This is a genomic window from Cytobacillus sp. C11.1 (assembly GCF_058145115.1).
Window position 1 is genome coordinate 516,678 of the sequence record NZ_CM176935.1, and the last position, 115,343, is coordinate 632,020.

Here is a 115,343-nt window from a genome sequence, read left to right on the forward strand (position 1 = left end):
GTTCCACACCAATTACTTCAGCCTTCCTCAGCTTCAGCTTTCTTGTTAAAGCCCCTGTGCCAGAGCCTATATCTGCAATTTTCTTCCCTCCAAACGAGATGCCTCGCAGGTTTAAGCTTTCAAAAAAGCTCACCGGGATATCGTTTCGGGACCTCACATAGCTTTTTGCTGCCTGCCCGAAATTTGTCTTTGACATATTCCTCACCGCCAACTATTCAAATAATTTCGATTTCCACTATAAACAAAACCATTATATGGTAAACTGTATGCAATGACAACGAAAGAGGGTGCTTCGGTAAAATATTTTTTAAGCAAGGACGAATTTAAACGAGGTCTGAATATATTGATTAAAAAGGATTGATACGATGACGTTACTTATTTTTCTGGCAGCGTACCTGATTGGATCGATTCCTACCGCATTATTAGTTGGTAAGTACGCGTTTCAGATCGACATCCGAGATCACGGGAGCAATAATCCGGGTGCGACCAATACACTAAGGGTGCTTGGAAAAAGGGCAGCTATTGTTGTCTTGCTTGTTGATATCGGGAAAGGTGCACTCGCTGCGGCATTGCCTTTCCTATTGCAAGCTGATGCAGATCCGCTTATTGTTGGCCTGATTGCTGTAGCCGGGCATTGCTATCCTATTTTCGCAGGGTTCCGGGGAGGAAAAGCCATTGCCACCACGGCAGGCGTTTTGCTTGTGGCAAACATTTGGATGTTTTTGATTGCTTATATTTCGTTTATTGCAGTCATCTATATAACGAAATATGTATTTTACGGCTCCCTATCGGTTGGCGCTTCTTTACTGGTTTATTCCCTCTTTATACCAGGGCATAAACATGAACTTATCTTTTCTATTTTCCTTTTACTTTTAATTTTTCTGCACCGCTCCAATATTAAGAACTTTATTGATAAAAAAGAACCCAAGATAAACGATAAACGGTTAAAAGATGACCGCCTTCCTCCAAAGGATAATAAAAAACGCGCATAAAAAAGGTCCGGAGACTGATGCCCCATTCAGCGTCCGGGCTTTTTTTTGATTTATCACATGAAAGTCTCCGATGTAGCAAATCCTTTGAATAATGATTAATTAAAGGAGACTGTATATGTTCTTGATACTAAAAATATTAAGTATTTACTTAATAACAATCATGATCATGAGACTGATGGGTAAATCGACCATTATCCAGATGACCCCCTATGATTTAGTTGCCATTATCATTGTCGGGACTGTTGCCTCCGAGCCACTCATTAGTACAGAATACCTGCCTACTCTAGTGGCTTTAGCGATTCTAGTTGGCCTGCATATTTTATTTTCATATCTTACTTTAAATCAAATCGGCAACCGTTTTTTCCTTGGTGAACCTACTATGCTGATCAAAAATGGTGAAATCCTGGAGGATAACCTGGAGAAATCCCACCTTTCTATGTCACAGCTTCTCTCTATCCTCAGAAGCAAGGGATTTCCGAAAATTGCAGATGTGGACTACGCCATCCTTGAGCCAATTGGTGAAGTAAGCATTATCCCAAAAGTAGCCAATACACCCGTAACAGTAGAACACTTAAACATTTCCATACAGGATGAAGGCCTCCCAATTGCTGTTATTGTTGATGGGAGAATCCAGCAGCGCAACCTCCAATTGCTTGGCCAAACAAAGGAATGGCTGCTAGAGCAACTCCTTGAAAACAATCTTAATGAAAAGGATATTATGTATGCGTATGTAAATGAGAAATCGAAAAAACTAAATATAAACAGACGGAGATAATTTTTTCGTATTTTGGTTTGTCATCTAAAATAATGGGTATAAGAAATGAGTTAAGGCAAATATTGAAATTCATTTTTACTTTAAATATACATATCAATATCAGGGGGTAATGGTATGACCAACGAAGGCTTAATTTTACAAACTAAGATAGATGGCTTTGACTTTAATTGGGACCTGGACTCAGGTACCTTTAATTTCGTGGGCGATGATGCAGTGCTTTTCTGGATTAAATCAGCCATGAAAAGTTTTTTTGATACCATTGAAGAGATTTCCGGAAAAGAAACTTCCAGTCTTGTCCTGGAAACAACAGGCTTCAGGCAAGGAATGGTAGTGGGAGAATTTTTCAAAAACATGAATCTGCCTGTAGAGGATGTCGCTAATATTATCCCTAGAATCTATGCTTCAGCCGGGTGGGGAAAATTTACGATAACCGAGGTAGATCCCGAATCAAAAACGGCCAAAGTCAGGCTCGTTGATAGCTGGGAATATAAAATAAACAAAGAGCAAGGGAAAAACGAATCCGGGTCATTTCTGCCGGGACATTTCGCCGGTATCTTTTCTGCCGTATTTGGAACAAGCCTCTGGTACAAAAAAGTGACCGACCAATTGGGCGAGCATGATTATACGGACTTGGAATATTTCCCTTCATCCGTTACCGTGGAAGAAAATATCCATGCCCTCGCAAGACGTGAGGAATCAATGAGAATCAGCGAGCTGGAAAAATTGGTGGAAGACCGGACTAGAAACCTAAAAGAGCTTGTGAAAGAAATCTCTTCCCCAGTGATCCCTGTATTGGATGGTATAGTCGTCGTTCCGCTACTAGGCAGATATGATGAATTTCGTTCAGAGGAACTCGTTGATAAAACCTTACACAGCCTCCCAAAGTACCAGGCTGACTGCCTGATCCTTGATTTAACAGGATTGAACCAGTCCATTAGTGCCTACACTGTTGAGTTCCTAAGCAAGCTTGCTGCTGCAGCCAACCTGATCGGCACCGAAACCATCCTGGTCGGCATATCACCTGAACTTGGCACAAAGATTACAGAAACAAACTTTAATCTCTCCAAATTTAACTGCTTCACCAACCTGCAGCATGGCATTTATTATGCACTATCTAAAAAAGGCCAGAAAATATTCTGATCATATGATAAAAGCTGACTCCGTCACTAGGAAGCCAGCTTTTTTGTTTATTCAAGAAAATAGTTATCCAAATTTTTTTTTTAACTATGAATGAACCGGCCAGATAATCGTTTATGTACGCATACTCCCGATTTATCTGCGGAAAAACTTATTTATGTGCATATAAGTCCACACTTAATATGCGATTAAGATTTTTCTCTGCATATAAACCTGGTTTCTCTGCGTATAGCAAAATAAAGCATATATCCGAAGTTTAAACCTTCTTCGGGGCTCCTCTATATTTAGCTTCACGCAGTTCAAGCGCATAAGCTTCCAGATTCGGCATCTCCATTTCTCTGGCAATCGAGATTTCTTTTTCAATATCATAAGGGATACGCGTGATTTCTATAGAGAAAGCTGCCGGCTCTTTTGAGAGGTACTTCCCATGCAGAATCGCATAGGTTGCCTGCGGAATATCAAGTGAATTTCCGACGCTTCCTGTATTGAAGAGTGTTTTTTGCGGATGGATGGGTTCTATCAGGGCAGCATGGATATCGCCATATCCCACTACATCCGGTGTCCGTCCTTTTTCGCCGGCATCAATATTCTCCGTATTCTCAAACATAGCCAGCTTTTCTTCATGAGAATCGCGCATTGGCACAACCCGGTGATAGATGCTCTTGGCTGAGGCATGATATAGCCTGACATATTTTCCGCTCATATAAAAATCATGATGGAATGGCAGTGTGCTTAAATAGGCTAACGCTTCTTCTCCAAGCTGCTTTTGATGCCATTGCCCCTCCTCGAAATCCAGAGGCTTCTGCATAAAATCTTCCCAGTTGCCAAGGAGGACCACCTCGCAGGTTTCCTTTATCCGTTCAACTGCTTTACGGGAATTCGGACCCTTTCCAATTAAATCCCCCAGGCAAAATATCGTATCAATTCCGCGCTCACGGATATTTTCCAAAACGGCCTCCAGTGCCGTCATATTTCCATGAATATCTGAAATCACTGCAACTTTCTCCATTTATTGACTCCTCCTTACCGTACCTATCTATTTCTCCATAAATCACATGCTTCCTTTATACTTTCCTAAAATTAACCAACACTATTAACAAAATTTGATTTTTCCCAGTACCGCCATTACATTAGATATATGGTAAAATAACAGCAGGCAAAAACCAACATTACATATAGAAGGAGTATGGATTATGTCAAAAGTATTTATATTCGGACACAAAAACCCAGACACAGACTCTATCTGTTCAGCTCTTGCATATGCGGAATTAAAAACCAAATTAGGTGTTGATGCTGAACCGATCCGCCTAGGCCAAGTTAATGAGGAAACCCAATATGCTTTAGATTACTTTAAAACTGATGCACCACGATTTGTTGAGGCCGTGTCAAAAGAAGCAAGCGAAGTCATCCTTGTTGACCATAACGAGTTCCAGCAAAGTGCTGATGATATCAGAGATGTAAAAATCCTTGAGGTTATCGACCATCACCGAATCGCGAACTTTGAAACAAGCGATCCGCTTTATTACCGTGCGGAACCGGTTGGCTGCACGGCAACCATCCTCAACAAAATGTACAAGGAAAACTGGGTGGAAATCAGCAAAGAAACTGCTGGCTTAATGCTTTCTGCCATTATTTCTGATTCTCTATTATTCAAGTCTCCAACCTGCACGGACCAAGATGTTGCAGCAGCACGCGAGCTTGCTGAAGTCGCAGGCGTAAATCCTGAAGAGTACGGATTGGAAATGCTAAAAGCAGGTGCAGATCTTAGCAAAAAAACAGTTGAAGAATTAGTTTCCCTTGATGCGAAGGAATTCCAAATGGGGTCCTATAAAACAGAGGTGGCACAAGTAAATGCCGTTGACCTGAATGACGTTTTAGACCGCCAGGCTGAACTTGAAGCTGTTATTTCCGAAACCATTAAGAAGAAAGAACTGGACTTATTCGTTTTTGTTTTAACTGACATCCTTAACAACGATTCGGTTGCTATCGCTCTTGGAAAAGAAACAAAAGCAGTCGAACAGGCCTACAATGTAACGCTTGAAAACAACAAAGCCGTTCTTAAAGGCGTTGTATCACGTAAAAAGCAAATTGTACCACCACTTACAAATGTATTGGCTGGTAAATAAGATAAAAGCAGTGCCTCAATAGGCACTGCTTTTTATTTGCCGTCTATTAAAGCTTCCGTCCCTTTCACAAGCTTCAGCATCAGTTCCTTCACAGTTATTTCTTCTGCCATTCGCACGCCCTGTCCGGCCCATAGTGACATAAACTCGGGGCGCTCCAATTTAGCCGCCTGTTTTCGGAGAGATGCTGTCATATCGTTCTGCAGCGGGTAAGGCAACACATGCTGCCCCTCCATCTCTTCCGTGAATCTGTTGCTAATTCCCCTTGCCATCTTCCCGGAAAAAGCTTTTGTTAAAACTGTTTGCTCTTCAGTCGCATTTAAAATGGCGTTCTTATAAAACGGATTAGCTCCGCTTTCCCTGCATGTTAGAAACACGGTTCCAAGCTGAAAACCTGCTGCTCCCAGCATCTTGGCTGCAGCAATCCCGCGTGCATCCATGATTCCGCCTGCAGCAACCACTGGCTTGCTGACTGCATCCGCCACCTGTGGTATAAGAGCCATGGAACCGATCAAACCGCTTTCTTCCTTATGAAATGTTCCCCGGTGTCCGCCAGCCTCACTTCCCTGGGCAACAATCAAATCTGCCCCGGCCTCCTCCCACTCCACTGCTTCATTAATATTCGTGGCTGTTCCAATAATAACTATACCCTGTTTATTTAGTTCACGTATAACGTTTGAATCAGGTATGCCAAATGTAAAGCTGCATATAGGAACACGTTCCTCAAATACTACCTCCAGCTGTTTTTCATAGAGAGCGCCGTAATCCTTCTTAGGCAGGAGGGGTTTCTCCTTTATCCCCAGCTCACTGGTATACTGGGTGAGCATTTCTCCCATTCTGCTAATCTCTTCTTTTTGTGCGGAGACCCCCAGATTCGGAACAAAAAGATTTACGCCAAATGGTTTGTCCGTCAGACTCCGAATCTTTCTGATATCTTCTCTTATCTCATCAGAATTCATATAGCCTGCTCCCATATTGCCCAGGCCGCCGCTATTGGAAACCTCACTGATTAATCGCGGTGTTGTCATTCCACCTGCCATTGGCGCCTGAAAAACAGGATATTGTATGTCCAGCTTTTCCGTTAAACGATTCCGGTTCCAGCCCATTGCTAACCGACACCCTTCCCTGATTATTTTTCCGAAACTAGAGCATCTATAATGCTATTTGCAACCGTATGCCAGATTTCTGAGTCTTCCTGATAAGAAGCTGTCAGCCTCTTATACATATTCATCTGCTTTTCCTTAAAATCATCATCCTCCTGCGCAGGGAGCTTACTGCGTTCCTCATCCACGATTTCCTGGACACGTTTGGCCCGCGGACCCCAAACCGCCTGTTCTTCTCCTTCTTTATCTATAAAAATAAAAATCGGTATCGCTCTTGAGACTCCATTCGTGAGGTACTGGTCCATTAGCTCAAGGTTTTGATCCCGTAAAATAAAACGGACCTCTGCGCCGATTTCCTCCGAAATTTTTAAGAGAATCGGATTGTTCAGCATGGCATCCCCGCACCAATCCTCTGTAATAGCTATTGCCTTCATACCAGATCCCTTTAACTTTTCCAGCCTATCTTTTTCTTCATCAGCCAAAGAAAAACGGTTATATACTCCCTTCATTACTTCCTTATTTACTTTCATTCCCTTTATGTATTCTTTCGGGCTTAGCCCTTTTGCAAACCAGTCCATTAACTCCATGCTTACCACTCCTTTTTAATTGCCTCTAAATCATATTTCTTTAACACTAGCTCTCATTCCTGCACACATATTAGATGCATTTGCTGTAAAACTTTGTAAAACAACATCTTTTCCTGGGAAATAGGGGAGCCTTTTGTCGAACCGCTTATAAACAAAAAGCTGATGGGTCCCCATCAGCTTCCTTGCATAAAATTCGATTTGGAGGAACTACAGCTCTCCCCTTATCTCTTCTTTATTTCCTCTTGCAAAAGCTTGTTAACAAGCGGCGGGTTTGCCTGGCCTTTTGTTGCTTTCATAATCTGGCCGACAAGGAAACCGATCGCTTTTTGTTTGCCGTTTTTGAAATCCTCGATTGATTGCGGGTTCGCATCAAGCGTTTCGCCAATAATTTTCAAAAGAGCACCTTCGTCAGAAATCTGGACAAGGCCTTTTTCTTTGACGATTGTTTCAGGCTCGCCGCCATTTTCAATCAGCTCTTTGAACACAGTCTTAGCAATCTTTGAGGAGATGGTGCCGTTTTCGATCAATTTAATCATGCCGGCAAGTCCTTCAGCTGTAAGAGCGATATCGCTAAGCTCTTTTTGCTCTGCGTTCAAGTAGGCGGAAAGTTCACCCATCACCCAGTTGGATGCCTGTTTTGCATCTGCTCCAGCATTGACTGCAGCTTCAAAGAAATCGGATGTTTCTTTTGTGACTGTCAGGACAGCGGCATCGTAAGCAGGCAATCCAAGCTCTTCGATATAACGGTTCTTTCTTTGGTCCGGAAGCTCTGGGATTTCTGCACGGATACGTTCCTTCCATTCTTCATCAATATGGATATCAAGCAAATCCGGCTCAGGGAAATAACGATAATCATCCGAACCTTCTTTTACCCTCATCAAAATCGTCGTATTTGTCGCTTCATCATAGCGGAGGGTTTCCTGCTGGATTGTCCCGCCTGAACTTAAAATTTGCTCCTGGCGTTTCTCCTCATACTCCAGCCCTTTGCGGACAAAATTAAAGGAGTTCAGGTTCTTAAGCTCAGTCTTTGTACCGAATTCCTCCTGTCCGATAGGACGAAGGGAAATATTCGCATCACAGCGAAGTGAGCCTTCTTCCATTTTACAATCGGAAACTCCTGTATATTGGATAATCGATTTCAGTTTTTCCAGATAAGCGTATGCTTCATTTGGTGTGCGGATATCCGGTTCAGATACGATTTCGACCAATGGCGTACCCTGGCGGTTATAGTCTACCAAAGAATAGCCTTTTTCATGAGAAAGCTTTCCTGCATCCTCTTCAAGATGTATACGTGTAATGCCAATCTTTTTCTTATAGCCGTCCACTTCGATTTCAATCCAGCCATGCTCGCCGATTGGCTTATCAAATTGCGAAATCTGATAGGCTTTCGGATTATCAGGGTAAAAATAGTTCTTCCGGTCAAATTTTGTAACTGGCGCAATTTCACAGTTTAACGCCATTGACGCCTTCATGCCGAATTCTACAGCCTTTTTATTAATAACCGGCAGCACTCCCGGATAGCCAAGATCAACCACAGTTGTATTTGAGTTCGGTTCAGCCCCAAAATGGTTTGGGCTTGCCGAGAAAATTTTCGAATCTGTTTTTAGCTCTACATGCACTTCAAGTCCGATAACCGTTTCATATTTCATGAGTTTTCCCCCCTTACAGTCCCGGTTGTTGTTTATGATAATCAGTTGCCTGTTCAAATGCATGCGCTACACGATAAACTGTGCTCTCATCAAAATGTTTACCGATAATTTGCAGGCCAAGCGGCAATCCATTAGAGAATCCGCATGGAACGCTAATTCCCGGTACACCGGCAAGGTTAACCGGAATCGTTAAGATATCATTCGCATACATGGTCAATGGGTCAGACATATTTTCGCCGATTTTAAAGGCAGGTGTCGGTGCTGTCGGCCCAATAATAACATCATACTTTTCGAAGACATTTTCAAAGTCCTGTTTAATAAGCGTCCGGGCTTTTTGAGCTTTTTTATAATAAGCATCATAATAGCCGGAGCTTAAGGCGAATGTTCCAAGCATTATACGTCGCTTTACTTCATCGCCAAAGCCTTCCGCTCTTGTCTTTTTATACAAGTCAATTAAATTCTCAGGATCTGGAGTCCGGTAGCCATAGCGCACGCCATCAAAGCGGGCCAGGTTAGCAGACGCCTCCGAAGAAGACAGCAGATAATAGGTTGCCAGCGCATATTTCGAATGCGGAAGCGAAACCTCTTCCCAAGTAGCCCCCATTTTTTCAAGCACCTTCAAAGCATCCATTACAGATTGGCGGACGTCTTCGTCAACGCCTTCTGCCAAATATTCTTTCGGTACAGCGATTTTCAGGCCTTTAACATCCCCGCTCAACGCTTCCGCATAGCTTGGAACATCGACATTCGCTGATGTTGAATCCATAGGATCTACCCCGGAGATCGCTTGAAGCAAATAAGCGTTATCTTCAACTGTGCGTGTAATGGGTCCAATCTGATCCAGTGAAGATGCAAATGCAATCAGGCCAAAGCGTGATACCCTGCCATATGTCGGCTTCAAACCAACAACGCCACAGTAGGAAGCAGGCTGTCTAATGGAACCGCCTGTGTCAGATCCAAGCGAAAAAAGAACCTCTCCAGCTGCAACAGAAGCTGCCGAACCGCCTGAAGAACCGCCAGGAACTCTTTCCAGGTTCCAAGGATTTCGCGTCGCTTTAAAACCGGAGTTTTCATTGGATGAACCCATTGCAAATTCATCCATATTTAATTTTCCGATTGTAATGGTTTCTGCATTATGTAATTTGGATGCCACAGTTGCATCATAGATCGGATCAAAATTCTCAAGGATTTTACTTGCACTGGTTGTGCGCAGCCCTTTTGTAACAATATTATCTTTCACACCGATCGGCATGCCGAACAGAAGACCTTTTGCTTCGTCTGTACCGATCTTTTCATCCATTTTTTTAGCCTTCTCACGGGCCCTTTCTTCATCCAGCGTTAAGAAAGCCTGTACCTTGTCCTCTACTTCGCTGATCCGCTTGTACGACTCACTGACAAGGTCGGATACTGTAATTTCTTTTTTATGTAAAAGCTGATGAAGCTCCGATACCTTATGGTCAAATAAACTCACCATTGTCCCCTCCCTACTCAATAATGGACGGCACTTTGATATAGCCATCCTGATGTTCCGGTGCATTCTTCAGAACTTCCTCTTGCGGAAGCCCCTTTTCTGCCTTGTCTTCTCTCATCACATTTTTCATATCAAGCACATGGGATGTCGGTTCTACATTATCTGTATCCAGCTCATTAAGCAGCTCTGCAAACGAAATCATCCTGTCCAGCTGCTCAGTAAACATAGCAGCCTCTTCCTCAGTAATCGCAAGCCGTGCCAGGTGCGCGACATGCTTGACCTGATCGGTTGAAATTCTCGACATAAATGCCACCTCCAAAAATTAATTTCTGCCAAAGCACAATTATTATGATCATACCAAACTTTCGCGCGTTAAAGCAACACGCGCGCCAGCTGTTTCAACAATCTTCTGCTTATTTTACCATGAGTTGAACAAATTGTGTGTTTGCTTGTGATCATGCAGGATAAATGAACAGTAAAGCCTAATAAATATGGTGGTTTTGATTATTTTTACAGGAGGTCATATTATGAAACTTTTCCGCTTTGATGCAGAGTCAAGCAGGGAGATCACCCAGTTCAACAGCCATAACGCCAGCATTAGTCCGATTCTAAGAAACACGACAGCTACGATTGGCTGTATCCACCTTAATGACAATAGCGTTCTTGGCATGCATCCAGCCACATGCCCGCAGCTTTTCCTCATTATTGATGGAGAGGGCTGGGTCAAAACAGCCGGCGGCGAACAAGTTGCCGTCGAGAAAGGAACTGCTGTTTATTGGCACGAAGGAGAGGAACACGAGTCAGGTTCATATCTAGGCATGACAGCGATTGTCATCGAGGGCTCTGATCTGGATCCGCGTTCATATTTAAAGCCTTTGAAATAAAAGAATGTATTGGGACTTCTCTCCTGAAGGAAGCTTCCGAGCAATCCAGGGATCGTTTATATGCCCGCTGTATCACCAACTGACCGATATTGTTAAAATTTAACCGCCGATAAAATTAGGAAAGTGGCCGGTATATTAAATTCGGACTGATAAAATCCACAAGTGACCCAAATAGGTATTTCCTGCCAGCTGCTCTTATCTTGAAAACCTGCAAGATGCCAATAGGCCGGTAAATCATTCAGTTTGACTGTCTTTTTTAAATTGGCCGGTAAATGTAGTTCTTGGCCGGTATTTCAATAAATTTGCCGGTAAAACGCTTGTCTTTGACAGATAAAATTAAAAAAATATGGATGAGGGAAGCTATATTCAAACCTTTCCAACAAAAAATGAGCGGCGCCTATCTTCACGCTGCTCTTTTATCTATTTGCCCCGCTTAAAAATCTTTGCAAAAATACCGCCTTTTTTTCCTGATGCCTTTTTAGTCTCTGCCTTTACTGTTTTCCTATCGACAAATATGTCCGGTTTATCAATCGCATAATCATGTGCAAGCACCAGACCAATTTCTGAGTTATGTTCTTTGTTGGTGACAATTGTATATTCGACCTTATATTTTGAAGCCGCCTTTATATATTTTGATAAGTAGGAATAACTCATATTCCCATTCAGGTAAAGATGTGCCTGGCTGTTATTTTTCAATGCTTCTTCCACTTGCGGATAAATTCCGTCCTCTCGTACCTGCGGCTGTTTCAGCGCAATAACAATCCGCTCCCGAAGCGTCCCCAAAAACTTCCTCCGCTCATCAGGCTTTGTCTGTTTTTGCCCGTAAATCCCCTGCTGGAGATAATCATCTATATTTTCAGCCACTGTACCACCTCCCTCCTCATTCTGACTGACCTGATTCCATTGTATATAGAGGCATTCCCCTTTTCAAATTTCCAATCGTGCCTATATAATATGTATGTTTCTGCATCATAAGCTGTGCTAGTTTAATCTTATCCTTCTTAACCTAAAAAAAACCTCTCTTCAATGAAGAGAGGGAAAAATGGAGAATATACAGGTAAAAAAAATCAAGTTACTAACGGTTAAAATTAAGCAATAGGACTAAGCTTCCTGCTTTTCAGCTGTGAATTGCTCTTCCTCTGTGGACCCTTTTAAAGCGGTTGTGGAAGACGTTCCTCCTGTAATAACCATGGAAACCTGGTCGAAATATCCGGTTCCAACTTCACGCTGGTGCCTTGTTGCTGTATATCCATGCTGCTCGCTCGCGAACTCGGCCTGCTGCAGCTCAGAGTACGCAGCCATTCCGCGGTCTTTATAGCCGCGAGCCAATTCGAACATGCTGTGGTTCAAGGCATGGAAGCCTGCTAACGTAACGAATTGGAATTTGTAGCCCATTTTACCGAGCTCCACTTGGAATTTCGCAATTGTTTCGTCATCCAGCTTCTTTTTCCAGTTAAAGGATGGAGAGCAGTTATAGGCTAACAGCTTGCCAGGGAATTTTTCATGGATGGCTTCAGCAAAGCGCCTTGCTTCTTCAAGGTCTGGCTCGGATGTTTCACACCACACCAAATCTGCATAAGGAGCGTAAGCCAGCCCCCGAGCGATCGCTTGGTCGAGTCCCGCCTTAGTTCGGAAGAATCCCTCAGGAGTACGTTCTCCTGTAATGAATGGTGCGTCATAAGGGTCAACATCGCTGGTGATCAAGTCGGCTGCATTAGCATCCGTACGGGCTACAATCACTGTCGGAACGCCCATAACATCTGCAGCCAATCTCGCAGAAATTAAATTTTTAACGGCTGTCTGTGTTGGAAGCAGTACTTTGCCGCCAAGGTGTCCGCATTTTTTCTCAGAGGACAGCTGATCTTCAAAATGAACGCCGCCGGCACCAGATTCAATCATACCTTTCATAAGCTCGAATACATTCAGCTGACCCCCGAAGCCAGCTTCCGCATCTGCCACGATCGGTGCAAACCAATCAATAGAGTCATCGCCTTCCATATGATGGATCTGGTCCGCACGCTGCAGCGCCTGATTAATTCTCTTTACTACACTAGGAACACTGTTTGCCGGATATAAACTTTGGTCTGGATACATATTTCCAGAAAGATTGGCATCGGCAGCTACCTGCCAGCCGCTTAAGTATATAGCTTTCAGCCCGGCCTTCACCTGCTGGACAGCCTGGTTGCCTGTTAACGCCCCCAATGCATTCACAAAGTCTTCTTCCTTCACCAGCTTCCAAAGCTTCTCTGCACCACGGCGGGCTAATGTATGTTCAATATCGATCGATCCTCTTAGTTTGATTACATCCTCCGCAGTATACGGCCTTTCAATTCCATTCCAACGTTCATTCATTTCCCAGCTTTCCTCTAATTGACGCACTCTTTCATCTGCCATTTGATTAAATCCTCCTTTAATTTAGAAAAAATCAATCCTTCAGCAAACCCCCAGGTGAATTCTGTTATAGTATAACAAGTTACTTTGTTGTCTGTTATACTACTAATCTATGTTGTTATAAAACAATTATTTATCTATGTTTTGTATTATATAACAGTGATTTTAGAATGTGAACCCTTTTTTATAAATTTTTTGAAAAATTAAATATTAGTTTTGCACACCCCTTTTTTGATAACTGACCGTATCTGTTATAATAAAGGGAAAATAAGAGATACCTTTCATAGGCGCAAATACATCAATAAGGAGATTTTATGGCTGATAAAACCCGGGCTTTATATGAATATTTAGTTGAACACGCACCTGAAATGACAAAAGATTGGAGAAGCTGGCAGGTTGTTAAAATCGGATCGGACTATTCAGCTGATGCTCCTCCTGAAACCTTAAAAAAGATTGACGAGCAAAATACGCAATATATAAGGACTGTAGCCAAATCCCTCCTTCAAACAGAAGAGGAAATGAAAGAAACTATTTCAAATTGGACAAAACAGACTTCCTCCGACCGTGTAAAATCCCGCACATCATTGGTAGAAGTCCAGAGAAATTTAGGTGTGTTCCGAAAGGTTTATTGGAAACATATAAAGCTATTCGTTGAAAATGCCGATTTGAATATTGAGGTAAAAGATATTTTTCATTGGCAGGAACTGATTGACTATACATTGGATTATGTGATGGAAGCCTTTACGGAGAACTTTATGGATATTTTACTGAACCGATTAAGTGCACAATCTTCTTTAATCAAAGAGCTCAGCACACCGGTTATTTCTCTATCCTCCGAAGTCGGGCTTTTGCCGCTAATTGGTGATATTGATACAGAGCGCGCAAAATATATACTGGAGTCTACCCTGCAGCAAAGTGTGAAATTGGAAATTTCCCATTTAATCATTGACCTTTCAGGAGTCGTAATGGTTGACACAATGGTCGCACACCAGATTTTCCAGGTTATGAGCTCATTGCAACTCATCGGCGTCCAGTCAACTTTGCTCGGAATCCGCCCAGAAGTTGCCCAAACAGCTGTCCAGCTTGGGATCGATTTTAAGAACATAAATACCGAAAATTCATTAAAAAAAGTAATAAAAAAGCTAAATATTTAACCCTTAAGAGGCCTATAAAAAGTATAGGTCTCTTTTTGTTTTCCATGAAAAGCCTCAGCTTTTTGTCAACTTAATTTTATAAATTTCAATGAATAGATATGATGATATGTGTAATATAAGAGCAAATTAATGCGATTTTACGTATTTTTATACATTTATACATTAATAGCTTCATAGCTTTTTTGTCCCAAAAACTTTATTATGTTATGATAATTAACGTCTTTTCATTGCGATTCTTACCCCGATTCAAATTTTTCACAAACACCAAACTGTATGTTACTGTATAAAGGGGACTTTTTTCACGTATGTATTTTAGGGGGATCATTTTTTTTAGGATGGAGGTGAACATATGGATTTCACTACAGCAACATGGCTATGGCTTCTGATTCCAATGCCACTTTTGATTGTATTATCAGGCATCACTTACTTTACTGAAAGAGGAGAGGATAAATAAATTATGGATATAAATGTACCCACGTTAATTGCGATTATTGTTTATCTGGTCGGCATGCTGCTTATTGGTTTTCTTGCAGCCAGAATGACCAAAGATTTATCAGATTATGTTTTAGGCGGAAGACGCCTTGGAGCCGGAGTTGCCGCTTTAAGTGCCGGGGCATCCGATATGAGCGGCTGGTTAATGCTTGGATTGCCTGGTGCTGTTTATTTAGGCGGTATGGGCGAAATTTGGCTTCCGATCGGTTTAGCAGTCGGCGCTTATCTGAACTGGCAATTTGTTGCTAAGCCATTGCGTGTCTACACAGAAGTAGCCAACGATTCTATTACTGTTCCCGGTTATTTCGAAAACCGATTCCATGACACCTCTAAAATGCTTCGTGTAGTTTCTGCAGTTGTTATACTAATCTTTTTCACTTTCTATACTTCCTCCAGCCTTGTTGGCGGAGCCATTCTATTAAAAAATTCATTTGGAATGGATTACACGGTTGCACTTTGGGTCGGAGCAGCAGTAATTCTGTCTTATACTTTCTTTGGCGGATTTTTGGCTGCCAGCTGGACAGATTTCATCCAAGGTATTTTAATGTTCCTCGCTTTGATTATTATTCCGATCGTTGCGATCCAGGAACTTGGCGGATGGAATGAGGCTTTAGAGCAAATCGGGACAATTGATCCAACTCATCTGGATGCTGCATCCGGTGCTACTTTTGTTGGCGTTGCTTCACTATTGGCATGGGGACTTGGCTATTTTGGACAGCCGCATATCCTTGTCCGTTTTATGGGATTAAGGTCAACAAGTGATGTTCCAAAAGCGCGATTTATCGGAATGACATGGATGGTTCTTTCCCTATTTGGAGCTCTATTTGTTGGATTCGCAGGTATTGCTTACTTTGCAGATACCCCACTGAAGAATTCTGAAACAGTATTTATCATGTTTTCTCAAGTTTTATTTAATCCATGGGTAGCTGGATTTTTATTAGCAGCCATTCTCTCAGCAATCATGAGCACAGTTGACTCTCAATTGCTCGTTTCTTCAAGTGCATTGGCACAGGATTTCTATAAATCTATCTTCAGAAGAAATGCTTCCAAGAAGGAAGAAATGATTGTTGGCAGAATTGCTGTACTGGGCATTGCAGTTATTGCAATCTTTTTAGGGTATAACCCTGAAAGCAAGGTATTGGAACTTGTTAGTTATGCTTGGGCCGGATTCGGTGCTGCCTTCGGGCCAGTCATCATCCTGAGCCTTTTCTGGAAGCGCATGACACGAAACGGCGCCCTAGCCGGTATTGTTGTCGGTGCTGTTACCGTTATTGTCTGGAAACAAATTACCGGCGGCATTTTCGACCTCTATGAATTGGCGCCTGGCTTCTTGTTTGCTGGTTTAGCAATTATCATCGTCAGCCTGCTAGACAAGGAACCTTCAAAAGAAGTACAAGAGCAATACAATCAGTTTAAAGCCATTTTAAAGAAATAAGCATAAAAGAAATCCCTCTTCACTTTGTGAAGGGGGATTTCTTTTATATTACAAAATAAGAACTATAAAGTTTTTGAACGTCGATAACTGTCTAGCTCCAGCGCCTACCCCTTCGAGGTCACAAGCTTGTCTAGTTGCGGCTCCTAGGGACTCGGGGTCATAAGCCGTTGCCACAGGACGTGGCGCTCTTAGTCTGCGTTCCTTGATTGAGCAGTCGCCTCCACATTTCGGGCAACCCTCCCAAAAAGGCAAAGGATGCCTTTCCGTGAGGCTCGTCTTGTGCTTGAGGCCCCCAGGATGGGGGTCATGCAGACGTTGCCACAGCTTTTAGCCTGCGTTCCTTCGTGGGCAAGGCGCTTCCGCTTTTCTTAGTACATTTCAGAAGTAGTTTTTGCCTGCATATGAAGCAGAATGTAGTCAGGTCCGCCTGCTTTTGAGTCCGTTCCTGACATGTTGAATCCGCCGAATGGCTGGTATCCAACGATGGCTCCTGTACATCCGCGGTTGAAATATAGGTTTCCAACATGGAAGTCTTCGCGTGCTTTTTGGATGTGCTCACGGTTCTTCGTGATGACAGCACCTGTTAAGCCATACTCAGTGTTGTTCGCGATTTCAAGCGCATGGTCGAAATCTTTTGCTTTTGTGAAGCCTACTACCGGTCCAAAAATTTCTTCCTGCATTAAGCGTGCATCTGGCGCAAGGTCAGCGAATACAGTCGGTTTGATGAAGAAGCCTTTTGAATTGTCTCCTTCTCCGCCTGTCATCAGCTTGCCTTCCTCTTTGCCGATTTCAATATAGCTCATGATCTTATCAAATGCACCCTGGTCAATTACAGGACCCATGAAATGGCTTTGATCTTCTGGATTGCCCTGAGTTAACTCGTTTGTTAACTCGACAACGCGGTTCAATACTTGATCGTAAACATCTTCCACGATTACCGCACGTGAACAGGCAGAGCACTTTTGTCCTGAGAAGCCGAATGCAGATGCCACGATCGAAGTAGCAGCCAATTCTAGATCTGCTTCTTTATCAACAACGATTGTGTCTTTACCGCCCATTTCCGCGATGACGCGCTTCAGCCAGATTTGGCCTTCGTTTAATTTAGATGCGCGCTCGTTGATGCGAAGACCAACATCACGTGAACCTGTGAATGAAATGAAGCGAGTATCCTTATGGTCAACCAAATAGTCGCCCACTTCTGCACCGCTTCCCGGTACGAAGTTTAGGACGCCCTTCGGAAGGCCTGCTTCTTCCATCACTTCAACGAATTTCGCTGCCACAACAGGAGTTGTAGAAGCTGGTTTTAAAAGAACAGTATTTCCTGCCACGATTGCCGCAACGGTTGTACCGGCCATGATCGCAAGCGGGAAGTTCCAAGGAGAGATGATGATGCCTACTCCCAATGGAATATAGTCATAACGGTTATATTCATTCGGACGGCTGTTTACAGGAACACCGTCTTTAATTCTTAATACTTGGCGTGCATAGTACTCAAGGAAGTCAATAGCTTCCGCAGTATCAGCATCTGCCTCATTCCAAGGCTTTCCTGCTTCCTTTGTTAAAAGGGCAGAAAACTCATGCTTGCGGCGGCGGATAATCGCAGCAGCTTTAAACAGCACATCAGCGCGTGTTTCCGGCTTTACTTTTCTCCAAGTCTTGAACGCTTCAACAGCAGCCTGCATTGCTTTCTCGGCATGCTCGCGGTTTGCCTTTGAAACACGGCCAATAACTTCTTCTTTATTAGAAGGATTGATTGATACGATTTTATCTTCAGTAGAAACACGCTCTCCGCCAATTAATAGATCATAATCCTGGCCCAAATAGCTTTCTACTGTCTGCAAACCCTTTAAATACGCTTCACGATTATCATCTTCTTTAAAATTCGTGAATGGTTCATGCTTATAAGGTTGTACCATTTTTACCGCCTCCTGTGTACAAATATACAAACGCCAGATACTAGCAGCTTTATCCTGATTTTTGCTGATGCAGGAACACGATCTGCTATTCTCTTAAAACGTTTACATCCATTCATTATATTAACATGAAATTATCATTATCTTCAAACATTCTCCGCAGATGTTATATATTAACATCCTTTAAGCTGAATTCCAATTTTAATTAGGCAGGATAAGGGATTGGGGCTGCTTTGGCGAGGAGGTGATTATTGCTGTTATATATGGTTGCCAGGTGCTGTTTTGGTATTTTGCGTCTCAGGATTTGGTTTTACAAAAGGTTGGCATCTACTCCTATTTTCAGTAGGGACGTCTTTTGATTTTCCCCCGGTTTTTATAGAAAAACCAGGCAGCGCATCTTTGCACTCCTGGTTTTTCTAAAGCCTTATTGATATATATGGACAAATGGCTCACTTTGGTCTGCTTTGCGAACGACTAGCGCCTCAGGGCCATTAACGGACGAGATGTTCACCTGAACTGAAATGTATTCAGGGAAGTGTTTGACCACTAGACCGGTTACATATTGCGTGAAACCAATCCCTTCTGCCTTTCCGTAGAACTGGATTGGAATATCAATATTTACTTCCTGCAACTGGTCCTGAGCATAAAAAGCTTTTCCGATGACACCATTGAAATTAGGAAAGTAAGTTTCTACATCCTGTTTAAAATTCAGAAATGCAGTCAAATCATCGCGGTGGTTTTTCTCTGCCTCGTTTGAAGGGAAAAGAACGTATTTTTCATTGATATCTTCCCATCCGCCAAGCTTGCTGCTGCCTTTTGGCGCATTAGCATATGCAAAAAAGCTGCCTGGCACAACTGAAGTTCTTTCTTCCTGTTCAAACAAAGCAATGGTAACTGGCACATCTTTTAATTCTTTAATCTGCCGGATTCGCTGCAGCACTTCTTCCGCCATCTTTTTGCCTTCTCTTTCAAGAACTTCATGTTTGATCTTCGTTTCATATGTTGCACCATATTGCTCTTTCTGGTAATAATGGACAGAATTCATGGCAAGGCCGATTACGACACCGCCAAGCCCGACCTTTCCGTCGTCATTTTTCACGAGATAGTTATGTTCAAGGATATGAGCCAGGTAAATTGGGCTTTTTTCATTATTCTTATCAATATTTCCGCCATCTGCAATCATTGGATTCAATCCAATATTCTCTTCTTCCTTTAACTTCCGCTCTTTCAGCTGTGTTTCCGTGAATTTGCGGTTGAGCCAGGCTCGGGCTGTATCCCTTTTTAGGTACTGCCCTTCCTGGAATAAGTACTTATCCGGGTCAAATGTATTTTGGGCAACCCGCATAAGCCCTGTTTCAAATTCATTAATATCATATTTGGTACTAATGTTATTGACCACTAGACCTCTTGATTCACTTGGTTCAAATGGCAGCAGCGTACGATAATATTTGTCTGAAATTTTATAATTCGGAATGATCGCCTTATCTTTTTCGTTCTTATCTTCCTGAACGACTTCCTCCTGCTTATTAAAATTAGGCGCACAGCCAGCTAGCAGAAGTGAAAGGGATAAAGCAAGCATCATGAGATTTTTCACGGCGCTTCCACCCTCTTACTTATTTAATTCTTCAACCAGTCTCTCCTCGTTCCAAACCTCTACTCCCAGCTCCTGGGCTTTGGTTAGCTTGGAACCCGCATCTTCTCCAGCGATCACAACATCTGTTTTCTTGCTAACGCTTCCGGATACCTTTCCGCCAAGCGCTTCAATTTTTTCTTTTGCTTCATTCCGGCCCATGATTTCGAGCTTTCCAGTTAGCACAACTGTCTTTCCTGTAAAAAAGCTATCCGAGTTTTCCGCTGAAACTGGCTTTGGCCCTTTATATTCCATGTTAACCCCGGCAGCTTTTAACTCACCCAGCAGCTCGTGGGCTTCGTCCTGTTCAAAAAAGGTCACAACGGAATCAGCCATTTTTTCACCAATTTCATTGATTGCGGTTAAATCTTCACGGGAAACTTTTTCAAGGGTATCCATATTGCCAAACTCCAGGGCAAGCGTTTTGGCTGCTTTTGCTCCGACGTGACGGATACCTAAGCCAAATAACAGTTTTTCAAGTGAGTTTTGCTTCGAATTTTCGATTGCCGTCAGTAGATTAGTCACTGACTTTTCACCCATGCGTTCGAGCTGTATCAGCTGTTCATATGTCAATTTATAAATATCTGCCACATCTTTGATCAGGTTTTCTGCAAAAAGCTGGCTAATGACCTTTTCGCCAAGTCCGTCAATATTCATTGCATTCCGGGATACAAAGTGAATAAGACCCTCACGGATTTGCGCTGGACATTTTGGATTAATGCAGCGCAATGCCACTTCCCCATCAAGACGGACAAGCTCGCTCTCGCACTCAGGGCAGTGTGTCGGCATATTAAAATCCTGCTCCTCGCCCGTTCTCCTGTCAGCAAGTACATTCACGACTTCAGGGATAATATCTCCGGCCTTTTTGACGACAACCTGATCCCCAATCTTAATATCCTTTTCGCGAATTAAATCTTCATTATGAAGGGAAGCTCGCTGTACTGTCGTTCCGGCTACGCGGACAGGATCGAGAATAGCAGTTGGAGTTACTACCCCTGTTCTGCCCACACTCAGTTCAATATTCCTTAAAGTCGTCACAACCTCTTCAGCAGGGAATTTATAGGCAATGGCCCAGCGAGGGCTTTTCGCAGTCGTGCCGAGCTGCTCCTGCTGCTCCAGAGAATCTACCTTTATAACAATTCCGTCAATATCATAAGCTAAATTAGGGCGTTTTTCTGTCCACCCTTGGACATACTCGATTACTTCATCAATATTTGCACACTTTTTACGTTCTTTATTGGTTTTAAACCCTAGGCTATCCAGATAATCCAGGCCCTCGCTATGAGACACAATACCAGAATCGCCAGTATCCGCAATCCCGTATACAAAGATATCCAGGTTGCGTTTGGCAGCAAGGCGCGGATCTAGCTGCCTTAAAGAACCTGCGGCAGCATTTCTCGGATTCGCAAAAGGCTCTTCGCCATTTTCTTCTTTTGCTTTATTTAAAGCTTCAAAAGAACGCCTAGGCATGAAGGCTTCACCGCGCACTTCCATGGTGACCCCTTCCTTCAGGCGAAGGGGAATCGAACGGATCGTCTTCAGATTGGCGGTGATATTCTCACCGATTGAACCATCTCCTCTTGTCGCTCCAAGAACAAATAGACCCTCATCATAGCGAAGGGAGACGGCAAGTCCATCTATTTTTAATTCGCATACGTAGGTAACATCATCTCCAGCACCCTGCCGGACGCGGCGGTCGAAATCCCGCAAATCCTGATCATTAAAGGCATTTCCCAAGCTTAGCATTTGGGATTGATGCTCCACTTTTTCGAACATATCGAGGATTTCTCCGCCTACCCTTTGTGTAGGAGAATCTTCCGTTTTTAGCTCAGGGAATTGTTCCTCAAGCTCAGTTAGCTCTCTCATGAGCCGGTCATATTCTGCATCTGGAACTGATGGCTGATCAAGAACGTGATACTCATAATTGTATTGATTCAGCAGGTTGTGCAGATCTTTCACCTTTTTTTCTGCCGTTATAAGGTCCATACATCCAACCCTTTCCAAAAAGATCAGACCTGGCAGACACAGCAACCGGGTCGGGATCTGTTAATTTGAGAATGGCTTTGTTAAATTTGCCTTTTGGTTTCAACTCCAGGCGCTAGCGAACTGCGGGCGGCCCGGAAGCCGCCTAGGAGCCTCCGGAGTCTCCCAATGCTCTCTTCTCCTGCTGGGATCTCGTACCTACCTCACCATTCAACAGAGCGCAATATCAGCATGAGCATTAACAAGCCTCTATAATAAAAGCAGTTTGTTTACGCTTTTGTAATTGGCGCAAATTTGGCAAGCAAGCGTTTAATGCCCACAGGTTTCGGGAACGCAATATCCAGCTCTGTACCTTCTCCGGCACCTTTTACGCTGACCACCGTACCTGTTCCCCACTTGCCGTGCTGGGCCTTATCGCCAACCTTCCAGTCAATATCATCTCCGCCTGTATTTGATGTAGACGGACGTACTACCGCTTTTCTTTGCGGCTGGGCCTGTCTGGAAGCACCAGGCGATCCGAATGGTGAAGAACCGAATGGTGAAGGTTTCTTTGCCCTCTCCGGCTCCAGGCCATCAAGCAATTCAGCTGGAATCTCTTTGATAAACCTGGATGGAGGATTCATATTGGTACGTCCAAATAGGGTACGCATTTGAGCATTTGTAATGAAAAGCTCTTCCTCTGCTCTCGTTATTCCCACATAAGCTAGCCGGCGCTCTTCCTCCATTTCCGCTTCTTCCATAAGCGAACGGCTGTGAGGGAATACGCCTTCCTCAAGCCCCATTAAGAATACAACAGGGAACTCCAGCCCTTTTGCGGAGTGAAGAGTCATAAGAACAACAGATTCTGCCTTTTCTCCGTCATCATCCAATTTATCAATATCTGCCACAAGAGCCAAATCCGTCAAGAAGGCAATTAGCGATTTATCTTCGCTTGCATCTTCAAAATTTTTCGTAACAGACAGGAATTCATCTATGTTTTCCAGGCGGCTTTGGGCTTCGATGGATTTCTCAGCAATGAGCATATCGCGGTACCCCGATTTTTCCAAAAGCTCTTCTACTAATTCTGTGACAGATAAGTATTCCTGCATTTGTGTATAGTTTTTAACCAGATCCCTGAACTGGGTAGCCCCTTTTGTAATTTTAGGACTTAATCCGATCAATTCAATCGATTCAAGCGCCTCAAACATGCTCATTTCGTGGAGCTGCGCAAAGTTGGCGATTTTATCAACAGAACCTGAGCCAATTCCGCGCTTAGGAACATTGATTACACGCTGCAGGCTGATATCATCATCCGGATTTGCAATCAGGCGCAAATAAGCGAGGATATCCTTAATTTCTTTACGGTCGTAGAACTTTATGCCGCCGACAATGGAGTACTCAATATTCGACTTTAGCAGCACTTCCTCCATTACACGGGATTGTGCATTCGTGCGGTACAAAATCGCGATATCTGAATAGCTGCGCTTGCCGCTGTTAACATACTCTTTAATTTTACCTGCAACAAACTGCGCTTCTCCCTGCTCGCTGTCCGCCCTATAGTAATAGATCTTGTTTCCTTCTGCATTTTCCGTCCAAAGGTTTTTCGGCTTGCGATTCATGTTCTTGCTTATAACTTCGTTCGCAGCAAGAAGAATTCTTTTCGTTGAACGGTAATTTTGTTCAAGCAGAATCGTCTGGGCGTTTGGGTAATCCTTTTCAAAGGAAAGGATGTTGGCAATATCCGCGCCGCGCCATTTGTAAATCGATTGGTCTGAGTCACCGACAACACAAAGGTTTCTAAAGCGGCTTGCTAAAAGCTTTACAAGCATATATTGCGCTCTGTTCGTATCCTGGTACTCATCCACGTGAATGTATTGGAATTTGCGCTGATAATATTCAAGCACTTCCGGAACACGCTGGAACAGCTGGATGGTAATCATGATTAAATCATCAAAATCAAGCGCCTGGTTGCGTCGCAATCTCTTTTGGTACTCTGTATAGACATCACTGGCAACCTGCTGGATATAGTCCCCTGCCGTTTTCGCATACTCTTCCGGAGTGATCAATTCATTTTTTGCCGAACTGATTGATCCCAGAATTGCACGCGGATCAAACTTCTTCGGATCCAGGTTTTTATCCTTAAGGATGGATTTAATGACCGATTGCTGGTCAGTAGAGTCCAAGATGGTAAAATTGCGGTTATAGCCTATCCGGTCAATATCTCTTCTTAAGATCCGCACACACATGGAGTGGAAAGTTGAAATCCAAATTTCATCAGCCGCTCCGCCCATCATGTTATGAATACGATCACGCATCTCACGTGCCGCTTTGTTTGTAAATGTGATTGCCAAAATGTTATAAGGATTGACACCCTTTTCCACCATAAGATAGGCAATCCTGTGTGTTAGCACTCTTGTCTTGCCACTCCCTGCTCCGGCCATAATCAAGAGAGGTCCATCCGTTGTTTTTACCGCATTTTGCTGCTGCGGATTTAAACCATTTAATAATTTATCCGTTAAAAATTGCATTCCTTCTCTTCACCACCATAGAAACATATGTTCTTATTTACTATTCTATCCTGTTTAATGATCTCAATCAACTTTGACTTTTATAACTGTCTGGCTCCTGGCGTCATCGTCTCAATTCATCCTCGATCTAACGCATTTGCAGCTTCTACTGTTTTTAACGCTGCCTGCAAATCCTTGTAAATAATATTTCCGACCACAATCACATCTGCATGCTCAGCCATTTCTTTTGCCTGCTCGGGATTCTCAATGCCGCCACCGTAAAATAGTACTGTTTCTTCAAGCGTCTCTTTCACTTCGGAGACAACAGCAGCATCACCATACTTGCCGCTGTATTCCAAATAAAAGATAGGCAGGCGGAACATCTTCTCGGCCATCATCGCAAATGCCCTAACCTCATCCAAAGACAAATCCGTACGGGAATTGGTAACTATAGCGGCTTTGCAATTCTCATTTAAAATGCAATAACCCTGGACGAGAATTTCTTCCCAGTTCATGATATCTCCGTATTCTTTAACAGCTTCGTGATGAAGGCCTGTAATCCACTTTACATCCTGGCTATTTAATACGGTCGGAATAAAATATAAATCAAAACCAGGCGTTATCGAATCAATCGTGGAAACCTCCAGTACGCAAGGCACTGTATATCTGCGGATTCGGGCCATTAAATCAAGCACTTTTTCAAGCGTAACGCCATCGGTTCCGCCTACAATAATCCCGTCCGTTCCTGATTCACAGATCATTTCCAGATCTTCATCTGTTATATATTTATCCGGATCGAGCTTAAACACATGGCTCCATTCGCGAACATCGTACATGCAAAATTGCCTCCATTCTATCATTCCATTTCACCATTATATCATTTAGGAAAGAGAATAAAAAATAAAAGCGGAAGCGCCATTTGAAGGGATGAACGTCAACTAAAAGCCGCCGCGTCCTGTGGCGAATGTTCACGGCAGTACGTCCTGTAGCAAGTCCGGCGAACGCTGGAAGTCCAGCCTCTTTTTGGCTTCTTTCAGCTGGACTGAAGACCTCCAGGGGCTAGGCGATAACGCTATTTAAAAAAGAAAAGCGGGAAGTGGCTATAAGGTGAAAAAATTACGCTGTTTTCGCAAAGTTTGTTGCTTTCGAACCAATTTTAATCACTGAGTTGATTGGAGCGGAAGGCGCGAGATCCTCGAAAATGCTGCCGCATTTTCTTCGTGCGGTGTCCGTTCGAAGAAGCTTATTCAACTTCCTACGGGAGTAGCGTTCCAAGGGAGACCCCGCAGACTCGGGAGCGTCGAGGAGGCTCCCGGTAGCCCCGTGGTTCGCTGAGTGCCTCGTGCTGAAATCAACGGGCAGAGTTCTAAGCAAAAACAACAATCTATACGAAAAGAGCCAAAAATTAATTGCAGCCCTCTCGCGAAGACAAAGAAAAAACCGTGGGACACCCCATCGGTTTAAGAAAAAATAATTATTTATGCTTTTTCAGCCTCTTCTTCTTTAATTCGCTCCAATGCCATTTCATAGGCATCGTTTCCATAGTTCAGGCAGCGTTTCACACGTGAAATGGTTGCCGTACTGGCACCTGTATCTGTTTCAATTTTATGATAAGTTTTGCCTTCGCGAAGCATGCGTGCAACTTCCAGGCGCTGCGCCAATGACTGAATTTCGTTCACTGTGCATAAGTCGTCGAAGAAGCGGTAGCACTCCTCCAGATCTTTCAAAGACAAAACCGACTTAAATAATTGGTCCAGTTCTTTTCCTCTTAGCTTATCAATCTGCATATATTGCATACCCCTTTATTAGATAATAGTTTTTGAAGCTATTGCTTTCATTCAAAGGAAACCGTTTGCTCAAGGCCCGGGCTTGAAGGAACAATATTAATCCATGTCTTGCCCGGTACCAGACCGGCTTGTTTGCCATTTAGGACAGGAAGAATCCTGCCATCCTCATTTTCCCACTCGACTTCTGTCATTTTTCCTTTTTGAAGGAGATAGGCTCTGCCCCCAGAAGTTAAGTTAATATCACGGCGGCCCGCACTGTCAACTACTTTATGTTCGGCTTCTGCGATGAAAATGTTGTCCAGTAATACTGGTTCTCCAGAATGATAATCGGCTGTAAGTTCTCCATTGGAATACCTTTTATACTTTTCCAGCCCCTCATCGTACTCATAAATCACATTAAATAATTCATTGTTTAAATAAGAAACCATCACGGATTCGGCAGATGTTCCCTCAATTGCTTTTGCCTCTTTTTTTGACAGAAAGGAAAGGGAAGCAGGTGCCTCTTCCATTGAATACTGGTTCTGTTCCGCTCCTTTTAGCACACTCTCGAACGAAATGTAAGAATTATGCGGAGCCTTTCTGAAACTCGCCCGTTTAAACAATGTGCCATCATAATAAAGGCCGTTTAGACTATCAATATAGCCCTGATCCATCATTTCTTTCGCTTCAGGACTGTTGCCATGAGCAATATAAAGGCTGTCATAGCCTTTCGCCAGATCAATATAGTAGTCTCTGGCGCTTCTTACCGGCCCTATTTCTTCAGGCTGTTCACTCTGAAAAATGGCAAGGAAACGGGTCACATCTCCTTCTGCCAGCATTTCATAGACGATATCAGCTTTATCCAGGCCTGATTGCGGACGGGCTTTCGGGTGATTGTTGACCATCACCGCTACAGCTCTTCCATCTACTTCGGATTCCGATCCGGCTCCAGTGAGCGGAAAGTGGAATGGAAGCTCTTTTTGTTCACTTACCCCTTTTGTTGCTTCTTCAGCTTTTTCTGTCCCCTGCTTTGCAGGCTCTTTTGCTTCATCTTTACTGCTGCATCCTGAAACTAAGAGCATTGCGGCTGCTGAAACAGCTATCCATCTTTTTAGCATCTTTGCACCCCTGTATATCCCTTTTTGCCTCGATGCAGTTTTCTATGTTAGCTCGTCTGAGTAGTTTCTTTATCTATTTAGTATTGCATCTCTTTTACATTTTAACGCATTATCGTTGGAAAGAGTACCGTTTTATTCATGACATCATACATTCCCTGCTGGGTAATTCGGATATATGGCAGATGCGTAGAGGAGAAAAAGAGCAAAGTATACATCGGATCTTCATGCCTGTAGCCTTTATCCCGTAGGTAATGGACTAGCTGTTTCTCTTCCTCCATTAATTCCTCTACCTTTTTATCGGACATAATTCCTTTTAAACGAAGCTCCATCTCCTGGACAATTTCTCCGCCTTCAGAAATAACAATCCCTCCGCCAATTTCTTTAAGCCGGTTAAAAGCGTTCAGCATCTCACTCTTGTTTTTGCCGATTAATATGATATCTCCCGTATTCGAAAAAGAACTTGCCATACCATCGAGGCTGCTCGCGAAGCCTTTTAGTACTGTATTAATGCGCCAGTGCCCTTCTCGGTCCACAAGCATGAAAAAGCACTCGTCATGCTTTTTTTCAAGCTCATCAGATGATACATCAATTGCGATGGAATAAGGCTTTGTTATAACGGCATTCTCCATTTTTATTCCGAACGGCATGGAGAACTGCATATCATCAGAAGTAAGATCCCAATCGATATTCATCGGTTCAAAGCCGAATTCATCCCACGGAACCGGTTCATAAGCATCCAGATTAACACCATCTTTTTTCACCCATTCACCCTTTGCCATAACAGAAACTGGTGTTGGATCATCTTCACTTGCAAGGAAATTGATATTAGCGACCCTTCCTGTTGCGATATTCCCATGCATATAATCGATTCCATAATGGCGGGCAACATTAATAGTGGCCATATTATATGCGTCAATCACAGGAACGCCTTTTTCAATCGCAATGCGGATCATATGGTCAATAATTCCCTGTTCATAAAAAGAGGAGAAGGATCCGTCTGTCGTGAAAATAATCTGATCATAATGATCGATTCCCAATTCATGCATTTCATCCAGTAAGACCGGCAAGTCCGGACGAATGGACGAATACCTTAGAGACACGGTATATCCCTGTAGAAGACGGTTATAAACGTCCTTGCCTGTCATGGATTCATGATCGCAATCCGCTCCAAGCAGCATGAGCTTTGCAAGTGTTTTTTCGGATGCTCCCGGAAAATGGCCTTCGATTTTCTTTCTCATCCGCTTTGTCTCCTGAATCCAATGGAGCATCATATCATCGCCGTCCAGAAGCTTAGGCCACCCTGTCAGCTCGCCTCCCTGAAGGACAGCGTCATGCTCAAGCCACGATTTGATGTTTCCGTGCGAAAAGGTTGTCTCTTCATGCTGTATTTCTGTTTGCGCATCAAACCTGCACCACCAATACATCGTCGCCGGGATATTCCTCATCTCCTTCAGGAAAGAAAACGCTTTCTTTTTATCCTGTTGCAAAGCAAGAACCATGTTGTCATTGATCAGGGTCGTTGTGCCAAACTGAGATGCATAGCTCGCAAAGGAATGGGGATTATATAATTGAAATGGGTGGGCATGCGGCTCAATATACCCTGGAACCAGCGTCATCCCAGTACAATCAACGACCTCACATTGTTCCATTTTTTCCGGCAGTTTTTCGCCCACATAGACAATGCGGTCGTCATAAATCCAAATATTAGCCGTTATCCATTTACGGAATGCCTGATTTAGATAACGTGCGTTTTTAAGTAGTATCGTCGGTGACAGTTTTCCGTCCAGTACGGAAACATGTTCACGCAAGTGCTTGTTTTTCCAACGGTAACGCTGTTCCAGCACCATACTCCCTCCCTTTTTAATTATCTCTTTATATGAAAATGAACGATTTTTTTATAATGAAAGTTACAAAGAAAAATGGCTTCAAAACAATAAAGAAAGCCCTTTCATTTCTCTTGTTTTTCTATAGTAACATATTTCACTGTTTAACGCATTAAAGAATCAGTAAAAGATTGTAAAAATTTTGTGAAAGAGGTGGCCATTAATGAATGTTAAACAAAATATCGGCATCTTAAATGCCTTAATACGGATTACAGTCGGCTTTACCGTTTTAGCGTGGAGTACATCCAAGCTAGTCAAAAGGCCGTGGCGGGATTCTTATTTAATGATGGCTATGCTGGGAGGAATGAAAGTCGCAGAAGGGATCGTCCGCTTCTGTCCATTAACAGCTCTGTTTGAAAGAGGGCAGGATATGGTTCAGGATATGAGGAATCAAGGCAATGATCGTGAAAACAATGAGTCGGTTGAGGAAATGCTGCCGTATAATCCTTCATAAAATAAAAGCCCCCTTATTGGGGGCTAATAAAATATAGGATTTCCCAAATGATATCTTATATATCTTAAAAGGAGCTGACAATATGTTTTGGGAATACGTGATGGATATGTCGTTTGTAATAATAGCATTGATAGGAAGCATCGTGGCTCTTCTATATGTGTATATCCGCAGGACTAAGAAAGGACGTGCAAGATAGCTTTATTGGCAATATCTTTCCGGTAAAAAACACCGTCACATTGGAGCTTTTCAAGTTCATAATACACTTTTTCCTGCGCATCCTTTAGGGTTGCCGCTTTAGCACCTGCAAGCAGCACACGGCCGCCGTTTGTGATAAACTCTCCTGAGCTGTTTTGGGCAGTGCCTGCATGGAATACGGCTGTATCATTGCTGATTTCCTGAAGCCCATTTAAGACAGCGCCTTTTTCATATGCTTCGGGATAGCCCTTAGATGCAGCAACGACTCCGACCATTGCTTGGTCATCCCATTGGATTGCGGGTACTTCACCCTTAAGGACAGCCAGCATAACCTCCGCCAAATCAGATTTCATTCGCGGCAAAATCACCTGTGTTTCAGGATCTCCGAAACGTGCATTAAATTCGATAACCTTTGGTCCTGCCTCTGTTTTAATCAAACCAGCATACAGAATTCCGCTAAAGCTTCGGCCTTCCTGCACCATCGCTTTTGCAGCTGGCTGCAATACTTTTTCTACAGCATTTCCAACCGTTTCTTTTCCGATATGAGGCACAGGTGAATAGGCGCCCATTCCGCCTGTATTCGGACCCTTGTCTCCATCAAAAGCACGCTTATGGTCCTGGGCAATTTCAAGAGGAATCACATTTTCCCCGTTTACCAAAGCCATTAAAGAAAATTCTTCACCCTCGAGGAACTCTTCAATTACAACTTTTGCAGAAGCTTCACCGAACTTTTCATTTAAAAGCAGCTCCTCTATGCCCGCTAGCGCTTCATCCATTGTCATCGCTACGATAACGCCTTTGCCGGCAGCAAGGCCATCCGCTTTCAGAACAATCGGTGCACCCTTTTCTTCTATATATGCTTTTGCTTTTTCATAACTACTAAAGACAGCATATTCAGCTGTCGGGATATTATATTTCTGCATGAGTTCCTTCGCAAACGACTTACTGCCCTCAATTTCTGCGGCTGCTTTTTTCGGTCCAAACACTGTTAATCCAGCTTCCTCCAAACGATCAGCCAATCCTTCTAAAAGCGGTACCTCCGGGCCGATTACCGTCAATCCAATTTGATTATCCAGGGCAAACTGTACTATTTTTTGCTGATCGTTTTCCTGGATGTTTATTAACTCTGCAACATCTTCCATCCCGGGATTTCCTGGAGCCACAAATACCTGATCTACCGAAGGACTTTGGTTCATCTTCCAGCAAATAGCGTGCTCGCGGCCGCCTCTTCCTATGACTAAAACCTTCATTACGCCCACCTCCGTTAAAATGTCAGCTATAGTACACAGGAGCCCGGTTAAGGGCTCCTGTAATTCGGTAAAAATTAATGTTTAAAATGGCGCACGCCTGTAAAGACCATTGCAATTCCATACTCATCCGCTTTTTTGATAGAATCCTCATCACGGATGGAACCGCCTGGCTGAATAATTGCTGTGATGCCTGCCTTGGCTGCAACCTCGACCGTATCGTTCATTGGAAAGAATGCATCTGATGCCATTATAGCTCCGTATGCTTTTTCCCCAGCCTGTTCCAGTGCAATTTTGGCAGAACCGACACGGTTCATTTGCCCGGCACCAACTCCAAGCGTCATATGCGCATCGTTTACAACAATTGCATTGGATTTCACATGCTTAACGACTTTCCAGCCTAGCTTGAGCGCTTTCCATTCTTCTTCAGTTGGTTCCCTTTTTGTTGCTACAGATACTTCTGCATCTTCAAGCGTATATTGATCATACTCCTGGGCAAGCAGGCCGCCTTCAATCGTGGATAATCTCATCTCAGCATTCTTTTTTCCCTCAAAAGGAATCGTTAACAAGCGCAGATTCTTTTTCCCTTTTAAAATCTCAAGCGCATCATCTGAGAAAGAAGGTGCAATAATGATTTCAAGGAAGATTTCATATAGCTTTTTAGCTGTCTCCGCGTCCACTTCCCTGTTCAGGGCAATGATTCCGCCGAAAATGGAAACGGGGTCCGCTGCAAATGCCTTTGAAAAAGCATCAAATACATTCTCTCCAGTTCCAACTCCGCAAGGGTTCATATGCTTAACGGCAACTGCTGCAGGCTCTGAGAATTCTTTTACAATTTGAAGAGCCGCATCGGCATCATTAATATTGTTGTATGATAGCTCTTTTCCATGAAGCTGCTCGGCATTGGCAATCGAAAATTCGGAACCAAGCGGCTTTCGGTAAAAAGCAGCTTTTTGATGAGGATTTTCTCCGTACCTTAACGTTTGCTTCAATTCATATGTAACGGTTAATTTTTCTGGTGTTTCTTCGTTTGCCAAATCTGTCATATACTCAGCAATCATTGCATCATAGGCAGCAGTATGGCGGAATACCTTCGCAGCAAGTTTGCGGCGGGTTTCCTTTTGCACCTCTCCGCTTTCATTTAATTGAGATAGTACTGTTTCATAATCGGCAGGATCCACTACAACCGTCACATATTCGTGGTTCTTTGCTGATGCGCGCAGCATCGCCGGGCCGCCAATATCGATATTCTCTATTGCATCCTCTACCGTAACATCAGGCTTGGCGATCGTTTGCTGGAAGGGATACAAATTCACACATACAACCTGGATTGGCTGAATCTGATGCTCTTCAAGCTGCTGTTTGTGGCCGGGTTCACCGTGCTTCGCCAGCAATCCCCCATGAATCATTGGATTTAACGTTTTAACACGCCCTTCCAGAATTTCTGGAAAGCCCGTAACATCACTAACTCCAACAACGGGAATGCCGCTCTCTTCCAACGCTTTTTTGGTTCCGCCTGTGGAAACAATCTCAAAGCCAAGCTCGCTTAACTGCCGAGCAAATTCAGTTACACCATTTTTATCAGAAACACTAATAAGTGCCCGTTTTTTCATTTTCTGCTCCTCCTGACTGACTACAAGACATTTATATAAATTCTGTTAACCTTGCCTGTTGATTTCCGCTCCAATCAATATGTGCTAAATCCAACATTAGCTTGAACATAGCCTTTTTCAAAAGAAAGCCTGCAAATCTAAGCAACCAAATCCCTTTACCCCTTTACCATTTTAGCATAAAAAAGATTCTGTAAAACCTGCGGATAAAGCTTATGTTCGACTTCATGAATCTTGTTCTGAAGGCTCTCTCTTGTTTCATCCTCATAAACCTCAACAGACTGCTGGGCAATGATTGGGCCTGTATCCATGCCTTCATCTACAAAATGCACCGTTACACCGCTCACTTTAACATTGGCTGCCAGAGCCTGTCCGATTGCATCTTTACCTGGAAAATCCGGCAAAAGCGATGGGTGGATATTAATAATCCTGCCTTCAAACTCTTTTAGCAAAGTAGGACCGATAAGCCTCATATAGCCTGCGAGAATAATGTACTCCACACCGCTTTCCTTCAGCTTCTGCAAAATGGCTCCTTCATACTCCGCTTTGCCATTGTAATCTTTTGCTGAAAAAACAAACTGCGGAATACCTTCGTTTTGCGCACGTTCTATGCTATAGGCACCCGGGCGGTCACAGACAAAAAGGACAATATCAGCCTGCAGTTCGCCTTGTTTGGATGCATCCATGATGGCCTGAAAGTTCGTTCCGCTTCCGGAAGCAAACACTGCGATTTTCTTCATGACTTCCTCCTTTAGCGATTCAGCTTACAGAATTTCGATTCCGTCCTGACCCGTTACCGTTCCCATTAAATAGGCTTTTTCACCAAGTTCATTAAGATACGCGATAAGTTCTTCTGCGATTTCCTTATCAGCTGCAATGACCATGCCTGTTCCCATATTAAAAATATTGTACATTTCTTTGCGCTTGAGTCCGCCGATTTTCTCCATCATCGTGAACACAGCCGGCACTTGCCAATTTTGTTCTTCAAGCTGAGCACCCAAGCCTTCCGGAAGCATGCGCGGAATGTTTTCAATAAATCCTCCACCCGTAATATGGGCCATGCCTTTCAGCTTGAACTTTTTCATAGCTGATAGAAGTGGCTTTACGTAAATTTTTGTCGGGCGAAGCAGCTCTTCCCCCAAAGTACAGCCTAACTCTTCAACGTTATCAGTTAATGACATATTTGCTTTTTCGAAGAATAGCTTACGCACCAGCGAATAGCCATTGCTATGAATGCCGCTTGATGCAAGGCCGATCAGCACATCCCCCGCTTTAATATCCGCACCATTGACCAAGTTGGATTTTTCACAGGCTCCGACTGCAAAGCCGGCAAGGTCGTATTCTTCCTCGCTGTACATGCCAGGCATTTCAGCTGTTTCCCCGCCCACAAGCGCACATCCTGCCTGCTCGCAGCCATCCGCTATTCCTTTTACAATCGCTTCAATCCGTTCCGGTGCAGCCTTCCCGCAGGCGATATAATCCAAGAAATAGAGAGGCTCTGCTCCCTGTACGACAATGTCATTTACACACATCGCGACCGCATCGATTCCAATCGTATCATGCTGATCCATCATAAAGGCCAGCATCAATTTCGTGCCGACTCCATCTGTGCCTGACACTAAAACTGGTTCCTTCAAGTTGAGAACCGAAAGATCAAACATGCCGCCGAATCCGCCCAACCCGCCGAGCACTCCTGGGCGAATTGTTTTTTGTACATGCTTTTTCATGCGGGAAACTGCTTCATAGCCTGCTTCTATATCCACTCCGGCTTGCTTATATGCATTTGCCATCTATTTTTCACCCCATATTGGAAAAATAAAGGCCGATTTTTCAACTTATCGGCCAAAATAGTACTTTTAACGGCCAAAAATCAAGATTTATCGGCCAATTCTTCGTATTTATCGGCCAAACATAGCAATTATCGGCCAAAGTTCAATTACACCTTCTCATAAGGATGCACAGTGCTAGGATAAATCTCAGTCGGATATTGTCCTGTAAAGCATGCCAGGCATTGTCCATCTTTCCTGCCGATCGCATTAACCATGCCTTCAGTACTTAAAAAGGTTAGCGTATCTGCGCCAATGATTTCTCTAATTTCTTCTACTGAGTGATTGCCTGCAATCAATTCTTCCTTAGAAGATGTATCAATTCCATAGAAGCATGGATTTTTAATAGGAGGTGAACTGATCAGCACATGCACTTCTGTTGCGCCGGCTTCTTTCAGCATGCTCACGATCCGTCTGCTTGTTGTTCCGCGGACAATCGAATCATCAACCATGATGACTCTCTTGCCTTCAACCACACCGCGGACCGGCGACAATTTCATTTTTACGCCCTGCTCCCTTAATGACTGGGAAGGCTGGATAAACGTACGGCCAACATAGCGGTTCTTGATCAATCCCATTTCATATGGAATGCCTGAAGCTTCAGCATAGCCGATCGCGACCGAGATGCTCGAATCGGGCACGCCTGTAACAACATCACCTTCAATCGGGACCTCAATAGCCAACTGCTTCCCAAGATTTTTCCGGGCTGTATGGACGTTGATTCCATTAATGTTACTGTCCGGGCGGGAAAAATAAACATATTCCATCGTGCACATGGCAATATTGGAAGCCATTGCGAACATCTCCGAACGGAATCCGTTATCGTCAATAATCAGGAGCTCTCCAGGCAAAATATCGCGGATAAATTCTGCGCCGACCACGTCAAAGGCACAGGTTTCGGATGCGACCGCATAAGCATCGCCGATTTTTCCGAGTGATAGCGGCCTCATACCGTTCGGATCAAGCGCAACCATCATTTCAGTTTCAGTCATGATTAGAAATGCATAAGCTCCTTTAATCATGGATAGAGCATTTTTAACACGTTCCTTTAAAGAAGAGAAACCTGCACGCTTAATCAGGTGAGCCAATACCTCTGTATCCGAGCTCGTTTGAAAAATGCTTCCCTGCCCTTCCAGCTGATGCTTTAAGGCAGTCGCATTAACCAGATTTCCGTTATGGCAAAGCGCAAGGCTTCCGCTCTGAGAGTTAAACAGCAAAGGCTGAACATTTTCATATCCGCCCCCGCCGGCTGTAGCATAGCGGACATGGCCGATCGCGGCTTTTCCTTCCAGCTCCTTCATTGCTTCTGATGTGAAAATCTCTGTAACAAGGCCTTCACCTTTCATGCCTTTTAGCTTCTTGCCATCTGTAACGACCATTCCCGTACCTTCCTGGCCGCGGTGCTGCAGGCTATGAAGTCCGTAATACGTAATTTGGGAGGCATCCTGGTGCCCCCATATGCCAAAAATCCCGCACTCTTCATTTAATCCTCTTATTTCAGCAAGCATGGGATGGCTCCTTTCCAGGCCTGCTCCAGAACATCAACCTGTTCGGCTAGCAATAGGCCCTCCTCATTGGAGATATATAGTACAGGCGCTTCTGTCACTTCACCAATAAGCTTTGCATCTACTAAATTCTCAAAAGCTTCCTGATTTTCCTTTTTAACAGAAAGCAAGAAGCGGGACTGCGATTCACTGAATAAAGCAGAAGTTGCATTGCCCGTTACTTTCACATCCGCTCCAAGCCCTTTGGAACCAAACAAACTTTCAGCAGCTGCCACTGCCAATCCGCCTTCTGCCACATCATGCGCTGATGCCACAAGCCCTGAACGGATGGCTTTCAAAATTTGTGCCTGAGCCTTTTCTTCTTTTTCCAAATCTAGTTCAGGTGATTTTCCAAAGATCTTGCCGTATGTCATCTTCTGTAGTTCGCTGCCTCCGAATTCATCCTTTGTTTCGCCTACCAGATAAATAAGGTCGCCCGCAGCTTTAAAAGCTTGCGTCGTTACATGGTCAATATCTTCTACCAGTCCGACCATTCCAATGACTGGTGTAGGATAAATCGCCGTTCCATTTGTTTCGTTATATAGAGAGACGTTTCCGCCAATAACAGGTGTATTTAAGGTGCGGCAAGCATCACTGATTCCGTCTGCCGCTTTTTCAATCTGCCAGAAGATTTCAGGCTTTTCCGGGTTGCCGAAATTCAAGTTATCTGTGATTGCTAAAGGTACCCCGCCGGAGCAGATGATATTTCTGGCTGCTTCCGCAACAGCAATTTTGCCGCCTGTCTCAGGATCGAGATACATATAGCGGGAGTTACAGTCTGTTGTCATTGCAAGTCCCTTGCGCGTTCCGCGGATACGGATAACTGCCGCATCTGAACCAGGAGCCACAACCGTATTCGTGCGCACCATATAGTCATATTGGTCATAAACCCATTCCTTACTGGCAATGGTCGGCTGCTGGAGCAGCTTTACAAGCGTTTCTTTGTAATCATCAACCACTGGAATTTCATTTTCCATCGCCTGGAATTCACGATAGTATTCAGGTTCGCTTGATGGCTTATGGTAAACCGGTGCATCCTCTGCAAGTGCATCAACTGGAAGCTCTGCCACCACTTCTCCCTGATGGGTTAGGCGGAGCATCTTATCATCAGTTACCTTGCCGACCGCAACTGCCTCAAGGCCATACTTGGAAAATAAATCAACAATCTCCTGCTCGCGGCCCTTTTTCACAACAATCAGCATTCTTTCCTGAGACTCGGAAAGCATCATTTCATATGCAGTCATGCCTGTTTCCCTTTGCGGTACAAGGTCCAGATTCATTTCAATACCAGATCCTGCTTTGCTCGCCATTTCAGCTGAAGAGCTAGTAAGGCCCGCAGCACCCATATCCTGAATGCCGACAAGGGCATCGGACTGAACCAGTTCAAGGCATGCTTCTAAAAGAAGCTTTTCCATGAACGGGTCCCCAACCTGGACAGCTGGCCTCTTTGCTTCTGATTGATCGGTCAGTTCTTCTGATGCGAAAGTAGCTCCATGGATTCCGTCACGGCCTGTTTTCGCACCCACATACATAACCGTATTGCCTACGCCATGCGCCTGGCCTTTTTTAATATCCTTATGGTCGATTAAACCGACACACATGGCGTTTACAAGCGGGTTGCCTTCATAGGAAGAATCAAACTGCACTTCTCCTCCTACTGTCGGAATGCCAATGCAGTTTCCATAGCCAGCAATGCCTGCGACTACTTCTTTAAAAAGGTACCGAACACGAGGAGAATCCAATTCTCCAAAGCGTAAAGAGTTGAGGAGGGCGACCGGTCTTGCGCCCATTGAAAATACATCGCGGATAATCCCGCCGACACCTGTTGCAGCCCCTTGGTAAGGTTCGATTGCAGACGGGTGGTTGTGGCTTTCAATTTTAAAAACAACTGCTTGCCCATCGCCGATATCAACAATTCCAGCTCCTTCCCCTGGTCCTTGAAGCACTTTCTCTCCTGTTGTTGGGAACTTGCTTAATACTGGCTTGGAATTTTTATAGCTGCAGTGCTCAGACCACATAACAGAAAACAAGCCGATTTCTGTATAATTTGGCAAACGCCCGATAATCTTTTCAATCATCGTAAATTCTTCGTCAGACAAACCCATTTCTTTATATACCTTCTGTGCCTTTAACTGTTCCGGACTTGGCTCAAGCATTAACGACATGTGCTTCCCTCCATTGTTTTACGATTGATTGAAAAAGTTTCAAGCCATCTGCTCCCCCTAAAAGCTCATCAACAGCTCTTTCAGGGTGCGGCATCATGCCGAGAACATTTCCTTTTTCATTAATAATGCCCGCGATATTTTCCAGGCTGCCATTAGGATTCGTTCCGTTATAAGTAAATACGATCTGATTATTTTCCTGCAATTTAACTAGAGTGGCTTCATCACAATAATAGTTCCCTTCGCCATGAGCGATTGGGACTTTGATTACTTCACCTTTTTTATAAGCAGATGAAAACATAGTCTCGTTGTTTTCAACTTTCAGCTCTACAGTACGGCAAATGAATTTTAGGCTATCATTTCTTCTCATCGCCCCTGGCAAAAGACCTGCTTCTAATAAAATTTGAAATCCATTGCATACGCCCAAAATCGGTTTGCCTGCCTCAGCCGCTTTCACTACTTCTTTCATGACATTACTGAAGCGTGCCACTGCACCTGAACGGAGATAATCACCGTATGAAAACCCGCCGGGAAGAAGGATTCCGTCATACTTATCCAAGCTTTCCGCGTCATGCCAGACATATTCGGCTTCCGCTCCAAGCTCATCCTTCACTGCATGGTACATGTCTATGTCACAATTGGACCCTGGAAAAACGATGACTGCAAACTTCACTGGGTAACAGCCTCCTCAATTTCAAAGCGGTAATCTTCAATCACAACATTAGCCAAAAGGCGCTCGCACATTTCCTTCACTGCCTCTTCAACAGGGCGGTCGCTCTTTTCAATGGTCAACTCCATGTATTTACCGATGCGGACATCAGATACTTCAGTGTAATTCATGGAATGAAGCGAATTTTTTACAACTGTTCCTTGAGGATCAGCACACTTTCTCTTAATGTGACGAAAACTTTTACTTTGTACATACTGTTTGGCCTCCCAGTCTCGCTAAAATATTTTCATAGGCATCAGTCAAATTCCCAAGATCTCTGCGGAAAACATCTTTATCAAGTTTTTCATTTGTCTCTATATCCCAAAGCCTGCAAGTATCAGGTGAAATCTCATCAGCCAGCAAGATATTGCCTGATTCATCCTTCCCAAACTCAAGCTTGAAGTCTACCAAGTTAATGCCCAGCTCTTTGAAAAAGTCTCTTAAAATTGCATTTACATTCAAGGCCTTCTCTTTTAGAAGAGCCACTTCCTTCTCATCAGCCAGCTTCAGTACCTCAATATGGTCTTCTGTTAAAATTGGATCGCCGAGCGCATCGTCTTTATAATAAAACTCTACAATCGGTCTAGGTAAAGCCGTGCCTTCTTCAACTCCCAATCTCTTAGAAAAGCTCCCTGCCGCAAGGTTCCGGACCACTGTTTCGAGCGGAATGATCTCCACCTTTTTCACAAGCTGCTCGGTTTCTGAAAGCTTTTTGATGAAGTGGGAGTCGATTCCCAGCTCATGCAGCTTTGAAAATAGCAAACTCGTAATCTCGTTATTCAAACGGCCTTTGCCGTCAATGCTTGCTTTTTTCTCCCCGTTAAAAGCCGTTGCAGAATCTTTATACTCGATCCATACAATGTTTTCATTGTCTGTTCTGTAAACCATTTTGGCTTTGCCTTCGTATAACAATGCTCCTTTTTCCATGGCGGAGAGCCTCCTTTATAAGAAAATTGGGAATTTTCCCGTTAAAATAGAGGTAAAGACTGCTCTTTACCTCTTATTTTTTTACAAACCTAATCGGTCAAATATCGTGTCTACATGCTTGATATGGTAGTTATAATCAAAGCAGTCATCAATTTCAGCTTCAGAAAGCTTTGATGCAATCGTTTCGTCCTGCTCGATTAGGCTTCGGAATTGAACCTGCTTTTCCCAGGCTTCCATTGCACGCGGCTGGACTGTGTCATATGCTTCTTCACGCGTCATTCCTTTATCGATCAACGCCAGGAGAACACGCTGGGAGTAGATTAGCCCAAGTGTACGGTCCATATTGCGTTTCATGTTTTCAGGGAAAACAGTTAAATTTTTAACAATGTTGCCAAAACGGTTCAGCATATAATTCAACGCAATTGTTGCATCCGGAATAATGATTCTTTCAGCCGAAGAGTGGGAAATATCGCGCTCATGCCAAAGGGAAACATTTTCATAGGCAGTCATCATATAGCCGCGGATCACTCGAGCCATTCCTGTCATATTTTCAGAACCGATCGGATTGCGCTTATGCGGCATAGCTGAGGATCCTTTTTGGCCTTTTGCGAAAAATTCCTCTACTTCGCGCGTTTCACTTTTTTGAAGGCCTCGGATTTCCGTTGCGAATTTTTCAATCGATGTTGCAACCAGAGCAATCGCACCCATATAGTGTGCATGACGGTCACGCTGAAGTGTTTGGGTAGAAATTGGCGCAGGCTGCAGGCCAAGTTTTTCACATACATATTTCTCAACAAAAGGATCAATATTTGCATATGTCCCAACTGCACCCGAAATTTTGCCGAATTCAACACCAGCAGCAGCTTCTTTAAAGCGTTCAAGATTTCGTTTCATTTCTTCATACCAAAGGGCAAGCTTTAGGCCGAAGGTAGTTGGCTCTGCATGTACCCCATGCGTACGGCCCATCATAACAGTATGCTTATGTTCCTGGGCTTTATTTTTCAGGATTTCTACAAAACGCTCAAGATCTTTTAGAAGAATATCATTCGCCTGCTTGATTAAGTAAGAAAGCGCCGTATCAACCACATCCGTTGATGTAAGTCCGTAATGAACCCATTTGCGCTCCTCGCCAAGCGTCTCAGAAACCGCACGCGTAAAAGCAACAACATCATGCCTTGTTTCTTCTTCGATCTCTTTTATGCGGTTGATATCAAAAGAAGCCTTTTCACGGATTTTTTGGACATCCTCTTTCGGAATATCGCCTAATTCTGCCCAAGCTTCACAAGCAAGAATTTCAACCTCAAGCCAAGCCTGAAAGCGGTTCTCCTCTGTCCAAATAGCTCCCATTTCCGGTCTTGTATAACGTTCAATCATGTTTTATCCTCCGATCTTTTCCTTCACATCGGCCCAGATGCCGCTCTTTTCTGCTTCTTCCAGCGCTTCTTCGGCTGAATTCCGCAAAAGCGTGACATGGCCCATCTTACGTTTATATTTGGCATCCTTTTTTCCGTACAAATGAATCTTCCAGTCATTCAGTTCAGGTATTTTCTTTATCAAAAGCTCCTGATGCTCTCCTAGTATGTTTACCATAACAGCCGGTTTTAATAGCTTTGTGCTGCCAAGCGGCCAATTGCAAACCGCCCTGATATGCTGCTCAAACTGAGATGACTCACAGGCTTCAATGGAATAATGCCCTGAATTATGCGGACGCGGCGCAAGCTCATTTATGTAAATATGCCCGTCCTTTGTCAAAAACATTTCAACAGCAAGCGTACCGATAAGCCCTAATGCTTCTGCCAACTGGCTTGCTGCTTTTATCGCCTTTTCCTCTTCAGTGTCTGTTATGATGGCCGGCACAATTGTCTGATGAAGAATATTTTCTTTGTGAATGTTTTCTCCTACTGGAAAAATAGCTGTTTCTCCTGACACATTTCGGCAGATGATCACCGAGATTTCTTTCTCAAAAGGAATCCATTTTTCAAGAACGCACATGCCTTTTTCAAGAAGCTTTTCAGCATCCTTTATATCCTGCTCACTCTTTATGACTAACTGCCCTTTGCCGTCATATCCGCCCCTGGAAGTCTTTAATACAGCTGGATAGCCAAGCTTTTCTATATTATCATAAATGTCTTTTTCTGTAGAAATGACCGCGTATGGTGCAACCTCGCAGCCCGCTTTTTGAATGGCCGCCTTCTCCTTTGTCCGGTCCTGGGTAATTTCCAGAACCTCGCTGCCTTGAGGCACATTCGCATGTGCACATAGCCAGTCCAGTGCTTCAGCGTTGATATTTTCAAATTCATAGGTAACAACATCGCTGACTTCTGCCAGTTCTTTTATAGCGTCCAAACTGTCAAACGCCCCAGTGATTTCGATATCCGCAACCTGCCCGCAAGGCGAGTTTTCAGTCGGATCTAGTACCGCGATTCTAAAACCTTTGGCTTTTGCAGCAAGAGCCATCATTCTCCCAAGCTGGCCGCCGCCAATAATACCGATCGTTTGTCCAGGCAAAATCGTTTTATTAGACAAGTTCATCACTGCTTTCTAAAACTTCCTGTTTTATTTTTTCTCTTCTATGTTCAAGGCGTTCTGCAATTTGCTTGTCAAAAGCTCCAAGGATTTGTGCAGCCAATAATCCTGCATTGGTTGCACCGGCCTTTCCGATCGCAACGGTAGCCACAGGAACTCCGCCAGGCATTTGGACAATCGATAACAATGAATCCAGCCCATTTAGAGCTTTTGATTGGACTGGCACTCCAATAACCGGAAGGGTCGTTTTTGCAGCTACCATTCCCGGCAGGTGAGCTGCTCCCCCTGCGCCAGCAATAATCACCCTTATTCCTCTATCTCTTGCCTGTTCGGCAAATTCAAACATAAGATCTGGAGTCCGATGCGCTGAGACGACCTTTTTTTCAAAAGCGATTTCAAGCTCTTCTAGAATTCCGCATGCGTGCTTCATTGTTTCCCAATCTGATTTGCTCCCCATAATGACTGCTGCTTGTGCGTTCATTCTTCCTCCTCCAAATCAGTAAATATAAAAAACCCGCACGATCCTTCTCATATGAGAGAAAGTAATCTGTCCGGGCCAAAATTAACCATAATAAAAGGAATATACCTAATTGCAGCAGGAACCATTCCTTTATCACGCCGGGCATATCAGCTTTCCCTCATAGTCCGGCAATTTACGGTTGCCGGGTAGAAACTCATGGGCCCTATTCCCATTATTATACGAGGGGTTATTCACGTTTTATTAACTACCACCATATTAACAACTTGCCTGATACTATGTCAACCTAAAAATCGAACAATACTAAAAGTCAGACAATTAATGTTCGTGTTTTACTCTTCAACCAGTTTCGCTTCAAAAACGATTTGGCGGCCAGCCGGTTCATAGTCGACTTTTCCTCCATTCTTAACTTCTTTAAAAATAGGCTTTTCCGTCCTTCTAACAGGCATATATCCTGCCTTTTGAATTCGTGCCAGACACTGATCAATGGTTTCATTTTCCTGAACTTCAAATACCATTTTGCTCTTCTTTTTGCTCATTGAGACAATTTTCCTCTCTTAACAGATTTCACCCAGAAGCCGCCATGAATGGTTTTCGGCTCATAAGCGATTATAAAAGCCTTCGGATCCAGCTCTTTAATCGTTTGATACAGCTTCAACTCATATTTTCTCGGCGTCAGTATCTGAAGAGCCATCCGATCTCCTTCCAACCCGTTAGCAGCCCAGTTTGTCACACCGTAACCCTTATCCCTTAATGCTTTTGGTAAATCCCGGTCATATTCCTTAGTGATCACATTCACTGTAATATAGCCAAGTGCCAGCTTTTCTTCAATTTTCATGCCCACAATTACACCAATTCCATAGCCCACCGCATATGCAATCAAATTCTGTATCTCATTAAGATTATCCAGAACGAGACCCAGCCCAATTACATAGATCACAACTTCGATCGTACTTATAAAAGCTGCAAGGTATCGCTGTCCCTTCAGCGTAAGAATCATCCTGATTGTAAAAAAAGATACATATACAATATTAATGAGCAATATAATGGCGACCATAATAAAACTGTTTTCCAGCAATGCCATATCCTCCTTTAAGGGTCTATTAAGAGTGCTCATACTCCACCCTATCCCCATTAAATCCCTATTGTACAAAAGAATTCAGGGTTTGATAACCTTTTTTCGGAAATCTGATGCTTTTTGTTTAGGTTATCCTTTTTATAGTTGAATGAAACGACTTTGATTTCCTTCTTCAGCAATTAACAAATATTATAAAGTTTAGCTCCTGTACTTCAAAGGAATAGTTTTAATATCTAGTTAAAAATTACAGCAAAGGAGTGACAAAATGAGTAAATATCAAAACTTAAACAAGCAATATATAGATGGAGAATGGCGGGATGGAACCGGTAAGTCCGTTTATCAGGACACTAATCCTTACAATGAAGAAACCTTGGCAGAGTTTAAAATGGCTGGTGTAGAAGATATAAGCGAAGCTTATAAATCAGCAAAACAGGCTCAAAAAGCTTGGAGCGAAACCAATCCTTTTGAGCGCTCAACCATAATGGAAAATGCAGTTCGCATTATGAATGAGCGGCGTGATGAACTTGTCGAACTTCTTGTATTAGAGTCCGGATCTCCCATTTAAAAGCAAACATAGAGGTAGATTTCTGCATTGCTATTACACGCGAGGCTGCTTCCTTCCCTCTTAGGATGGATGGAACAATTGTACCTTCACTTGTACCAGGCAAAGAAAACAGAGTTTACCGCAAACCTTTAGGTGTGGTAGGAGTCATAGGGCCATTCAACTTCCCTATGTACCTTGCTATGCGTTCTGTGGCCCCTGCCTTGTCGGTCGGGAATGGAGTCGTCCTTAAACCTGATGAAAAAACTGCTATGAGCGGGGGAACAATCCTGGGCAAAATCTTTGAGGAGGCCGGAGTCCCTAAAGGTGTGTTGAATGTTGTTGTAGCAGACATTGAAGAAATCGGGGATTCATTTGTGGAACATCCAATTCCACGGATGATCTCTTTCACCGGCTCGACAGGAGTCGGACGCCATATCGGCGAACTATGCGGCAGAAATATTAAAAAATCCGTATTAGAACTTGGCGGCAACAATGCCCTTATCGTCCTGGAAGACGCAGATATTCAAAGAGCTGTGAATGCAGCTGCATTCGGAAAGTATATGCATAACGGACAAATTTGTATGTCACTAAACCGGATTATTGTTCATCGCAATGTTTATGATGAATTCGTCAAACGCTTTGTAGATAAAGCAGAAAGCATTAAAGCAGGAGATCCGCGCGACAAGGATACCCTGCTCGGCCCATTAATTAATCGGGCAGCCATTGACAGATTGCTTGGCCAAATTGAAGAAGCGAGGCATCAGGGTGCTGAGGTAGTACTGGAGGGCAAAGTCGAGGGCAACGTGATGAGCCCAGTAATCTTAAAAGGCACAAATGACGTCTCTACTGCTAAGAACGAAATGTTCGGACCAGTTGTAACGATCATCCCGGTAGAGACCGAGGAAGAAGCTATCCGCGTTGCAAATGACACACCTTACGGATTAAGCGGCTCCGTCCATACCCGCTCCCTTGAAAAAGGTGTAGAAATCGCCAAGCAAATGGAAACCGGCATGGTCCATGTAAACGACCAAAGCGTTAACGATGAACCCCTTGTAGCGTTCGGGGGCGAAAAAGACTCAGGTCTTGGTCGCTTCGGAGGCGAATGGTCACTGGAAGAATTCACAACACTCCAATGGATCTCTACACAAAACAAGCCTCGGGAATATCCGTTTTAAAAATAATGGAATGAGGAACGCACCTGCTATCTGGTGCGTTTTTTTTTAGAAACAAATTAAGACATTTAACTAGATTGGTTAAGATTTTAGTTAAATTTTAAGAATCAGCATTTAAGAAAGGAGCCTCCAAAGGGCGCCATTAAGCTAACTGACCGATATATGAAAAAAGTGACCGATAAAATGAAAATCTGACCAATATATCGAAAAAGTATCCGATAAGTCTAGGGAAGTGGCCGATATTTGCTATAAAACAAAGATGAGTGGCCCAAAAAATGTCTCCTTAAGAAAAATAAGTGATATTTATAAGCTGAAAATAAATAAAAACACAAAAAAAGCACCATTCAGGTGCTCTTTTCATTTGCCCGGCAGCGTCCTACTCTCACAGGGGGACAGCCCCCAACTACCATCGGCGCTGAGAAGCTTAACTTCCGTGTTCGGTATGGGAACGGGTGTGACCTTCTCGCTATCGCCACCAGACTATTTGGTTTGAAGAAAATTCATTCCTTCAAAACTAGATAATGCATGAAGAAGTTGCCGAGTATTCACCAATAACTGGTTAAGTCCTCGATCGATTAGTATCAGTCAGCTCCACATGTCGCCACGCTTCCACCTCTGACCTATCAACCTGATCATCTTTCAGGGATCTTACTAGCTTGACGCTATGGGAAATCTCATCTCGAGGGGGGCTTCATGCTTAGATGCTTTCAGCACTTATCCCTTCCGCACATAGCTACCCAGCGATGCCTTTGGCAAGACAACTGGTACACCAGCGGTGCGTCCATCCCGGTCCTCTCGTACTAAGGACAGCTCCTCTCAAATTTCCTGCGCCCACGACGGATAGGGACCGAACTGTCTCACGACGTTCTGAACCCAGCTCGCGTACCGCTTTAATGGGCGAACAGCCCAACCCTTGGGACCGACTACAGCCCCAGGATGCGATGAGCCGACATCGAGGTGCCAAACCTCCCCGTCGATGTGGACTCTTGGGGGAGATAAGCCTGTTATCCCCGGGGTAGCTTTTATCCGTTGAGCGATGGCCCTTCCATGCGGAACCACCGGATCACTAAGCCCGACTTTCGTCCCTGCTCGACTTGTAGGTCTCGCAGTCAAGCTCCCTTGTGCCTTTACACTCTGCGAATGATTTCCAACCATTCTGAGGGAACCTTTGGGCGCCTCCGTTACTTTTTAGGAGGCGACCGCCCCAGTCAAACTGCCCACCTGACACTGTCTCCCGCCCCGATAAGGGGCGCGGGTTAGAATTTCAATACAGCCAGGGTAGTATCCCACCGACGCCTCCACCGAAGCTGGCGCTCCGGTTTCTACGGCTCCTACCTATCCTGTACAAGCTGTACCAAAATTCAATATCAGGCTACAGTAAAGCTCCACGGGGTCTTTCCGTCCTGTCGCGGGTAACCTGCATCTTCACAGGTACTATAATTTCACCGAGTCTCTCGTTGAGACAGTGCCCAGATCGTTACGCCTTTCGTGCGGGTCGGAACTTACCCGACAAGGAATTTCGCTACCTTAGGACCGTTATAGTTACGGCCGCCGTTTACTGGGGCTTCGATTCAAAGCTTCGCTTGCGCTAACCTCTCCTCTTAACCTTCCAGCACCGGGCAGGCGTCAGCCCCTATACTTCGCCTTGCGGCTTCGCAGAGACCTGTGTTTTTGCTAAACAGTCGCCTGGGCCTATTCACTGCGGCTCATCAGGGCTATTCACCCTAATGAGCACCCCTTCTCCCGAAGTTACGGGGTCATTTTGCCGAGTTCCTTAACGAGAGTTCTCTCGCTCACCTTAGGATTCTCTCCTCGCCTACCTGTGTCGGTTTGCGGTACGGGCACCTTTTCCCTCGCTAGAGGCTTTTCTTGGCAGTGTGGAATCAGGAACTTCGGTACTAAATTTCCCTCGCCGTCACAGCTCAGCCTGTGTGGTAACGGGATTTTCCTCGTTACCGGCCTAACTGCTTGGACGCGCATATCCAACAGCGCGCTTACCCTATCCTCCTGCGTCCCCCCATTGCTCAAACGGTAAAGAGGTGGTACAGGAATATCAACCTGTTGTCCATCGCCTACGCTTTTCAGCCTCGGCTTAGGTCCCGACTAACCCTGAGCGGACGAGCCTTCCTCAGGAAACCTTAGGCATTCGGTGGATGGGATTCTCACCCATCTTTCGCTACTCATACCGGCATTCTCACTTCTAAGCGCTCCACCAGTCCTTGCGGTCTAGCTTCAACGCCCTTAGAACGCTCTCCTACCACGGACACCTAATGGTGTCCATCCACAGCTTCGGTGATACGTTTAGCCCCGGTACATTTTCGGCGCGGAGTCACTCGACCAGTGAGCTATTACGCACTCTTTAAATGGTGGCTGCTTCTAAGCCAACATCCTGGTTGTCTAAGCAACTCCACATCCTTTTCCACTTAACGTATACTTTGGGACCTTAGCTGGTGGTCTGGGCTGTTTCCCTCTTGACTACGGATCTATCACTCGCAGTCTGACTCCCATGGATAAGTCTTTGGCATTCGGAGTTTGTCTGAATTCGGTAACCCGATGAGGGCCCCTAGTCCAAACAGTGCTCTACCTCCAAGACTCTTACTACATGAGGCTAGCCCTAAAGCTATTTCGGAGAGAACCAGCTATCTCCAAGTTCGATTGGAATTTCTCCGCTACCCACACCTCATCCCCGCACTTTTCAACGTGCGTGGGTTCGGGCCTCCATCCAGTGTTACCTGGACTTCACCCTGGACATGGGTAGATCACCTGGTTTCGGGTCTACGACCACATACTCATTCGCCCTATTCAGACTCGCTTTCGCTGCGGCTCCGTCTTGTCAACTTAACCTTGCATGTAATCGTAACTCGCCGGTTCATTCTACAAAAGGCACGCTATCACCCATTAACGGGCTCTAACTACTTGTAGGCACACGGTTTCAGGTTCTCTTTCACTCCCCTTCCGGGGTGCTTTTCACCTTTCCCTCACGGTACTGGTTCACTATCGGTCACTAGGGAGTATTTAGCCTTGGGAGATGGTCCTCCCTGCTTCCGACGGGATTTCTCGTGTCCCGCCGTACTCAGGATCCACTCTGGAGGGAACGAAGTTTCAACTACAGGGCTTTTACCTTCTCTGGCCGGCCTTTCCAGACCTGTTCATTTACCTCGTTCCTTTGTAACTCCGTATAGAGTGTCCTACAACCCCAAGAGGCAAGCCTCTTGGTTTGGGCTAATCCCGTTTCGCTCGCCGCTACTCAGGGAATCGCGTTTGCTTTCTCTTCCTCCGGGTACTTAGATGTTTCAGTTCCCCGGGTCTGCCTTCAATACCCTATGTATTCAGGTAAAGATCCTATCCCATTACGGATAGGGGGTTTCCCCATTCGGAAATCTCCGGATCAAAGCTTACTTACAGCTCCCCGAAGCATATCGGAGTTAGTCCCGTCCTTCATCGGCTCCTAGTGCCAAGGCATTCACCGTGCGCCCTTTCTAACTTAACTTACTTCGGCCGCTGATCGACTGCGAATCTCTGCGTCAGCTTCGTCACTGTGCTCCTCACGTACTCTCGTACGCTCCGGTGCTCGTTCGGTCGCTTCCTTGATCTTCTTGCCGCTCATCGTCCTCATGGTTTGTACTCTTACTTGGTTTTAAAAAAACTTACATAAGAGAAAAAAACTAAGATGGCGATTACTCGGTTATTGCTTCTTCATTAACATTATCTAGTTTTCAAAGAACGAATATTCCAGAGAGATTGGTCTCTCAAAACTAAACGAACAAAACACGTCACGTCTCAAGTAAATATCCTTAGAAAGGAGGTGATCCAGCCGCACCTTCCGATACGGCTACCTTGTTACGACTTCACCCCAATCATCTGTCCCACCTTAGGCGGCTGGCTCCAAAAGGTTACCCCACCGACTTCGGGTGTTACAAACTCTCGTGGTGTGACGGGCGGTGTGTACAAGGCCCGGGAACGTATTCACCGCGGCATGCTGATCCGCGATTACTAGCGATTCCGGCTTCATGCAGGCGAGTTGCAGCCTGCAATCCGAACTGAGAATGGTTTTATGGGATTCGCTTAACCTCGCGGTCTCGCAGCCCTTTGTACCATCCATTGTAGCACGTGTGTAGCCCAGGTCATAAGGGGCATGATGATTTGACGTCATCCCCACCTTCCTCCGGTTTGTCACCGGCAGTCACCTTAGAGTGCCCAACTGAATGCTGGCAACTGAGATCAAGGGTTGCGCTCGTTGCGGGACTTAACCCAACATCTCACGACACGAGCTGACGACAACCATGCACCACCTGTCATCCTGTCCCCCGAAGGGGAACGCCCTATCTCTAGGGTTGTCAGGAGATGTCAAGACCTGGTAAGGTTCTTCGCGTTGCTTCGAATTAAACCACATGCTCCACCGCTTGTGCGGGCCCCCGTCAATTCCTTTGAGTTTCAGCCTTGCGGCCGTACTCCCCAGGCGGAGTGCTTAATGCGTTTGCTGCAGCACTAAAGGGCGGAAACCCTCTAACACTTAGCACTCATCGTTTACGGCGTGGACTACCAGGGTATCTAATCCTGTTTGCTCCCCACGCTTTCGCGCCTCAGCGTCAGTTACAGACCAAAGAGTCGCCTTCGCCACTGGTGTTCCTCCACATCTCTACGCATTTCACCGCTACACGTGGAATTCCACTCTTCTCTTCTGCACTCAAGTTCCCCAGTTTCCAATGACCCTCCCCGGTTGAGCCGGGGGCTTTCACATCAGACTTAAGGAACCGCCTGCGCGCGCTTTACGCCCAATAATTCCGGACAACGCTTGCCACCTACGTATTACCGCGGCTGCTGGCACGTAGTTAGCCGTGGCTTTCTGGTTAGGTACCGTCAAGGTACCGGCAGTTACTCCGGTACTTGTTCTTCCCTAACAACAGAGTTTTACGATCCGAAAACCTTCATCACTCACGCGGCGTTGCTCCGTCAGACTTTCGTCCATTGCGGAAGATTCCCTACTGCTGCCTCCCGTAGGAGTCTGGGCCGTGTCTCAGTCCCAGTGTGGCCGATCACCCTCTCAGGTCGGCTACGCATCGTTGCCTTGGTGAGCCGTTACCTCACCAACTAGCTAATGCGCCGCGGGCCCATCTGTAAGTGATAGCCGAAACCATCTTTCAGCTTTCCCTCATGTGAGGGAAAGAGTTATCCGGTATTAGCTCCGGTTTCCCGAAGTTATCCCAGTCTTACAGGCAGGTTGCCCACGTGTTACTCACCCGTCCGCCGCTGACTTCAGGGAGCAAGCTCCCATCCGTCCGCTCGACTTGCATGTATTAGGCACGCCGCCAGCGTTCGTCCTGAGCCAGGATCAAACTCTCCATATAAGAGTTGATTAAGCTCATAAGTTGTCTTTTCAAAAAAGACTAAAGAATTAACGTTGACGTTTTTGTTCGTTCAGTTTTCAAAGATCAATTCCTCTGTCGCTATCAAGCAACTATATTAGAATAACATTTCCACCTAAATTCGTCAACACTTTTTTTGTGTTTTATTGAATTAAATTTCTAATATAATCTTCTGATATAATAACACCGCTGGTGTATACTTATGGTAAAACATACCAGTGTTAGAGGATTAAAAAAGACAAAGAGCAAACTCTCTGTCTTCGCCCGGCAGCGTCCTACTCTCACAGGGGGACAGCCCCCAACTACCATCGGCGCTGAGAAGCTTAACTTCCGTGTTCGGTATGGGAACGGGTGTGACCTTCTCGCTATCGCCACCAGACTATTTGGTTTGAAGAAAGTTCATTCCTTCAAAACTAGATAATGCATGAAGAAGTTGCCGAGTATTCACCAATAACTGGTTAAGTCCTCGATCGATTAGTATCAGTCAGCTCCACATGTCGCCACGCTTCCACCTCTGACCTATCAACCTGATCATCTTTCAGGGATCTTACTAGCTTGACGCTATGGGAAATCTCATCTCGAGGGGGGCTTCATGCTTAGATGCTTTCAGCACTTATCCCTTCCGCACATAGCTACCCAGCGATGCCTTTGGCAAGACAACTGGTACACCAGCGGTGCGTCCATCCCGGTCCTCTCGTACTAAGGACAGCTCCTCTCAAATTTCCTGCGCCCACGACGGATAGGGACCGAACTGTCTCACGACGTTCTGAACCCAGCTCGCGTACCGCTTTAATGGGCGAACAGCCCAACCCTTGGGACCGACTACAGCCCCAGGATGCGATGAGCCGACATCGAGGTGCCAAACCTCCCCGTCGATGTGGACTCTTGGGGGAGATAAGCCTGTTATCCCCGGGGTAGCTTTTATCCGTTGAGCGATGGCCCTTCCATGCGGAACCACCGGATCACTAAGCCCGACTTTCGTCCCTGCTCGACTTGTAGGTCTCGCAGTCAAGCTCCCTTGTGCCTTTACACTCTGCGAATGATTTCCAACCATTCTGAGGGAACCTTTGGGCGCCTCCGTTACTTTTTAGGAGGCGACCGCCCCAGTCAAACTGCCCACCTGACACTGTCTCCCGCCCCGATAAGGGGCGCGGGTTAGAATTTCAATACAGCCAGGGTAGTATCCCGCCGACGCCTCCACCGAAGCTGGCGCTCCGGTTTCTACGGCTCCTACCTATCCTGTACAAGCTGTACCAAAATTCAATATCAGGCTACAGTAAAGCTCCACGGGGTCTTTCCGTCCTGTCGCGGGTAACCTGCATCTTCACAGGTACTATAATTTCACCGAGTCTCTCGTTGAGACAGTGCCCAGATCGTTACGCCTTTCGTGCGGGTCGGAACTTACCCGACAAGGAATTTCGCTACCTTAGGACCGTTATAGTTACGGCCGCCGTTTACTGGGGCTTCGATTCAAAGCTTCGCTTGCGCTAACCTCTCCTCTTAACCTTCCAGCACCGGGCAGGCGTCAGCCCCTATACTTCGCCTTGCGGCTTCGCAGAGACCTGTGTTTTTGCTAAACAGTCGCCTGGGCCTATTCACTGCGGCTCATCAGGGCTATTCACCCTAATGAGCACCCCTTCTCCCGAAGTTACGGGGTCATTTTGCCGAGTTCCTTAACGAGAGTTCTCTCGCTCACCTTAGGATTCTCTCCTCGCCTACCTGTGTCGGTTTGCGGTACGGGCACCTTTTCCCTCGCTAGAGGCTTTTCTTGGCAGTGTGGAATCAGGAACTTCGGTACTAAATTTCCCTCGCCGTCACAGCTCAGCCTGTGTGGTAACGGGATTTTCCTCGTTACCGGCCTAACTGCTTGGACGCGCATATCCAACAGCGCGCTTACCCTATCCTCCTGCGTCCCCCCATTGCTCAAACGGTAAAGAGGTGGTACAGGAATATCAACCTGTTGTCCATCGCCTACGCTTTTCAGCCTCGGCTTAGGTCCCGACTAACCCTGAGCGGACGAGCCTTCCTCAGGAAACCTTAGGCATTCGGTGGATGGGATTCTCACCCATCTTTCGCTACTCATACCGGCATTCTCACTTCTAAGCGCTCCACCAGTCCTTGCGGTCTAGCTTCAACGCCCTTAGAACGCTCTCCTACCACGGACACCTAATGGTGTCCATCCACAGCTTCGGTGATACGTTTAGCCCCGGTACATTTTCGGCGCGGAGTCACTCGACCAGTGAGCTATTACGCACTCTTTAAATGGTGGCTGCTTCTAAGCCAACATCCTGGTTGTCTAAGCAACTCCACATCCTTTTCCACTTAACGTATACTTTGGGACCTTAGCTGGTGGTCTGGGCTGTTTCCCTCTTGACTACGGATCTGATCACTCGCAGTCTGACTCCCATGGATAAGTCTTTGGCATTCGGAGTTTGTCTGAATTCGGTAACCCGATGAGGGCCCCTAGTCCAAACAGTGCTCTACCTCCAAGACTCTTACTACATGAGGCTAGCCCTAAAGCTATTTCGGAGAGAACCAGCTATCTCCAAGTTCGATTGGAATTTCTCCGCTACCCACACCTCATCCCCGCACTTTTCAACGTGCGTGGGTTCGGGCCTCCATCCAGTGTTACCTGGACTTCACCCTGGACATGGGTAGATCACCTGGTTTCGGGTCTACGACCACATACTCATTCGCCCTATTCAGACTCGCTTTCGCTGCGGCTCCGTCTTGTCAACTTAACCTTGCATGTAATCGTAACTCGCCGGTTCATTCTACAAAAGGCACGCTATCACCCATTAACGGGCTCTAACTACTTGTAGGCACACGGTTTCAGGTTCTCTTTCACTCCCCTTCCGGGGTGCTTTTCACCTTTCCCTCACGGTACTGGTTCACTATCGGTCACTAGGGAGTATTTAGCCTTGGGAGATGGTCCTCCCTGCTTCCGACGGGATTTCTCGTGTCCCGCCGTACTCAGGATCCACTCTGGAGGGAACGAAGTTTCAACTACAGGGCTTTTACCTTCTCTGGCCGGCCTTTCCAGACCTGTTCATTTACCTCGTTCCTTTGTAACTCCGTATAGAGTGTCCTACAACCCCAAGAGGCAAGCCTCTTGGTTTGGGCTAATCCCGTTTCGCTCGCCGCTACTCAGGGAATCGCGTTTGCTTTCTCTTCCTCCGGGTACTTAGATGTTTCAGTTCCCCGGGTCTGCCTTCAATACCCTATGTATTCAGGTAAAGATCCTATCCCATTACGGATAGGGGGTTTCCCCATTCGGAAATCTCCGGATCAAAGCTTACTTACAGCTCCCCGAAGCATATCGGAGTTAGTCCCGTCCTTCATCGGCTCCTAGTGCCAAGGCATTCACCGTGCGCCCTTTCTAACTTAACCTACTTCGGCCGCTGATCGACTGCGAATCTCTGCGTCAGCTTCGTCACTGTGCTCCTCACGTACTCTCGTACGCTCCGGTGCTCGTTCGGTCGCTTCCTTGATCTTCTTGCCGCTCATCGTCCTCATGGTTTGTACTCTTACTTGGTTTTAAAAAAACTTACATAAGAGAAAAAAACTAAGATGGCGATTACTCGGTTATTGCTTCTTCATTAACATTATCTAGTTTTCAAAGAACGAATATTCCAGAGAGATTGGTCTCTCAAAACTAAACGAACAAAACACGTCACGTCTCAAGTAAATATCCTTAGAAAGGAGGTGATCCAGCCGCACCTTCCGATACGGCTACCTTGTTACGACTTCACCCCAATCATCTGTCCCACCTTAGGCGGCTGGCTCCAAAAGGTTACCCCACCGACTTCGGGTGTTACAAACTCTCGTGGTGTGACGGGCGGTGTGTACAAGGCCCGGGAACGTATTCACCGCGGCATGCTGATCCGCGATTACTAGCGATTCCGGCTTCATGCAGGCGAGTTGCAGCCTGCAATCCGAACTGAGAATGGTTTTATGGGATTCGCTTAACCTCGCGGTCTCGCAGCCCTTTGTACCATCCATTGTAGCACGTGTGTAGCCCAGGTCATAAGGGGCATGATGATTTGACGTCATCCCCACCTTCCTCCGGTTTGTCACCGGCAGTCACCTTAGAGTGCCCAACTGAATGCTGGCAACTAAGATCAAGGGTTGCGCTCGTTGCGGGACTTAACCCAACATCTCACGACACGAGCTGACGACAACCATGCACCACCTGTCATCCTGTCCCCCGAAGGGGAACGCCCTATCTCTAGGGTTGTCAGGAGATGTCAAGACCTGGTAAGGTTCTTCGCGTTGCTTCGAATTAAACCACATGCTCCACCGCTTGTGCGGGCCCCCGTCAATTCCTTTGAGTTTCAGCCTTGCGGCCGTACTCCCCAGGCGGAGTGCTTAATGCGTTTGCTGCAGCACTAAAGGGCGGAAACCCTCTAACACTTAGCACTCATCGTTTACGGCGTGGACTACCAGGGTATCTAATCCTGTTTGCTCCCCACGCTTTCGCGCCTCAGCGTCAGTTACAGACCAAAGAGTCGCCTTCGCCACTGGTGTTCCTCCACATCTCTACGCATTTCACCGCTACACGTGGAATTCCACTCTTCTCTTCTGCACTCAAGTTCCCCAGTTTCCAATGACCCTCCCCGGTTGAGCCGGGGGCTTTCACATCAGACTTAAGGAACCGCCTGCGCGCGCTTTACGCCCAATAATTCCGGACAACGCTTGCCACCTACGTATTACCGCGGCTGCTGGCACGTAGTTAGCCGTGGCTTTCTGGTTAGGTACCGTCAAGGTACCGGCAGTTACTCCGGTACTTGTTCTTCCCTAACAACAGAGTTTTACGATCCGAAAACCTTCATCACTCACGCGGCGTTGCTCCGTCAGACTTTCGTCCATTGCGGAAGATTCCCTACTGCTGCCTCCCGTAGGAGTCTGGGCCGTGTCTCAGTCCCAGTGTGGCCGATCACCCTCTCAGGTCGGCTACGCATCGTTGCCTTGGTGAGCCGTTACCTCACCAACTAGCTAATGCGCCGCGGGCCCATCTGTAAGTGATAGCCGAAACCATCTTTCAGCTTTCCCTCATGTGAGGGAAAGAGTTATCCGGTATTAGCTCCGGTTTCCCGAAGTTATCCCAGTCTTACAGGCAGGTTGCCCACGTGTTACTCACCCGTCCGCCGCTGACTTCAGGGAGCAAGCTCCCATCCGTCCGCTCGACTTGCATGTATTAGGCACGCCGCCAGCGTTCGTCCTGAGCCAGGATCAAACTCTCCATATAAGAGTTGATTAAGCTCACTTACACACGGATGTGTTGACGTCGATGTTGCCACAGGACGTGGCGTTCTTAATCGACGATCTGCTGTTGTCTTTTCAAAAAAGACTAAAGAATTAACGTTGACGTTTTTGTTCGTTCAGTTTTCAAAGATCAATCTATCGCTCAAAAGCGACTTTATTAATATATCATTTCTCAATCGCGGCGTCAACAACTTTTTTAAAGTTATTTAAATCATTGCTAACCTGTCAGCGACTGTTTATATATACTAACACCCATATGCCCAGATGGTCAACATAATATCTATAAAAATTAATTGGTTATTTTAACCATACATATTGCATTTTCACCTTTGTATAGAAAAAACCAGTCACAAAAATGGACTGGTTTCTTCTATATTATATATTACTGCTTGGAGATGGTAATAATGTCTTTATCCTTCAGGTCTACAGCGCCTGGTTTATTAATCGTTACTGCTTCACCCTGCTCAAGGTTCGTAAATACGATTGGCGTGATTTTAGAAGTGGCGTTTTTCTCAATGTAATCAAGATCTACTTTTAATAATGGCTGCCCTGCTTCTACCCGATCGTTTTCAGCTACCAGCGTTTCAAAGCCTTGGCCTTTTAGATTAACGGTATCAATACCCACATGGATAAGGATCTCGCGGCCAGAATCAGAAAGAATACCGATTGCATGCTTAGTCGGGAACATATTAACGATTTTTCCATCTACAGGTGATACTACTGTTCCTTCAGTAGGCACAATTGCAAATCCATCCCCCATCATTTTTCCTGAGAATACCGCGTCAGGAACTTCTGTAATAGGTTTGATTTCACCCTTGATCGGAGCAACGAAAAGGTCTTCCTTGTGCTCAGTTTGGAGTGCTTCAGGATTTATTTCTTCAATTTGCTGTTCAACTCCGCCTTCCGGAGCCTTTTCAACAACTCGCGGTCTTTTGCCGCTCATAATATCTTTCATTTGTCCTTTAATAGTCTCAGACCTTGGTCCAAAGATAGCCTGTATGTTATTTCCGACTTCCAATACACCAGAAGCGCCCAATTTCTTCAGACGATCTTTATCTACATTGTTGATATCATTTACTGATACACGAAGGCGAGTGATACAAGCGTCTAAGTGAGAAATGTTTCCTTGCCCGCCCATTGCTTCAAGAACTTCATAAGGAAGGTCTCCGCCTTTGCCGGAAGCAACCTCTTCTTCATCTTCTACCTCTTCACGGCCTGGAGTCTTCAGGTTGAATTTGCGAATGGCAAATCGGAAACCGAAATAATAAATAACCGCAAATACTAATCCAACCGGAATAACGATCCAAGCATTTGTTTGAGGGTTGATTAAGCCGAATAAAATATAGTCGATTAAACCACCCGAGAATGTCATACCAATTTTAACATCCAATAAATGCATGGTCATGAAAGAAAGACCTGCAAACACTGCGTGTACGGCAAATAGTACAGGCGCTACGAATAAGAATGAGAATTCAAGCGGTTCAGTAATACCCGTTAAGAATGAAGTTAATGCAGCAGAAGCCATAAGTCCGCCAACTACAACTTTCTTTTCAGGGCGTGCTTCGTGATAAATCGCTAATGCAGCTGCTGGCAGACCGAACATCATGAACGGGAACTTACCAGTCATGAAGGTACCGGCTGTCAATTCTTGAACATTATCGCTGATCTGCGCCATGAAGATACGCTGGTCACCGCGGACAGTTTCACCCGCATTCGTTACATACTGGCCAAATTCATACCAGAATGGAGAATAGAAAATATGGTGCAATCCAAAAGGAATCAAAGAACGCTCAATTAAACCAAAGATAAACGCTGATAGTGTTAAGTTTGCATGAACCATGTTTTGCGAGAAAGCATTTAATCCAGCCTGAATCGGCGGCCAGATTATAAGCATAAGCAATCCTAAGACCACTGCCGTTGCAGCTGTGATAATCGGAACGAAACGCTTACCGGCAAAGAACCCTAAATAAGATGGCAGTTCAATCTCATAAAACTTGTTATAAAGAGCAGCCGCAATTATACCGACGATGATACCGCCGAATACACCCGTTTGCAGAGTTGGAATCCCTAGGATATTCGCATAGTTAAGTCCATTTACATCCTCTGCAGTAATCCCTGCTGCTGTACCCATTGTGACATTCATAATTAAATATCCGATGATGGCAGCCAGAGCCGCTACCCCTTCACCGCCAGCCAATCCAACAGCTACACCGACTGCGAATAGCACAGGCAAGTTTGCAAAGACGATATCTCCTGCTTTTTGCATGACCTGAGCAACGATCGAAACGCCGCTGTTATCCAGGAAAGGTGCCAGTTCAAGCAGCGCCGGGTTTTGCAGTGCTGCACCTAGAGCAAGCAAGATTCCCGCTGCTGGCAATAGCGCCACCGGAAGCATCAAAGCTTTCCCGACTTTTTGCAGGACGCCAAATACTTTTTTAAACATAAGTTAACCCCCTAATATTTTTACTCATTAAGCGTTTTCATTTCATTGCCGCAAGCATTAAAAACAAATAAAAAAAGGCATGAGGAAAAAAGGATAGAACTTAGGCGTTTACAAGGGTATCTTACCCTATTTGCCTAAATTCAATTACCTTTCTTCACTCATGCCTGATCGAATCAGTAACACGTAAAGACACAATAATGACTAATTTATTTTCTTTTGAAGTCTCTGCAGATGCATGGTCAAGTAGACAGCTTCCGCATTATAAACTGGTTTTTTTAATGTTTGCTGCATTACCTTAATGAGCTTCCATGAGAGATTGTAGCATACCGGGTATTCCTCTTTCAAGAGGGAAGTTATTTTTTCTGGTTCTTCTACCTGCTCACCTTTGTTAACACGTTCAATGGTAAAACGAATATGCCGGACAAGCCTCATATAATCTATGCTGTCTTTATTAATTTTTATATCTAACTGATCCTCAATCATATTGACTAGATGGGTTACAAGCTGGGAATGCTGATTGACCTCAGATAGATTGCGGTTCATAACAGCGCTATGGACATGAAGAGCAATAAAGCCAACCTCTCCTTCAGGCAAATAGATGCCAGTTCGCTGTCCAATGAGGCCTACAACCTCCTGAGCAACCTCGTATTCAAAGGGATATAAGGCTTTTGTTTCAATAAGAAAAGGGTTTTTCATTTCCATACCCTTTTTCAAGCGGGTTATGGCGAACATCAGGTGGTCTGTTAATGCAACATGGATATGTTCATTAAGTACTGAGCTTGAACGTTGTTTAATCAATTCAATAGAGGAGATGATTACCTCGAGCAATTCATTGTCAACAAAGGGCATCAGTTTAATGTAATTTTCCTGCTCTTTTTCATTTTTGAGTACGAAGAGCTTTTCTACCAGAGCAGAATCAATTTGCTGCCCAGGTTTCTGGTTAAAGCCAATCCCCTTCCCAATGAGGACGACTTCGCCGAACGATTCATGGCTGCCGATTAAGACATTATTATTAAGTACCTTTTTTACCTTATACTCTCCCATTTTTTCTCCCCGCCCATTAAACAAATGTACTCTCATGGTATTAAAGCCCGTCCGGGAAGTCAACGGATTGAATTATTTATTTGGCTAATTAAAAAAAGACCCGCACTTTAAGAGCGGATCTCTAAATCAAATTATTATTTTAAGAAAATAAAATACAGAATAAAGATGACGAACAAAACATACATAACCGGATGGATTTCTTTGGTCCTTCCTTTTACAATCATCGTAATCGGATAGAAAATGAATCCGACCGCAATGCCGGTAGCAATGCTGTATGACAATGGCATCACAATAATCGTTAGAAAAGCAGGGACTGCAACCTCAAATTTATTCCAATCGATATTCCCTAATGAAGCGACCATCAGCACACCCACGATAATTAATGCCGGAGCTGTAACAGCTGAAGTGATGACTTCCAAAAGTGGAAAGAAGAATAGTGATAACAGGAAAAGTCCTGCTGTTACAACCGAAGCAAACCCTGTTCTTGCACCTGCCGCTACCCCTGATGATGACTCAATAAAAGATGTCGTTGTAGATGTTCCAAAGATAGCTCCGACTACAGTTGCAGCAGAATCCGCGAATAAAGCCTTTCCTGCCCGCGGCAATTTGTTGTCTTTCATTAAGCCAGCCTGGTTTGCTACTCCTACTAAGGTTCCCGCTGTATCAAAGAAATCAACAAATAAAAATGTTAATACTACCACCAGCATGCTCGTTGAAAAGAAGGAAGGATCTCCATAAGCTTCGAAAGCCGCTCCAAAAGTAGGAGCCACACTTGGAACGGAATCCACAATCTTGCCAGGAACATCAATCAACCCTGCAATCATTCCCACAATCGTTGTGATGACCATACCGATAAAAATTCCGCCGTTAATTCCTTTTGTCATTAAAACGACTGTTACTGCTATACCAAAGATAGCCAGCAGTACATTCCCATCAGTAAAATCTCCTAACCCAACAAGGACTGCATCATTATTAACAATCAGCCCAGCACTTTGAGCACCAACAAATGTTATAAATAAGCCTATACCTGCACTAACTGCATACTTCAATTCCGCTGGTATTGAATTAATAATTTTTTCGCGCAATCCTGTAAGCGTTAATAAGATGAAGATAACTCCAGAAATCAATACTCCGCCTAATGCATGCTGCCAAGGGATCCCCATAGTTAATACAACTGTATAGGCAAAGAACGCATTCAAGCCCATTCCCGGCGCCAGCGCTATTGGGTATTTTGCTATTACCCCCATTAATAAAGAACCAATGGCTGCTGCAACAGCAGTGGCAACGAATACGGCACCATAATCCATTCTCATGGCATCTGGCAGATCTGGTATATCCATTAACGATAAGGTAATCGGATTAACAACCAGTATATATGCCATTGCTAAAAACGTTGTAAGGCCGCCGATAAATTCACGGCGATAGTTTGTTCCAAGTTCTTCAAACTGGAAGTACTTCTTCATTTTTCTTCCCCCTAAAAATGTCTGTTTATATGGTAGCCAAATTGACCAAATAAAAACGCTCCGGGAGTTACCGAAGCGTTGACAACAGGGTTCGTGAACAAATAGGGATAAACAGGAAAAAGTATTATAGCAAAAACAGATCCCTATAAGTAACACTTACCTCGTAGTCAAGCTATTTACGGCAGCTCGGTAGAAACTTTTGGGCCATATTCCCAAGATTATACGACGTAATACGACATATTTAATTCATCTTTATCTTAACACCTCAAAAAGTCCTAGTCAACAGAAAAAACGAACATTTTATGTTCGTTTTTTCTAATCGTTCGTATTTTATTCCCACTCAATTGTAGCTGGCGGCTTGCTCGTAATATCATAAACAACTCGATTTATATGCGATACTTCATTGACAATTCTTGTAGAAATGACTTCAAGCACATCCCAAGGGATTCTTGCCCAGTCAGATGTCATTCCATCTATGGATGTTACTGCACGGATTCCGATTGTGTAATCATATGTTCGGGCATCTCCCATTACTCCCACACTGCGGATATCAGGCAGAACAGTGAAATATTGCCAAACATCACGGTCTAAACCGGCTTTTTGGATTTCTTCGCGTAAGATTGCATCAGACTCGCGTACAATTTCAAGTTTATCCTCAGAGATTTCTCCCAGTACACGGATCCCTAAACCAGGTCCAGGGAATGGCTGTCTCCATACGATTTCATCTGGAATACCAAGCTCTGTTCCAAGCGCGCGAACTTCGTCTTTAAATAAAGTGTTTAGCGGTTCGATCAGCTTGAACTGCATATCCTCAGGAAGGCCGCCTACATTGTGATGCGATTTGATCGTTTGGGCAGTAGCTGTACCGCTTTCGATAATGTCTGTATAAAGCGTACCCTGAGCAAGAAAGTCAATGCCTTCAAGCTTAGCAGCCTCATCATCGAATACATAGATAAATTCGTTGCCAATAATTTTTCGCTTTTGTTCCGGGTCGCTGACACCTTTAAGTTTATTTAAGAAACGATCCTGCGCATCCACTTTAATGACATTCATATTAAAACCATCAGCAAAAGTCTTCATGACGCCTTCCGCTTCATCTTTCCTCAACAAACCATGATCAACAAAGATACATGTCAGCTGATCGCCAATTGCCTTATGGATGAGGACAGCCACAACAGAGGAATCAACACCGCCGCTTAAAGCGCATAGAACTTTTTTATCGCCGACTTCCTGACGGATTTTCTCCATTTCAATTTCAATAAAATTCTCCATGGACCAATCGCCTGTACAGCCGCAAACACCAAATACAAAGTTTTTCAGCATATCATTCCCATGAACGGAGTGGCGTACTTCCGGATGGAATTGTACAGCGTATAATCCACGCTCTTCATTACTCATTGCAGCAATCGGGCAAGATGGGTTTGTTCCGTCAACAGTAAATCCTGCAGGAGCTTCCACTACAAGGTCCCCATGACTCATCCAAACAGTCTGTTCCCTAGGCAGGTCTGCAAATAATTTTGATTCATTTTCTACCTTGAGCACTGCCTTCCCGTATTCACGATGCTTGGCAGGCTCCACTTTCCCATCAAAATGCATCGTCATTAATTGCATGCCATAGCAAATACCGAAAATCGGCAAGCCCAGTTCAAAGATCTCTTCATCACAGCGGAAAGCATTTTCCCCATAGACGCTATTAGGGCCGCCGGAGAAAATAATTCCCTTTGGATTCATCTCTTTAATTTCTGCAGCAGTAATCGTATGCGGATGCAACTCACTGTATACGCCAAATTCGCGGATTCTGCGTGTGATTAACTGATTGTACTGGCTTCCGAAATCCAGCACTACGATCATCTCTTGATTTTGAAGTTCTGCTTTCCCCGTCACGCTGTTCACCTCATTAAATTTGTGATATTGCCTTTAGTGTTCTCTCATGTAAATAAAATATCTAGTGAAAATAAAATTCTTTGCAATCCAACATATAAACTAGAAAAGTGCAAGACGCCCGCCTATCCGTAACAAGCATAAGAAAAGCAATGGCAGAGGCGTCTTATTTCTTCAGATGCGATTTGCTTATGACCTCGGATAGCACCTGGAGCTAGAAAAAAACCGGAACTCCCCCCACAAAAAAGTGAAGGCAGAATTCCGGTTTTTACATATAGCAAAAAGTATATTCTGCCTTCATAGTCAGATCATTTACGGCGATCCGGTAGAGACTTTCGAACCATATTATCGAGGATATATGAAGGTTGCATCATTTAGTTGTTAAACGGCAAAAACCGAACAATGTGCTTGATTTTGGCCGTTGTCTTATTTGCCTATTGTAACAACACGCTTAATTTCCGGTCAAGCTATTGTCTTTTTAATTAAATTTTCCCACAATTCCTTCGTCTCAGTCCAGCTTCCTTCTTTCAGGATTCCCCGATAAACAAGCTCCTCATAGCGTGCTGTTAATCGGCTCATTTCCTTCGTAGAAAAGAAACTGTCTACATATTTGGCATACTCTCTCAAGGTTTGGCCGCTTTTCCTCTGTAACCCGTAACGTTTTAATTCCTTTAACAGAATCATGTACGCTTTAGGGAAATGTTCATCCTTTTTCGTCTGTTTGAATCTCCAGATGAAATAAAGCGGAAGCCATTTTCCGCGTTTTTGGTAAAACAGAAAGATTAGTACTGCTACACTCAAAATCGCTATTCCAATTGCTTTCCAGTTGTCAGCGAAGAAAGCCTTCATTGACTCCCAAACCTCTTTTATGGAGAATGAGGTTTCATCCGCCACTTTTTGTTCAGGTTTTTCTGGTTTAACAGGTGTTTCCGTCTCTTTCGGCTCTTCTGTTTCAGCCTGGCTCGTATTTTGGCCGGCATTATCAAAATTATATTGAACGTTATTGCTAAAGCCCTGGGTAGGTTCAAATGGAACCCAGCCGATTTCTGGAAAATAAATTTCAACCCAGGAATGGGCATTATTATTTGTCACTTCAAACAAGCGAAGTCCCGAACCAGTAGACTGTTGGAATTCTCCTTCTGTATAGCCCTTGACCCATCTGGCAGGCAATCCAATCGACCTGGCCATGACCGCCATTGAAGAGGAGAAATTATCGCAGTAGCCCTGTTTTGTATCAAATAGGAATTGATCAACATAATCCTCGTCTGCTTCCGGTACAGCCACGTTCTGCTGGTCATAATTGTATTCCGCTCTGCGGAAATACCTTTCCAGCTCTCTGGCTTTTTCAAACCAATCAGTTTTATCCTGGGTGATTTCAAGCGCCAATTCTCTGACTCTATTTGGCAGTTCATCAGGCAGCTGTGTATATCTTGCCAAAAATTCATCAGGCAGTGCCCCTGCGTTATTTTCTGCCGATTTCAGGGCGGTGACACTGTATTTTGGTACTTTGAACCCCAGTTTGTACTGATCTAACGCAACAGGGCGTCCCTCATCGAGAGTGCGAATTTTTTCAGTAGCGGTTTCGAGTTCATACGTAATAAAGGGCGGAGCATCAATACTTTCTACTCCTAATGGATAAACAACGTGTGGGTAATTCATGAAAGTATACACAGAGCTGGTTTCTTCGGTTGTCTCAATTGCATCATCGTCGATAAACGAAGAGACCGGAATATCCTCACCCATTCCAAATGGAAGAAATTCTTCTTCCGGCTGAGAGGTAACCCATCCTTTGCCAGTGTATGTATCCTTCGTCTCCACCTTCCAATAGTGGCGTGATTCCACTTCGGCTCTAAAAACTACCCCGTTATCCCCAATAAAAGGGCCGCCTAGACGGGAATCATCTTCACCATACCCAATTTTCTGGATAGCCGGTCCATCTCCTCCGCTATTTTGACCGTAAGATTTTATAAATGGCACCGGATCCGGCCACATTGGTTCTGCCTTTGGCGCCGCAAAGCCTAAACCAGCGCTCACGGCAATCAGCAATGCAAGCGGAACCATCCATTTGCGGGATAGGGAGACCTCTTTCTTAATCCCTTCCTTATCCAGAAGTCGATAAAAAGTTAAAATCCCCATAACAGCAAAGCCTGCAATTACCGTTCTGACAATTGCCCCATCTGCCACATATGGAGTGAATGTGTCCAGAACGGTTATATAAACCAGCGTCATGAAAAAGAAGATAAAGATCTGCCTGCGGTTTATAAGCCAGTATTGAATTAAATAGGTCATCAGCCCAAGCAGAACAAAAAATAATAAACTTCTGAACAGATTGGTTATGCTTGGCCAATCTCTATCAGCCATAAGGCTAAAATTATATTTCAGATCTTCCCAAAATGGCGAAATCCAGGATATTTGAAAGAAGGCACCTTCAAAATACAGAAAGTTCAGTACATAAACCACATAGAGCACTTTTATAAAGCCGCTTAATAAAGGGGAAACACCATAAAAAGACATGAGCAGAGATAACATCAAAAATATCAGAAACACTGCTATATTCGATGTATCTGTTAACTGTTCAAGCGGCCTCAGCCATTCCCATAATAGTAAAAATCCCAAAACATAGAGAAGGAAGGCGGCAGGATCTTTTTGGATCTTATGAGATGTCATCCTTTGCTCACCCCCGTAAATGCATCTGAAAACTGACCGTTATGAACCATGATAACCCGGACTCCCCTTGAGTTGGCTGAGGCTTTTAGTGCGATCTCCTCCTGCAGCGGGGATTCATTCATGTCTTTTATTAAAAAGATCGTAATAGAACCATTTTTTGAAGCGACAAATCCTGCCTTCTCAATCAGTGCCTTTGATAATTTTGATGTAACGAGCATAAGCTGACTGTTTTGCTGCAAAAGAAAGCTTTCAGCTTCAAGTACACGGTCCAGCGTTACAGTTGAATCATCCTTTATTTTGGCCAAATGATAAAATAGCTGCAGCTGCTGTGCTTCCCCGCCCCTAACCGGAAAAATAGTCCGTTCTGCTGCAGAAGACAGAAAGCCAACCTGGGCTCCCTTGCGAAGAATGGCTCTCACAATGGATGCTGTAAAAGAAACAACAGCTTCAAATCGACTATCCGGCGCACAATCCATGAGAATATACACATCATGTGACTGCCTTTGTTCAAATTCTTTTGTCATAATATCATTTCGCTTTGCGGTGGCTTTCCAGTTAATCCAGGAAAACCGATCTCCCGGCTGATACTCTCTTATGCCGATCGCCATGGAGGTATCCCTTTGCACCCGCTCTTTTGAGGCGGTCATTCCCTGGTCATAATGATGTGCTAAAGGCTTATAGATGATCTCCTCATATGCCGGATAAACAATCATTCTATTTTCTGCAGGAACTTGTCTTTCCTTTTCAATTAACCCAAGCGCATCCCCAGTTTTAATGCGAATGGAGGTAAAGAAATGCTCCCCCCTTGGCAAACGGTCTATTTGATATTGCAGGGACATTTCCTTTTGGAATCCTGGAAACAAAAACCGCTTCGGCTTTTTTCCATGCTTCGAAAAAAGGAGCTGCTCACTCATCCCATCCCCCACAACCAGATATAATAACGGAACAGCAGCTTTCCTCCTTATTTTCAATGTGATGACAGCATTTTCTCCTGCATTGAATTCTGTTTTAGGCAATATTCTTTCCACTTGAAAGTCCTTTAGGGAATAAAAAGATAAAGCAAGCGCATATAAAGCAAAAGGAAGAAAGCTGTAAAATAAAAACCAGCTCACAAATCCTCCCTGAAACATGGCATAGGAAAAGGCGAGGAGAATAAGAACGAATAAAACGATTAGTTTCCATATACCTTTTAGCGTATTAAACACCTGGTTCATATTACTTCACTAACCTTTGAACAGGGACCGGAACCCTGGCAATGACACGTTCCACAATTTCATCTGCTGTAATGCCTTCAAATTTCGCCTCAGACTTTAGAATAATCCGGTGGACAAACACAGCCGGCGCCAAATACTGAATATCGTCTGGAAGCACATAATCGCGTCCATACATAAATGCGTATGCCTGGGCCGCTTTCATTAAAGAAATCGAACCACGCGGACTCGCCCCTAAATACACACTTCTATGTGTTCTTGTTCGATTGGCAATATCCACAATATAGCGTTTTATTGTATCATCCACATGGACTTCTTTAATTTCTTTTTGGAGCTCACGAAGCTCTGCCAAATCAATAACGGGCTCCAGTTCTTCAATGGGCGGAATTCGCTGCGCCCGGTTCAGGACCTCCATTTCCTCCGAAACATCGGGATAGCCCATCTTCATTTTTAATAAAAAACGATCCAGCTGTGCTTCCGGCAGCGGATATGTTCCTTCATACTCAATCGGATTCTGTGTCGCCATAACAAAGAACGGTTTTTCAAGGCGGTGTGTAACCCCATCAATTGTGACGCTGCTCTCTTCCATTCCCTCGAGAAGTGCAGATTGCGTCTTTGGAGAGGTTCTATTAATTTCGTCTGCTAAAATGATATTGCCCATGATCGGGCCAGGCCTGAACTGAAATTCCATTTCCTTTGGATTATAGATGGATACACCTGTCACATCTGAAGGAAGCAAGTCAGGTGTGAATTGGATGCGCTTAAATGATGCACCCACAGATTTTGCCAGCGCACGCACCATCATTGTTTTTCCGACACCCGGAACATCCTCCAGCAATACATGGCCTCCCGCGAGAAGCGCCACCAAGCTTAACTCTGCTACATTCCGTTTGCCAATCATTACTTTCTCAATATTCCCCAATACCCTCTCTATCGTAGAGTGCATATGATTCCGATCCATGTGAAACCTCTCCTTATCTATCTCATGCGTTTGCATTTATCAATTCTATTAAAATTACTTCCAACCATTTATATATTCGATATTTCGTCTAAAAGTCCTGTAATCTGACGAGACGTTTCTGTCTTTTTGATAAAATTGGCATAATACTATTAACGGTTAAACTGGTAAAAGGTTTCATAAAATGATTGGAATTTGTTTTCCTGCATACATCCAGCTAATATTACTTTTCGTATATCTCCCAATTAAAAAAGACTGCCTCCCAGCAGCCCAAAGAATATTTATTGGCGTTCACCATCCTTATCTACGTAGAAAGATTCAATGATCGTTCTTTCGAAAGGCTTCCCCTTGGAGGTTACCCCTCTAACTTCTGTTGTCACGTTATATACACCTTCCTGTTTAAATTCGTTATCTGCCATTAGTCCGGATTTCTCACCCTTTGTCTTTTTTTGCAGCTTCTTCCCTGTTGAATCAAATCCGAAATGCGTCCATTTTGTTTTATAGATTTTATTTTTGTTCATAATCCCGGCATTTTGCTGGAGTGTGTCATTTAAAGGGCTATCGAGGGAGACCGTGTATAGGTAGGAAGCATTTCCAGGTCCCTTCAATGACCAAGGGCCTGCTTCAGGTGCATCCATTTCAAACTGGTGAACCCATGCTCCCTTAAAAAATTCCGATGCTTCTTTATAAACCTTTTTTGTTTTATATTCCTTCCCATCCGGACCTGTCAATGTTAATGAAGACAAGTTTTTCTCGCTTAAGAAGGATACAGTCATGGATTTAACATTTTCTTCAACGGCAAAATGGTCATTTAAAGCATTCACTGCTTTTCCGCCTTTTACGATGGAGTGGACATTCGGCTGGCTGATTGGAGTTATCTTGCTTGCAGATACTAAAACAGATGCAGGCTGGGTAACCATTGTATATGGCCTAAATACCTGGAATGTGTAGGATCCTTCCCTGATGGTCGTATGGTTCCAGCTGCCTTCCTGTACAATAGAGGCACCGGGCAAGCGGGAATTAACTGTCGTTACAACACCATCATTTTTACCGTATTGGCTTAAGTATAGGCCTCCCCAATAAGAGGCGCTGCCAAAAGAACCCCATTTTGTACCGCCTAGTGTAAAATACAAATTTTTCGCTGCGTTTTCATGTGTATCCGTAATAGCCCTAAAGTATTGCATATTACCTATCTGCAGGGATTCTGTTGCTTCATTGTTGTTCCCAAGAAGAGCAGCTAACCACCAGGCTGCACTGCTATGTGCGAGATCTGCGAGCTGGGTTCCATGATGCGGAGATGATAAGGAAATAACATTTGATACATATTGATGTGCTCCATAATGAACAAGTGCTGTTTGTATATCCACCCCGCCTTTGCTATAGCCAACGACCACTAGCTTTTTTCCGCCGAAATGATGGTACATGTCCTCTAGCTTTTCAGCCAGCATGGCGCCATTCGCCCACATATCCCGATCAGGATGTAGATCGATGAAGGCTGTTTCATAGCCATTGGCCAACGCAACTTCGTACATATCATTTCCTTCATGCCAAACAGCGGATGAATTATTATAGCCATGAACAAAAACGAGTGGAGACTTTTCCGGATCAATAAAACCTGGAGTATCTCCAGCGTACCAATAGCCTGGAGTCCCCCTATCATCTCCTCCAAAACCGCCGGCCTTCACCATTCCAGGAAAAATCAGCATCATACAAAATACAACTCCTGCCATTTGTTTTATCAAACCTTTCCCTCCTTCAGAGAGATCGTGGATAAAAAAGCCTAGTCAATATAATTTTACAATTTTCAGAAAATATAAAGAAGGGTATTTGGATTTATTTGTAAAGCTTCTTTCCGCAAAAAACAGGGGAATCCTAGAATTCACCCTGTTCGTCATCTTATTCTTGCGGTGTTTATCTGGAGGCTCATTCAATATCCAACGGGAGAAGCGATCCAAAGGGGGACCAGCAAGCTTAGTGCTAGATAAGACTCCCAGCTTGCCGTGGTACGCTGAGTGACTGAGCAGAAAATCAACAGCGAGTTTAATAGCGTCATTATTTTATATATTTTTCCAAATCAGATTGAGTTTTAAGTTCTTCTATATCTCCGCTGTTAAGCTCCATAACCCTGTCTAACAGTTGTAATTTCAGTATTGGATTATTAATCTTCTTATCTTTTATATAAGTGATAAAAGGATAAAGGCTTTCCGGATTTTCAACCTTAATATTCATTGTGTGGGTATACCCCTGTGCATACATTAGCCTGAGTTCTTCATAAGACGGAATGGCCAGTGGATCTAGCTTTTTCTGCGTCCCTTCATCTGCATCTATTGAAGAAGAAAGCACTGCCCCTTCCCCCAGCAAAGAGGATGCTTCCTGCTCGAACTCTTTTTCCCATCTGGTATTCATATAGCGATCCTTGAAGCTCTGCCCTTTTTCAGAGAAACTAGCTATAAACGCAAGCTCCTGCTGGTTTTTCGGGTAAACAGTAATCTCATATCTGGAACCCTCACCACTATACCTTGAACTCTGAACATAAAAATCATGCCGGTACTTATCCGCTAGATGCAAAATCACTTTATCCTCTGCCGCCTTCATCTCTGCTCTCGTTTTTTGAGGTACAGAAGCGACAGGTTCAGCAGGCCTCAGGAAAAAATAATAGGGGCCCGCAATCATCAGTGAAATAAAAATAACGGCAGCACCCAAAATAGGAACTGCTTTTGGAAGTGTAAGAAACCCCTCCTTTTCACTTTTCTTTTCTTTCGCTAATGCGAAAGCATCAACTGCCGCCAATATATGAAAGAGAATCAGCGGAAACATCAGCCCCTTCAGGTACACATACACAAACACAATATCGACAATAATAAAGGCGATTGCCTTTCTATACTCCTTATTATAAAACTGCCCTAACCCCGCAAATACAAGGGAAAAAGCCACTGCCGCCATTACCTTTCCCACATCGATTCCTCCACAGCCAATTTAAAAATGCTCAATCCAATTATTTCGCCGCTGCCGCTTATTTTTCCTTTTTGTAAAAAGGAAAAGCCACAGGAACAGGCCCCGTGGCTTTTGCAAACTTAATAAGAAACCCCTGTGCGGTTATGTGTTTTTTCAAACTCATCCTTATTAGGATCAAAGTATTTTTCATTAAAAGCCGCTACGAATTTATCATCTTTTATATAACCTGCTCCCCATGTTGGATCCATGGTCAGCCAGCTGCCATCCACTTTTACTTCCACCCAGGCATGCTTTTGGGGCCAGAATCCGCTAAAGGCAGTACCTTCTACAAAACGGGCTTCCATATTGCTTGCACGCAGCAGGGCAATTGCCAGATAAGAGTAATCCTGGCAGACACCAGTCTTAGAATCCAAGGTCTTTAGGGCGCTATCATCCCAGTTAAAATCATCTGTTTCCAGTTTTTCAACATCATAAGAAATCGTTTTTGCGACATAATCATAAATGGCTTTAGCTTTCTCCCGGTCGCTGCTCTTCCCTTCTGTTAACTTTTTAGCCAGTTCTGTAATCGGCTCTGCATCTGACTGGACGCCTCTCGAAGGAAGCAGGTCACGCTTATCCCCGCCTGTTGACTCAACTTCAAACTTGGCAAACCCATAAAACCTGAAGTAATCACTGTTCTCCTCCTTAATTTCCGGAACACTTAACGTGACCTCATACGTACCGGGTCCAAATCGCAAATAAAAGGAATCATCAAATGTGAAGTCCTCGACAGGGATTACATCGAGCGCTTCGTCCTCGCCTTTTTTTGTCGTAATATAAAGGTGAGTGGTTTCAGTGCCAAACTCTGCCTTTAGGTCAATTTTTCCTTTAACCGAGAATGTGCCATCAGATTCCTCTCCGCCATATTGCGGATACTCCAAAGTTACTCCCCGTTCCTCATAAGTTTTTGAGTACTCAATTGGGCTCATGGTTCTGTCTGACTCGTTATCTATTAAAAGTGTTGTCGCAGTCTGATAGTAATTTTCGCGCTCTTTATCCGGAACCAATATTTCGAGCTTATGCAGCCCCTTTCCGTAGAATAAAGGAACATCATAAGAGAACTTGCCTTCCTCAATCGGTATGACGTGCTTCCACATTTCAGCATCCTTGTTTAATTTGAGCATAATTGTATCACCGTCTGTCAGGTTCGCCGCTTCCCCATTTAAAGTGAATAATTCATTCTCTTTTACATAACTTGATTTCAAATCCAGAGCCATTTCCGCTTCCTGGCCAAATGGAGTGAAGGTTACATCCCGTTCCGCTTCCGGATTGATATTGTGAACTGTAAATGCTGCAGTGTCATAGTAATAACTTTCACTGTCCATGCTTGGAAGCTGAACCGTCACCCGATACTCGCCCTCTCCATTAAAAAAGCGGATTGGCTGCTTGAATTTCCCCTCTTTGATTGGAGTGTAATACTCATGGTCATAGCCGGCATGGCCTTCTTCTGCTGCACGCACCTTTATCCAGGCATATTCAGACTTTAGCGCTGAATACTTCTCTACCTCTCCTTCAACAACCACTATGCCATTCACGGCAAACTCCTTATAAGCAGGTTCCTTTATAGAGGCTCCGACTTCCTCGCTATAAGAAGTAAGCTCGATCGGCTCAAGCTCCAGCTCCTTATTCTTTTCCTCAGCTAGCTTTTCAAATTTGTCTTCTTCCTTCTTTTCTGCCTTTGTCCCCGTATTGCTTGTATTTGAATTACTGCAGGCGGAGAGGAACAGAAAGGTGCTCAACAAACACAAAAACATTATGGAGATGGGATTTTTTTTAATCATGAGGGCCTCCTTCAGGCTTATCTTTTTCACTTAACCGTTCGATTCGCTTATTTGATATTTTATTTACGGGTTATGTATGATTTGGTTCCTGGTTCTTTTCTACTATTTCCGTTTTATTAAAAAAGTGGGGATACATCGCATTTATATGTTTCAGGGCTTCTTATAAGTAAACTAATGCTTTATTCCATAAAAAAAGTCATAAGCTTGAAATCTTATGACTTTTTTTATGGCTTCATTGAATTGCTAACCTGAACAGGAATTGCCTTCCACTTGAAAAAATCCCTTCTGCCACTGAAAGAGAAACAATGTAAAAGAAAAGCAGTTGTATGGTGAAATTGTTTCCAGTTCTTCTCTTCCATAGACAACCCTAGAACCTCTTCTTGCAGAAGACTTCTATCGGTATTGCTCCAGCTGCTGTTGAAACTCTCCTTCCTGAAGAAGATCAGCTTCGCCATTCCAGCTTAAGTATAGTTTTGCAACTGAAAATACAAAAAGCGGAAGCAGGAACATATTGAATATCATCATAGCCCAGTTAATTGCGGCCATTTGTCCTGATATAATGATAGCTAAGTATGAAAACAAGTAAGAACCTAAAAAATCAGCTGCAGCAAACAATAGAAGCATGCCAAACAGCGCTATGAAGTTTTCTTTCCCAAAGGATACTGACCTTTTTATGACCATTGTTACAGTTTCGTCTTCAATAACTTTAACAAATGGAATGCCTATGAAAAGAACTAGCAGAATAATTCCAGGGATTATTAATAACAGTAATCCAATTGTTGTCACAACGGAAAATGGGATACTGATTAAATACGCAAAAAAGGCATATTTAATCGTATCTCCATATATTTGGCCTGTTTTTACTGTATGGGTTCTTGTATCCTGGCTGGCCAAGCTAATCATGGGGATAAGGATGATAAAAAGGCTCATTAGCATAAAAATGCTTTGGAAAATTGAAGTCCATAAAGACAGATTAAAAACCTCAAAAGGCATGGCAATAAAGTTAATGGCTAATGTATATATGGCTTGAATGGGAAGAATAATTGTAAAGCCAATCAGGATTACACGGAGGAAGTATTTTTTATATAACTCACTGCCCTCTTTTATTGCTTGCAGCAAAGCAAATTCCCCCTTTTCGTTTTATCTTGGATTACGCAATTTCCTATATACTAACACAGCGTTTTTTTGGCGCTCAGCCTCAAGATCACTGTTCAGCACAGAATGTCTAAGTTCACCCCAGCCTTTAGCGTCCTGTGCATTACTGCTAAACATATGTTTCTCGTATGGCTTTAATTTTCTCGCCAAATTAAGAGCAGTAAAATTCAGCAGCCCTTTCTTAGAAGAAACATAGTCATAGACTATCTTTCTTTCACTTTCTGTTTGAAGCTGAATATCATTTTGACGGACCTGCGCCGTGACCATATCCACAAGACATCCGTGCATTTCCTTTTCATCTTCCTCTGTTACCAGCAGGTCTTCTCTGCCTCTCAGCCAAAGATGGTCAGCTTTTTTAACTGATTCTTCAATAATCTTCTGGCTTTCAATGATTTGATCCGGCACCTGTTCAAAAACTTTATAAGCCCTTCCAACATCCTGTGGAAATGGCCCTAGCTTAGTTTCTATCTCTTGCAAAATATCCTTTAATTTCACATAGTTCTCTATTCGATTAGCCTTAACCCACTTAGATCCAATATTTACAAATGTTTCAATGCATACATTGTAGCTATTAGTAATAACTGCAGCTTCCTTTACTGCATCGAAACGCGGAACAGTTCCATCATTCTCCATAATCAACTGTTCCTCAGCAGGAGCAAAGGTAAAATAATAGTAAAGTTTCCCGCCAATGTTAAACTTGGCAGGAAACACATCCGGCGTTTCGTTTTCCTTGTAATATGGCTTGAGAGACTCTTTAATATTTTCCGGCAAGTTATGCATTCTGATCATGAATCTTCCTCCTATTACTGGCTGTATTAGTAGTAGCTGTGTCTATTCTATAGGAGTTTATTTAGCTAAACCACCCGGAAACTGTCTTAAAGCCGGATTTCACAGCATTTACCCCGCCTTTAACTGCATTTCCTACTGATTTGGCAGCATTTGATACTAGTTTTTTTCTATTTTTCCAGGCGCTTTTGATTGCTCCTGCATGCTTATAAATCTTTGCTCCAGCCCAAAGCGCTCCGCCAACTAGAGCGACTCCGGCCGCAATCGGTGCACCCACACCGGTTGCCGAAAGAACAACTGCCCCAGACATCAATGTCTCACCTAAGCTAGCAATTCCATCATTGGTCTTTCCATTCGCAAAGTTCATTACTGTTTCCGCTCCAGAAATCCCAGTACTGATTGCAGCCAGCCATGGGGCAGCTTTCCCTGCAAATCCTGTCCCCATTTCAAATGTCTTTGTTGCATTTGAAAGGAATGATCCAGCATTCGCAGCTGTACTAAAGGAGCCTCCAGTAGTGGAAGCAGCCCTGGCAGCATTCCAGGCATTTCGAATATCAGTGGTTGAACCTAGGAACTTGCTAATGTGTTGTCCGTTATCATAAGCAGACCAAACATCTACCCCCAGGTTAACAGGGGCACTCAACAATGATTCATCTTTAAACATTGCTTCTAACCGGTTTTTCACGATCCCCTTAGCAAGATCTCTGCTTAATCCATCTCCATACTTATTCCAATCTATATCTTGAATGGTATGGAGATACAAGCCATCGATAGCTGGAAAAAGCATGTCTTTCGTAATAAATTTAAAAGCCTGGTAATTCCCGTCTTCTTCATACGGAAATGGCACGTTCTTATTCGCCTCTGGGTTGCCAGGATCCATGGTTCCCGTATTGCCAATAGGGTGTTCAACATTTCCAGGCAGGTCTATGATGGGTGGATTGAATTGTGGAGGAAGGCCATTTTGCCCTCCGAAATTTCCAAACGGATCTGTTCCAGTCCCATTTCCAGGCGTAATTGTTCCCGGCGTGGATTGTCCCGGATCAAACTCTCCTGGAGAAAATTCGCCCGGGCTGAAATCTCCTGGTGAAAACTGACCAGGCGAGAACTGGCCAGGTGAAAATTGCCCAGGACTGAATGTACCAGGATTGAATTGCCCCGGACTAAATGTACCAGGATTGAATTCACCTGGAGAGAATGTGCCGGGGGAAAAGGTACCCGGAGAAAAAGTACCAGGGTTGAAATTCCCTTGAGCAAGCGCCGCCACAGGAAGGAAGTTAATCAGTATAATGAAAGATGCTAGTAAGCAGGCTGCCGTTCTTTTAAACATAGATTTGGTTTTCCTCTTCATAGCCTCATACTCCTTTCTTATCTAGTATTCAACTAACACTTTACCATCCTAAAGCCTCTAGAAATGAAATTTCCGGACCCGTTCCAACTTGTGAAATGTCGCTGTTTTTCCCAAAATTAAGGCCATTATAGTGAACTGCTTCAAACTCTGTTTGTGCTTCCACTGCAATTCTGTATTCATGGAATTCCCAATTATACTCACTCGCTGCATCTTTACCGTGATTTTTTCGAATAGTATTCTGTACTGAACTGTCTATAGAACTTTCCGCATTCCTTACCGCTTGAAGTACTTGGTCGGAAAAGAGATGATCCTCTTTAATTTCGCTTGATAAAACATCATCGATGGCTTGAATACGCCGTTCATTCTTTGAAAGGAAAGGCTGGGAATACTTAAGTTTTTCTTCTCTCTCTTCCACTTTTTCCTCAATCGTTTTTAATATGTCTATGGTTTCTTCTTCAATATCAGCGTCAATCAACTTTTTATAGCTTTTAACATCCTCATATACCTGTTCATACAATACACTTGTAGCTGCCAGGCTCGCATGCTCTGCCGCAATGGAAGCCTGCTCTTTTTTTGTAAAAGCCATGGCGATATTCAAAACGAGAATTAGCATTATTCCCACTATTAAGAAATTAAAGATAGTCAGAAGAACTCCGCTTCCCCGTTCATTATCTATATAACTCCTCATTTTATCACCCTGCTATTTACCTTATGAGTAAGATTAATAGATGCCTTATTTCTCCATTCCTTAGGAACAAATACCAGTCCATGCCGGAGTTGAATAACAGCTTCAAATTCACCATTAAAACCTGTATGAATATCAAAACCCTGGAATGTCATAATGTCGCTTACTCCAATGGCATCACTGGCAATACTGTAGGCTTCACTGTATTCCTCTGTCACCGCATAATACTTTGCTGCTTCATTCACAGCTGACTGAGCCTTCATCATGGTTAATCCCGAGGCAACCGCCTGCCATAATAATAAGAAGAAAAAGAAATAATAAGGCATGACTGTTAGAAATTCGAGTGTCATCGAACCTTTTTCATCTTGGAGTTTCTTTTTTAAATTGGACATATGAGCATCCCCCCTTTTTTTCTAATTAGCTCTGTTAATTAAATGGTAAATCAATATTTTTGCAGGAATAACTAGCATCTATTCCTGCAAAAATATCGATAGAATATTCACTTTTAGTTTGTGTTTTCACTATATTTCTTGTTGATTTCTTCTTTTACACTCTCAAAGTTTTTATTAGCTAAACTTCTTAAGTCTTCTCTGATTTGTTTGTTCATATCCAGGACCTTGCTATACCGCTCACTTGTTTTGTCAGATAAGAGCTGGAACGCTTCCCGGCTAATATGGCCTTCATCTCTTAATACTCTCAAAGGCTCTCTAATATTTGATTTTTCGTACCTGTTAGCCTCATTCCAATCAATTCCGAAGCGCGGAATATCAGATAATAACTGATCATACCTCTGACTTGAGGCATTGGTCACAGCGTCTTTCTGCCACTGTGTCCACTTATCGGCAATCTCGCGGGCTCTAGCCAATTCTTGATTTAATTGTTCTTGATTTCTCGCATTGCTATAAATCCCTTTAGCTGCTTGCGCTACTTCTTTTAATTGATTTTGACCCTCAGCGTTAAGGTCAAAGCCTATTACATTCACAATTGGCTTTATATTGGAGTCGGCCAGACTTTGGGCCTCAGCGACAGGATCCCCATCACATGTTTCTACGCCATCACTTACTAAATAAATGATATTGGTATTTGTATCGCTCTTATATGAACTTAAATCTTTCTTTGCTTCTTCAATTGCTTTAGCTAGCGGCGTCCAGCCAGCAGGCTGGAATTCATTTAAAGATTTCCCCAAAGCTTCAGCATCATAAGAACTCATTTCATAAACCAATTCATTGCTCTTACAGGAAAGTTCTTTATCTTGATCTGACCCTGTACCTTCATGCCCATATACGCGGAGAGCAATGTTAGCACCTTCAGGCAAGGATTCCGCAAATTCCTTAATGGACTCCTTTGCGATATCCATCATGGATCTTCCATCAATTTGGTTTGCCATACTGCCGCTTGCATCAAGAAGGATTTCAACATTTAAATTATCTTTAAATTGAAAACGTTCATCTTCTATATCCGGGCTGCCAAATGCTTCAACTTCAAGGATGCCCAGCACCTCTGCTGGATTTGCATAGTCTTCATGAAATAGAGAAAGGGACTTCCTCCAATAAAGTTCTATTTCCTGTTCAGATGGATTTTCGTCCAGCTTTGGAAGCTCCCTCAGTCTTTCTACTGCTTCCTTTTGTTCTTCAGGGGTTAACTCATCAAATCCTTTCCCTGAGAATTCTCCTGCATCTGCATTAACTAGTTCAGTCACTGTTTCGGTAGGTTTAGGAAGGTCAGCCAGCAGCTCTTCAATAGCAGATTCATCATCTTCTTCCTTTTCTGATTCTTGCTGATCTGCAACCGTTTCTGTCTCATTATCACTTGCTTTTTTCGAATCAGAATTCGGCTTATTTTCACTGCATGCTGATAAAAAAACAACTGTCAGCAGAAAAACAAGCACCCGATGAAGCTTATTACCCATAATGAAAAAACACTCCCTAAACAAAAATGAATATTTAGCGGCAAATCTTTGGATACATTGCCGCTAAATATTGATTGTAATCTTATTAAAATGGCTGTGAACGCTGTATCATTATAAAGTATCGGAAATTTTCGCCAGAATATCATCTACAATTCCTTTAATCCCATCACCATCGAATGCACTTCCGAGAAGCGCCGCAATTGTTACAACAACTGCTCCAACTGCTACCCATTCCAATGTCTGAGCTCCTCTTTCATTGTTAAGAGCACTTGTCATTCTTTGATAAAGCTTGATTGAAACCTTTCTCATGACTTAACACCTCCTTTCAAGTAAGTTCTCATTGCCTATTAACTTAAGAAATTATTAAAATCCTATTTAAAAATGTTCATTATACTGTCCTCGCCAGTGAACATGTTTAAAATAAGTAATCCGCCGATTAATAGCATAACAGTCGGCATGACAATGAAAGTGGTAATCAACGTAATCTTGGGTGAGGCTTTTGCTGCCTCTTCTTTGATTTTCTCTTTCTTCATGTTCCGCATTTCATTTGCCTGCAGCTTAAAGGTAGTTGCAACAGGAACTCCAAGGCGCGATCCCTGAATCAATGATTTAATCAGTGATTGAAATGCCTCATTATCATTTCTGTCCAGGAGACTTCTATATGCTTTCTCCCGGGGAACTCCTAAATCTATCTCCTGATTAAACCGTGCAAACTCTTCTCCTACAGGACCATCAAAGTAAGGGACAATGTCCCTTAGTGCCTGGTCCAGCCCAATGCCTGCCTGCAGGGTCACACTGACAGTATCCAGAAAGTCCGGCAGAACATAGCCAAGTTCATCCTGCCTTTTTTTAGCTTTGTTTTTAATCCATAAGATTAAACTGAAATAGCCAGCAAGCGGGAGTGCAATAATCAAAATCTGAGACATCGGAAATTGGATGATAATCAGCATGAACCCGATAACAAACCCAACCAGCAGAGCGAATATTTTCAGGCCTTGGAACCGTTCGACAGTCAGGCCATAAGGATAGCTGGCCTGCATAAGCCATTTCTCAACATCCTGTGATTCACTGAAAAAATTCACCCTGTTTCCCAATGAAGAAAAGTCATCCGCGTAGTAAAACGTTCTTTCCAGCCATTTTTCACTGCTGTTTTTCCTTCTTTTTAAACTGAACCTATTTACAAACACATTGTCTTGTATATGCTTTTTTAATTCTTGTTTCTCAATCAAATAGTCATAGAATGACTTCAGGCCAATCGAAAATAGAAACAAACCCATTAAAACACAAATTAGAATTAAAACATCCATTGCCTACACCCTTATGTTGGTGACTTTTTTAATTAAGAAGAATGTTAAGAAAGTACCAATCAAAAATATCACTAGCAGGACAAGTCCTATCCCCGTAAATAAAGGATCGATAAATCCTTCATTGATATTGTTCATGACCAGAAGCAAAAAGATGGGAAGGACAGGTACGATATATGCAACATATCTTTGCTCTGCAGTCATCGTTTTAATTTCCTGCAATAGCAATTTTCTTTCTTCCATTGTTTTTCCCATTTCGTCCAGGACGGCATGGATGTTTCCTCCAGCCCGTTTTTGAATTAACAAGGACGCTACAAATAATTGATATTCCCTGGACGATATTCTTTTTTGCATATTTCTAAGTGCACGATTAAAGTCAACCCCAAGCTGGAGTTCACTATACAGCCTGCTGAATTCTTCCCTTGCAGGTTCATTCAGCTCCTGTGCTGCTATCCCAATACCTTGTGTCAAGGTCATTCCGGACCGGGTGGAGTTAGCTAGTATCCGGCAGATTTCAGGAAGCTGGTCATTCATCCTCTCCTCGTATTTATTGCGGCGGATTAAGAATAAGGCTCTCCTAGCTACTTCCATCAAAACCATCGATACCACAATGTTTATAGGAAATTTAATGCTGAAAAAGTTATTTAAGAAAAAAGCAAATGTAATAGCGCCAAAAAATAATATTCCGTAAAATTCTGATGCCATTAATTGAATGTTTGCACGTCTTAGCTGATCAATCGTTTTTTTACCCATACTGGTCCGGTCAAATTTGTCACCCAGAACGAGAATGAAGCTTTTTCGGTTGCTGTTATGGCCGTACCATTTTCCAACTTTATTCCGCCACTCTTTTTTGGAATTTCGATAGCCTAATAGATTGTACACTCCCCATAACCCGAAGAGGACAGCTAAACTATAAAGAATAGATATGGTCACTGTCCCTCACCTCTTCTTCTGCATGAAAAATTGATTCGTCTATATCTGCTCCAAAAATTCTTAATCTATCAAGACATTTAGGAATGACTCCAGTTGGGGTAAAGTAGCCTAATATTTTCCCACTTCCATCGATGCCCGTACGTTTGAATCTGAAAATTTCTTGAATCTCCGCTTCTCCGTTAGGGTTTTTTACGACTTCAGAGATTGAAACTAATTTCCTCTGTCCATCCGGAAGGCGTATTCCCTGTATAATTAAATCCAATGCTCCTACAATGTACTCTCTGATTACTTTTGAAGGCAGATCCATGCCTGCCATGATAACCATACCTTCCACCCGCTTTAAGGCGTCAAGCGGTGAGTTGGCATGGACTGTAGTAAGTGAACCCTCATGGCCTGTATTCATTGCCTGAAGCATATCAAATGCCTCTGATCCGCGAACCTCCCCAACAATAATTCGGTCAGGCCTCATACGCAGGGCGTTCCGCACCAGTTGCCGGATCGTTATTTCTCCGGTCCCTTCCACGTTTGGAGGTCTCGCTTCCATTCCGACTACATTGGGCCGATCCAGCTTTAATTCCGCCGAGTCTTCAATCGTGATAACCCTTTCGCCACTAGGTATTGATCTGGCAAGGGCGTTAAGAAGAGTTGTTTTACCGCTGCCTGTACCTCCGGAAATAAGGACACTCATCTTGGCAAAAACAGCTGCATTGATAAACTGTGCCATTGCTTCGTTTAAAGATCCGAATTCAATCAGATCGCTCATTTTAAAAGGATCGGCCCTGAATTTCCTTATAGATATGAGAGTCCCATTTAAACTAACAGGAGGAATAACTGCATTTACACGGCTTCCGTCTTGAAGCCGGGCATCGACCATAGGAGAGCTTTCATCGACACGCCTTCCGAGCGGTGCTACAACCCGGTCAATGATATGCCTTACATGAGCTTCATCACGAAACTGCAGATTAGTTAATTGCAATTGTCCCTTTTTCTCAATGTAGACTTCATTATGTCCATTTATAAGAATCTCTGTAATTTCATCATCTTGAAGAAGGGGCTCGAGCGGTCCAAAACCTACTGATTCATCGATTAATCGAGTAAGTAAGGTTTCTTTGTCGCTTCTGGAAATAATAACTTTTTCTTCTGTCATGAATTGGCTAATTAAACGCTCGATGGCTAACCGCATTTCACCTTGTGTCAAGCTTGTCAGCTGTTCCAGATTGGTTTCTCTCAGCAGCCGGGTTTTATAATGTTCGATTAGCTCTTCGATATAAGGGCTGTCGTAAGCAGAATAGCTCACCTTTGATGTTGATGATTCCGGGTGATGCTTCTCTGTACGTTTAAATAACGACATTCTTTCCCTCCTTCCCCATCGTATCAATTATTTTAGAAGGGTTAATACCCACTTTCGAACGTCTTTTGCAACTGGTATAAGCTTCTTCTCTTTAGTTGTTTTTCTTAGTGGTTCGCCTTTATTAATAAAGGTTTGTACCCCTTTAATATCTCGTCTTACTTCAGCACTTACAGGAGCTGTCAGTAAATTTTTCACATCAGCAGGCGTCAATTCGTTCTCTCTTCCTTTTTGATTGACCACAATTTCCAGGCGCTCTTCTGTATCCATGCCCAGTCTTTTAAATAAATCTTCTACGTGTTTGAACACCTGAAGGGATGGGGTGTCCAAGTTCATCACATAGTAAATAACATCTGCTTCTTCCAAAGCTACATATGTATTGGATGTCATATTTGAAGGCAGGTCAACAATGACATAATCATAGCTGCGCCTGCAAGCCCTTAATAGTTTAGTGAAGAAGTCTTCATTCAATCCCTCTGCGATCTCCGCATCTCTTGGGCTCAGTAGGATCTCCATTTTGGAGTTTGGTTCTTTCTCACTGACATTCCTTATATGATTCTCATTCAATTCATTAATAACCGGCTTTAAATCGGCAAGCGAACGATTGCTTTCAATCCCTAAGTACATATCCGCTCCGCCAAATTGCAGATTCATATCGATTAAAATAACCTGTGCTGTAGATTCTAACTTAAGTGTCTGGGCAAAAGTGCTTGCAAGAAGTGTTGCGCCGCTTCCTCCCTTGCCGCTGTAAAAGGAAAAAATTTGCCCTCTTCCCCTTCTTAAGCCATGGTTAGAAACAATGCTTTGTGAATGATGTTTGCTTTGTTCCTGAGCAATTAACAGAATTCGTTCGATTCGATCACTGAATTGGCTCATTTCATCCGGAAGAACAAAAAAATCAGTAGCACCTGCTCTTGAAGCGTCTCTGAGCACCAGGAAATCCTGTTGTTTTGCAATAAAAACGATAATAATGTCCGGATATTCACTATGAATATATTGGACTAGTTCAATTCCTGATTCATCTTCTGGATTTACCAGCAAAACGACAGCGGGCGCAATCCGGTCAATTTCTTTTCTTACCTCAGAGGGTGCAGCCTGCTGCAGGCTTGGATATGCCTGAAGTGCCTGTTGTATAATCTGCTCACTGATTTGCTTATCGTCACTGACAAGCAGAATATTGCTTCCCGTAGCCATGTGTTGTACCTCCGACATCAATATACTTTTTTGGCATTAACATTGTAATTTGCAGCTGATTAATTTCCCTCTCCAGCAGGTTTTTCGGCTGGCTTCTTCTCTGCTGGTTTTTCGGCTGGTTTTTCGTTAGAAGCTTTTTGTTCTGCCGGCTTTTCAGCTGATTTCTCGCTAGAAGCTTTTTGTTCTGCCGGTTTCTCAGCGGCCTGCTTCTCGGCAGCCTTATCGCCATTTACAGCTTCTTGAGCCGGTTGATCTTTACCTACGTTAGCCTTTAAAACTCTTATACTATCTGCGTAATTTTGCATGTGAATAAGCTTAGGGGCATCCTCTTTTGAAACCTCGAGACCGACACCCAGCAATTTTTTCTTATTATTTTCAGAAATCCTAGACACAAAAACATCGGACATAAAAATTTCTGTCTTTGGAGTTCCTTCGAATTGGTGTGAGACTACTATATCTACACGGTCATGACCTTTAACTTCCTCATCAAAAGATATTTTTTCATTGGCAAATAGTGCAACTAGGCGGTTATTTGGATCACCAACCCCTGAGAAGTCCTTTAAAACACTCTTCGTAATAATTTCACCCTTTGATATGGGAACTACGGATACTTTATTTGCTATGTCTTCTGGTTTCTCTATATAGGATCCCTTAACTAAAAATTTATTTGGAAATCAACAGTCTCTACATCTTCCGGTTTGATAATTGCCCTGGAATCAATCTGTTCACTGGCAACATAAACTTTTGTTGTTCCACCCAGTTTATTATTAAGCTCACTTACTTTTTGAAGAAACATAAATCCGGCTATCAGGGCCAGGATTAATGAGATGGATATAAAAATAATGGCTCTCCTCTTTGACTCTAGCATCCTAAATCTTCTCTCCTGTATCTGGATATATTTTATTAAAATGAAAAATTATGGAAATATATTTCCTGCTATTTACCCCGTTTAAAATTATGTAAAACCGTATTTTTAAAAATTTTCCTTTTTTTATACTATATATTTACTATCACGCGTTCACCTTTCCGTCAAACCTGCCCATGGAAATGTCGAATTCTGTCTGTATTTTTCTTCCTATTAATATCTCAAAATCAAGACTTTATAATAGGTATCAAGATCTATTTATATAGTGGCTATGGAATGTATATTCGTAAAATATCTTTTAACTTTCACCGGGTTTTATTACAAATATTACAATTTGTAGGTCTTTAGGTTTGTTTTTCTTCGAATCTCCTCCATTAGCAAATTTAATACTCAATTAGGTATTATTGATGATATTAAAATAACTACAAAACAATAAATTAATGTAATTTTTCACCAGCATATGTATTATTTCACTATAAGTTTAAAATAAGGACTGTAGATAGTCGGATAAGTAATTTATTTAATTCTAAAGATTCATGGGAATACTTTTGATCCTTGAATAGTCAGAAAGGCATATCTATATTTAAAAAACTGCCTTCATATGAAGACAGTTTTATCACCCTTTTCTTCTGTATTTAATCCTAAAATCTGAGTAAATGACAAAAAAAAGATACAGCCAGCATCTACTGACTGTATCTTTCTATTTATTCTCCTACTACCTTAGCATCCTTCAGCATTTCATCCGTCAAAGTAATTCCCTGTTCTTCCGCAGCTTTTTTATTAATCACAAGCTCAAGGCTTTCCGGGTAACCGACCGGGATTTCGCTTGGCTTTTTACCTTCAAGGATATCAACGGCCATTTGTCCAGTTGTGTATCCCAAGTCATGGTATTCAAAACCATAAGATGCGAAGCCGCCGCGTTTCACGGAATCGCTTTCGCCAACAAAGGCCGGAATGTCTTTTTCATTGGCCACTGTCAATACAGATTCAAGTGCAGAGACAACTGTATTGTCTTTTGGAATATAGAATACATCTGCACGGCCAACTAGTGATTCTGCCGCCTGTTTTACTTCAGAGCTTGTAGAAATGGTTGTTTCTACAGCTTCCAGGCCAACGGCTTCGATGGCTTCTTTCGCATGTTTTACATTGACAACAGAGTTGGGTTCTCCGTCATTGTATATGATTCCAACTTTTTTAGCATCAGGAACGAATGTTTTAATCGAGTTGATCGTATCCTTGATGGCATCTGGATGTGTATCAGATGTACCCGTTGCATTGCCCCCCGGCTTTTCCATGTTTTGTACAAGTTCCGCTCCCACTGGATCTGTAATAGCTGTAAAAAGGATTGGAATTTCCTTAGTAGACTGAACCACAGACTGTGCGCTAGCAGTTGCTATCGCCAAAATAAGATCATTTTTGTCCGCCACCAAATTCTGGGCAATCGACATGTTATTGTTCATATCTCCCTGTGCATTTTGGAAATCAATTTTAAGGTTCTTTCCTTCTTCATAGCCTGCATCTTTTAATGCTGCAATAAAACCCTCTCTTGCTGAATCCAATGATGGATGTTCAACAATCTGGGTAATTCCGATTTTCACCGTTTTCTTTTCAGCCGCTTCCCCGCTGCTTTCCTCATTACCTGATCCGCATGCAGCCAGCATCAATAATGCACTGCTTGCTAAAATAGCCAACATCTTCCTCATCCCAAATCCCCCCGGCAAATTTTTTTATGTACCCTTGTTGAATACTCGTTCTTATTTTTTATAATATTTTGATAATAACACGTTTAATAACTTTGAAACAATAGGAAATCTATTATTAGTAAAATAATTATATAAAAGCCAATAAGCAGCTGCTTTTTGTGGAAGACTATTAAAAAACATGAAAAGGAGGACAAGGATGGAATTCGATTGGATCTGGAAATCAATCCTTGTTGTGATTGGCGGTACCTTGCTTTTAAGACTGGCTGGCAGGAAATCCATTTCGCAAATGACTTTGGCTCAAGTGGTGATTATGATCGGCATTGGTTCTTTATTAATTGAGCCAGTTTCAGGTGATAGCATTTGGACCACTCTTGCTGTAGGCTTCATTCTTGTCCTCACTTTAATCATTATGGAATATGCACAAATCAAATCTGACAAGTTTGAGAAATTTATTACTGGCCAATCTAAAATCATCATTGAAGACGGAAAATTAAATGAGGCAAACCTGAGAAAACTGCGGTTTACAGTAGACCAGCTGGAAATGAAGTTAAGGCAGCAAAATGTAGCTGTGATTAGTGATGTAAGATGGGCAACTTTGGAGGCAAACGGCCAGGTAGGCTATGAATTAAAAGAAGAAGCCCAGCCTGTAACAAAAAAAGAATTTCAGCAGCTGCAGGCGGATGTCCAGCAGTTGATCAATCTTCTGGAACCTGCTTTTGCTAAGGGCTTTTCAGTCCATATCCTGCCCGAAAATAAAGAGGATATTTTTACCGAAGTAGCCGAGGAAGCTCCCAAAGACAATATACCCGGCCATTTGCAATAACTGAAAATAGCTGCTGATCGAAAAAATCAGCAGCCTTTTTTATATCAATCAATTAACCCTTCTTCTTTCAAAAAACCATTCCAGAAACAAAAAGCCTCCTTAGGTTCATGAACTGAAGTATATCCTTTTACAAAAATCGTTTTAAAAGATTATATATAGAAATGTAAGCTTCTTATACGAAATAGCTTTAATATACTAAATAATCATGACCAGGATTCTTTAATAACAAGGACAACAAGGTGGTGGCGTTGGAACCCATAATGCGGACACGGGTAATATACTCCTGTTTCCCGCCTATAAATGTCCAACCAAAGAGAATCTAAAAAATCTGCTGGCAAGGACTTTTATAATGAAAAATCATGCTTACCTCCAGGGTTTGGCTTGGGTAAAATCACAATAAAAGAAGTTCCTCGCCCATTAATCAAATAGAAACAAACCACTCCTCTAATGAGGAGTGGTTTGTTTGGGAAGGACGTTATTACATCATGCCGCCCATTCCACCCATGCCGCCCATGTCAGGCATTGCAGGGCCAGCATTTTCTTCCGGCTTGTCAGCAACTACTGCTTCAGTTGTTAAGAACATAGCCGCAACAGATCCAGCGTTTTGAAGAGCTGAACGAGTTACTTTAGTTGGGTCAACGATTCCGGCTTCGATCATGTTTACCCACTCGCCAGTAGCAGCGTTGAAGCCTGTTCCAACTGCTTCGCGCTTTAAGCGATCAACAATGATTGAACCTTCAAGGCCTGCATTGTGAGCGATTGTACGTACAGGCTCTTCCATCGCACGCAATACGATGTTAACACCAGTAGCTTCATCGCCTTCAGCTTCAATGGCAGCTACTTTATTGTAAACGTTTAGAAGGGCAACACCACCACCGGAAACGATACCTTCTTCTACAGCTGCACGTGTAGAGTTAAGGGCGTCTTCGATGCGAAGCTTGCGCTCTTTCAATTCAGTTTCAGTTGCAGCACCAACCTTAACAACTGCAACACCGCCAGCAAGCTTAGCTAGGCGCTCTTGTAATTTTTCGCGGTCAAATTCAGAAGTTGTTTCTTCCATTTGAGTACGGATCTGGTTAACACGTCCGCCGATTTGCGCGCTGTCTCCAGCACCTTCAACGATTGTAGTGTTTTCTTTTGTAACAACTACTTTAGTAGCGCGTCCTAAAGAGTCGATTGTAGCAGACTTAAGGTCGCGGCCAAGCTCTTCTGTAATTACTTCACCGCCAGTAAGAATCGCGATGTCTTCTAACATAGCCTTACGGCGGTCACCGAAGCCAGGAGCTTTAACAGCAACTGCATTGAAAGTTCCGCGAAGCTTGTTAACTACCAATGTAGCAAGTGCTTCACCTTCAACATCCTCAGCTACAAGCAATAATGGCTTGCCTTGCTGTACAACCTGCTCAAGGACAGGAAGGATTTCCTGGATGCTAGTAATCTTCTTGTCAGTGATTAAGATATAAGGGTTTTCAAGAACCGCTTCCATCTTATCAGAATCTGTTACCATGTATGGAGAAGCATATCCGCGGTCAAACTGCATACCTTCTACCACATCAAGCTCAGTAGTGAATCCTTTAGATTCTTCAATTGTGATAACACCGTCGTTGCCAACGCGCTCCATAGCTTCAGCAATCAATTGGCCAACTTCATTGTCAGCAGCAGAAATTGCTGCAACCTGAGCAATTGATTCCTTGTTTTCAATTGGCTTTGAAATAGCTTTTAGCTCTTCAACAGCGGTAACAACCGCTTTTTCAATACCTTTGCGGATACCCATTGGGTTAGCGCCTGCAGTAACGTTCTTAAGTCCTTCACGGATCATAGCCTGTGCAAGAACTGTTGCAGTTGTTGTACCGTCACCAGCAACATCGTTTGTTTTGCTTGCAACTTCAGCAACAAGCTTCGCACCCATATTTTCGAAAGCATCTTCTAATTCGATTTCTTTCGCGATTGTAACACCATCATTAGTGATTAATGGAGAACCGAATTTTTTTTCAAGAACCACGTTGCGTCCTTTAGGTCCAAGAGTAACTTTTACTGCATTTGCAAGGGAATCTACACCGCGAAGCATCGCACGGCGGGCTTCTTCACTAAATTTAATCTCTTTAGCCATTTATATAAAACCTCCTCAATTTTTTTAGCTCTTTTTCTGTTTTAAAATCTACCGTACTTCGGCTATTAGCCAATTACAGCAAGAATATCGTTTTCACGTAAAATTAAGTATTCTTTGCCTTCGTACTTCACTTCAGTACCAGCATATTTTGAGAAGATAATACGGTCGCCGTCAGCAACTTCAAGAGCAACGCGCTCACCATTTTCAAGAACGCGGCCAGTTCCCACAGCTACAACCTTACCTTCTTGAGGTTTCTCTTTAGCAGTGTCCGGCAGTACAATGCCGCTTGCAGTTTTTTCTTCAGTTTCAACAAGCTCGATAATAATTCGATCACCTAGTGGCTTTAACAAGTGAAACAACCTCCTCAAATAATATGTAAATATTTTTATTTATTAGCACTCTCCCTAATCGAGTGCTAACACAATTATTATATTAATGAATCTCATTTCCATTTGCAAGGGTGAAGCTTAAATTTTTTAAAAAAATTTGCACCGTCCAAAAGACGCTAAAATTCGACACAAACAACCTCATAAGTATGCTTCATTTGATTTCTTTTTAGTCAGTAAGCTAAAAAATCCTTTGCTGCAGCGCTGAAATTTGAAACGGGCTCCTTTTTATGAGTAAAATGGCTTTAGTACATGTTTTAAAACCATCAATTTTAAGGGGTAAACATTTTGAAGAAGGAATATTGGATTATTTTAATAGCCTATATTGCTATGCAGCTTTCAAGTCTATTCGGCGTTCCGCTGGTCCTCTTATTTGCAGACTTCCTCGGACAGAAGCCCGAAAACATGCAAATTCTGGCGGTAGCCTACTGGCTTGTCATCAGTTTCACTATTACATTGATCATTACGCTTCTTTTATTGAGAAAAGAAATGAAAATGGGATTGGCACAAAGAGATGCTTCTTCCGCAGCAAGCGCAGTCGGCTGGGCAATTGGCGGCATATTTTTAGCTTTAATCGCTCAAGCTACAGCTGCAAGCATTGAGAACATGATTGGCGTGGAAATGGGATCTGAAAATACACAGCAAATCATACGGATCATAGAAGCCTCCCCTGTCGTAATCTTGATTAGCTCAGTAGTGGGGCCCATCCTGGAAGAGATCGTATTTAGGAAGATTATTTTCGGTTCTCTCCATAAACGATTTAACTTCTTCCTATCTGCCCTAATCAGTTCTGTGATTTTTGCTCTCGCCCATTTTGAACCTGAACATATTCTTTTATATTCGGCCATGGGCTTTACCTTTGCTTTCCTATATGTAAAAACAAAACGGATAATCGTACCGATTTTTGCCCACGTTGCCATGAATACTCTTGTGGCAGTCATTCAGCTTAATCAGGAAAACTTGGAAAATTGGATGAAGGAAATGGAAAATGTACAAAGCTTTATCAGCTGCATTGCAGTCTAACACTCAGCGAAGTAAATCGTTTCGCTTTCACTTTATTGGAGGATTTTGATGAGAAGCACACCTTTGTTTTCAGGCATCGTATACATCCTGCTGGGATGCCTTTTTACCTTTATAGCCATTCAAAATATACAACGTGAAGAAGCATGGGGTTTCTTTACTTATTTTCTAATCATCATTGCCACATTCGATCTTGGCACCGGCCTGCGAATGGTTGGTTTCCATTTTAAAATGAAAAATAAAAAAAACAAAAAATGAGCCCGCAATAAGGCTCATTTTTTTATGATTGCTCACTTTCAATTTCCTGCAGCTTCTCTGCTTCCAATACTTTTTTATATGAAATGCGAGAGATAAAAATACTGACTTCATATAAAAGCAGCAGCGGAATCGTCACCATCATATGGGATAAAAGATCAGGCGGTGTAATAAAAGCGGCTATGACCACTAATACAAAGTAAGCATATTTCCGTATCTTCACCAAATATGCTGGTGTGACAATTCCCAGCCTTGTTAAAAACATGACCACTACCGGAAGCTGGAACAGCACCCCAAATGGAATGGTCAGCTGGAAAAGGAATTGAAAATATTCATTTATCCCAATTACTTGATTGATCGCAAGCCGGTTGGCAATGGAAGTCATGAACTCAACTACAAATGGAAATAAAATAAAATAAGCGAATGCGATTCCGCCGACAAATAGAATGACAGAAACGGGTATATAGCTCAGTGTTACATTCCGCTCTTTGTCAGATAATCCTGGGCTAATAAAGGCCCACAGCTGATATAAAATCACGGGCGATGTAATAATAAAAGCAATCAGAAAAGCAAATTGCATATAAACTTTAACCGGGTCGGTTAACCGGAAAGCATTCATCGTCAGTTCCTTCGCTTCATCCGCTTTTTGCAAATAAACAATCAGCGGTTCAGCCAGGAAAAAGCTAAATATTACGGCGATAAAGAAAAAGATAACAGAAATGACTATCCTTTTTCTTAATTCCCCTATATGTTCATAAATCGTCATATCATTATGACTCATATCTATTCATCCTAACTTACTTAGCATCTTTTTTATCGTCATTGTCCGCTAAGCCTTTTGCGCTGCGTTTTTAAATTCACGTAATGTATTCCCAGCTGCTCTTCCCAATTCCGGAAGTTTTTTTGGTCCAAAAATCACTAATGCAATCAAGATAATGAGTATGAGGCTTCCAGGTCCAAGATTCATCATTGCTGCACACCTCCCCTTACCTATAATAGCGAATCCATTACAATCTTCAACTGTTATCTATTGGAATGCAGGATGGCTTACGTTTCTGCAGGATAATTTTTTAAGAAATAAACCAATGACTGCAATTCAACAGCCAGGTCAATATGGTGAATCCGAATGGATGAAGGCACGGTCAGTCTTGCAGGCGTAAAATTCAGGATGCCTTTAATCTTGGCTTTAACCATCCGATCAGTAATCGCCTGTGCTGGCGGTGCCGGTACTGTTAAGATAGCTACCTGAATATCATTTTCTTCAATGACCTTTACCAGATCATCCATATGATAGACAGGCACATCCCCTATCTTCGTTCCTACCTTGTTCTCATCCACATCAAAAGCAACTTCTATCTTGGTATTATTATTATTCTTAAGAAAATTATAATTTAAAAAGGCCGTCCCTAAATTACCTACTCCGACCAATGCTACTTTAGTCAGTTCGTCCTGATCAAGGGTTTTACGAAAAAAGGACAGCAGATAATTTACATTATAGCCGTAACCCTTTTTCCCTAAAGCACCAAAGTAAGAAAAGTCCCGGCGGATTGTTGCCGAATCCACCTTAACCGCTTCACTTAGTTCCGCTGAAGAAACCCTTTGTTTCCCCGAGGAGTGGAGGTTTTTGAGAAAACGATAATATAAAGGAAGCCGTTTAGCAGTGGCTTGCGGTATTTTCATTGGTTCATTGGCCATTCGTTCATCTCCGTCCCTATGATGTATTAGTCTCGTTTAAAATCTCCGTTTTTTCCGCCTGTTTTTTCCATCAAAAAGGTTGGTCCGATTACCATTCCTTTGTCAACTGCTTTACACATGTCATAAACAGTTAGAGCACAAACAGAAGCTGCTGTTAACGCTTCCATTTCCACACCTGTATTTCCTTTCGTCTTTACAGAAGCAGTGTGATGAACAGAATATTTTCTTCCTGCTCAGTTTTCCATGTAAAGGAAATATCAACGCCAGTTAGCGGCAGCGGATGGCACATTGGGATAATATCCCATGTTTTTTTGCTTGCCATGATGCCGGCAACCTGTGCAACAGAAAGCACGTCCCCTTTTTTCATGGTATTAGATGTAATCTTTTCGTATATTTCCTTATTAACAGTTATGCTCGATTGGGCAATGGCTGTCCGCGCTGTTTCAGGCTTGTCGCTGACATCCACCATTTTTGCTCTGCCCTCTTGATTAAAATGGGTAAAATCCGCCATAAAAAAACACCTCTCTCCAAAATCATACACTATTTTTCCCCATCTTTGTACGGGCTTTGTATGCTTCTTCACATATTTCTTTACTATTTTCGTATAAAAATATTTCCATTCAGCACCTGCAGGATAAAAGGCCTGCCTCCTTTATTGCCGAACATATATGAATAAGTTACACTTACTCTATACTATAGAGGTGAAAAAAATGATACTTTTACAAGTAAATCAGCTATCAAAAAACTTTGCTGCTGATCCTATTTTAACGAATATAAAGCTTGAAGTACAAACCAGGGACCGGATTGCCCTTGTAGGACGTAATGGAGCAGGGAAATCTACTCTTTTAAAAATTATAGCCGGCCATATGGCATATGATTCCGGGGACATTATTAAACCCAAGGAAGTAACGGTAGGATACCTGGCTCAAAATACAGGCCTTGAGTCCCACCTTTCCATTTGGGATGAGATGCTGACAGTGTTCGAGCATTTGCAAAAACAGGAAAAACAGCTGCGCCGTCTTGAAGAAAAAATGTCAGACCCTGAAGCCATGAATAATTCCGATGCATACGATCGAATCTTAAAGGAATATGACAAGCTTCAGGTAGAATTCAAAGAGAATGGCGGCTATCAGTATGAAGCGGATATCCGTTCCATTCTTCATGGGCTGAACTTTAATTCTTTCGGCTACAATACGAAAATTTCATCCTTAAGCGGCGGCCAAAGAACAAGGCTTGCCCTTGGAAAACTTTTGCTGACAAAACCCGATATTCTCATATTGGACGAGCCTACAAACCACCTGGACATTGAAACATTATCATGGCTGGAGCAATACTTGCAGAGCTATGACGGTGCCATTCTAATTGTTTCCCATGACCGTTATTTCCTGGATAAGGTTGTTTCCCAGGTATACGAAATTTCAAGGCACCAAATCCGTAAATATCCTGGAAACTATAGCTCCTATTTGGACCAAAAAGCAGAAAACTTTGAACGGGAAATGAAGCAATTTGAAAAACAGCAGGAAGAGATTTCAAAGCTTCAGGATTTTATCCAGCGCAACCTTGCACGAGCTTCAACAACCAAACGCGCCCAAAGCCGGAGAAAACAGCTTGCCAGAATGGAAGTGATGGACAGGCCGCTGGGAGACGAGAAATCCGCATCGTTTGGCTTTGATATTGAAAGGCAATCTGGCAATGAGGTTTTAAATGTAAAATCACTGGCTGTCGGATATAATGATAAAGTTTCTGAGAATATTTCCTTCCGCCTTGCCAGAGGAGACAGCATTGCCCTTGTAGGTCCAAATGGAATCGGCAAATCTACTTTACTGAAAACAATTGTGAAAAAGATATCGGCTCTTTCCGGGGATATACAATACGGATCCAATGTAACAATCGGATACTATGACCAGGAACAGGCTGAGCTTACCAGCAATAAGCGGGTCCTAAACGAATTATGGGATGAATATCCGCTTAAGCCTGAAAAAGAAATTCGCACGATCTTAGGCAATTTTCTTTTTTCCGGTGATGACGTCCTTAAAACTGTCTCAACTCTTAGCGGCGGTGAAAAAGCCCGCCTGGCGCTGGCAAAGCTGATGATGCAGAAAGCTAATTTCTTAATCTTGGATGAGCCGACAAACCATCTTGATCTGGACAGCAAAGAAATCTTGGAAAATGCTTTAATTGACTATCCGGGGACCATACTTTTCGTTTCCCATGACCGTTATTTTATCAACAGAATAACCACAAAGGTGATAGAGCTTTCCAGCAGCGGTGCAACTGAATATCTTGGGGATTACGACTATTATGTTGAAAAGAAGCAGGAGCAAGAAGAACTGCAGGCGTTTGATCAAAATAACAATGCTCATTCTGCACAGCCTTCAAAACAGGAAAAAAATAATTATCAGCTAGATAAGGAAGCAAAAAAGGTTGAAAGACAAAGAAAAAGAAGAATGGAAGAAATCGAAGAACAGATAGAAGCGCTGGAAAAGAAAATCGAAGATTATGATCAGCTTCTCTGCGATCCGGAAGTTTATCAAGACCACGAAAAAGTATTGGAAATAACAAAAGATAATGATGAATTAAAAGCAAAACTGGAAGAACTAATGGATGAATGGACAGTTTTAGCAGATGAATAATGCAGGAAAATTCATAACTTTTAGACTGGTAGGATAGTCACTGCCAGTCTTTTTTATTATCCACAAAGATAACCACAAACAAAAGTCGATTATATACGGTCTCCACAGGGTTTTCCACATTATCCACAGAAACACGGTATTTTATCCACATTATCCACATAAAATTCAGAAAACGAGCATTTTATCCACAAAAAAAACCCCCGGGACTACCGGGGACTTTTACCTATATTATTTATTGTTGTGGATAGCGATATCCAATCCTGGATTTGCATTCAAATCTAAGCCGGAATGAATGCCTTTTTCAAATAAAATACTGCCTGCTGCTGCAATCATGGCTGCATTATCTGTGCATAAAGATAGTGGCGGGATAATTAGCTCTATATCCGGATTATAGGCAAACTTGTCCTCCAATGCTGCACGCAGTCCTTTATTCGCTGCAACACCGCCTGCCAGCAGAAGTTGCTTAACTTTATATTCCTCCACAGCTCTTTCCGTTTTCGTTACAAGTACATCTATAACACTTTCCTGAAAACTTGCCGCAAGATTCTCAGGGACAATTTCTTCCCCACGCTGTTCCGCATTGTGGACAGTGTTAATAACTGCAGATTTTAATCCGCTGAAGCTAAAGTCATATGATCCTTCTTCCAGCCAGGCCCTTGGCAAATTGATCGTAGGCTTCCCCTCATGTGCAAGCTTGTCTATATGCGGTCCTCCCGGATATGGCAGGCTTAACGTTCTTGCTACCTTATCATAAGCCTCCCCTGCAGCATCATCCCTTGTTTCGCCAATCACCTCAAAATAGCCATGTTCCTTCATATACACAAGCTCTGTATGGCCTCCTGATACAACAAGTGAAAGCAAAGGAAACTTCATTTCAGCAACTAAGCGGTTAGCATAAATATGCCCTGCAATATGATGCACGCCTACAAGCGGGATCCCATGGGCAAAAGCAATGGCCTTTGCTGCATTTACACCGATAAGGAGTGCCCCAACAAGGCCAGGCCCTTCAGTTACAGCAATTGCAGATAGATCTGAATAAGTAATTCCTGCGTGGTTTAATGCTTCTTCCAGTACAATAGTTATTTGTTCGACATGGTGGCGGGAAGCAATTTCCGGGACTACTCCACCGAACCGTTTATGGCTTTCTATTTGGGATGCAACAACATTAGCCGCCACCTCCCGGCCATTCTTTATGATGGCAACTGCTGTTTCGTCACAGCTCGTCTCAATTCCCATGATCCATTGATCTTTTTTATTCATAAATTCACCCACATTACTAAAGCATCCTCTTGGTTATCAGTATAATAGTTCTTTCTAATTGCTCCATCCTGGAAGCCGAGTTTGCGGTATAAGGACTGTGCGGTGAAATTGGACACTCTGACTTCAAGGGTCATCGTTTTTGCACCCATTTCAACGGCAACCTCAATTATCTTACGCATTAGTGCTCCACCAAGTTTCCTCCCCCTATATTCGGGCAGCAGTGCAACATTGGTGATATGAGCTTCGTCCACAACTATCCATACTCCGCAATAGCCTATCACTTTATCATCTTCTTCTAAAACTACGTATACGGCAAACTGATTCTGTGTTAATTCGTTATAAAAAGCTTCCCTGCTCCAGGGAGTAGCAAACGATTTATGTTCAATTTCCAAAACATCATCAATATCCTGCTCATTCATAAAACGGAAAGTTAAGGACTTATTCATGCTTTCGCTTCCTCATCACTATAGCTTTTTCTCTTTGTTCGCTTCTATCCAATTGGCCTCGGCTTCCGCAAGACGAATATAATTCGGAACAAAAGAATGAAATTCCTCACCCTCACGGTCTCTGCCTAATAAAGCAAGTTCCGCAGGCCGTGGGTTGTGTTCGGTTGGTGCTGCATATACAGCTTGATCTTTGAGTATTTCCTCTAAAACATTTCGATGCAGCGGCAAATCGTTTCCTATGAAAAGCACCTTCTCATGTTGCTCAGAAAGCTGTTCAGCCCAATCTTTAGAAAGAAGCAGCTGGTCCTTCACAAGAGAAACTAACTGACCTTCCGTATATTGATACAGACCAGTATAAATCTGTCCTCTCCTGGCATCGAATAAAGGGGATACTACCCCATCAAAGTACCTTCCTGCAGAAGCAGCAAAAATTTCCAAGCTTGATACTCCTACCAGCGGTATATTTAATGTCCATGCAAGTGTTTTTGCTATAGTCACACCAATGCGAACACCAGTATAAGAACCAGGCCCTTTAGCAACCACGATTTTATCTAAATCAGCTGGTTGGACATCACATTCTTTCATTAACATATCAATAGCCGGCATAACCCGGACAGAGTGATTCTTCTTCACATTTGTAATATGCTCGCCTATTACCTTATCACCCTCGAGGAGGGCCACTCCTAGGGGGTAATTGGATGTATCGATGGATAGAACCTTCATGACATAATCTCCTTACACAATTCCTCATATCTCTTTCCTTTTGGTTCCAAAATTAGCCTTCTTGATCCGTTGTCTCCCAAATATAAAGAAACCGTCAACAATTCATCAGGAAGCTGGTCTTTAATTAAATGAGCCCATTCTACAACTGTGACCCCATTGCCTTCAAAATATTCATCAAAACCCAAATATTCAAAGGAATCTTCCACTCTGTATACATCCATATGATAAAGAGGCAATCTTCCCTGGTATTCCTTGATAATTGTAAAAGTTGGGCTATTCACATTCCTGATTACACCCAGGCCCTGTGCCAGTCCCTTTGTAAATGTCGTTTTACCTGCACCTAAATCACCTTCCAGAGCAAGAACATCCCCCGGCCGGAGCAGGCTGCCAAGTCTTTTTGAAAATCCCATGGTATCCTCTGGCTGGTTCGAGATAAACTCAATCTGACTCATATTATTTCATCACCTTTAGTGGTTTAATCTGCTTATGAACAAAAAAACCTTAGGATAAATCCTAAGGAGAATAATCTATATGTAGTGTACATCATTTTAAATCAATGGGCAAAGCCTGCCATCTTTCATTAGTTGGTGCACTAGAAGGAAGACTAAAAAAGACATAAAAAAAGACGAAACCTTGTTTCGTTCTTTCAATTAAATCTATAAAAATGGCGGTCCGGACGGGACTCGAACCCGCGACCTCCTGCGTGACAGGCAGGCATTCTAACCAACTGAACTACCGGACCGGATTGCGGGGGCAGGATTTGAACCTGCGACCTTCGGGTTATGAGCCCGACGAGCTACCGGACTGCTCCACCCCGCGATAGTATTATTTATGTGTTTTTTCTATGCTCACATATAGCATAAGGACTGTCCCGATCTCAGGAAGCATAACCAAGATGCGTCTCGATCGGTACAACTCGCAGAATATTCTTGAAGCAACGCTCGTTGCTCCACCCCGCGATAGTATTATTTATGTGATTTTTAAAATGCTCATATATAGCATTTAGAAAACCAAAGCCCGGCAGCGTCCTACTCTCACAGGGGGACAGCCCCCAACTACCATCGGCGCTGAGAAGCTTAACTTCCGTGTTCGGTATGGGAACGGGTGTGACCTTCTCGCTATCGCCACCAGACTATTTGATTTGAAGAAAATTCATTCCTTCAAAACTAGATAATGCATGAAGAAGTGTTGCCGAGTATTCACCAATAACTTGGTTAAGTCCTCGATCGATTAGTATCAGTCAGCTCCACATGTCGCCACGCTTCCACCTCTGACCTATCAACCTGATCATCTTTCAGGGATCTTACTAGCTTGACGCTATGGGAAATCTCATCTCGAGGGGGGCTTCATGCTTAGATGCTTTCAGCACTTATCCCTTCCGCACATAGCTACCCAGCGATGCCTTTGGCAAGACAACTGGTACACCAGCGGTGCGTCCATCCCGGTCCTCTCGTACTAAGGACAGCTCCTCTCAAATTTCCTGCGCCCACGACGGATAGGGACCGAACTGTCTCACGACGTTCTGAACCCAGCTCGCGTACCGCTTTAATGGGCGAACAGCCCAACCCTTGGGACCGACTACAGCCCCAGGATGCGATGAGCCGACATCGAGGTGCCAAACCTCCCCGTCGATGTGGACTCTTGGGGGAGATAAGCCTGTTATCCCCGGGGTAGCTTTTATCCGTTGAGCGATGGCCCTTCCATGCGGAACCACCGGATCACTAAGCCCGACTTTCGTCCCTGCTCGACTTGTAGGTCTCGCAGTCAAGCTCCCTTGTGCCTTTACACTCTGCGAATGATTTCCAACCATTCTGAGGGAACCTTTGGGCGCCTCCGTTACTTTTTAGGAGGCGACCGCCCCAGTCAAACTGCCCACCTGACACTGTCTCCCGCCCCGATAAGGGGCGCGGGTTAGAATTTCAATACAGCCAGGGTAGTATCCCACCGACGCCTCCACCGAAGCTGGCGCTCCGGTTTCTACGGCTCCTACCTATCCTGTACAAGCTGTACCAAAATTCAATATCAGGCTACAGTAAAGCTCCACGGGGTCTTTCCGTCCTGTCGCGGGTAACCTGCATCTTCACAGGTACTATAATTTCACCGAGTCTCTCGTTGAGACAGTGCCCAGATCGTTACGCCTTTCGTGCGGGTCGGAACTTACCCGACAAGGAATTTCGCTACCTTAGGACCGTTATAGTTACGGCCGCCGTTTACTGGGGCTTCGATTCAAAGCTTCGCTTGCGCTAACCTCTCCTCTTAACCTTCCAGCACCGGGCAGGCGTCAGCCCCTATACTTCGCCTTGCGGCTTCGCAGAGACCTGTGTTTTTGCTAAACAGTCGCCTGGGCCTATTCACTGCGGCTCATCAGGGCTATTCACCCTAATGAGCACCCCTTCTCCCGAAGTTACGGGGTCATTTTGCCGAGTTCCTTAACGAGAGTTCTCTCGCTCACCTTAGGATTCTCTCCTCGCCTACCTGTGTCGGTTTGCGGTACGGGCACCTTTTCCCTCGCTAGAGGCTTTTCTTGGCAGTGTGGAATCAGGAACTTCGGTACTAAATTTCCCTCGCCGTCACAGCTCAGCCTGTATGGTAACGGGATTTGCCTCGTTACCGGCCTAACTGCTTGGACGCGCATATCCAACAGCGCGCTTACCCTATCCTCCTGCGTCCCCCCATTGCTCAAACGGTAAAGAGGTGGTACAGGAATATCAACCTGTTGTCCATCGCCTACGCTTTTCAGCCTCGGCTTAGGTCCCGACTAACCCTGAGCGGACGAGCCTTCCTCAGGAAACCTTAGGCATTCGGTGGATGGGATTCTCACCCATCTTTCGCTACTCATACCGGCATTCTCACTTCTAAGCGCTCCACCAGTCCTTGCGGTCTAGCTTCAACGCCCTTAGAACGCTCTCCTACCACGGACATCGCAGATGTCCATCCACAGCTTCGGTGATACGTTTAGCCCCGGTACATTTTCGGCGCGGAGTCACTCGACCAGTGAGCTATTACGCACTCTTTAAATGGTGGCTGCTTCTAAGCCAACATCCTGGTTGTCTAAGCAACTCCACATCCTTTTCCACTTAACGTATACTTTGGGACCTTAGCTGGTGGTCTGGGCTGTTTCCCTCTTGACTACGGATCTATCACTCGCAGTCTGACTCCCATGGATAAGTCTTTGGCATTCGGAGTTTGTCTGAATTCGGTAACCCGATGAGGGCCCCTAGTCCAAACAGTGCTCTACCTCCAAGACTCTTACTACATGAGGCTAGCCCTAAAGCTATTTCGGAGAGAACCAGCTATCTCCAAGTTCGATTGGAATTTCTCCGCTACCCACACCTCATCCCCGCACTTTTCAACGTGCGTGGGTTCGGGCCTCCATCCAGTGTTACCTGGACTTCACCCTGGACATGGGTAGATCACCTGGTTTCGGGTCTACGACCACATACTCATTCGCCCTATTCAGACTCGCTTTCGCTGCGGCTCCGTCTTGTCAACTTAACCTTGCATGTAATCGTAACTCGCCGGTTCATTCTACAAAAGGCACGCTATCACCCATTAACGGGCTCTAACTACTTGTAGGCACACGGTTTCAGGTTCTCTTTCACTCCCCTTCCGGGGTGCTTTTCACCTTTCCCTCACGGTACTGGTTCACTATCGGTCACTAGGGAGTATTTAGCCTTGGGAGATGGTCCTCCCTGCTTCCGACGGGATTTCTCGTGTCCCGCCGTACTCAGGATCCACTCTGGAGGGAACGAAGTTTCAACTACAGGGCTTTTACCTTCTCTGGCCGGCCTTTCCAGACCTGTTCATTTACCTCGTTCCTTTGTAACTCCGTGTAGAGTGTCCTACAACCCCAAGAGGCAAGCCTCTTGGTTTGGGCTAATCCCGTTTCGCTCGCCGCTACTCAGGGAATCGCGTTTGCTTTCTCTTCCTCCGGGTACTTAGATGTTTCAGTTCCCCGGGTCTGCCTTCCATACCCTATGTATTCAGGTAAAGATCCTATCCCATTACGGATAGGGGGTTTCCCCATTCGGAAATCTCCGGATCAAAGCTTACTTACAGCTCCCCGAAGCATATCGGAGTTAGTCCCGTCCTTCATCGGCTCCTAGTGCCAAGGCATTCACCGTGCGCCCTTTCTAACTTAACCGTATTTGACGTATTCATCGAAGATGAAATAGCCAATGGTTTTAACTCTATTTAACATAGAGAGAATTTACTAAAATGGCGATTACTCGGTTATTGCTTCTTCATTAACATTATCTAGTTTTCAAAGAACGAATATTCCAGAGAGATTGGTCTCTCAAAACTAAACGAACAAAACACGTCACGTCTCAAGTAAATATCCTTAGAAAGGAGGTGATCCAGCCGCACCTTCCGATACGGCTACCTTGTTACGACTTCACCCCAATCATCTGTCCCACCTTAGGCGGCTGGCTCCAAAAGGTTACCCCACCGACTTCGGGTGTTACAAACTCTCGTGGTGTGACGGGCGGTGTGTACAAGGCCCGGGAACGTATTCACCGCGGCATGCTGATCCGCGATTACTAGCGATTCCGGCTTCATGCAGGCGAGTTGCAGCCTGCAATCCGAACTGAGAATGGTTTTATGGGATTCGCTTAACCTCGCGGTCTCGCAGCCCTTTGTACCATCCATTGTAGCACGTGTGTAGCCCAGGTCATAAGGGGCATGATGATTTGACGTCATCCCCACCTTCCTCCGGTTTGTCACCGGCAGTCACCTTAGAGTGCCCAACTGAATGCTGGCAACTAAGATCAAGGGTTGCGCTCGTTGCGGGACTTAACCCAACATCTCACGACACGAGCTGACGACAACCATGCACCACCTGTCACCCTGTCCCCCGAAGGGGAACGCCCTATCTCTAGGGTTGTCAGGAGATGTCAAGACCTGGTAAGGTTCTTCGCGTTGCTTCGAATTAAACCACATGCTCCACCGCTTGTGCGGGCCCCCGTCAATTCCTTTGAGTTTCAGCCTTGCGGCCGTACTCCCCAGGCGGAGTGCTTAATGCGTTTGCTGCAGCACTAAAGGGCGGAAACCCTCTAACACTTAGCACTCATCGTTTACGGCGTGGACTACCAGGGTATCTAATCCTGTTTGCTCCCCACGCTTTCGCGCCTCAGCGTCAGTTACAGACCAAAGAGTCGCCTTCGCCACTGGTGTTCCTCCACATCTCTACGCATTTCACCGCTACACGTGGAATTCCACTCTTCTCTTCTGCACTCAAGTTCCCCAGTTTCCAATGACCCTCCCCGGTTGAGCCGGGGGCTTTCACATCAGACTTAAGGAACCGCCTGCGCGCGCTTTACGCCCAATAATTCCGGACAACGCTTGCCACCTACGTATTACCGCGGCTGCTGGCACGTAGTTAGCCGTGGCTTTCTGGTTAGGTACCGTCAAGGTACCGGCAGTTACTCCGGTACTTGTTCTTCCCTAACAACAGAGTTTTACGATCCGAAAACCTTCATCACTCACGCGGCGTTGCTCCGTCAGACTTTCGTCCATTGCGGAAGATTCCCTACTGCTGCCTCCCGTAGGAGTCTGGGCCGTGTCTCAGTCCCAGTGTGGCCGATCACCCTCTCAGGTCGGCTACGCATCGTTGCCTTGGTGAGCCGTTACCTCACCAACTAGCTAATGCGCCGCGGGCCCATCTGTAAGTGATAGCCGAAACCATCTTTCAGCTTTCCCTCATGTGAGGGAAAGAGTTATCCGGTATTAGCTCCGGTTTCCCGAAGTTATCCCAGTCTTACAGGCAGGTTGCCCACGTGTTACTCACCCGTCCGCCGCTGACTTCAGGGAGCAAGCTCCCATCCGTCCGCTCGACTTGCATGTATTAGGCACGCCGCCAGCGTTCGTCCTGAGCCAGGATCAAACTCTCCATATAAGAGTTGATTAAGCTCATAAGTTGTCTTTTCAAAAAAGACTAAAGAATTAACGTTGACGTTTTTGTTCGTTCAGTTTTCAAAGATCAATTCCTCTGTCGCTATCAAGCAACTATATTAGAATAACATTTCCACCTAAATTCGTCAACACTTTTTTGTGTTTTATTGAATTAAATTTCTAATATAATCTTCTGATATAATAACACCGCTGGTGTATGCTTATGGTAAAACATACCAGTGTTAGAGGGTTAAAAAAGACAAAGAGCAAACTCTCTGTCTTCGCCCGGCAGCGTCCTACTCTCACAGGGGGACAGCCCCCAACTACCATCGGCGCTGAGAAGCTTAACTTCCGTGTTCGGTATGGGAACGGGTGTGACCTTCTCGCTATCGCCACCAGACTATTTGATTTGAAGAAAATTCATTCCTTCAAAACTAGATAATGCATGAAGAAGTGTTGCCGAGTATTCACCAATAACTTGGTTAAGTCCTCGATCGATTAGTATCAGTCAGCTCCACATGTCGCCACGCTTCCACCTCTGACCTATCAACCTGATCATCTTTCAGGGATCTTACTAGCTTGACGCTATGGGAAATCTCATCTCGAGGGGGGCTTCATGCTTAGATGCTTTCAGCACTTATCCCTTCCGCACATAGCTACCCAGCGATGCCTTTGGCAAGACAACTGGTACACCAGCGGTGCGTCCATCCCGGTCCTCTCGTACTAAGGACAGCTCCTCTCAAATTTCCTGCGCCCACGACGGATAGGGACCGAACTGTCTCACGACGTTCTGAACCCAGCTCGCGTACCGCTTTAATGGGCGAACAGCCCAACCCTTGGGACCGACTACAGCCCCAGGATGCGATGAGCCGACATCGAGGTGCCAAACCTCCCCGTCGATGTGGACTCTTGGGGGAGATAAGCCTGTTATCCCCGGGGTAGCTTTTATCCGTTGAGCGATGGCCCTTCCATGCGGAACCACCGGATCACTAAGCCCGACTTTCGTCCCTGCTCGACTTGTAGGTCTCGCAGTCAAGCTCCCTTGTGCCTTTACACTCTGCGAATGATTTCCAACCATTCTGAGGGAACCTTTGGGCGCCTCCGTTACTTTTTAGGAGGCGACCGCCCCAGTCAAACTGCCCACCTGACACTGTCTCCCGCCCCGATAAGGGGCGCGGGTTAGAATTTCAATACAGCCAGGGTAGTATCCCACCGACGCCTCCACCGAAGCTGGCGCTCCGGTTTCTACGGCTCCTACCTATCCTGTACAAGCTGTACCAAAATTCAATATCAGGCTACAGTAAAGCTCCACGGGGTCTTTCCGTCCTGTCGCGGGTAACCTGCATCTTCACAGGTACTATAATTTCACCGAGTCTCTCGTTGAGACAGTGCCCAGATCGTTACGCCTTTCGTGCGGGTCGGAACTTACCCGACAAGGAATTTCGCTACCTTAGGACCGTTATAGTTACGGCCGCCGTTTACTGGGGCTTCGATTCAAAGCTTCGCTTGCGCTAACCTCTCCTCTTAACCTTCCAGCACCGGGCAGGCGTCAGCCCCTATACTTCGCCTTGCGGCTTCGCAGAGACCTGTGTTTTTGCTAAACAGTCGCCTGGGCCTATTCACTGCGGCTCATCAGGGCTATTCACCCTAATGAGCACCCCTTCTCCCGAAGTTACGGGGTCATTTTGCCGAGTTCCTTAACGAGAGTTCTCTCGCTCACCTTAGGATTCTCTCCTCGCCTACCTGTGTCGGTTTGCGGTACGGGCACCTTTTCCCTCGCTAGAGGCTTTTCTTGGCAGTGTGGAATCAGGAACTTCGGTACTAAATTTCCCTCGCCGTCACAGCTCAGCCTGTATGGTAACGGGATTTGCCTCGTTACCGGCCTAACTGCTTGGACGCGCATATCCAACAGCGCGCTTACCCTATCCTCCTGCGTCCCCCCATTGCTCAAACGGTAAAGAGGTGGTACAGGAATATCAACCTGTTGTCCATCGCCTACGCTTTTCAGCCTCGGCTTAGGTCCCGACTAACCCTGAGCGGACGAGCCTTCCTCAGGAAACCTTAGGCATTCGGTGGATGGGATTCTCACCCATCTTTCGCTACTCATACCGGCATTCTCACTTCTAAGCGCTCCACCAGTCCTTGCGGTCTAGCTTCAACGCCCTTAGAACGCTCTCCTACCACGGACATCGCAGATGTCCATCCACAGCTTCGGTGATACGTTTAGCCCCGGTACATTTTCGGCGCGGAGTCACTCGACCAGTGAGCTATTACGCACTCTTTAAATGGTGGCTGCTTCTAAGCCAACATCCTGGTTGTCTAAGCAACTCCACATCCTTTTCCACTTAACGTATACTTTGGGACCTTAGCTGGTGGTCTGGGCTGTTTCCCTCTTGACTACGGATCTATCACTCGCAGTCTGACTCCCATGGATAAGTCTTTGGCATTCGGAGTTTGTCTGAATTCGGTAACCCGATGAGGGCCCCTAGTCCAAACAGTGCTCTACCTCCAAGACTCTTACTACATGAGGCTAGCCCTAAAGCTATTTCGGAGAGAACCAGCTATCTCCAAGTTCGATTGGAATTTCTCCGCTACCCACACCTCATCCCCGCACTTTTCAACGTGCGTGGGTTCGGGCCTCCATCCAGTGTTACCTGGACTTCACCCTGGACATGGGTAGATCACCTGGTTTCGGGTCTACGACCACATACTCATTCGCCCTATTCAGACTCGCTTTCGCTGCGGCTCCGTCTTGTCAACTTAACCTCGCATGTAATCGTAACTCGCCGGTTCATTCTACAAAAGGCACGCTATCACCCATTAACGGGCTCTAACTACTTGTAGGCACACGGTTTCAGGTTCTCTTTCACTCCCCTTCCGGGGTGCTTTTCACCTTTCCCTCACGGTACTGGTTCACTATCGGTCACTAGGGAGTATTTAGCCTTGGGAGATGGTCCTCCCTGCTTCCGACGGGATTTCTCGTGTCCCGCCGTACTCAGGATCCACTCTGGAGGGAACGAAGTTTCAACTACAGGGCTTTTACCTTCTCTGGCCGGCCTTTCCAGACCTGTTCATTTACCTCGTTCCTTTGTAACTCCGTGTAGAGTGTCCTACAACCCCAAGAGGCAAGCCTCTTGGTTTGGGCTAATCCCGTTTCGCTCGCCGCTACTCAGGGAATCGCGTTTGCTTTCTCTTCCTCCGGGTACTTAGATGTTTCAGTTCCCCGGGTCTGCCTTCCATACCCTATGTATTCAGGTAAAGATCCTATCCCATTACGGATAGGGGGTTTCCCCATTCGGAAATCTCCGGATCAAAGCTTACTTACAGCTCCCCGAAGTATATCGGAGTTAGTCCCGTCCTTCATCGGCTCCTAGTGCCAAGGCATTCACCGTGCGCCCTTTCTAACTTAACCTACTTCGGCCGCTGATCGACTGCGAATCTCTGCGTCAGCTCCGTCACTGTGCTCCTCACGTACTCTCGTACGCTCCGGTGCTCGTTCGGTCGCTTCCTTGATCTTCTTGCCGCTCATCGTCCTCATGGTTTGTGCTCTTACTTGGTTTTAAAAAACTTACATAAGAGAAAAAAACTAAGATGGCGATTACTCGGTTATTGCTTCTTCATTAACATTATCTAGTTTTCAAAGAACGAATAATTCAATGAGAGATTGGTCTCTCAAAACTAAACGAACAAAACACGTCACGTCTCAAGTAAATATCCTTAGAAAGGAGGTGATCCAGCCGCACCTTCCGATACGGCTACCTTGTTACGACTTCACCCCAATCATCTGTCCCACCTTAGGCGGCTGGCTCCAAAAGGTTACCCCACCGACTTCGGGTGTTACAAACTCTCGTGGTGTGACGGGCGGTGTGTACAAGGCCCGGGAACGTATTCACCGCGGCATGCTGATCCGCGATTACTAGCGATTCCGGCTTCATGCAGGCGAGTTGCAGCCTGCAATCCGAACTGAGAATGGTTTTATGGGATTCGCTTAACCTCGCGGTCTCGCAGCCCTTTGTACCATCCATTGTAGCACGTGTGTAGCCCAGGTCATAAGGGGCATGATGATTTGACGTCATCCCCACCTTCCTCCGGTTTGTCACCGGCAGTCACCTTAGAGTGCCCAACTGAATGCTGGCAACTAAGATCAAGGGTTGCGCTCGTTGCGGGACTTAACCCAACATCTCACGACACGAGCTGACGACAACCATGCACCACCTGTCATCCTGTCCCCCGAAGGGGAACGCCCTATCTCTAGGGTTGTCAGGAGATGTCAAGACCTGGTAAGGTTCTTCGCGTTGCTTCGAATTAAACCACATGCTCCACCGCTTGTGCGGGCCCCCGTCAATTCCTTTGAGTTTCAGCCTTGCGGCCGTACTCCCCAGGCGGAGTGCTTAATGCGTTTGCTGCAGCACTAAAGGGCGGAAACCCTCTAACACTTAGCACTCATCGTTTACGGCGTGGACTACCAGGGTATCTAATCCTGTTTGCTCCCCACGCTTTCGCGCCTCAGCGTCAGTTACAGACCAAAGAGTCGCCTTCGCCACTGGTGTTCCTCCACATCTCTACGCATTTCACCGCTACACGTGGAATTCCACTCTTCTCTTCTGCACTCAAGTTCCCCAGTTTCCAATGACCCTCCCCGGTTGAGCCGGGGGCTTTCACATCAGACTTAAGGAACCGCCTGCGCGCGCTTTACGCCCAATAATTCCGGACAACGCTTGCCACCTACGTATTACCGCGGCTGCTGGCACGTAGTTAGCCGTGGCTTTCTGGTTAGGTACCGTCAAGGTACCGGCAGTTACTCCGGTACTTGTTCTTCCCTAACAACAGAGTTTTACGATCCGAAAACCTTCATCACTCACGCGGCGTTGCTCCGTCAGACTTTCGTCCATTGCGGAAGATTCCCTACTGCTGCCTCCCGTAGGAGTCTGGGCCGTGTCTCAGTCCCAGTGTGGCCGATCACCCTCTCAGGTCGGCTACGCATCGTTGCCTTGGTGAGCCGTTACCTCACCAACTAGCTAATGCGCCGCGGGCCCATCTGTAAGTGATAGCCGAAACCATCTTTCAGCTTTCCCTCATGTGAGGGAAAGAGTTATCCGGTATTAGCTCCGGTTTCCCGAAGTTATCCCAGTCTTACAGGCAGGTTGCCCACGTGTTACTCACCCGTCCGCCGCTGACTTCAGGGAGCAAGCTCCCATCCGTCCGCTCGACTTGCATGTATTAGGCACGCCGCCAGCGTTCGTCCTGAGCCAGGATCAAACTCTCCATATAAGAGTTGATTAAGCTCATAAGTTGTCTTTTCAAAAAAGACTAAAGAATTAACGTTGACGTTTTTGTTCGTTCAGTTTTCAAAGATCAATAAAATTGGAGCGGGTGAAGGGAATCGAACCCTCATCATCAGCTTGGAAGGCTGAGGTTTTACCACTAAACTACACCCGCATATATATTTGTTTTTCCCGAATGGTCGGGAAGACAGGATTCGAACCTGCGACCCCTTGGTCCCAAACCAAGTGCTCTACCAAGCTGAGCTACTCCCCGTAAATATGGCGCGCCCGAGAGGAGTCGAACCCCTAACCTTTTGATCCGTAGTCAAACGCTCTATCCAATTGAGCTACGGGCGCATTTTTAAAAGCAACTCTTATATTATAATGGCTTAAAAACCGTCTGTCAACAACTTTCTTTGGTGCGGCCGAGAGGACTTGAACCTCCACGGGGTTGCCCCCACTAGGCCCTCAACCTAGCGCGTCTGCCATTCCGCCACGACCGCTTAATGAAGCGACAATAACTATCATACCAGGATGAAATAAACAATTCAATGGTAATTAATGGTGCGGGTGAAGGGAGTCGAACCCCCACGCCTTGCGGCGCCAGATCCTAAGTCTGGTGCGTCTGCCAATTCCGCCACACCCGCAATATTAAATTAAAATGGTGAGCCATGAAGGACTCGAACCTTCGACCCTCTGATTAAAAGTCAGATGCTCTACCGACTGAGCTAATGGCTCACAAACAAAAAATGGCTGGGCTAGCAGGATTCGAACCTGCGAGTGACGGAGTCAAAGTCCGGTGCCTTACCGCTTGGCTATAGCCCAACAAATGGCGGTCCCGACGGGAATCGAACCCGCGATCTCCTGCGTGACAGGCAGGCATGTTAACCGCTACACCACGGGACCTGCTTATTGTTTTTTTAAAAGAAAGTGACCCGTACGGGATTCGAACCCGTGTTACCGCCGTGAAAGGGCGGTGTCTTAACCGCTTGACCAACGGGCCATTGTGAGAATATTCTGGCGGAGAAGGAGGGATTTGAACCCTCGCGCCGCTTACGCGACCTACACCCTTAGCAGGGGCGCCTCTTCAGCCACTTGAGTACTTCCCCAAATATGGCTCCGCAGGCAGGATTCGAACCTGCGACCGTTCGGTTAACAGCCGAATGCTCTACCACTGAGCTACTGCGGAATAGTAATGAATCTTAGTCGAAATCGTGGTAATCATCTTATCGACTCTTTACATTATAAGGACGTGGACTTCAAAAGTCAAGCTTGTTTTTGAAAGAATTTATTAACCTCTCGTCCTATTATTGTCCTGCGACAATTACTAAATATAAATCCTTTTTAATCCATTGTCAATTCTTTTTCGAACACTAATTTCCCCCTGCATTTTCCGCAAACATATCTCTTGGTATCAATAGCTCTTCTTCTCTGATAAGTTTGATTGCACTCTTTACAAATGTAAATAAGTATTTTCTTGGGTGTTCTTCTTTTTTGGCGATCAGGCAAAGCTGAGCAAAATCGTGGCGCTCCCACTTCTTTCATTAACTGCCTGAAATCCTGATCACGGTGTTTATATCCTCTGCCCTCTAAGTGCAAATGATAATGGCAAAGCTCATGCTTAATTATGCCAACAAGTTCTTCAATTCCAAGCTGCTCATAATATTTTTTATTTATTTCTATATGATGAGAGTTTAACAAATACCTTCCGCCCGTCGATCTAAGCCTGGCATTAAAGTATGCTTGGTGGCGAAATAGTTTGCCAAAGCTTTCTAAAGATATCTTTTCAACAAGTATTTGAAGATCTTTGTCTTTCATTGCAATGTTTTCCCCTTTTATAGTGAACATGACAACCTATTATAGCATACATTATATATACCTTTTACAGAGAAGGAGCTGTTCTGATTTTTAGGAGCCCCTACTTTCCTTACGATAAGGAATCCATTCCATATCCACATACACCTTAAGGATTAAACCTAACATACGGGAGGTAATCATATGCCTGTTTGGTTTCAGAACCAAATCCAGCGTGCGTTTTACGAGAAGGACCGTTATCAGATAAAATTATTAAATCAATGCTGGTTTTTTTATAGAAAAAAACACTGCTCATAGAAAAGCTGAGCGCCTTGCGATAAGCATAAGGCGAATCACGCAGGAAGTCCTGATTTCTGAGTGATTTGACTTACGGCTCGAGAGCAAGGCGCTGAAGCTGGACAAAATAAGCAGTGTTTTTCCATTTAACTTGACGGGTCCAGCATAGTTAAGGCGACTCTTCCTTTCTGTTTATCTACAGAGTCAACCCAGACTGTGACTACATCACCTACAGATACAACATCTAATGGATGCTTTACAAATTGACGGCTAAGTTTTGAGATATGAACAAGGCCGTCCTGTTTGACTCCAATATCAACAAAAGCGCCAAAGTCGACTACGTTTCGTACTGTCCCCTGAAGTTCCATGCCTTCTTGTAAATCTTCGAGCTTTAATACTTCCTTCTTTAATAGAGGCTTTGGCAACTCATCACGAGGGTCTCTTTCGGGTCTCATTAACGCATCGATTATATCTTTTAACGTCAGTTCGCCAATTTCAAGCTCTTGTGCTGTTTGGCTAATGTTCAACCCTGCTAGGGCATTTCTTAATGAAAGGGTCCCAAGATCATTGGACTTAAAACCAAGATTAGTCAGCAGCTTATTTACTTCTGCATACGTTTCAGGGTGAATGCCTGTCCTGTCCAACGGCTCTTTTCCATCCACAACTCTTAAGAATCCAATCGCCTGCTCATAAGTTTTTGCTCCAAGGCGCGGAATTTTTTTCAGCTGCTTGCGGTTTGCAAACTTTCCATCCTCTTCACGCTTTTTGACTATATTATTGGCAACTGTTTTTGAGAGCCCCGCAACATGCTGGAGAAGTGACGATGATGCTGTATTGACATTGACACCCACTTGGTTTACTGCAGTTTCCACTACAAAGTCCAGCGACCCGGACAATCTCTTTTGGGATACATCATGCTGATATTGCCCCACACCAACAGATTTTGGATCAATTTTCACAAGCTCTGCAAGCGGATCTTGAAGGCGGCGTGCAATGGATATCGCACTCCTTTCTTCTACCTGCAGATCCGGGAATTCCTCTCTTGCCAAATCGGATGCAGAATAGACGCTAGCTCCTGCTTCATTAACGATTAAATAGAAAATCTCATCCTTCATTTCTTTTAAAATGTCTGCTATAAATTGTTCTGTTTCTCTCGATGCAGTTCCATTGCCGATCGCAACCATTTCTACCTTAAAGGTATTGAGTATATGAATAACTTTTTCTCTAGCCTGTTTTGTTTTGGAAACAGGAGGATGAGGATAAATGACATCGATATTTAGGACTTTCCCTGTATCATCAACAACAGCAAGCTTACAGCCTGTTCTATAGGCAGGGTCCACACCTAGTACAACCTTGCCTTTTAACGGAGGCTGCAGCAATAGTTTTCTGAGGTTTTCCGAGAAAATCATGATCGCCTGCTCTTCAGCCTTTTCTGTTAACTCATTGCGTATTTCACGTTCAATGGAAGGCTGTATTAACCGCTTATACCCATCCTCAATCGCTTCTTTTACTATTGGGGCAGCAAGAGAACGGCCGTCCTGCACCCACTTTTTAAATAAGTAGTTCAGGATAAAGTCTGTATTTGGCTTTATATTTATTTTTAATACATCTTCCTTTTCTCCTCTGTTTAATGCCAGTGTTCGGTGAGGAACAATTTTATTAATGGGCTCCTCATATTCATAATACATTTCATAAACGCTCTTTTCGTCATTTTCTTTATTTTTTACAGACGACTCGATTGTTCCTTTTCTGGCAGTTTCTGTACGGATCCATTTCCTGCTGTCTGCTTCATCCGATACCCATTCTGCGACGATGTCTTTTGCACCTAAGATTGCTTCCTCAACATTGTTTACTTCCTTTTCTTCTGACAAAAATTCTTTCGCTTTTATTTCAGGCTTTTCATTAAGCGAAAAGGTAAGCAGCCATACAGCCAAAGGCTCAAGCCCCTTTTCTTTTGCCACAGTCGCTTTCGTACGGCGTTTCTGCTTGAAAGGGCGGTATAAATCCTCAACCTCCTGCAATTTAACTGCTTTTTCAATTTTGGATTTTAATTCATCTGTCAATTTCCCCTGCTCTTCAATTAAACGGACTACTTCTTCTTTCCTGTGATTAAGGTTTTGTATGTATTGCCAGCGCTCCATAATACCGCGGATTTGAACCTCATCCAATGCGCCAGTCTGCTCTTTTCTATAACGGGCTATAAATGGAACGGTATTTCCTTCTTCCAATAAGCTTATTGTATTCCTCACTTGTTTAACTGCTATTGATAGCTCTCCAGCAATCATATTTAGCACTCGATCTTGTTTATCCAATGTTTTCTCCAAGTTCATTCCTCCATCATAGAGTTTCATCTTTTATTTTAACAAAACCTTTTTAAAGTTTCACACTTGCCATGACGGACCAGTCCTTTTTAAACTAGCTTCCGCTAAAGCTCATTGTTGATTATGGCACCCTCTGATTGGACGAGACCCTCGCGAAAGAAGCGATTCAAAGGGAGCCCTTAGTGCTTTTAATTGCTCACGGACCGCCCGTAGTTCGCTGAGCTTCTTGAATTTAGCAGGCAAGTTTAACAGAGCCTAAAACAAAAAGCTTACCCTGTTTTAGAGTAAGCTTCCAAGTATAAAAGTAGCATCATCGGCTGTTGATGGATACTGCTTTTTTATATCCTCCGAGATAAGATCAATAGGGAGAAATGCTTTTAGCAAAGATTTAACCCCTTGAATATTTAAGCCATCTGAGTATATTAAGAATTTCGAATCAGCTTCATACGTAAACCGTTGAGTGTGAAACACCTGCGGCCTCCCCGACAGATACCCCGTAACAGGGAGAGGATAGGTTAGTTTGCCAGTTGAGGAGTAAAGGAAAAATCGAATATTTCCTACACAGCTATAAACAAACTCCCTAGTGGCAAAATGCACCTTAAACAGCGCAACTGCCGCTCCTCGCTTTTGTATAAGAACCTCATTGCAAAGCTTCATGATTGCATCTACGTCTTTCTCATGGTGCTCTTCTACAACTCCTATAACGGCAGAAGATGCTTCATACGCAAATTCTCCGCTTCCAAGGCCGTCTGCTAGTACACATACAAAGTATTCATCTGTTGCGGTAAAATAATAGCCATCCCCGCAGAATGATTTTCCTTCTTTAGCCGTCTGGTGAGCGATCACTTCGATGTTGTCCCTAACCAATTTGGTCATGAAAGGCACTCCGAGTTATTTGTTTCAGCATGGATAGCTTCTTGGAGTTTCTTGATCGCACGCCTTTGGAGTCTTGAGACATGCATTTGGGAAATTCCCAGCTTATCCCCAGCTTCTTTCTGGCTCATATTCTCAAGATATGTGTATTGGATAATCAATTTTTCTCTCTCTGATAAGACATGCAGGACTTTTTCAAGTACAAGCATTTGGTTTACCTTTTCGAAGCCCTCGTCCTCATTCCCGACGATATCCAGCAATGTTACTGTTCCGCCATCAGAGTCAGCTTCGATTGAGTGGTCAACAGAAAGCGCTTGGTAGCTTTTGCCCATTTCCATTGCTTCCAGCACTTCTTCTTCTGATACACCGAGCACATCGGCAATTTCGTCCACTCTAGGAGAACGATGAAGCTCAGTTGTTAGCTCTTCAACTGTGGCCTTTATTTTCGGACCCAGCTCTTTTATTCGGCGAGGCACATGGACACTCCATGTTTTATCCCTTAAAAAGCGCTTAATTTCACCAATGATAGTCGGAACCGCAAAGGCTTCGAATGTTTTTCCGTAAGATTCATCATACCGGCGGATCGCCCCTAATAGCCCGATAATGCCGACTTGGACAATATCTTCATGATACGAACGACCTTTTGAATACTTGCGGGCAATAGCTTCGACCAGGTTCTGATACTGAAGGACAAGCGCATTTTGAGCTTCTTCATCTTGGTGAAGCTGGTAAGCCTTGATTAAAGCATTTGTTTCTTCTTTGGATTTTTGATTAGGTTGAGATTGTTTTTGCATCCCTCTCCACCTGCTCTCCTTCTAGGTATTTGGTCATGAAGACCGTAACACCCTCTTTGTGATGAATTCTTACTTCATCCATCAATGTTTCAATCAGGTATAGGCCCAAGCCTCCTTCACGCAAAAATTCCACAGAATCAGTCTGGTCATATGGTCCAATGCCTTGTCTCGCAGATTGAAAATCAAAACTCTTGCCGCTGTCTGCAACCATAACTTCAAGACGGTCATTATACAACCCGAAACCGATGACTACTTCACCTTGTTCATTCTGCTTGTATGCGTGTTGGACTGCATTGGTGCATGCTTCACTCGTTGCAATTTTTAAATCTTCAATTTCTTCATAGGCAAATCCCATTCTGCTGGCAATCCCGGATAGAGTCAGGCGGATTACCCCAACGAATTCCGGCTTAGCCGGTATTTTCACCTCTATATAATCAAATGGTTCGTTCATTGTACTCCACCTTCAATCCCGCTGTTTATATCAATAATATCGGCTAGACCAGTAATTTCAAAAAGTCTCTTTAATCGATCCGACAAACCTATTATTTTAAACTTGCCGTTATTTGCACGTACATTTTTAAATACACCAACAAATACGCCTAAGCCGGTACTATCCATATAAGAGACTTCAGATAGGTTTACCACCATTTCCACTCCTTCTTTTTCCGTTAAAGGAAAAAGCTCTTCCCGGAGCTTTGGAGCTGTATATGCATCAATTTCTCCGCTAACCATTGCTTCAATTAGCATATCATTTTCTTTTACATCTATTGTAATATTCATAACTGACCCACCTCTTTACATGTCAACTGCATTTTACTACTTACCCGTAGTTTAAACAGGTTAAACATTTCTTTTTAAAATAATTAAGGTAAAATCGTCTCGCAATTGAAAATGCTGGAGCTTTTCGAGTTCTTTATATACGCTATTAACAATTTCCTGTGCATTCAAATGAATATATTTCTTGATTAATTCAAGCAATGTTTCTTTTTCAATGAAACCTTCTTCAGTAC

83 protein-coding genes, 13 tRNA genes, 12 rRNA genes, 4 pseudogenes and 3 riboswitches (2 of these 115 cut by a window edge) are annotated in these 115,343 nt (G+C 44.1%); of the genes and pseudogenes, 15 read left to right on the plus strand and 97 right to left on the minus strand.

Annotated elements, in window-relative coordinates:
• Positions 1–196, minus strand: the start of a protein-coding gene (locus AC3ZVC_RS02650) for a class I SAM-dependent methyltransferase (RefSeq protein ID WP_490066144.1). The gene continues 596 nt to the left of window position 1, outside the view; only the first 196 of its 792 coding nucleotides appear in the window; it begins with the start codon at positions 194–196; its stop codon lies beyond the left edge, outside the window.
• Between the two features lie 169 nt (positions 197–365).
• Between AC3ZVC_RS02650 and plsY the strand changes: the two genes are divergently transcribed.
• The 3 genes from plsY to AC3ZVC_RS02665 all read left to right on the plus strand — a co-directional run bounded on the left by plsY (position 366) and on the right by AC3ZVC_RS02665 (position 2,907).
• Positions 366–992, plus strand: a complete 627-nt coding sequence (gene plsY / locus AC3ZVC_RS02655) for a glycerol-3-phosphate 1-O-acyltransferase PlsY (protein ID WP_490066145.1) — start codon at positions 366–368, stop codon at positions 990–992.
• A gap of 115 nt (positions 993–1,107) precedes the next feature.
• On the plus strand, positions 1,108–1,767 hold the full coding sequence (locus AC3ZVC_RS02660) for a DUF421 domain-containing protein (RefSeq protein ID WP_490066146.1): 660 nt from the start codon (positions 1,108–1,110) through the stop codon (positions 1,765–1,767).
• A 114-nt stretch (positions 1,768–1,881) separates the two neighbouring features.
• The gene (locus tag AC3ZVC_RS02665) at positions 1,882–2,907 is read left to right on the plus strand and encodes an STAS domain-containing protein (RefSeq protein WP_214726063.1); all 1,026 of its coding nucleotides are present in this window, start codon (positions 1,882–1,884) and stop codon (positions 2,905–2,907) included.
• A gap of 253 nt (positions 2,908–3,160) precedes the next feature.
• On the opposite strand, the gene AC3ZVC_RS02670 is transcribed toward AC3ZVC_RS02665, so the two are convergent.
• On the minus strand, positions 3,161–3,913 hold the full coding sequence (locus tag AC3ZVC_RS02670) for a metallophosphoesterase family protein (protein ID WP_490066147.1): 753 nt from the start codon (positions 3,911–3,913) through the stop codon (positions 3,161–3,163).
• A gap of 184 nt (positions 3,914–4,097) precedes the next feature.
• Here AC3ZVC_RS02670 and AC3ZVC_RS02675 point away from each other — a divergent pair, with 184 nt between their 5' ends.
• Positions 4,098–5,030 carry a manganese-dependent inorganic pyrophosphatase gene (locus AC3ZVC_RS02675; protein ID WP_490066148.1) on the plus strand — a complete coding sequence of 311 codons (933 nt, stop codon included), beginning with the start codon at positions 4,098–4,100 and terminating at the stop codon, positions 5,028–5,030.
• Positions 5,031–5,062: 32 nt separating this feature from the next.
• Here AC3ZVC_RS02675 and AC3ZVC_RS02680 read toward each other — a convergent pair whose 3' ends face one another.
• The 5 genes from AC3ZVC_RS02680 to gatC form a co-directional block, all read right to left on the minus strand.
• Positions 5,063–6,133, minus strand: a complete 1,071-nt coding sequence (locus AC3ZVC_RS02680; protein WP_490066149.1) for an NAD(P)H-dependent flavin oxidoreductase — start codon at positions 6,131–6,133, stop codon at positions 5,063–5,065.
• Between the two features lie 23 nt (positions 6,134–6,156).
• On the minus strand, positions 6,157–6,717 hold the full coding sequence (locus tag AC3ZVC_RS02685) for a thioredoxin family protein (protein WP_490066150.1): 561 nt from the start codon (positions 6,715–6,717) through the stop codon (positions 6,157–6,159).
• A gap of 221 nt (positions 6,718–6,938) precedes the next feature.
• Positions 6,939–8,366: an Asp-tRNA(Asn)/Glu-tRNA(Gln) amidotransferase subunit GatB gene (gatB, locus tag AC3ZVC_RS02690; RefSeq protein WP_490066151.1), complete on the minus strand. Its 1,428-nt coding sequence runs from the start codon at positions 8,364–8,366 to the stop codon at positions 6,939–6,941.
• A 13-nt stretch (positions 8,367–8,379) separates the two neighbouring features.
• Entirely contained in the window at positions 8,380–9,837 is a 1,458-nt protein-coding gene (gene gatA / locus AC3ZVC_RS02695) for an Asp-tRNA(Asn)/Glu-tRNA(Gln) amidotransferase subunit GatA (RefSeq protein WP_490068799.1), read from the minus strand.
• A gap of 13 nt (positions 9,838–9,850) precedes the next feature.
• Positions 9,851–10,141 (minus strand): Asp-tRNA(Asn)/Glu-tRNA(Gln) amidotransferase subunit GatC, encoded by a 291-nt coding sequence (gatC, locus tag AC3ZVC_RS02700; protein WP_490066152.1) that lies wholly within the window; start codon positions 10,139–10,141, stop codon positions 9,851–9,853.
• 223 nt (positions 10,142–10,364) lie between these two features.
• Here gatC and AC3ZVC_RS02705 point away from each other — a divergent pair, with 223 nt between their 5' ends.
• Positions 10,365–10,721: a cupin domain-containing protein gene (locus AC3ZVC_RS02705; protein ID WP_490066153.1), complete on the plus strand. Its 357-nt coding sequence runs from the start codon at positions 10,365–10,367 to the stop codon at positions 10,719–10,721.
• Positions 10,722–11,141: 420 nt separating this feature from the next.
• On the opposite strand, the gene AC3ZVC_RS02710 is transcribed toward AC3ZVC_RS02705, so the two are convergent.
• On the minus strand, positions 11,142–11,585 hold the full coding sequence (locus AC3ZVC_RS02710) for a YueI family protein (protein WP_490066154.1): 444 nt from the start codon (positions 11,583–11,585) through the stop codon (positions 11,142–11,144).
• A 237-nt stretch (positions 11,586–11,822) separates the two neighbouring features.
• The gene (gene aceA / locus AC3ZVC_RS02715; RefSeq protein WP_490066155.1) at positions 11,823–13,115 is read right to left on the minus strand and encodes an isocitrate lyase; all 1,293 of its coding nucleotides are present in this window, start codon (positions 13,113–13,115) and stop codon (positions 11,823–11,825) included.
• Between the two features lie 311 nt (positions 13,116–13,426).
• On the opposite strand from aceA, the gene AC3ZVC_RS02720 reads away from it, so the two are divergent.
• Positions 13,427–14,266 (plus strand): STAS domain-containing protein, encoded by an 840-nt coding sequence (locus AC3ZVC_RS02720; RefSeq protein WP_490066156.1) that lies wholly within the window; start codon positions 13,427–13,429, stop codon positions 14,264–14,266.
• 457 nt (positions 14,267–14,723) lie between these two features.
• Positions 14,724–16,193, plus strand: coding sequence for a sodium/proline symporter PutP (gene putP / locus AC3ZVC_RS02725; protein ID WP_490066157.1), 1,470 nt, complete (start codon positions 14,724–14,726; stop codon positions 16,191–16,193).
• Between the two features lie 368 nt (positions 16,194–16,561).
• On the opposite strand, the gene pruA is transcribed toward putP, so the two are convergent.
• From pruA to AC3ZVC_RS02765, 8 genes are all read right to left on the minus strand, one after another.
• Positions 16,562–18,109: an L-glutamate gamma-semialdehyde dehydrogenase gene (pruA, locus tag AC3ZVC_RS02730; RefSeq protein ID WP_490066158.1), complete on the minus strand. Its 1,548-nt coding sequence runs from the start codon at positions 18,107–18,109 to the stop codon at positions 16,562–16,564.
• A gap of 421 nt (positions 18,110–18,530) precedes the next feature.
• Positions 18,531–19,700, minus strand: a complete 1,170-nt coding sequence (locus tag AC3ZVC_RS02735; RefSeq protein ID WP_490066159.1) for a CamS family sex pheromone protein — start codon at positions 19,698–19,700, stop codon at positions 18,531–18,533.
• Positions 19,701–19,715: 15 nt separating this feature from the next.
• The gene (ligA, locus tag AC3ZVC_RS02740; protein ID WP_490066161.1) at positions 19,716–21,722 is read right to left on the minus strand and encodes an NAD-dependent DNA ligase LigA; all 2,007 of its coding nucleotides are present in this window, start codon (positions 21,720–21,722) and stop codon (positions 19,716–19,718) included.
• Between the two features lie 266 nt (positions 21,723–21,988).
• Positions 21,989–24,226, minus strand: a complete 2,238-nt coding sequence (pcrA, locus tag AC3ZVC_RS02745) for a DNA helicase PcrA (protein WP_490066162.1) — start codon at positions 24,224–24,226, stop codon at positions 21,989–21,991.
• A 116-nt stretch (positions 24,227–24,342) separates the two neighbouring features.
• Positions 24,343–25,041 (minus strand): heptaprenylglyceryl phosphate synthase, encoded by a 699-nt coding sequence (gene pcrB / locus AC3ZVC_RS02750; protein WP_490066163.1) that lies wholly within the window; start codon positions 25,039–25,041, stop codon positions 24,343–24,345.
• 642 nt (positions 25,042–25,683) lie between these two features.
• A complete protein-coding gene (locus tag AC3ZVC_RS02755; protein WP_035333268.1) occupies positions 25,684–25,992 on the minus strand; it encodes a YerC/YecD family TrpR-related protein in 309 nt (102 codons plus the stop codon).
• A gap of 47 nt (positions 25,993–26,039) precedes the next feature.
• On the minus strand, positions 26,040–27,089 hold the full coding sequence (locus tag AC3ZVC_RS02760; RefSeq protein ID WP_490066164.1) for a DUF3048 domain-containing protein: 1,050 nt from the start codon (positions 27,087–27,089) through the stop codon (positions 26,040–26,042).
• Positions 27,090–27,190: 101 nt separating this feature from the next.
• Positions 27,191–28,933: an adenine deaminase C-terminal domain-containing protein gene (locus tag AC3ZVC_RS02765; protein ID WP_490068800.1), complete on the minus strand. Its 1,743-nt coding sequence runs from the start codon at positions 28,931–28,933 to the stop codon at positions 27,191–27,193.
• A gap of 202 nt (positions 28,934–29,135) precedes the next feature.
• Here AC3ZVC_RS02765 and AC3ZVC_RS02770 point away from each other — a divergent pair, with 202 nt between their 5' ends.
• Both AC3ZVC_RS02770 and AC3ZVC_RS02775 read left to right on the plus strand, forming a co-directional pair.
• Positions 29,136–29,426, plus strand: a complete 291-nt coding sequence (locus AC3ZVC_RS02770; RefSeq protein ID WP_490066166.1) for a YgaP family membrane protein — start codon at positions 29,136–29,138, stop codon at positions 29,424–29,426.
• Between the two features lie 106 nt (positions 29,427–29,532).
• Positions 29,533–29,622, plus strand: a complete 90-nt coding sequence (locus tag AC3ZVC_RS02775) for an EYxxD motif small membrane protein (protein WP_490068801.1) — start codon at positions 29,533–29,535, stop codon at positions 29,620–29,622.
• On the opposite strand, the gene purD is transcribed toward AC3ZVC_RS02775, so the two are convergent.
• The 14 genes and pseudogenes from purD to AC3ZVC_RS02845 all read right to left on the minus strand — a co-directional run bounded on the left by purD (position 29,600) and on the right by AC3ZVC_RS02845 (position 43,734).
• Positions 29,600–30,871 carry a phosphoribosylamine--glycine ligase gene (purD, locus tag AC3ZVC_RS02780; protein ID WP_490066167.1) on the minus strand — a complete coding sequence of 424 codons (1,272 nt, stop codon included), beginning with the start codon at positions 30,869–30,871 and terminating at the stop codon, positions 29,600–29,602. The genes AC3ZVC_RS02775 and purD overlap by 23 nt on opposite strands.
• A gap of 74 nt (positions 30,872–30,945) precedes the next feature.
• A complete protein-coding gene (gene purH, locus AC3ZVC_RS02785; RefSeq protein ID WP_490066168.1) occupies positions 30,946–32,481 on the minus strand; it encodes a bifunctional phosphoribosylaminoimidazolecarboxamide formyltransferase/IMP cyclohydrolase in 1,536 nt (511 codons plus the stop codon).
• Between the two features lie 155 nt (positions 32,482–32,636).
• Positions 32,637–33,218, minus strand: coding sequence for a phosphoribosylglycinamide formyltransferase (gene purN, locus AC3ZVC_RS02790; protein ID WP_490066169.1), 582 nt, complete (start codon positions 33,216–33,218; stop codon positions 32,637–32,639).
• 24 nt (positions 33,219–33,242) lie between these two features.
• Positions 33,243–34,268, minus strand: a complete 1,026-nt coding sequence (gene purM / locus AC3ZVC_RS02795) for a phosphoribosylformylglycinamidine cyclo-ligase (RefSeq protein ID WP_490066170.1) — start codon at positions 34,266–34,268, stop codon at positions 33,243–33,245.
• Positions 34,269–34,414: 146 nt separating this feature from the next.
• Complete coding sequence (purF, locus tag AC3ZVC_RS02800) at positions 34,415–35,812, minus strand: amidophosphoribosyltransferase (RefSeq protein WP_490066171.1); 1,398 nt, start codon at positions 35,810–35,812, stop codon at positions 34,415–34,417.
• The gene (gene purL, locus AC3ZVC_RS02805) at positions 35,797–38,013 is read right to left on the minus strand and encodes a phosphoribosylformylglycinamidine synthase subunit PurL (protein WP_490066172.1); all 2,217 of its coding nucleotides are present in this window, start codon (positions 38,011–38,013) and stop codon (positions 35,797–35,799) included. Before purL ends, purF begins: the two co-directional genes overlap by 16 nt.
• Entirely contained in the window at positions 37,997–38,683 is a 687-nt protein-coding gene (gene purQ, locus AC3ZVC_RS02810) for a phosphoribosylformylglycinamidine synthase subunit PurQ (protein WP_490066173.1), read from the minus strand. The genes purL and purQ overlap by 17 nt, the downstream gene beginning before the upstream one ends.
• Positions 38,680–38,933 (minus strand): annotated as a pseudogene (gene purS / locus AC3ZVC_RS02815) (phosphoribosylformylglycinamidine synthase subunit PurS). Before purS ends, purQ begins: the two are co-directional and overlap by 4 nt.
• Complete coding sequence (gene purC / locus AC3ZVC_RS02820; RefSeq protein ID WP_490066174.1) at positions 38,921–39,646, minus strand: phosphoribosylaminoimidazolesuccinocarboxamide synthase; 726 nt, start codon at positions 39,644–39,646, stop codon at positions 38,921–38,923. The pseudogene purS and the gene purC overlap by 13 nt, the downstream one beginning before the upstream one ends.
• Positions 39,647–39,727: 81 nt before the next feature.
• Complete coding sequence (gene purB, locus AC3ZVC_RS02825; protein ID WP_490066175.1) at positions 39,728–41,020, minus strand: adenylosuccinate lyase; 1,293 nt, start codon at positions 41,018–41,020, stop codon at positions 39,728–39,730.
• Between the two features lie 3 nt (positions 41,021–41,023).
• Positions 41,024–42,178 (minus strand): 5-(carboxyamino)imidazole ribonucleotide synthase, encoded by a 1,155-nt coding sequence (gene purK / locus AC3ZVC_RS02830; RefSeq protein WP_490068802.1) that lies wholly within the window; start codon positions 42,176–42,178, stop codon positions 41,024–41,026.
• Positions 42,165–42,653 carry a 5-(carboxyamino)imidazole ribonucleotide mutase gene (gene purE / locus AC3ZVC_RS02835; protein ID WP_490066176.1) on the minus strand — a complete coding sequence of 163 codons (489 nt, stop codon included), beginning with the start codon at positions 42,651–42,653 and terminating at the stop codon, positions 42,165–42,167. The genes purK and purE overlap by 14 nt, the downstream gene beginning before the upstream one ends.
• Before the next feature lie 140 nt (positions 42,654–42,793).
• A riboswitch (purine riboswitch) is annotated at positions 42,794–42,895 on the minus strand.
• A gap of 87 nt (positions 42,896–42,982) precedes the next feature.
• A complete protein-coding gene (locus tag AC3ZVC_RS02840) occupies positions 42,983–43,189 on the minus strand; it encodes an NETI motif-containing protein (RefSeq protein WP_490066178.1) in 207 nt (68 codons plus the stop codon).
• Positions 43,186–43,734, minus strand: coding sequence for a DUF2179 domain-containing protein (locus AC3ZVC_RS02845; protein WP_214724377.1), 549 nt, complete (start codon positions 43,732–43,734; stop codon positions 43,186–43,188). The genes AC3ZVC_RS02840 and AC3ZVC_RS02845 overlap by 4 nt, the downstream gene beginning before the upstream one ends.
• A gap of 259 nt (positions 43,735–43,993) precedes the next feature.
• On the opposite strand from AC3ZVC_RS02845, the pseudogene AC3ZVC_RS02850 reads away from it, so the two are divergent.
• Positions 43,994–45,447: pseudogene (locus AC3ZVC_RS02850) on the plus strand (aldehyde dehydrogenase family protein).
• Positions 45,448–45,807: 360 nt separating this feature from the next.
• On the opposite strand, the gene rrf (AC3ZVC_RS02855) reads toward AC3ZVC_RS02850, so the two are convergent.
• The 30 genes from rrf (AC3ZVC_RS02855) to AC3ZVC_RS03000 all read right to left on the minus strand — a co-directional run bounded on the left by rrf (AC3ZVC_RS02855) (position 45,808) and on the right by AC3ZVC_RS03000 (position 85,747).
• A 5S ribosomal RNA gene (gene rrf / locus AC3ZVC_RS02855) occupies positions 45,808–45,924 on the minus strand.
• Between the two features lie 75 nt (positions 45,925–45,999).
• A 23S ribosomal RNA gene (locus AC3ZVC_RS02860) occupies positions 46,000–48,934 on the minus strand.
• A gap of 308 nt (positions 48,935–49,242) precedes the next feature.
• A 16S ribosomal RNA gene (locus AC3ZVC_RS02865) occupies positions 49,243–50,792 on the minus strand.
• A 280-nt stretch (positions 50,793–51,072) separates the two neighbouring features.
• A 5S ribosomal RNA gene (rrf, locus tag AC3ZVC_RS02870) occupies positions 51,073–51,189 on the minus strand.
• A gap of 75 nt (positions 51,190–51,264) precedes the next feature.
• Positions 51,265–54,200 (minus strand): 23S ribosomal RNA (locus AC3ZVC_RS02875).
• Between the two features lie 308 nt (positions 54,201–54,508).
• A 16S ribosomal RNA gene (locus tag AC3ZVC_RS02880) occupies positions 54,509–56,058 on the minus strand.
• Together the 16S, 23S and 5S rRNA genes form the textbook arrangement of a ribosomal RNA operon.
• A 399-nt stretch (positions 56,059–56,457) precedes the next feature.
• Positions 56,458–58,518, minus strand: coding sequence for a glucose-specific PTS transporter subunit IIBC (gene ptsG / locus AC3ZVC_RS02885; protein WP_490066179.1), 2,061 nt, complete (start codon positions 58,516–58,518; stop codon positions 56,458–56,460).
• A 201-nt stretch (positions 58,519–58,719) separates the two neighbouring features.
• Positions 58,720–59,562: a glucose PTS transporter transcription antiterminator GlcT gene (gene glcT / locus AC3ZVC_RS02890; RefSeq protein ID WP_214729393.1), complete on the minus strand. Its 843-nt coding sequence runs from the start codon at positions 59,560–59,562 to the stop codon at positions 58,720–58,722.
• A 134-nt stretch (positions 59,563–59,696) separates the two neighbouring features.
• On the minus strand, positions 59,697–61,025 hold the full coding sequence (locus AC3ZVC_RS02895) for an NCS2 family permease (protein WP_490066181.1): 1,329 nt from the start codon (positions 61,023–61,025) through the stop codon (positions 59,697–59,699).
• A 144-nt stretch (positions 61,026–61,169) separates the two neighbouring features.
• Positions 61,170–61,271: riboswitch (purine riboswitch) on the minus strand.
• Between the two features lie 84 nt (positions 61,272–61,355).
• The gene (gene guaA / locus AC3ZVC_RS02900) at positions 61,356–62,876 is read right to left on the minus strand and encodes a glutamine-hydrolyzing GMP synthase (RefSeq protein WP_490068804.1); all 1,521 of its coding nucleotides are present in this window, start codon (positions 62,874–62,876) and stop codon (positions 61,356–61,358) included.
• A 310-nt stretch (positions 62,877–63,186) separates the two neighbouring features.
• Positions 63,187–63,288: riboswitch (purine riboswitch) on the minus strand.
• Between the two features lie 80 nt (positions 63,289–63,368).
• Positions 63,369–65,573 carry a DUF4129 domain-containing transglutaminase family protein gene (locus AC3ZVC_RS02905; RefSeq protein WP_490066183.1) on the minus strand — a complete coding sequence of 735 codons (2,205 nt, stop codon included), beginning with the start codon at positions 65,571–65,573 and terminating at the stop codon, positions 63,369–63,371.
• A complete protein-coding gene (locus AC3ZVC_RS02910) occupies positions 65,570–66,787 on the minus strand; it encodes a DUF58 domain-containing protein (RefSeq protein WP_490066184.1) in 1,218 nt (405 codons plus the stop codon). The genes AC3ZVC_RS02905 and AC3ZVC_RS02910 overlap by 4 nt, the downstream gene beginning before the upstream one ends.
• A gap of 1 nt (position 66,788) precedes the next feature.
• Complete coding sequence (locus AC3ZVC_RS02915) at positions 66,789–67,745, minus strand: AAA family ATPase (protein ID WP_490066185.1); 957 nt, start codon at positions 67,743–67,745, stop codon at positions 66,789–66,791.
• A gap of 278 nt (positions 67,746–68,023) precedes the next feature.
• Complete coding sequence (locus tag AC3ZVC_RS02920; RefSeq protein ID WP_490066186.1) at positions 68,024–69,484, minus strand: esterase/lipase family protein; 1,461 nt, start codon at positions 69,482–69,484, stop codon at positions 68,024–68,026.
• A 310-nt stretch (positions 69,485–69,794) separates the two neighbouring features.
• Positions 69,795–70,697 carry a hypothetical protein gene (locus AC3ZVC_RS02925; RefSeq protein ID WP_490066187.1) on the minus strand — a complete coding sequence of 301 codons (903 nt, stop codon included), beginning with the start codon at positions 70,695–70,697 and terminating at the stop codon, positions 69,795–69,797.
• A gap of 119 nt (positions 70,698–70,816) precedes the next feature.
• Positions 70,817–72,517, minus strand: coding sequence for a transglutaminase domain-containing protein (locus AC3ZVC_RS02930; protein WP_490066188.1), 1,701 nt, complete (start codon positions 72,515–72,517; stop codon positions 70,817–70,819).
• A 393-nt stretch (positions 72,518–72,910) separates the two neighbouring features.
• Complete coding sequence (locus AC3ZVC_RS02935; RefSeq protein WP_490066189.1) at positions 72,911–73,636, minus strand: hypothetical protein; 726 nt, start codon at positions 73,634–73,636, stop codon at positions 72,911–72,913.
• A 21-nt stretch (positions 73,637–73,657) separates the two neighbouring features.
• Positions 73,658–74,461, minus strand: coding sequence for a hypothetical protein (locus AC3ZVC_RS02940; protein ID WP_490066190.1), 804 nt, complete (start codon positions 74,459–74,461; stop codon positions 73,658–73,660).
• Between the two features lie 61 nt (positions 74,462–74,522).
• Positions 74,523–75,806, minus strand: a complete 1,284-nt coding sequence (locus tag AC3ZVC_RS02945) for a hypothetical protein (protein ID WP_490066191.1) — start codon at positions 75,804–75,806, stop codon at positions 74,523–74,525.
• Between the two features lie 40 nt (positions 75,807–75,846).
• A complete protein-coding gene (locus AC3ZVC_RS02950; protein WP_490066192.1) occupies positions 75,847–76,494 on the minus strand; it encodes a hypothetical protein in 648 nt (215 codons plus the stop codon).
• On the minus strand, positions 76,491–76,883 hold the full coding sequence (locus tag AC3ZVC_RS02955; protein WP_490066194.1) for a TadE/TadG family type IV pilus assembly protein: 393 nt from the start codon (positions 76,881–76,883) through the stop codon (positions 76,491–76,493). The genes AC3ZVC_RS02950 and AC3ZVC_RS02955 overlap by 4 nt, the downstream gene beginning before the upstream one ends.
• Before the next feature lie 113 nt (positions 76,884–76,996).
• Complete coding sequence (locus AC3ZVC_RS02960; RefSeq protein WP_490066195.1) at positions 76,997–78,400, minus strand: VWA domain-containing protein; 1,404 nt, start codon at positions 78,398–78,400, stop codon at positions 76,997–76,999.
• Positions 78,401–78,511: 111 nt separating this feature from the next.
• Positions 78,512–78,709 (minus strand): hypothetical protein, encoded by a 198-nt coding sequence (locus tag AC3ZVC_RS02965; protein WP_490066196.1) that lies wholly within the window; start codon positions 78,707–78,709, stop codon positions 78,512–78,514.
• 62 nt (positions 78,710–78,771) lie between these two features.
• The gene (locus AC3ZVC_RS02970) at positions 78,772–79,707 is read right to left on the minus strand and encodes a type II secretion system F family protein (RefSeq protein ID WP_490066197.1); all 936 of its coding nucleotides are present in this window, start codon (positions 79,705–79,707) and stop codon (positions 78,772–78,774) included.
• A gap of 3 nt (positions 79,708–79,710) precedes the next feature.
• Positions 79,711–80,637, minus strand: a complete 927-nt coding sequence (locus AC3ZVC_RS02975; protein ID WP_490066198.1) for a type II secretion system F family protein — start codon at positions 80,635–80,637, stop codon at positions 79,711–79,713.
• The gene (locus AC3ZVC_RS02980; protein ID WP_490066199.1) at positions 80,615–81,988 is read right to left on the minus strand and encodes a TadA family conjugal transfer-associated ATPase; all 1,374 of its coding nucleotides are present in this window, start codon (positions 81,986–81,988) and stop codon (positions 80,615–80,617) included. The genes AC3ZVC_RS02975 and AC3ZVC_RS02980 overlap by 23 nt, the downstream gene beginning before the upstream one ends.
• A 27-nt stretch (positions 81,989–82,015) precedes the next feature.
• A complete protein-coding gene (locus AC3ZVC_RS02985) occupies positions 82,016–83,179 on the minus strand; it encodes a CpaE/TadZ family protein (protein ID WP_490066200.1) in 1,164 nt (387 codons plus the stop codon).
• Positions 83,180–83,238: 59 nt separating this feature from the next.
• On the minus strand, positions 83,239–83,586 hold the full coding sequence (locus AC3ZVC_RS02990) for a hypothetical protein (protein ID WP_490066201.1): 348 nt from the start codon (positions 83,584–83,586) through the stop codon (positions 83,239–83,241).
• A gap of 248 nt (positions 83,587–83,834) precedes the next feature.
• The gene (locus tag AC3ZVC_RS02995; RefSeq protein ID WP_490066202.1) at positions 83,835–84,047 is read right to left on the minus strand and encodes a hypothetical protein; all 213 of its coding nucleotides are present in this window, start codon (positions 84,045–84,047) and stop codon (positions 83,835–83,837) included.
• A 701-nt stretch (positions 84,048–84,748) separates the two neighbouring features.
• Positions 84,749–85,747 (minus strand): ABC transporter substrate-binding protein, encoded by a 999-nt coding sequence (locus tag AC3ZVC_RS03000; protein WP_490066203.1) that lies wholly within the window; start codon positions 85,745–85,747, stop codon positions 84,749–84,751.
• A gap of 196 nt (positions 85,748–85,943) precedes the next feature.
• Here AC3ZVC_RS03000 and AC3ZVC_RS03005 point away from each other — a divergent pair, with 196 nt between their 5' ends.
• Entirely contained in the window at positions 85,944–86,570 is a 627-nt protein-coding gene (locus AC3ZVC_RS03005; protein WP_490066204.1) for a DUF421 domain-containing protein, read from the plus strand.
• Positions 86,571–87,048: 478 nt separating this feature from the next.
• On the opposite strand, the gene groL is transcribed toward AC3ZVC_RS03005, so the two are convergent.
• Both groL and groES read right to left on the minus strand, forming a co-directional pair.
• The gene (groL, locus tag AC3ZVC_RS03010; RefSeq protein ID WP_490066205.1) at positions 87,049–88,680 is read right to left on the minus strand and encodes a chaperonin GroEL; all 1,632 of its coding nucleotides are present in this window, start codon (positions 88,678–88,680) and stop codon (positions 87,049–87,051) included.
• 65 nt (positions 88,681–88,745) lie between these two features.
• Complete coding sequence (gene groES / locus AC3ZVC_RS03015; protein ID WP_009336289.1) at positions 88,746–89,030, minus strand: co-chaperone GroES; 285 nt, start codon at positions 89,028–89,030, stop codon at positions 88,746–88,748.
• Positions 89,031–89,354: 324 nt separating this feature from the next.
• Between groES and AC3ZVC_RS03020 the strand changes: the two genes are divergently transcribed.
• Together AC3ZVC_RS03020 and AC3ZVC_RS03025 are read left to right on the plus strand one after the other, a co-directional pair.
• Positions 89,355–90,089, plus strand: coding sequence for a CPBP family intramembrane glutamic endopeptidase (locus AC3ZVC_RS03020; RefSeq protein WP_490066206.1), 735 nt, complete (start codon positions 89,355–89,357; stop codon positions 90,087–90,089).
• Positions 90,090–90,137: 48 nt separating this feature from the next.
• Complete coding sequence (locus tag AC3ZVC_RS03025; RefSeq protein WP_490066207.1) at positions 90,138–90,344, plus strand: DUF4305 domain-containing protein; 207 nt, start codon at positions 90,138–90,140, stop codon at positions 90,342–90,344.
• A gap of 22 nt (positions 90,345–90,366) precedes the next feature.
• Here the strand turns inward: AC3ZVC_RS03025 and tatC are convergent, their stop codons facing one another.
• The 4 genes and pseudogenes from tatC to moaC form a co-directional block, all read right to left on the minus strand.
• On the minus strand, positions 90,367–91,122 hold the full coding sequence (tatC, locus tag AC3ZVC_RS03030) for a twin-arginine translocase subunit TatC (RefSeq protein WP_490066208.1): 756 nt from the start codon (positions 91,120–91,122) through the stop codon (positions 90,367–90,369).
• A 16-nt stretch (positions 91,123–91,138) separates the two neighbouring features.
• Positions 91,139–91,308, minus strand: a pseudogene (tatA, locus tag AC3ZVC_RS03035) (twin-arginine translocase TatA/TatE family subunit).
• 80 nt (positions 91,309–91,388) lie between these two features.
• On the minus strand, positions 91,389–92,036 hold the full coding sequence (locus AC3ZVC_RS03040; protein ID WP_490066209.1) for a redox-sensing transcriptional repressor Rex: 648 nt from the start codon (positions 92,034–92,036) through the stop codon (positions 91,389–91,391).
• A gap of 26 nt (positions 92,037–92,062) precedes the next feature.
• Positions 92,063–92,547: pseudogene (moaC, locus tag AC3ZVC_RS03045) on the minus strand (cyclic pyranopterin monophosphate synthase MoaC).
• Positions 92,548–92,746: 199 nt separating this feature from the next.
• Between moaC and AC3ZVC_RS03050 the strand changes: the two are divergent.
• Positions 92,747–94,669: an ABC-F family ATP-binding cassette domain-containing protein gene (locus tag AC3ZVC_RS03050; protein WP_490066210.1), complete on the plus strand. Its 1,923-nt coding sequence runs from the start codon at positions 92,747–92,749 to the stop codon at positions 94,667–94,669.
• Positions 94,670–94,897: 228 nt separating this feature from the next.
• On the opposite strand, the gene tsaD is transcribed toward AC3ZVC_RS03050, so the two are convergent.
• The 24 genes from tsaD to AC3ZVC_RS03170 form a co-directional block, all read right to left on the minus strand.
• Positions 94,898–95,929, minus strand: coding sequence for a tRNA (adenosine(37)-N6)-threonylcarbamoyltransferase complex transferase subunit TsaD (gene tsaD / locus AC3ZVC_RS03055; protein ID WP_490066211.1), 1,032 nt, complete (start codon positions 95,927–95,929; stop codon positions 94,898–94,900).
• Positions 95,926–96,375 (minus strand): ribosomal protein S18-alanine N-acetyltransferase, encoded by a 450-nt coding sequence (rimI, locus tag AC3ZVC_RS03060; protein ID WP_490066212.1) that lies wholly within the window; start codon positions 96,373–96,375, stop codon positions 95,926–95,928. Before rimI ends, tsaD begins: the two co-directional genes overlap by 4 nt.
• Before the next feature lie 18 nt (positions 96,376–96,393).
• Complete coding sequence (tsaB, locus tag AC3ZVC_RS03065) at positions 96,394–97,098, minus strand: tRNA (adenosine(37)-N6)-threonylcarbamoyltransferase complex dimerization subunit type 1 TsaB (RefSeq protein WP_490066213.1); 705 nt, start codon at positions 97,096–97,098, stop codon at positions 96,394–96,396.
• Positions 97,095–97,550: a tRNA (adenosine(37)-N6)-threonylcarbamoyltransferase complex ATPase subunit type 1 TsaE gene (gene tsaE / locus AC3ZVC_RS03070; RefSeq protein WP_490066215.1), complete on the minus strand. Its 456-nt coding sequence runs from the start codon at positions 97,548–97,550 to the stop codon at positions 97,095–97,097. The genes tsaB and tsaE overlap by 4 nt, the downstream gene beginning before the upstream one ends.
• A 213-nt stretch (positions 97,551–97,763) precedes the next feature.
• Positions 97,764–97,840: transfer RNA gene (locus AC3ZVC_RS03075), tRNA-Asp, on the minus strand.
• Positions 97,841–97,843: 3 nt separating this feature from the next.
• Positions 97,844–97,917 (minus strand) — tRNA-Met (locus AC3ZVC_RS03080).
• A gap of 196 nt (positions 97,918–98,113) precedes the next feature.
• Positions 98,114–98,230 (minus strand): 5S ribosomal RNA (rrf, locus tag AC3ZVC_RS03085).
• Positions 98,231–98,308: 78 nt separating this feature from the next.
• Positions 98,309–101,242 (minus strand): 23S ribosomal RNA (locus AC3ZVC_RS03090).
• Between the two features lie 202 nt (positions 101,243–101,444).
• Positions 101,445–102,994, minus strand: a 16S ribosomal RNA gene (locus AC3ZVC_RS03095).
• Between the two features lie 279 nt (positions 102,995–103,273).
• A 5S ribosomal RNA gene (rrf, locus tag AC3ZVC_RS03100) occupies positions 103,274–103,390 on the minus strand.
• A gap of 78 nt (positions 103,391–103,468) precedes the next feature.
• Positions 103,469–106,402 (minus strand): 23S ribosomal RNA (locus AC3ZVC_RS03105).
• Positions 106,403–106,711: 309 nt separating this feature from the next.
• Positions 106,712–108,261 (minus strand): 16S ribosomal RNA (locus AC3ZVC_RS03110).
• Positions 108,262–108,355: 94 nt separating this feature from the next.
• Positions 108,356–108,429: transfer RNA gene (locus tag AC3ZVC_RS03115), tRNA-Gly, on the minus strand.
• Positions 108,430–108,451: 22 nt separating this feature from the next.
• Positions 108,452–108,528, minus strand: a tRNA-Pro gene (locus AC3ZVC_RS03120).
• Positions 108,529–108,534: 6 nt separating this feature from the next.
• Positions 108,535–108,611: transfer RNA gene (locus AC3ZVC_RS03125), tRNA-Arg, on the minus strand.
• Between the two features lie 60 nt (positions 108,612–108,671).
• A tRNA-Leu gene (locus tag AC3ZVC_RS03130) sits at positions 108,672–108,757 on the minus strand.
• A gap of 59 nt (positions 108,758–108,816) precedes the next feature.
• A tRNA-Leu gene (locus AC3ZVC_RS03135) sits at positions 108,817–108,901 on the minus strand.
• A gap of 15 nt (positions 108,902–108,916) precedes the next feature.
• A tRNA-Lys gene (locus AC3ZVC_RS03140) sits at positions 108,917–108,992 on the minus strand.
• Positions 108,993–109,004: 12 nt separating this feature from the next.
• Positions 109,005–109,079, minus strand: a tRNA-Gln gene (locus AC3ZVC_RS03145).
• A gap of 5 nt (positions 109,080–109,084) precedes the next feature.
• A tRNA-Asp gene (locus tag AC3ZVC_RS03150) sits at positions 109,085–109,160 on the minus strand.
• A 25-nt stretch (positions 109,161–109,185) separates the two neighbouring features.
• Positions 109,186–109,257: transfer RNA gene (locus AC3ZVC_RS03155), tRNA-Glu, on the minus strand.
• 15 nt (positions 109,258–109,272) lie between these two features.
• Positions 109,273–109,363 (minus strand) — tRNA-Ser (locus AC3ZVC_RS03160).
• 5 nt (positions 109,364–109,368) lie between these two features.
• A tRNA-Asn gene (locus tag AC3ZVC_RS03165) sits at positions 109,369–109,443 on the minus strand.
• Between the two features lie 155 nt (positions 109,444–109,598).
• Positions 109,599–110,072: a SprT family protein gene (locus AC3ZVC_RS03170; RefSeq protein ID WP_490066216.1), complete on the minus strand. Its 474-nt coding sequence runs from the start codon at positions 110,070–110,072 to the stop codon at positions 109,599–109,601.
• Between the two features lie 180 nt (positions 110,073–110,252).
• Between AC3ZVC_RS03170 and cmpA the strand changes: the two genes are divergently transcribed.
• Complete coding sequence (gene cmpA / locus AC3ZVC_RS03175) at positions 110,253–110,366, plus strand: cortex morphogenetic protein CmpA (protein WP_009336300.1); 114 nt, start codon at positions 110,253–110,255, stop codon at positions 110,364–110,366.
• A 125-nt stretch (positions 110,367–110,491) separates the two neighbouring features.
• Here cmpA and AC3ZVC_RS03180 read toward each other — a convergent pair whose 3' ends face one another.
• The 6 genes from AC3ZVC_RS03180 to AC3ZVC_RS03205 all read right to left on the minus strand — a co-directional run.
• The gene (locus AC3ZVC_RS03180) at positions 110,492–112,669 is read right to left on the minus strand and encodes a Tex family protein (RefSeq protein ID WP_490066217.1); all 2,178 of its coding nucleotides are present in this window, start codon (positions 112,667–112,669) and stop codon (positions 110,492–110,494) included.
• A 276-nt stretch (positions 112,670–112,945) separates the two neighbouring features.
• Positions 112,946–113,542: a PP2C family serine/threonine-protein phosphatase gene (locus AC3ZVC_RS03185; RefSeq protein WP_490066218.1), complete on the minus strand. Its 597-nt coding sequence runs from the start codon at positions 113,540–113,542 to the stop codon at positions 112,946–112,948.
• On the minus strand, positions 113,539–114,333 hold the full coding sequence (gene sigB, locus AC3ZVC_RS03190; RefSeq protein WP_144544111.1) for an RNA polymerase sigma factor SigB: 795 nt from the start codon (positions 114,331–114,333) through the stop codon (positions 113,539–113,541). The genes AC3ZVC_RS03185 and sigB overlap by 4 nt, the downstream gene beginning before the upstream one ends.
• Complete coding sequence (gene rsbW, locus AC3ZVC_RS03195) at positions 114,311–114,784, minus strand: anti-sigma B factor RsbW (protein WP_026580741.1); 474 nt, start codon at positions 114,782–114,784, stop codon at positions 114,311–114,313. Before rsbW ends, sigB begins: the two co-directional genes overlap by 23 nt.
• A complete protein-coding gene (locus tag AC3ZVC_RS03200) occupies positions 114,781–115,113 on the minus strand; it encodes an anti-sigma factor antagonist (protein WP_214729608.1) in 333 nt (110 codons plus the stop codon). Before AC3ZVC_RS03200 ends, rsbW begins: the two co-directional genes overlap by 4 nt.
• Before the next feature lie 60 nt (positions 115,114–115,173).
• Positions 115,174–115,343: the 3' portion of a PP2C family protein-serine/threonine phosphatase gene (locus AC3ZVC_RS03205; RefSeq protein ID WP_490066219.1), read on the minus strand. 841 nt of this gene lie beyond the right edge of the window; only the last 170 of its 1,011 coding nucleotides appear in the window; its start codon lies off the right edge, out of view; its stop codon occupies positions 115,174–115,176.

Bases quoted from the DNA above. Each gene is read 5' to 3' on its own strand.
- purN (WP_490066169.1), bottom strand. From the start codon at position 33,218: ATGAAGAAAATCGCAGTGTTTGCTTCCGGAAGCGGAACGAACTTTCAG.
- plsY (WP_490066145.1), top strand. From the start codon at position 366: ATGACGTTACTTATTTTTCTGGCAGCGTACCTGATTGGATCGATTCCT.
- purF (WP_490066171.1), bottom strand. From the start codon at position 35,812: ATGCTTGCTGAAATAAGAGGATTAAATGAAGAGTGCGGGATTTTTGGC.
- purB (WP_490066175.1), bottom strand. From the start codon at position 41,020: ATGATTGAACGTTATACAAGACCGGAAATGGGAGCTATTTGGACAGAG.
- aceA (WP_490066155.1), bottom strand. From the start codon at position 13,115: ATGGCAGATGAAAGAGTGCGTCAATTAGAGGAAAGCTGGGAAATGAAT.
- AC3ZVC_RS02670 (WP_490066147.1), bottom strand. From the start codon at position 3,913: ATGGAGAAAGTTGCAGTGATTTCAGATATTCATGGAAATATGACGGCA.
- purL (WP_490066172.1), bottom strand. From the start codon at position 38,013: ATGTCGTTAATGCTTGAGCCAAGTCCGGAACAGTTAAAGGCACAGAAG.
- tsaD (WP_490066211.1), bottom strand. From the start codon at position 95,929: ATGAATAAAAAAGATCAATGGATCATGGGAATTGAGACGAGCTGTGAC.
- AC3ZVC_RS02895 (WP_490066181.1), bottom strand. From the start codon at position 61,025: ATGAAGAAGTACTTCCAGTTTGAAGAACTTGGAACAAACTATCGCCGT.
- gatC (WP_490066152.1), bottom strand. From the start codon at position 10,141: ATGTCGAGAATTTCAACCGATCAGGTCAAGCATGTCGCGCACCTGGCA.
- AC3ZVC_RS02950 (WP_490066192.1), bottom strand. From the start codon at position 76,494: ATGAGGAGTTATATAGATAATGAACGGGGAAGCGGAGTTCTTCTGACT.
- AC3ZVC_RS02775 (WP_490068801.1), top strand. From the start codon at position 29,533: ATGTCGTTTGTAATAATAGCATTGATAGGAAGCATCGTGGCTCTTCTA.
- AC3ZVC_RS02910 (WP_490066184.1), bottom strand. From the start codon at position 66,787: ATGAACCAGGTGTTTAATACGCTAAAAGGTATATGGAAACTAATCGTT.
- AC3ZVC_RS02845 (WP_214724377.1), bottom strand. From the start codon at position 43,734: ATGGCATTGCTGGAAAACAGTTTTATTATGGTCGCCATTATATTGCTC.
- AC3ZVC_RS03000 (WP_490066203.1), bottom strand. From the start codon at position 85,747: ATGAGGAAGATGTTGGCTATTTTAGCAAGCAGTGCATTATTGATGCTG.
- AC3ZVC_RS02840 (WP_490066178.1), bottom strand. From the start codon at position 43,189: ATGAGCAAAAAGAAGAGCAAAATGGTATTTGAAGTTCAGGAAAATGAA.
- groL (WP_490066205.1), bottom strand. From the start codon at position 88,680: ATGGCTAAAGAGATTAAATTTAGTGAAGAAGCCCGCCGTGCGATGCTT.
- purE (WP_490066176.1), bottom strand. From the start codon at position 42,653: ATGAACGCACAAGCAGCAGTCATTATGGGGAGCAAATCAGATTGGGAA.
- ptsG (WP_490066179.1), bottom strand. From the start codon at position 58,518: ATGTTTAAAAAAGTATTTGGCGTCCTGCAAAAAGTCGGGAAAGCTTTG.
- AC3ZVC_RS02995 (WP_490066202.1), bottom strand. From the start codon at position 84,047: ATGCTAGAGTCAAAGAGGAGAGCCATTATTTTTATATCCATCTCATTA.
- AC3ZVC_RS02960 (WP_490066195.1), bottom strand. From the start codon at position 78,400: ATGGGTAATAAGCTTCATCGGGTGCTTGTTTTTCTGCTGACAGTTGTT.
- purM (WP_490066170.1), bottom strand. From the start codon at position 34,268: ATGGCAAATGCATATAAGCAAGCCGGAGTGGATATAGAAGCAGGCTAT.
- AC3ZVC_RS03005 (WP_490066204.1), top strand. From the start codon at position 85,944: ATGGAATTCGATTGGATCTGGAAATCAATCCTTGTTGTGATTGGCGGT.
- AC3ZVC_RS02965 (WP_490066196.1), bottom strand. From the start codon at position 78,709: ATGAGAAAGGTTTCAATCAAGCTTTATCAAAGAATGACAAGTGCTCTT.
- guaA (WP_490068804.1), bottom strand. From the start codon at position 62,876: ATGATCGTAGTGCTGGATTTCGGAAGCCAGTACAATCAGTTAATCACA.
- AC3ZVC_RS02660 (WP_490066146.1), top strand. From the start codon at position 1,108: ATGTTCTTGATACTAAAAATATTAAGTATTTACTTAATAACAATCATG.
- AC3ZVC_RS02985 (WP_490066200.1), bottom strand. From the start codon at position 83,179: ATGGCTACGGGAAGCAATATTCTGCTTGTCAGTGACGATAAGCAAATC.
- AC3ZVC_RS02685 (WP_490066150.1), bottom strand. From the start codon at position 6,717: ATGGAGTTAATGGACTGGTTTGCAAAAGGGCTAAGCCCGAAAGAATAC.
- tatC (WP_490066208.1), bottom strand. From the start codon at position 91,122: ATGAGTCATAATGATATGACGATTTATGAACATATAGGGGAATTAAGA.
- AC3ZVC_RS02990 (WP_490066201.1), bottom strand. From the start codon at position 83,586: ATGTCCGATGTTTTTGTGTCTAGGATTTCTGAAAATAATAAGAAAAAA.
- purD (WP_490066167.1), bottom strand. From the start codon at position 30,871: ATGAAGGTTTTAGTCATAGGAAGAGGCGGCCGCGAGCACGCTATTTGC.
- AC3ZVC_RS02940 (WP_490066190.1), bottom strand. From the start codon at position 74,461: ATGATCAGAATGCATAACTTGCCGGAAAATATTAAAGAGTCTCTCAAG.
- cmpA (WP_009336300.1), top strand. From the start codon at position 110,253: ATGCCTGTTTGGTTTCAGAACCAAATCCAGCGTGCGTTTTACGAGAAG.
- glcT (WP_214729393.1), bottom strand. From the start codon at position 59,562: ATGGGAGAGTATAAGGTAAAAAAGGTACTTAATAATAATGTCTTAATC.
- AC3ZVC_RS02680 (WP_490066149.1), bottom strand. From the start codon at position 6,133: ATGGGCTGGAACCGGAATCGTTTAACGGAAAAGCTGGACATACAATAT.
- AC3ZVC_RS02675 (WP_490066148.1), top strand. From the start codon at position 4,098: ATGTCAAAAGTATTTATATTCGGACACAAAAACCCAGACACAGACTCT.
- AC3ZVC_RS03185 (WP_490066218.1), bottom strand. From the start codon at position 113,542: ATGACCAAATTGGTTAGGGACAACATCGAAGTGATCGCTCACCAGACG.
- AC3ZVC_RS02980 (WP_490066199.1), bottom strand. From the start codon at position 81,988: ATGTCGTTATTTAAACGTACAGAGAAGCATCACCCGGAATCATCAACA.
- pcrB (WP_490066163.1), bottom strand. From the start codon at position 25,041: ATGTACGATGTTCGCGAATGGAGCCATGTGTTTAAGCTCGATCCGGAT.
- AC3ZVC_RS02705 (WP_490066153.1), top strand. From the start codon at position 10,365: ATGAAACTTTTCCGCTTTGATGCAGAGTCAAGCAGGGAGATCACCCAG.
- AC3ZVC_RS02720 (WP_490066156.1), top strand. From the start codon at position 13,427: ATGGCTGATAAAACCCGGGCTTTATATGAATATTTAGTTGAACACGCA.
- purH (WP_490066168.1), bottom strand. From the start codon at position 32,481: ATGAAAAAACGGGCACTTATTAGTGTTTCTGATAAAAATGGTGTAACT.
- pruA (WP_490066158.1), bottom strand. From the start codon at position 18,109: ATGGTACAACCTTATAAGCATGAACCATTCACGAATTTTAAAGAAGAT.
- AC3ZVC_RS02915 (WP_490066185.1), bottom strand. From the start codon at position 67,745: ATGGATCGGAATCATATGCACTCTACGATAGAGAGGGTATTGGGGAAT.
- tsaB (WP_490066213.1), bottom strand. From the start codon at position 97,098: ATGAAGGTTCTATCCATCGATACATCCAATTACCCCCTAGGAGTGGCC.
- AC3ZVC_RS03040 (WP_490066209.1), bottom strand. From the start codon at position 92,036: ATGGCCAATGAACCAATGAAAATACCGCAAGCCACTGCTAAACGGCTT.
- ligA (WP_490066161.1), bottom strand. From the start codon at position 21,722: ATGGACCTTATAACGGCAGAAAAAAAGGTGAAAGATCTGCACAACCTG.
- putP (WP_490066157.1), top strand. From the start codon at position 14,724: ATGGATATAAATGTACCCACGTTAATTGCGATTATTGTTTATCTGGTC.
- rsbW (WP_026580741.1), bottom strand. From the start codon at position 114,784: ATGAACGAACCATTTGATTATATAGAGGTGAAAATACCGGCTAAGCCG.
- purC (WP_490066174.1), bottom strand. From the start codon at position 39,646: ATGGAAAAAGGAGCATTGTTATACGAAGGCAAAGCCAAAATGGTTTAC.
- AC3ZVC_RS03200 (WP_214729608.1), bottom strand. From the start codon at position 115,113: ATGAATATTACAATAGATGTAAAAGAAAATGATATGCTAATTGAAGCA.
- AC3ZVC_RS02760 (WP_490066164.1), bottom strand. From the start codon at position 27,089: ATGCTAAAAAGATGGATAGCTGTTTCAGCAGCCGCAATGCTCTTAGTT.
- purK (WP_490068802.1), bottom strand. From the start codon at position 42,178: ATGAACTTGTCTAATAAAACGATTTTGCCTGGACAAACGATCGGTATT.
- AC3ZVC_RS02665 (WP_214726063.1), top strand. From the start codon at position 1,882: ATGACCAACGAAGGCTTAATTTTACAAACTAAGATAGATGGCTTTGAC.
- rimI (WP_490066212.1), bottom strand. From the start codon at position 96,375: ATGAATAAGTCCTTAACTTTCCGTTTTATGAATGAGCAGGATATTGAT.
- sigB (WP_144544111.1), bottom strand. From the start codon at position 114,333: ATGCAAAAACAATCTCAACCTAATCAAAAATCCAAAGAAGAAACAAAT.
- AC3ZVC_RS02770 (WP_490066166.1), top strand. From the start codon at position 29,136: ATGAATGTTAAACAAAATATCGGCATCTTAAATGCCTTAATACGGATT.
- AC3ZVC_RS02930 (WP_490066188.1), bottom strand. From the start codon at position 72,517: ATGATTAAAAAAAATCCCATCTCCATAATGTTTTTGTGTTTGTTGAGC.
- AC3ZVC_RS03025 (WP_490066207.1), top strand. From the start codon at position 90,138: ATGAGAAGCACACCTTTGTTTTCAGGCATCGTATACATCCTGCTGGGA.
- AC3ZVC_RS02905 (WP_490066183.1), bottom strand. From the start codon at position 65,573: ATGACATCTCATAAGATCCAAAAAGATCCTGCCGCCTTCCTTCTCTAT.
- pcrA (WP_490066162.1), bottom strand. From the start codon at position 24,226: ATGCAATTTTTAACGGATAAATTATTAAATGGTTTAAATCCGCAGCAG.
- AC3ZVC_RS02970 (WP_490066197.1), bottom strand. From the start codon at position 79,707: ATGGATGTTTTAATTCTAATTTGTGTTTTAATGGGTTTGTTTCTATTT.
- AC3ZVC_RS02945 (WP_490066191.1), bottom strand. From the start codon at position 75,806: ATGAAGAGGAAAACCAAATCTATGTTTAAAAGAACGGCAGCCTGCTTA.
- AC3ZVC_RS02955 (WP_490066194.1), bottom strand. From the start codon at position 76,883: ATGTCCAATTTAAAAAAGAAACTCCAAGATGAAAAAGGTTCGATGACA.
- AC3ZVC_RS03050 (WP_490066210.1), top strand. From the start codon at position 92,747: ATGATACTTTTACAAGTAAATCAGCTATCAAAAAACTTTGCTGCTGAT.
- AC3ZVC_RS02755 (WP_035333268.1), bottom strand. From the start codon at position 25,992: ATGCAGATTGATAAGCTAAGAGGAAAAGAACTGGACCAATTATTTAAG.
- tsaE (WP_490066215.1), bottom strand. From the start codon at position 97,550: ATGAGTCAGATTGAGTTTATCTCGAACCAGCCAGAGGATACCATGGGA.
- gatB (WP_490066151.1), bottom strand. From the start codon at position 8,366: ATGAAATATGAAACGGTTATCGGACTTGAAGTGCATGTAGAGCTAAAA.
- AC3ZVC_RS03170 (WP_490066216.1), bottom strand. From the start codon at position 110,072: ATGAAAGACAAAGATCTTCAAATACTTGTTGAAAAGATATCTTTAGAA.